This is a genomic window from Halomonas sp. SS10-MC5 (assembly GCF_015992245.1).
Taxonomy (GTDB): Bacteria; Pseudomonadota; Gammaproteobacteria; order Pseudomonadales; family Halomonadaceae; genus Halomonas; species Halomonas sulfidoxydans.
In genome coordinates, this window is sequence record NZ_CP065435.1 from 4,352,024 (window position 1) to 4,441,120 (window position 89,097).

The window sequence follows — 89,097 nt, forward strand, 5'->3', positions numbered from 1 at the left end:
TCTTCGCTGGCCTGCTGCTCGAGATAGGCCAGCACCATGTCCAGCGTGACGATGCTGATGACGGGCATGCCGTAGCGCGATTCGACCTCCTGAATGGCGCTCTGGCTCTTGATTTTGCCCCCTTCCTGGCCGCGTTCCTGGCGATCGAGCGCAATCACCACGCCTGCCGCCTCGGCCCCGGCGGCCTCGATCAGCGCCATCACCTCGCGAATGGCGGTACCCGCGGTGATCACGTCGTCGATGATCAGGATGCGCCCGGCCAGCTCGGCACCGACGATGTTGCCGCCCTCGCCGTGGTCCTTCGCCTCCTTGCGATTGAAGGCGAACGGCAGGTCGCGGCCGTACTGTTCGGCCAGCGCCACCGCCGTCGTGGCCGCCAGCGGGATGCCCTTGTAGGCGGGGCCGAACAGCACGTCGAAGCCCACGCCGCTGGCCTGGATGGCATTGGCGTAGAAGCGCCCCAGCCGCGCCAGGGCGCCGCCGCTGCGGAACAGGCCGGCATTGAAGAAATAGGGGCTGACACGACCCGACTTGAGGGTGAACTCGCCGAACTTCAGCACGCCTTGTTCGATGGCGAACTCGATGAACTCACGCTGATAGGCATGCATGCTGGCCGACACGGCGCTCCCCCTGCTATTCATAGGCTCCAAGGAAGGAAATTGCGTGTATTACCACGAATATCCATGCGGGCCATTTACCCAAACGTCGAAACGTCGGGTATCATACACGCGCGACGTCAAAGGGACCATGTATGAAAATTGCCACCATCAATGTCAACGGAATCCGCGAGGCCGTCGGGCGAGGCTTCCTCGACTGGCTGGCTGGGCAGGACGCCGATGTCATCTGCGTCCAGAACCTCAAGGCCAAGAGCTTCGAGCTGGATGACAGCATCCTCTACCCGGAGGGCTACGAGGGCTATTTCCTGGATGCCGAGGAAGACGGCTTCTCCGGCGTGGGGCTCTACTGCCGCAAGATTCCCAAGGCGATCATGTACGGGCTGGGCTTCCCCCAGTGCGACCACGAGGCGCGCTTCCTGCAGGCCGACTACGACCGCTTCAGCATCGCCAGTTTCCTGATGCCCGACGGCAGCGACTACGCCGCCAAGCAGGCGTTCATGGCTCAGTACCAGGAATACCTGAACAAGATGGCGCGCAAGCGTCGCGAGTACATCATCTGCGGCACCTGGCACATCGCCCACAAGACCGTCGACCTGGAGAACTGGGCCGACAACCAGGCCACGCCGGGCTTCAAGCCCGAGGAGCGCGCCTGGATGGACCAGGTGTTCGGCCCCACCGGCTTCATCGACACCTTCCGCGAGGTCAACCGCGACGCCGGCGAGTACACCTGGTGGCCCAAGCTCGACCAGGAAGTGCCGCGCTCGCGCCAGGAAGGCTGGCGGATCGACTACCAGATCGTCGGCCCCAACCTGCGCCGCCACGTGGTCGACGCCTGGATCGACTACGACGCCACCTTCAGCGAGTTCGCCCCGCTGTTCGTCGAGTACGACCTGACGCTGTAAGCGCCACCCTTTCGTCGCGGCCCGGCTCGGGCTGCATTGCGCCGGCCTTTGAGCCGGCGCTATGCGTTTCACCCTGGGAATGATCTCAGCGGCGAATGCCCAGTGCCTCGCGCTGGTGCTCGAAGAGCTCGGCCCCGGCATTTTCGGCCAGCTCCAGCATGGCGTTGAGCTGCTCGCGGGAGAACACCCCCGCCTCGGCGGTACCCTGCACCTCGATCAGCCCGCCCGATTCGGCCATGACCACGTTCATGTCGGTCTCGGCGCCGCTGTCCTCGTGGTAGTCGAGGTCGACCACCGCCACGCCCTTGTAGAGTCCCACCGAGACCGAGCTGACCAGTTGCTGGAAGGGATCGCCCTTGATCAGCTTCTTGCGCTGCAGGTAGCGGATGGCATCCACCAGCGCCACGCAGCCGCCGGTGATCGAGGCGGTGCGCGTGCCGCCGTCGGCCTGGATCACGTCGCAGTCCACGGTGACGGTGAATTCGCCCAGCTTCTTCAGGTTCACCGCGGCACGCAGCGAACGGCCGATCAGGCGCTGAATCTCCAGCGTGCGCCCGCCCTGCTTGCCGCGGGTCGCCTCGCGGCCGCCGCGGGTATGGGTGGCACGCGGCAGCATGCCGTACTCGGCGGTGACCCAGCCCTGCCCCTTGCCACGCAGCCAGCGCGGCACGCCGGCCTCGACGCTGGCGTTGCACAGCACCTTGGTGTCGCCGAACTCCACCAGCACGGAGCCTTCGGCGTGGCGCGTGTAGTCGCGGGTCAGGCGGATCTCGCGGGACTGGTCGGGGCGCCGCCCGCTCGGGCGTGAGGGTTGGGAAGCCATGGTACCTCTCGAAAGACGAAGAACGATCGGGACGATGTCGCGGCATCGGCGAGGCATCGAATGGCTGGCCATTCTACACGGTCGGGCCGGGGAATCGGTTACACTCCTTGTCCGAGATGTCGCCGGGCTGGCCGGCAACGGCGCAGCCGATCGAACGAGGAGTCGCCATGGTCGCCCATAGCAAGGTACACAGCATGACCGCCTTTGCCCGTCAGAGCCGCGAAGGCGACTGGGGCAGCCTGCAACTGGAGCTGCGTTCGGTGAACCAGCGCTACCTGGAGCCCTTCTTCCGGCTGCCCGAGGCGCTGCGCGACCTCGAGCCCGCCTTTCGCGAGGCGCTGCGCACGCGCCTGGCGCGCGGCAAGGTGGAGTGCCACCTGCGCTTCGAACCCACCGATATCAGCGAGACCCTGGCCGTCAACCACACCCGGCTGGTCGCGCTGGCCGCAGCGCTGGGCGAGATTCGCGAGGCGCTGCCCCAGGTCGCCATGCCCGATGCCCTCTCGCTGCTCGACCACCCCGGCGTGCTCGACGCCCAGGGGGTCGACCTGGACGCGGTGAAGGCGGAGGCCACGGCACTGTTCGAGACCGCCCTCGACGAACTGATCGAGGCCCGCGCGCGCGAAGGCGACAAGCTCGCCGCGCTGATTCGCGAGCGCCTGGCCGGCGTGGGCGAGCAGGTCGCCGAGGTGCGCCGGCTGATGCCCGAGATCCTCGAGCGCCAGCGCGCCCTGCTGCTGGAGCGGCTCGAGGCGGTCAAGGCCGAGCTCGAACCCCAGCGCCTGGAGGCCGAGCTGGTCTTGCTCGCCCAGAAGGCCGACGTCGACGAGGAGCTCGACCGGCTCGAGACCCATGTCGGCGAGGTGGCGCGCCAGCTCGACCAGAAGGGCCCCAAGGGGCGCCGCCTCGACTTCCTGATGCAGGAGCTCAACCGCGAGGCCAACACCCTCTCCTCCAAGTCGGCGGTGGCCAGCACCACCCGCTGCGCGGTGGAGCTCAAGGTGCTGATCGAGCAGATGAGAGAACAGATCCAGAATATCGAGTAACACGACCATGAAGGCGAGCCGTTCGCGGCCCTGTCGAAGGCTATCTTCCAGCGCCAAGGGGTGGATGCGGCTTATGGCACTGGCCGCCTGCCTCGCCGTGCCCGTGTCGGGCTGGGGGCAGGCCGAGACGGACGCTGCCGATGCCGACGGGGAAGTGATCGTCGTCGGCGGCGATCACTACCACCCGCCCTATGAGTTCCTCGACGAGGATGGCGAGCCGGCCGGCTACAACGTGGAGCTGACCCGGGCCATCGCCGAGGTGATGGGCATCGAGGTGCGCATCGAGCTGAAGCCGTGGAGCGAGGTGCGCCGCGGGCTGGAGCAGGGCGAGATCGACATCCTGCAGGGCATGTCCTACTCCGAGGCGCGTTCCGCGCAGTTCGACTTCGCGCCCCCTCACGCCATCGTCCACCAGTCGATCTTCGCCCGCCGCGGCGACCCGGTGGTGGAGGTCGAGGCGCTGCGCGGCAAGGAGGTGATCGTCCAGCGCGGCGACATCATGCACGACTACCTGATCGAGCATGACATCGACGCCAAGGTGATCCCCGTCGATACCCATGCCGATGCGCTCAGGGCCCTGGCCGCCGGCCAGCACGACTACGCCCTGGTCGCCAACCTGCCGGCGCTCTACCTCAGCCGCGAGCTGGGGCTGACCAACCTGGTGCCGGTGGCGCGACCCTTCGCGCTGCGCTACGGCTACGCGGTGCGCCAGGGCGACGCCAACCTGCTGGCCAAGTTCAGCGAGGGGCTGGCCATCCTCAAGAACACCGGCCGTCACCAGGCGATCTACGACAAGTGGCTGGGGCCGCTGGAGGGCCGCGAGGGCATTCCGTGGCAGAAGGTCGGTCAGGTCGGCGCGGCGCTCTCCGCGCTGCTGCTGCTGATCCTGGGGGCCATCGTGGTGTGGAACCGCATGCTCAAGCGCGAGGTGGCGGCGCGCACCGCGGAGCTGCGCCAGCACCAGCAGCAGCTGATCCAGGCCGACAAGATGGCCTCGCTCGGCGTGCTCGTCTCGGGCGTGGCCCACGAGATCAACAACCCCAGCAGCCTGCTGCTGCTCAACCTGCCGGTGCTGCGCGAGGCCTGGGACGACGCCGAGCCGATCCTCGAGGCACACTACCGTGCCCATGGCGACTTCCCGTTCGGCGGGCTGCCCTACTCGCGCATGCGCGAGGAGATCCCCGGCATGCTCGACGACATGCAGGAGGGCACGCGGCGCATCAAGCGCATCGTCGGCGACCTCAAGGACTTCGCCCGCCAGGGCGGCGACGAGCCGGCCGACACCGTCGACCTCAATGCGGTGGTGGCCACCGCCGTGCGCCTGGTCGACAACTCGATCCGCCAGGCGACCGGCCGCTTCGAGGTCCAGTATGCCGACGACCTGCCGCCCCTCGCGGGCAACGCCCAGCGCATCGAGCAGGTGGTGATCAACCTGGTGCTCAACGCCTGCCAGGCGCTGGAGCGGCCCACCCAGGGCATTCGCCTCACCACCCGCCACGCTCGCGCCGAGGGGCGGGTGCTGCTGGAGGTGTGCGACGAGGGCCGCGGCATCGCCCCCGAGGCCATGCACCGGCTGACCGACCCCTTCTTCACCACCCGCCGCGAGTGTGGCGGCACCGGCCTGGGCCTGTCCGTCTCCGCCGGCATCGTCAGCGAGCACCAGGGGGGGCTGACCTTCGACTCCCAGCCCGGCCGCGGCACCCGGGTGATCCTGTCGCTGCCGGCCGCGAAGCCCGGCGCGGCGACGCCCGATGCTACGCCGCTTCGACAGCAGGAGCCAGACACGCCATGACGCAGAGCCTCTACCCCGCCTTCGGTGTGCTGCTCGTCGACGACGAGCCCTCCTTCCTGCGCAGCCTGGGCATCGCCCTGGAGCGCAGCGGGGGGATCAACCATATCCACCGCTGCCATGACAGTCGCGAGGTCATGGAGATCCTGGCGCGGGAGAACATCGGCCTGGTGACCCTCGACCTGACCATGCCCCACCTGTCGGGGGAGGAGCTGCTGGCGCGCATCGTCGAGGAGTACCCCGACGTCGGCGTCATCGTGGTGAGCGGTCTCAACCAGGTGGAAAGCGCCGTCAGCTGCATCAAGCTCGGCGCCTTCGACTACTTCGTCAAGACCGACGAGGAGAGCCGCCTGGTCGAGGGCATCCGCCGCGCCATCCGTCTGCAGGAGCTGCGCCAGGAGAACCAGGCGCTGCGCCGGCGCGTGCTCGACGACACCCTGGAGCGGCCCGAGGCCTTCGCCCACATCGTCACCGCCGACAAGGGCATGCGCGCGGTCTTCCAGTACCTGGAGTCGGTGGCGCTGACCCAGCAGCCGATCCTGATCTCCGGCGAGAGCGGCGTGGGCAAGGAGCTGATCGCCAAGGCGGCGCATACCCTGAGCGGTCGTCGGGGGCCGCTGGTCTGCGTCAACGTGGCGGGGCTCGACGACAACGTCTTCGCCGATACCCTGTTCGGCCATCAGCGCGGCGCCTTCACCGGCGCCGAGCAGCCGCGCGCCGGGATGATCGAGCAGGCCGCGGGCGGCACGCTGCTGCTCGACGAGATCGGCGATCTCAGCCTGGCCTCCCAGGTCAAGCTGCTGCGCCTGCTCCAGGAGGGCGAGTACTACCCGCTGGGCAGCGACCGGCCCAAGCGCCTCCAGGCCCGCGTGGTGGTGGCCACGCACCACGACCTGGCCGAGAAGCAGCGCGCGGGCACCTTCCGCAAGGATCTCTACTACCGCCTGCGCACGCATCAGGTGCATATCCCCCCGCTGCGCCAGCGCAAGCAGGACATTGCCCTGCTGCTGGACCACTTCCTCGCCGAGGCGGCCGCGGAACTTGGCAAGGGCAAGCCGAGCTATCCGCCGGAGCTTGCCGTGCTGCTGGGCAACTACGCCTTCCCCGGCAACGTGCGCGAACTGCGCGCCATGGCCTACGATGCCATGAGCCAGCACCGCAGCCGCACGCTCTCCATGGCGGCCTTCAAGCGCGCCATCGACCAGGCACGCGGGGACGAGGCCCCTCTCCACCACCGTCAGCGGGCCGTGTTCGCACCCGACGAACCGCTGCCGACGCTGGACGAGGTGGCCGACCTGCTGGTGGAGGAGGCGATGCAGCGCGCCGAAGGCAACCAGACCATGGCCTCGCGCTGGCTGGGCATCTCGCAGCCGGCGCTGAGCAAGCGGCTGAAGAAACGGCGCGACGAAGGGGCATAACCTTTTTCATGTCGATAACCAAGGTTATGGTCGCGGCAACTTATTGAATCCTTTGTCTTTTTCACGACTTTCAGGGCTATTCGGCGCGCTGGAGGTTATACCGCTTTAGCGACACCCGCCCGACCATCCCTCTGCTTTTTCCTTTTTCGACAGCCAGTTAAGCAAACCGCAAAGCTGGCATGGGTCTTGCGTTGAATAGCCCCGCCTGCCCCCGGCGGGCCATGTCGACAAACGCAAGCAAGAGGTTCTCCCATGCCAAGAACAACGACTCACGCGGCCCTCGAACGGCCGGCATCGCTTATTGCCCCGCTCGCCACCAACCGGGGGAGCGCGTCATGCTTGATCTGATCAACGACCTCCTTTGGGGCAAGGTACTCATCACCCTGCTCCTCGCCGTCGGCATCGGCTTCACGCTCGCTTCACGCTTCGTGCAGTTTCGCCATTTCGGCCGCATGTTCCGCATTCTCGGCGCCGGCCATGCCTTCAAGCGCGACAAGCACGGTCACCTGAGTTCCTTCCAGGCCCTGCTGCTCTCGGTAGCGGGGCGTGTCGGTGGCGGCAACATCGCCGGTGTCGCGGTCGCCATCACCCTGGGCGGCCCCGGTGCGATCTTCTGGATGTGGGTGGTTGGCCTGATGGGCATGGCCACCAGCTACCTGGAGTGCACCCTGGCACAGGCCTACAAGACCGCCCAGCCCGACGGCACCTATCGCGGCGGTCCGGCCTACTACATCGTTCACGGCCTCGGCCAGCGCTGGCACTGGTTGGCGGCGCTCTACTCGGTGCTGCTGCTGGTTACCTTCGGCTTCGGCTTTACCGCCCTGCAGTCCTATGCGGTGGCTACCTCCTTCAACGATGCCTTCGGTGTACCGGTCGTCTACTCCGGCATCGGCATGGCCCTGGTCGTGGGACTCATCGTCTTCGGCGGGATCAAGCGCATCGCCCGGGTGACGGAAGTGCTGGTTCCCGTCATGGCGCTCGGCTACATCCTGATCGCCCTCGTCGTTCTGGGCCTCAATTTTGCCCGGATACCCGAGGCCATCCTGCTGATCGTCAACAGCGCCTTCGGCCTCGAGCAAGCCGTCGGTGGCGGCATCGGCGCGGCCATCATGATGGGGGTCAAGCGTGGCCTGTTCTCCAACGAGGCGGGACTCGGCAGCGCCCCCAACGTCGCCGCCGTGGCCTACGTCCCGCACCCGGCCAACCAGGGCATCGTGCAGGCCTTCTCGGTGTTCATCGACACCCTGATCATCTGCTCGGCCACGGCCTTGATCATCCTGCTCAGCGGCGCCTACGATCCCGCCGCCGGCGTCGATATCGGCGGCGTGGCGCTGACCCAGACGGCCCTGGCCGACCATGTGGGCGAATGGGGGCGAAGCTTCGTCAGCGTGGCGCTGCTGCTGTTCGGCTTCAGCACCATTCTCTACAACTACTATTTGGGCGAGAACAGCCTCAACTTCTTCAGCGAGGGTAACGTCACGCTGTTCAATGCGTTCCGTGTCGCGATCATCGGCCTGTGCACCTGGGGCGCGCTCACCGACCTGGGCACGGTGTTCGCCTTCGCCGACGTGACCATGGGCCTGCTCGCCGTGGCTAACCTGGTGGGCCTGATCATGCTGTTCAAGCCGGGACTGCGCATCATGCGCGACTACGACGAGCAACTGCGTGCCGGCATTCCCCACCCGGTCTTCGATGCCGCACGGTTCAGCGATCTCAATATCGATCCGGCGGCCTGGGACATCGAACCCGAGGATCGTCAGCGTCTCGAACAGGAGCGGGCGGCCTCTCTCGCCACCAACTGAGGCTCAGCGACCCGCTCCCGCTATCGGCCCGGTCGCGCCTGTCGTCGCCGGGCCGGTTCGCTGGAGGGCACCCATTGAGTAAAGCGACTATACAGCAGTGGCTAGAGGAGATCGCCGCTAGCGCCCGCCAGCGCCTTGACGAGGGTCGCGTCGCCGATTACATACCGGCGTTGGCGCAGCGCAACCCCAACCGGTTCGGTATCGCCGTCTGCACGACCAGCGGCGAAACCTACGCTGCGGGGGATGCCCGCGAGCCGTTCTCGATCCAGAGCATCGCCAAGGTGCTGCTGCTCACCCTCGCCCTGCGCACCCACGGCGAGGCGCTGTGGCAGCGGGTCGGGCTCAACCCGTCGGGCATGCCGTTCAACTCCCTGGCCCAGCTCGAGGCGGAGCGGGGCAAGCCGCGCAACCCGTTCATCAACGCCGGCGCCATTGCGGTGACGGATCGCCTGGTCAGCGCCTTCGCCACACCGGACAAGCATCTGCAGGACGTCGCCCGGCGGCTGGCGGGCAACGCTTCGATCCTGATCGATGACGAGGTGCTGGAGTCGGAGTGGCAGCACCGTTCGCGCAACGCCGCCATGGCCTACCTGATGAAGGCGTTCGGCAACCTCGACAACGACGTCGACGCGGTGCTGCGCTGCTATTTCTCCAGCTGCGCGCTGGCCATGAGCTGCGTGGACCTGGCCGTCGCCCTGAACTTTCTGGCGGCCGAAGGCGAGGCCCGCGCCATCGGTCAACGCTTCGTCTCGCCGGGGCTGGCACGGCGGGTCAACGCGATCATGACCACCTGTGGCATGTACGACGCCGCCGGCGACTTCGCCTACCGCGTCGGGCTGCCGGCCAAGAGCGGTGTCGGCGGCGGCATCGTCGCGGTCGTGCCGGGCCGCATGACGGTCTGCGCCTGGGCGCCGGCGCTCGACGACAGCGGCAACTCGGTGGCCGCCCAGCACGCCCTGGAGCTGTTCGCCGAGCAGCTCGACGCCCGGCTGTCGACGGCATGAGACGCCGGCACGGTTTGCACCTCGCCCCATGACGCGCCCTCGGCCGGGCGGGTATACTGTCCCGCTCGAATGCGCAGCCATGGCGCTCGCCCCCCTTTGCCTCGTGCGAACGGGGGCATTTGCGATCCGGAGCCCGATATGTCCCAAGGTACGCTTTTCATCGTTTCCGCGCCCTCCGGCGCCGGCAAGACCACCCTGGTGCGCGAACTGATCGAGAGCCTCGACGGCATCCAGGTCTCGGTGTCGCATACCACCCGCCCCCGTCGTCGCGGCGAGGTGGACGGCGTCAACTACCACTTCGTGGAGGTCGACGAATTCCAGGCGATGATCGCGCGCGGCGAGTTCTTCGAGTACGCCCGGGTATTCGACAACTTCTACGGCACCTCGCGGCCAGCGGTGGAAGCGCTGCTCGAGGCCGGCCAGGACGTGATCCTCGAGATCGACTGGCAAGGCGCGCGCCAGGTCCGCGAACAGCTGCCCGAGGCGGTGTCGATCTTCATCCTGCCGCCGTCGCGGGACGAGCTCGAGCGGCGCCTGGCCAGCCGCGGCACCGACGAGCACGCCACCATCGCCCGGCGCATGCGCGACGCCGTCAGCGAGATGTCGCACTACGACGAGTACGACTACCTGGTGATCAACGACGACTTCACCACCGCCCTGCGCGAGCTGCAGTCGCTGGTGATCGGCCGGCGCCTGAGCCTGGCCCGGGTGCAGGAGAGCCATGGCCCACTGCTGGCGGCGCTATTGTCGTAGTCAGCCGCGGGCGCTCGTCATGGCCCCGGCCGACACCGCCAGGCCAGGCCCTTCCCGCTGCGGGCGCTTGTCACGGCAGCCGAACGTCGAGTAATCTAGTCTGTCCTGTTCCACCCGGATTGCCGCCGCTCGGCGGGAGTCCCCAAACGCTTTCGGGAAGACCCCATATGGCGCGTGTCACCGTCGAAGATTGTCTGGAAAACGTCGAAAACCGCTTCAAGCTGGTGATGATCTCCACCCAGCGCGCTCGTCAGCTGTCGCGCGGTTCCCGTGACGCCCAGCTGCCGTGGGAGAACGACAAGCCCACCGTGATGGCGCTGCGCGAGATCGCCGCCGGGCTGGTCGACCACACCGTGCTGGACGAGCCGATCGAGGCGCCGGTCAGGATTCGCCGCGAAGGCGAGCCGGGCATCGCCTTCGAGGAGTAAGGCTGTCACTCAAGGCGCGCCAATGTTCACCATCGACGACCTGGCCGATAGACTCGGCGGCTACCTTCCTCCCGACGAGATCCAGCAGGTCAAGCGCGCCTTCTACTATGCCGAGCAGGCCCACGACGGCCAGCGCCGGCGCTCCGGCGAACCCTATGTGACCCACCCCCTCGCCGTGGCCAACATCCTGGCCAACATGCACATGGACCATCAGAGCCTGATGTCGGCCATGCTGCACGACGTGATCGAGGATACCGGGGTGTCCAAGGAGGCACTGGCCGAGCAGTTCGGCAAGCCGGTGGCGGAGCTGGTCGACGGCGTCTCGAAGCTGACCCAGATCACCTTCGAGGACAAGGCCGTCGCCCAGGCCGAGAACTTCCAGAAGATGGTGCTGGCGATGTCGCGCGACATCCGCGTGATCATCGTCAAACTCGCCGACCGCCTGCACAACATGCGCACCCTGGGTGCCCTGCGCCCGGAGAAGAAGCGCCGCATCGCCCGCGAGACGCTGGAGATCTATGCCCGCATCGCCAGCCGCCTGGGCATCAATACCATTCGCGTGGAACTCGAGGACCTCTCCTTCCAGGCGCTGCACCCGATGCGCGCCGAGCGGATCAAGCGTGCCGTCTCCAGCGCCCGTGGCCACCGCCGCTCGGCGATCCGCCAGATCCAGACCGCCCTGCAGAAGAGCCTCGACGACGAGGGCCTGGCCGGCACCGTGGTGGGCCGCCAGAAGCACCTGCTGTCGATCTACAAGAAGATGCGCGACCAGCGCAAGCCGTTCGCCGAGATCATGGACGTGTTCGGCTTCCGCATCATCACCGAGGACGTCGACAGCTGCTACCGCATCCTCGGCGTGGTGCACAATCTCTACAAGCCGGTGCCGGGTCGCTTCAAGGATTACATCGCCATCCCCAAGGCCAACGGCTACCAGAGCCTGCATACCACGCTGTTCGGCAGCGGCGGCATGCCCATCGAGGTGCAGATCCGCACCCGCGAGATGGAAGCCATGGCCAACAACGGCATCGCCGCCCACTGGCTCTACAAGGCGGGCCAGACCGACCATCCCATCGCCGAGGGCAGCCACGCCCGGGCGCGGGAGTGGGTCAAGGGGCTGCTCGAGATGCAGCGCCACGCCGGCGACTCGCTGGAGTTCATCGAGCACGTCAAGAACGACCTGTTCCCCGACGACATCTACGTGTTCACGCCGCGCGGCGACATCATGGAGCTGCCCCAGGGCGCCACGGTGATCGACTTCGCCTACGCCGTGCATACCGACATCGGCAACAGCTGCATCGCCTGTCGCATCGACCGCCACCTGGCGCCGCTCTCGACCCGCCTGGAGAGCGGCCAGACGCTGGAGATCATCACCGCCCCCGGGGCGCGTCCCAACCTGGCCTGGCTCAACTTCGTGGTCACCGCCAAGGCGCGCTCGGCGATCCGTCACGCGCTCAAGCACCAGCAGCAGACCGAAGCGGTCCAGCTCGGCCGGCGCCTGCTCAACAAGGCCCTGGCCGACTTCGAGACCAGCCTGGAAGAGCTACCCGAACACGTGCTGCCGGAGCTACTCGACGAACTCACGCTGAAGAACGAGGAGAGCCTGCTGGAATCGATCGGTCTCGGCACCCGGGTGGCCCACGTGGTGGCGCGGCGCCTGGTCGACCTGCTGCACGGCGATGCGACCGAGGCCGGCGAGCGCACGCTCGTCTCCCAAGGGCCGATCGTGATCAGCGGCGCCGAGGGCATGGTGATCAAGTTCGCCCGCTGCTGCCACCCGCTGCCCGGCGACCCGGTGGTCGGGCACCTGTCGGTGGGCAAGGGCATCGTGGTGCACCGCACCGAATGCCGCAACCTCGACGAACTCAAGGGCGACCCCGACAAGCTGTTCGCCCTGGAGTGGTCCAACGAGATCAGCGAGGACTTCCCGGTGGCGCTGCGCATCGAGATCGAGAGCCGCCGCGGGCTGGTGGCCGAGCTCGCCAGCCTGGTCACCGACGCCGACGCCAACATCGAGCGCATCGGCATCGAGGAGCGCGACGCCCGGCTCTCCATCGTGCACCTGACCCTGGCGGTGCGCGATCGCGTGCACCTGGCGCGCCTCATCAAGCGCATCCGCAACCTGTCCCACGTCGGCAAGATCACCCGCGTCGGCAATTGACCCCGTTTCGGCCCGTTCGCCGCCGAGCGCGGCGAACGGGCCTTTCATTGACCTTTCACGACAACGCGAACATCACGAGGAGAGCGACATGAGCAACAAGGCCGTCATCAACACCGAAAAGGCGCCCGCCGCCATCGGCCCCTACTCCCAGGCCATCAAGGCCGGCAACACCGTCTATCTTTCCGGCCAGATCCCCCTCGACCCGGCCACCATGGAGCTCGTCTCCGACGACTTCGAGGCCCAGGCCCGCCAGGTCTTCACCAACCTCAAGGCGGTGTGCGAGGAGGCCGCCGGCTCGCTGGGCGAGATCGTCAAGCTCAACCTCTACCTGGTGGACCTGGACAACTTCGCGGTGGTCAACAAGGTCATGGAAGAGTTCTTCGCCAAGCCCTACCCGGCCCGCGCCGCGGTGGGCGTCAAGGCGCTGCCCAAGGGAGCGCAGTTCGAGGCGGAAGCGGTAATGGTCATCGGCGACTAGGAAAACCCACCTCTTTCCGAAACAGGACCATGAGACTTTTTGTCGCCCTGACCCCACCGCCCGAGCTGCGAGCGCGGCTCGGCGAGTTGGCGGATATCGCCCATGCCCGCTGCGGCGGGCGACGCATGCCCGACGCGAGCCTGCATGTCACGCTGACCTTTCTCGGTGAAGTCACGGAGGCGCAGGCGGCCGAGCTGGTCGCGTGGGTACAGGGCCTGTCCATCACACCCGGCGAGTGGCACATCAACCGCTGGGGCAGCTTCCGGCGACCCGGCATCGTCTGGCTCGGTGGCGACGAGGGTGCACCGGCGCTGCAGCGCCTGCAGGGGCGGCTCTGGGGCACCCTCGAGCCGCTGGGCGTCGGCGTGCGTCCCGCCCGATACATTCCACACGTCACCCTGCTGCGGCGGGCCACCGTCCTTGACCTGGATCCCTTTCCCCCCATCGCCCTGACGTGGTCCTATAATCAGTTGGAGCTGATCCAATCGACTATCGACGAGCGGGGTGCCCGCTACCGGAGCCTGGCCGTATCGCAGGGTTGAACTTCAGGGAAGGAAGCCCACCATCGTTTGGTGAGCCAATCATTGGCATACAAGAAAAGGGAGACAATCGGTGTTTCGGAAACCGTTCCTCGCGGCCAGCCTCTGTGCCGGCCTGGCCATGGCGATCAGTCCGATCGGCCTGGCCGATCTCTACGTGGCGGGTGGCATCACCAGCGAATCGGCCGCCGCCGCCCGCATCGAACTGGATACCCTGATCGGCCTCGAGCGCCTGCATCCGCAGCTTGACCTGCGCCTGGCGACCGGTCTGCTGCTGCTCGATGGGGATGAGAACGACGAGAACGCGGCCTGGCTGCTCACCCCGATGCTGCGCTACACCTTCGCCGGAAAGCGGGAAGTCTATCTCGAGGGCGGCATCGGTGCCGCGGTGTTTCTCGACGCACGAATCGGCTCACGCGATCTGTCGACCGCGTTCCAGTTCCAGGATCGCCTGGCGCTGGGGGGAACGCTGGGGCCCGGGGAGCTCACGTTGAGCGTCGCACACTACTCCAACGCCGGTATCAAGGATCCCAACGAGGGCATCGAGGTGCTGGCCCTGGGCTATCGTTTGCCGCTGTGAGCGTCGGCGGAGGGAATCCGCCGACGGCAGGAGCAGCCCGAACGGACAGGCGAGGCGGTCTCCCCCCTTCGTCCGTCGCGTCGGGTCCGGATCAGACCGGCTCGGCCAGGAAGCCACCCTCCTTCATGACATGGGCATAGCCCTCGCGATAACTGGGGTAGCGGAAGGCATAGCCCGTCTCGCGCAGGCGCGAGTTGTCGCAGCGCTTGCTCGCGCGCTTGCGCAGCGGCGCCTGAATCACCTCGGTGGGTTCGACCTTGAGCTGGCCGGCAAGCCAAAGCATGACATCGTGGAGCGGCTCCGGCGCACAGTCGCTGGCCAGGTAGAGATCGTCGAGCGGCTTGCCCGCCGCATCGAGACCGATCAGGTGGGCCAGCACGCCGGCACAGTCGTCGCGGTGGATGCGGTTGGAGTACATGGGCGGGGATTTCGGTGCGATGCGCCCCTCCTGCACCTGGCGGATCAGGCGATCCCGACCCGGCCCGTAGATGCCGGAGAAGCGTACCGTGGTCCCGGCCAGGGCGCTCTCGAGCAGCGCCTGCTCGGCCTCGCGCATCACCGTCCCGGAGAAGCCGGCCGCCTCCGCGGGGCTCTCCTCGTCGACCCGCTCCCCCTCCTTCTGCGCATAGACGCTGGTGGAAGAGACGAAGAACAGCCGCTGCGGCAGCGTCTCGCGCCCCTCGTAGGTGCGCAGCACCGCCTTGAGGCCATCGCAGTAGGCCGCCCGATAGGCCGCCTCGTCGAAGCGATCGGCGCTGAGGATGTAGACTACGTAATCGGCGTCGGGCAGCGCGGCCAGGGCCGCTTCGTCGCTCAGATCGAGCGGCAGCGGCTCGATGCCGCTACCTTCCAGCGCCACGGCGCTGCGGCGTGCGCCGATCACGTGGTGGCCGGCCTCCAGCAGCTCCCTGCCGAGCACCATCCCGATGTCGCCACAGCCCAGAATCAGTGTCGTTTTCTTCACCTTTCTCTCGCCCCCTGATAAAAAGTCCCTATTGAAAGTCATCTATCGTCCGAGAGGATGCCCCAAGGGCACCAGACATGACTCTAACAGAACTTCGGTACATCGTAACCTTGGCGCAGGAGCGCCACTTCGGAAGAGCGGCCGAGCGCTGCTTCGTCTCCCAGCCCACGCTGTCGGTGGCGGTCAAGAAGCTCGAGGAGGAGCTCGGCGTGGCGCTCTTCGAGCGCTCCAAGTCGACCGTGCAGGTCACCCCGTTGGGCGAGAAGATCGTCGAGCAGGCCCAGCGCGTGCTGGAGCAGAGCAGCGTGATCAAGGAGCTGGCCAACGCCGGCAAGGATCAGTTGGCCAGCCCCCTGCGCATCGGCGCCATCTACACCATCGGCCCCTACCTGTTCCCCCACCTGGTGCCCGCACTGACGCGCAGCGCCCCGCAGATGCCGCTCTACATCGAGGAGGGATTCACCGCCAACCTGCGACGCAAGCTGCGCAGCGGCGAGCTCGACGCGATCATCATCGCGCTGCCGTTCACCGAGACCGACGTGGTTACCAAGCCGCTCTACGAGGAGGAGTTCGAGGTGCTGATCCCGGCCGACCACGCCTGGGCCCGGCGCGAGTACATCGACAAGGAGGACCTGCTCAAGGAGCGTCTGCTGCTGCTCGGCGAGGGCCACTGCTTCCGCGACCAGATCCTCGAGGCCTGCCCCGCCATCAGCCACCAGCTCAATAGCCCGAGCAACACCCTGACCGCCGAGGGCGGCTCGCTGGAGACGATCCGCCACATGGTCGCCTCCAAGCTCGGCATCACCGTGCTGCCGCGATCGGCCATCGGCACCGGGCACTACGAGAGCGGGCTGCTCGCCAGCCGGCCGTTCAGGTCGCCGGCGCCGGCGCGCACCGTGGCGATCGCCTGGCGCGCCAGCTTCCCGCGCCCCAAGGCGATCGACGCCGTCACCGACGCCATCCAGCGGTGTCACGAGGCGCTTCCCGAATCGGCATGAGCGCTGACACGAAGGCGCTCGACGCGCCGGTCTCCTCGCTCAAGGGCGTCGGCGAAGCGCTCGCCGTGAAGCTGGCGCGACTGCGCGTGGAGAGCGTGGCCGACCTGCTGTTCCACCTGCCGCTGCGCTACCAGGACCGCACCCGCATCACGCCGATCGGCACCCTGCGCGCCGGTCACGAGGCGGTGGTGGAGGGCGAGGTCTCGGCCAGCGACGTGGTCAAGGGTCGCCGACGCAGCCTGCTGGTGCGGCTGCGCGACGGCTCGGGCATTCTCAGCCTGCGCTTCTTCCACTTCTCCCCGGCCCAGCAGCAGCAGTTCCGCCCCGGCACCCGGGTGCGCTGCTTCGGCGAGGCCCGCGCCGGCGCCACCGGGCTCGAGATCTATCATCCCGAGTACCGCCTGCTCAGCGCCGATGCGCCGCCGGTGGAGGATCACCTGACGCCGATCTACCCCACCACCGAGGGGCTGCACCAGGCGCGCCTGCGCGCGCTGATCGAGCAGGCGCTGGCCCGCCTCGACGAGGCGCCCGAGGCGCTGCCCGACTGGATCGGCGAAGCGCTGCGCTCGCGCTTCGGCCTGCCCGAGCTGCACCACTGCCTGCACGTGCTGCATCAGCCGCCTCCCGACGCCGACCCCGAGCGCCTGGCCAGCGGCAAGCACCCGGCCACCCGCCGCCTGGCGCTGGAGGAGCTGCTGGCCCACCGCCTGAGCCTGCAGCAGGTCCGCCTGAAGATTCAGCAGGACGGCGCCCCCGCGCTGCCCAGCGGGCGCAGCCTGCAGGCGCGCTTCCTCACCCAGCTGCCGTTCTCGCTGACCGCCGCCCAGCGCCGCGTGCTCGACGAGATCGGCGCCGACCTGGCCCGCGAGGTGCCGATGCTGCGCCTGGTGCAGGGCGACGTGGGGTCGGGCAAGACGGTGGTGGCCGCCATGGCAGCCCTCTCGGCCATCGCTGGCGACTGCCAGGCGGCGATGATGGCGCCCACCGAGATCCTCGCCGAGCAGCACTACCGCACGCTCAGGGCGTGGTTCGCCCCGCTCGGCATCGAGGTGACCTGGCTGGCCGGCAAGCTCAAGGGCAAGGCGCGGCTCGACACCAAGGCCGCCATCCTCGACGGCCGTGCGCGCATGGTGGTCGGTACCCATGCCCTGTTCCAGGGCGATGTGCACTTCCAGCGCCTGGGGCTCGCCATCGTCGACGAGCAGCACCGCTTCGGCGTGCACCAGCGCCTGGCGCTGCGCGAGAAGGGCGAAGCCGGCGGGCTGACGCCCCACCAGCTGGTGATGACCGCCACACCGATCCCACGCACCCTGGCGATGAGTGCCTATGCCGACCTCGACGTCTCGGTCATCGACGAGCTGCCCCCCGGGCGTACCCCGGTGAAGACGGTGGTGGTGCCCGACGAACGCCGCCCCGAGGTGGTCGCGCGCATACGCCACGCCTGCGCCGAGGGGCGCCAGGCCTACTGGGTCTGCACCCTGATCGAGGAATCCGATGCGCTGCAGTGCCAGGCCGCCGAGGCGACCCGCGACGAACTCACCGAGGCGCTGCCGGAGCTCGCCATCGGCCTGGTCCACGGGCGCATGAAACCCGCAGAGAAGGCCGCGGTGATGGACGCCTTCAAGGCCGGCGAACTCGACCTGCTGGTGGCCACCACGGTGATCGAGGTAGGGGTCGACGTGCCCAACGCCAGCCTGATGATCATCGAGAACCCCGAGCGGCTGGGGCTCTCCCAACTGCATCAGCTGCGCGGCCGGGTCGGCCGCGGTTCCAGCGAGAGCTTCTGCGTGCTGCTCTACCACGGGCCGCTGTCGGCCCACTCCCGTGAACGGCTGGCGGTGATGCGCGAGACCACCGATGGCTTTCGCATCGCCGAGAAGGACCTCGAACTGCGCGGGCCCGGCGAGGTGCTCGGCACCCGCCAGACCGGCCTTGCCCAGATGAAGATCGCCGACCTGGAGCGCGACGCCGATCTGCTCGAGCGCGTCGCGCCGCTGGCCGAGGCGCTGCTGGCCCGCCACCCCGAGGCCGAGCGCCCGCTGATCCGCCGCTGGCTGGGCGAGGAGGCGGGCCGCTACGGCCAGGTGTAGCGGGGCTCAGCCGGCCGCCGGGGCGGCGGTGTCGTCGCGCTCGTCCCGCGCCGCGATCAGCCGCTCGGCGGCGTCGGTCAGCGGTCCGAGCTGCTGGGCGATCAGCAGCAACTGCGTCTGCATCGGCCGATAGCCCTCCTCCTCCCAGGCCGGCGACCTGCCTTCGAGCCGCGCCAGCAACGCCTCCCGTGCCGCTTCGAACCCGGCAGCCGGTTCGCGCCGGGCCAAGTGATCCGCCAGCGTCTTCAGGTAGTCGGCGATGCACCGCCCCTCGGGCAGCAGCCGGGTGTCGCGAGCCTCCTCGCCGAGCCGCTGGCGGTGGGCTCCCAGCGCCGACAGGTAGCTCAGCAGGGTGTGTGACAGCACCAGGAAGCGGAAGCCGTCGTCGGCGATACGCCTGCGATAGGCCTCGGGCTCCTGCAGCACGTTGGCCAGCAGGGTCGACAGCGCCGCATCGGCGTTGTGCGCGTTGCGCCGCGCCAGGCGGTAGGCGAGGTCATCCCGCTTGCCGCTGGCGTACTGGTGCAGGATCTCCTCCAGGTAGCGGCGGTTGGCCTCGAGCGCATTGGCCGCCTCGCGGTGCAGGCGCCGCCCGTGCCAGTCGGGCAGGATGAAGAACACCGCCGCCCCGGCGATCAGCGCGCCGAGCAGGGTATCGAAGAGTCGCGGCCAGATCAGGTCGAAGCCGTCGCCGACCTGGTTGAAGCTGCACAGCACCAGCAGGGTGATGGCGGCAGTGGCGATCACGTAATGCCTCTCGCGGGTGGCGAAGAAGGTTACCCCGGCGATCACCGCGATCCCGGTCTGCAGCAGGGCGGAAGGGAACAACGTGATCGACGCCCAGCCGGCCACCAGCCCCAGCAGCGTGCCGGCAATGCGCTGGGTCAGGAAGCGCCGGGTAGCGGCGAAGTTGGGGCGGCAGACGAACAGCGTGGTCAGCAGGATCCAGAAGCCTTGGGCGGGGTGGATCCACTGCAGCAGGCCGTATCCCGTCAGCAGGGCGACGGGCAGACGAATGGCATGGCGGAAGGTGGGCGAGCCCACCGTCAGGTTGAGGCGCACTCGCTCCCAGGCCTCCTTCACGCTCTCGGGCGAGCGGTCGAACAGCGCCGCATCGGCCGGATCATCGCCGGCATCCGGATTGTGTCCGGTGGCCAGTCGCTCCTCGAGGGTGGCGAGGTTGTCGGCCAGGGCGCCCAGTGGGGGCAACAGTTCGCGCCACGCCGGATTGCGCATGGCCCGCAGGTGCTCGATCGAGGCGCGCAGGTCGGCCAGCGCCTGCTCGCTCTGGTCGTGCTCGAAGGGGCGGTTGAGCAGCAGCGCCTTGCCCAGCCGCTTGCACGCCTGACCCTGCTGGTCGAGCAGACGCTGGCAGCGAAACAGCACGTCGTGATGGAAGAACGCCTCGGTCAGTCGGGCATAGGGGTAGTGCGTGGAGCTGGCGCGCTCGTGGATCTCCTGGGCGATGAAGTAGAGGCGCAGGTAGCGGTTGAGCTTGCCCTCGCCGCGCTGCCCCTCGAGCCGGCGAAAGATCATCTCCTTGGCCTGGTTGAGCGCCGTCACCACGCGGCCGTTCTGCCGCGCCAGCGCCAGGCGGCGCGCCTCGATGTCGACGCCGCGCAGCGGCTCGAACAGCGTCGCCTTGAGCATCAGGTACCTGCCCAGCTCGCGATAGAGCTGGGCCATGCTCTGCTTGACCGGCTGGCGCGAGAAGAGCGCGCACCAGACCACCGAGATCGCGCCATACCAGGCCGCCCCCGAGAGGATCAGCAGCGTCTGGCTCCAGTCGCCCGCCTGTGGCGCGCCACCGTGGTGCTCGATGGTGATCATGGTGTAGAGCGACAGGATCAGCGTGCCGGAGGCGATGGTGGCGTAGCGCTGCCCGATGGCGCCGAGCATGACCAGCACGAAGGTCGCCACCCCCAGCCCCAGCGCGAACAGCCATGGCCAGGGAAACAGCCAGCGCACGACGAGCGCCGCCGCGGCGAAGCACACCAGGGTCACCGCGAGCGCCTGCAGCCGCCCCTGCCAGCTGTCGTCGGTCTCCGACAGGGCGCTGGCGATGATGCCCAGGAACAGCGGAATCACCAGGCCGATGTCGGCCAGCACCCAGCTCAGCAGCAGCGCGCCGCTGAAGGCGAGGAACACGCGCAGGCTGTAGGCGAACTTGTCGAGCGTCCACAGACGCCGCAGGGGGAGCGTGAGCGAGATCGGCATGGGGGCTCAAGGGCGCCATGTAGGAAGTCCAGGGGCCATTCTAGCCCACCCTAGACTTTCGTATAACTCATGATGCCTGGCGCGAGTCGGGCTCGGGCCGCTGGTGAGGGGAGTGTCCACGTCACCGCACGCCGTGTGAAGGCCTGCCGGGAGGGCGGTCAAAGCTGCTTGAGCAGCTTCTGCAGCTTCTTGAGATCGGCCGAGTCGCCGACCAGGCGTACCTTGCCGGCCATCATGCCGTCGAGGAAGGCCTGCTGGGTCGGCTTGCGCAGTACCCGAATGGCAGCGGCCTCGTCGTCGAAGCGCAGCTCCAGGTCGAGGTCCACCGGCAGCCCCGTACCGCTCTGGATGCCCTGCGGCGACATGCGAAAGTAGCGCGCGACGGAGAGATCCTCGGTGGCGATGCCCCAGTCGAGGCGGTGCGCCTCGGCAAGCGCCTGGCGGAACCCCGGCTTGCGCCGCAGGGCACGCTTGAGCATCAAACCCAGCAGCCACAGCACCAGTCGCAGCTTCATGTCGAGTCCGATTCGAGCCGTTGGGATGGACATCGCGGCCTGACGGACAGGCCGCGTCACGGGTGGATACGGCGAACGGATCAGCCCTTGCCGACGGCGTCCTTGAGACCCTTGCCCGGCTTGAAGGCAACGGTCTTGCTGGCCGGGATGGCCAGCGGCTGACCGGTCTGCGGGTTCTTGCCGGTGCGGGCGGCGCGCTCGCGTACGGTGAAGGTACCAAACCCGATCAGTGAAACGTCCTGCCCCTGGGCCACGCTACCGGTGATCTCGTCGAGAATGACGTTGAGCACCTGGCTGGCCTTGTCCTTGGAAAGTTCGGCACGCTCGGCAATTGCCGCAGCGAGTTCTGGCTTACGCATACTACAGCCCTCCTGGTATTGGCTATGTCCCGGCAAGGGTGCCGGTGAGTTGTTATTCATCAATGGTCAAGTTCGAGCCGCCTGCCACTTCCCCGGGAGAGCCCGTTCCCATGTGCGGGTTCGTCCCCTGCTCTTTGAAGCACCAAGCGCGTCGATCAACGGCGGCTCGCTCCGCGAAGCCGGCCGAGACGATGACGTGACTAGCCTAGCAACGGCGGCGTCGCTCGCGCCAGCTCAACTTTCCGCTTCACGCAGGCTCCTGTCAACGCAAAGCCGATCAAACGTTCGTCTTGATCTTCGGCACAGGCGGTCAGGTCGAAACCGCTCCCCTCGATTCGCCAGCGCACCGGAGCCGTCAGCGGAGGCAACGCCACCACCGGTAGCAGCGGCGTCTTGACCAGCACCGGCCAGGCGCCGTAGCTCACCCGGGTAGGCGTGCCGGCAAGCGTCTTTGCCAGCGCCTTGGCGCCGGCCTGCAGCGGCTGGACGTACATGGCGTTGATCCCGGCGACGCAGGCCACGTCGCCCAGCGCACGGATCCCGGGAGCCGACGTCGCCAGGTAACGGTCGACCCGGATGCCGGCTTCGCTCACCACCAGGCCGGCCGCCCGGGCCAGCTCGCTGCGCGGGCGCAGCCCCGTGGCCACCAGTACCAGATCGGCCTCGAGCCGCTGGCCGTCGTCGAGGTCCAGGCCGACGTCGCCTCCCGCCACTTCCAGTCGTTCCAGGCCACGTCCGAGGTAGAGCATCATGCCCGCTTCGCGGAACGCCTCGCCCAGTGCCCGGCCCAGCGGCTCCGGCAGCAGCCGCGGCAACGGCGCCGGCTCCGGCGCCACCAGGCTCACGGCATGGCCGCCCGCCGTCAGGTCGTTGGCGAATTCGCAGCCCACCAGGCCGGCGCCGACGATGGCCACCCGGGCAGGCCGATCCAGCGCCTCCAGGGCGGCATGGAAGGCGCGATAGTCGTCGAGATCGTTGATGGTGAAGACGCGCCCGGCGAGCGCCTCGGGAATGGCAAAGGGCACCGCGGGAGCGGCCCCGGTGGCCAGCACCAGCTCGCCGAAGGGCAGGCGCTCCACGCCGATGTGCAGGCAGCGCCCGGCCGGGTCGATGGCATCGACCCGCGTATGGGTGCGCACCACCGCACCCAGCTGCCCGGCCACCTCCAGCGCCGAGCGCGCCGCCAGCCGCTGCGGGGGCAGGCGTTTGGCGAAACCGGTAGAGAGCAGCGGCTTGGAGTAGTCGTCGCCGGCGTCGGCGGTGATCAGGGTGACGGGGCGCTCGGCATCCAGCATGCGCAACTGCTTGAGCAGGCCGATGCCCGCCATGCCGGAGCCGATGATAGTGAGGGGTGCGGTCATGAAGCTCCTCGCCGATGGCTGGGCCGTGACCTTATGGCGCGGCCAGCACGGGGAATCGTGTCACAGCCGCATGGTACACTATGCGCCCCTGATTCGACCCGGAGAGTGCCGGTGACCCGCAACCACACGGAGCGCCTCGCCAATTCCCCGCTGGCCACCGCCTGGCGCCCCCTGGCCGCGGGCCGACCGGCGATGAGCCCGGCGTGGTGGGCCTGGGTGGCCACGCGGGATTCGCTCACCGCGCGCCTGATCGAAGCCGGCGCCGGCCGCGCCTTCCGCGTGCGCCTGCTCGCCCAACGCCTGGGCAAGCCAAGCCTCGACGAAGCCCAGGCCTTGGGCCAGCCCCATGGCCGCCTCGCCTGGCTGCGGGAAGTGGCGCTGTGTCTCGACGAACGGCCCTGGGTGGTGGCGCGCTCGGTGGCGCCGCTGGCCCAGCTGCGCGGGCAGCGCCTCGAGCGCCTGGGCGAGCGTTCGCTGGGCAGCTGGCTGTTCCGCCAGCCCGACCTGCAGCGCAGTCCCATCGAGGTCACTGCCGCTCCGGCGCCCTTCCACCGCCTGCCCGGCCCCTGGGGGCGGCGTTCGGTATTCCGCCATGGCCGCTTCGCCGTGCTGGTGCAGGAGTTCTTCCTCGACGAGATGGCGGATGAATTGGTCTTGCCATCACGCTAGGATGATCGCCATCGAATGAGGAGACATCGATGGATCGCTCGCTGATGCGCCCCAAGGGGCTGGCCCGCGTGCCCGATTTCCTGCATCTGATGCGGCTGGACCGCCCCATCGGCACCTGGCTGTTGATGTGGCCCACGCTGTGGGCGCTGTGGGTGGCCGCCGCCGGCGTGCCCGAACGCCGCCTGCTGCTGATCTTCGTCGCCGGGGTCTACCTGATGCGCGCCGCCGGCTGCGTGATCAACGACTACGCCGACCGCCACTTCGACGGGCACGTCAAACGCACCCGGAACCGTCCGCTGGCCACCGGGCGCATCGGTGAGCAGGAGGCCAAGGGGCTGTTCGCGGGCCTGGTCGCCGCAGCCTTCGTGCTGGTGCTGTTCACCAACCCGTTCACCGTCATGCTGTCGCTGGTGGGCGTAGCGCTGGCCTTCGTCTACCCGTTCATGAAGCGCTATACCCATCTGCCGCAGGCGTTCCTCGGCGCCGCCTTCTCGTGGGCGATCCCGATGGCCTTCGGCGCCGTGCTGGGGCATGTGCCACTGGAGGCCTGGCTACTGTTCGCCGCCAACGTGGCGTGGACGGTGGCCTACGACACCGAGTACGCCATGGTCGACCGCGACGACGACCTCAAGATCGGCATCAAGTCCACCGCCGTGCTGCTGGGCCAGGCCGATCGCGCCGCCATCGGCCTGCTGCAGCTGGCGACGCTCGCGCTGCTGGGCTGGGTGGGGTGGCGCCTGGGGCTCGGCGTGTTCTTCTGGCTCGGCCTGACGGGCATGGCGGCCACCTTCGTCCACCAGCAGTTCCTGATCCGCCGGCGCGAGCGCGATCGCTGCTTCCAGGCCTTCCTCAACAACCACTGGTCGGGGCTGCTGGTGTTCGCCGGCATCGCGCTGAGCCTGTGGCCCGCGGCCGGTGCCTAGCCCCGCTATGGCGGGGTTGTCATCCAAGTGTCATGATGTCGTGGTGAGATCGTCACCGACCCGTCACTGACCGCGAGGCCTCGGGATGACCGCCAAGACCGTTCTGATCGTCGATGACGAAGCGCCGATCCGCGAGATGATCGCGGTGGCTCTGGAGATGGCCGACTACCGCGTGCTGGAGGCCGCCAACGCGCAGAGCGCCCACAGCATGATCGTCGACAACCAGCCCGACCTGCTGCTGCTCGACTGGATGATGCCCGGCACCAGCGGCATCGAGCTGGCACGCCGGCTCAAGCGCGAGGAGGCCACCCGCGAGCTGCCGATCATCATGCTCACCGCCAAGAGCGAGGAGGACAACAAGATCCAGGGCCTCGAAGCCGGCGCCGACGACTACATCACCAAGCCCTTCTCGCCGCGCGAGCTGGTGGCCCGGCTCAAGGCGGTGCTGAGGCGCACCACGCCGAGGGGCATCGAGGAGCCGGTGGAGGTCGACGGCCTGGTGCTCGACCCGGTCAGCCATCGCGTCAGCGCCGACGGCCGCGCGCTGGAGATGGGCCCTACCGAGTACCGCCTGCTGCAATTCTTCATGACCCACCAGGAACGTGCCTATACCCGCAGCCAGCTGCTCGACCAGGTGTGGGGCGGCAACGTCTACGTCGAGGAGCGCACCGTGGACGTGCACATCCGCCGCCTGCGCAAGGCGCTGGGCGATGCCCACCAGCATCTGGTCCAGACCGTGCGCGGCACCGGCTACCGCTTCTCCAACAAGGGCTGACGTGCGCCCCTGGAGCCATGAACTCTGGCGCCTCGGCCTGCTCGCTGCCGCCGGCGGCCTGGTCGGGTGGCTGTTCTCCGCCCCCGGGCTCGGGCTCGCCGCGGGTCTGGCCCTGCGCCTCATCTACCACCTGCGCCAGCTGCATGCCCTGCGCCGCTGGCTCGCCCGCCACCCCCACAGCGAACCGCCCGCGGCCACCGGACTGTGGGGCGAGCTGTTCGACCGGCTGTACCGCTACCAGAAGGGCCAGCGGCATACCCAGCATCGCCTGCAGGCGACCCTGAAGCGCATCCAGGAGTCCTCCGAAGCGATGCGCGACAGCGTGGTAATGCTCGACCCGCACGGCGACCTCGAGTGGTGGAACAGCGCCGCCGAGCGCATGCTGGGCCTCAAGGCCGCCCACGATCGCGGCCAGCACATCACCAACCTGGTGCGCGACCCGCGCTTCGTCGCCTACTTCAACGCCCGCGATTATCGCGAGCCGTTGACGCTCCCCTCGCCGGTCGACGAACGCATGGTGCTGCAGTTCCAGATCACGCTCTACGGCGATGACGAGCGCCTGGTGATGGCACGCGACATCACCCGACTGCATCGCCTGGAGGAGATGCGCCGCGATTTCGTCGCCAACGTCTCCCATGAGCTGCGCACGCCATTGACGGTATTGGCCGGCTACCTCGAGACCTACGTCACCTATGCCGAGCAGCTGCCGCCGCGGCTCGCCCAGGGCCTGGCGCGCATGCAGGAGCAGACCACCCGCATGCAGAACCTGGTCAACGACCTGCTGCTGCTGTCGCGCCTGGAGATCGACCGCGGCGGCGAGGATCACTTGCCGCTGGCCATGGCCGCGCTGCTCGAGGAGGTGCGCCGCGACGCCGAGGCGCTGGCGGCCGGCCGCCAGCAGATCCGCGTGGAGCTGAAGGAGGAGCGCTGCCTGCTCGGCAGCGACAGCGAGATCCACAGCGCGCTGTCCAACCTGGCCGCCAACGCGGTGCGCTACACCCCCGAGGGCAGCCATGTCGTGCTGCGCTGGACCTCGCACCCCAAGGGCGCCTGCCTCGAGGTGGAGGACGACGGCGAGGGCATCGACCCGGTGCACATCCCCCGGCTCACCGAGCGCTTCTACCGGGTCGACAAGGGCCGCAGCAGCGAGAGCGGCGGCACCGGCCTGGGGCTCGCCATCGTCAAGCACGTGCTGCTGCGCCACGACGCCCATCTCGAGATCGAATCCCGCCCCGGCCAGGGCGCGCTGTTCCGCTGCGTCTTCCCTGCCGTGCGCCTGGTGGCGGCCGAAACCGCAGCCGATCACGTCTCCGACCGGTAAGCGCGCGAGGGCATCACGACTCAGGTCGTGGCGAGGTCACGCTCGCCGCGATAGTGGCGGTCCCACATCAGCACGGCGCCGGCCACGGCGCCGGGCAGCAGGAACAGGTTGGCCAGCGGGATCCAGGTGATCAGCGTCACCCAGCCGCCGAAGGTGAGGGTCTGCCAGGAGCGCGAGGCGAGCCGGCGACGCATGTCGGAAAAGCTCACCTTGTTGTTGTCCATGGGGTAGTCGAGGTAGGTGATCGCCATCATCCAGGCCGAGAACAGCGCCCACAGGAAGGGCGCGGCGACGTTGAGCGCCGGCACCCAGCTGAGCACGAACAGCGCCAGCGCCCGCGGCAGGATGTAGCCCAGCTTGACCAGCTCGCGGCCCAGCGCGTCCACTGCAGTGCGCCCCAGGCCGCGGTCGTCGAGCGGTGGACGGCCGGTGGCCTCGACCTCCACCTTGGCCGCCAGGAAGCCGTAGAAGGGCGCGGCGATCAGGTGGGTGACCAGGGTGAAGGTGAAGAACACGATCAGTACCAGGCTGGCCACGAACAGCGGCCAGATCAGCCACTCCAGCCAGCCGAGCCAGGCCGGCACCAGGGCCATCCAGCCCTCCAGCCAGCCGCCGAAGTGGCTGACCACGTAATAGAGCATGGCCGAATAGACCATCAGGTTGATGGCGATCGGGGCATAGACGTAGCGGCGCAGGCCGCGGCCGTAGACCAGCCGCGTCCCGCGGGTCAGTGCCGTGAAGGCGTCCAGCATCAGGATCCTCTCTCGGGAAGCTCGCTCGGGGACCCTCACTCCTTGCGGGTCAGGGCATCCTCGTCGAGCTGGGCCGGGTCCATGTGGCGGATGTCGAGCCCCTTGACCAGGTAGATGACGTACTCGGCGAGGTTGTCGGCATGATCGCCGACCCGCTCCAGCGCACGCAAGATCCACATCACGTTGAGCACCGGGCCGATGGCACGGCTGTCCTCCATCATGAAGGTCATCAGCGAGCGCATGGCGCTGCCGTACTCGTCGTCGACCGACTCGTCCTCGTGCACCACCTGCAGGGCCAGCTCGGTGTCGAAGCGGGCGAAGGCGGTCAGCGCATCACGCAGCATGCGCCGCACGTGCTCGCTGATGTGGCGCACCTCGACCAGCCCGCGCACGTTGTTGCCGGCGTCGATCAGGGTCAGGGCATTGCGCGCGATCTTGCTCGCCTCGTCGCCGATCCGCTCCAGGTCGGCGGTGGCGCGAATCACCGCCAGCACCAGGCGCAGGTCGGAGGCCGCCGGCTGGCGCCGTGCCAGCACCCGGGTGCACTCGTCGTCGATCTTGAGCTGCATGGCGTTGACGTCGCGGTCGCGGTCGCGCACCTTCTCGGCCAGGCGGCTGTCGCTGTCGAGCAGCGCCTGGATCGCCTCCTGGACCTGCTGCTCGACCAGTCCGCCCATGGTCATCAGGTGGGTCTTGAGCGCCTCCAGCTCCTGGTTGAACTGGCGCGAGATATGCTGACTGTGGGTATCGCTGGTGATGTCCATGGTTCTCTCCTCGGGCTGGCGTGCCGGCCTCGTCAGGCCATGCGGCCGGTGATGTAGTTCTCGGTGCGGCGCAGGCTGGGGTTGGTGAACAGGGTGTCGGTGGGGGCGTACTCCACCAGTTCGCCGTCCTGCAGGAAGGCGGTGTAGTCGGAGACCCGCGCCGCCTGCTGCATGTTGTGGGTCACGAGGATCAGCGTCAGCTGCGACTTCAGGCCGCGAATCAGCTCCTCGATCTTGAGCGTCGAGATCGGATCCAGCGCCGAGGCCGGCTCGTCGAGCAGCAGCACCTCGGGGCGTACCGCCAGCGAGCGGGCGATCACCAGGCGCTGCTGCTGGCCGCCGGAGAGCGACCAGGCCGAGGCGCGCAGGCGATCCTTGACCTCGCCCCACAGCGCCGCGGCATTCAGCGCCCACTCGACGATGTCGTCCATGCGTCGGCGCGTCAGACCGCCCTGCAGGCGCAGGCCGAAGGCCACGTTGTCGTAGATCGACATGGGAAAGGGGTTGGGTACCTGGAACACCATGCCGACGCGGCGACGCAGCTCAGCCACCGCCACCTCGGGGGCGTGGATGTCCTCGCCTTCGAGCAGGACCCTGCCCTCGTGGCTCACCTCCTCGTTGAGGTCGTGCAGCCGGTTGAGCGCGCGCAGCAGGGTCGACTTGCCGCAGCCCGACGGGCCGATGAACGCCGTGACCCGGTGCCGGGGGACCCGCAGCGAGATATCGCGCAGCGCCGCCTTGCCGCCATAGGCCAGGCTCAGGCCCTCGATCCGGAAGCAGCTGGCCTCGGGGGGAAAGTCGATGATCGACCCCGAGCTGGGCAGGGGGCGGGACGGCAGGGTCATCGCTGGGTGTCTCTCCTCATGAACGCGGCTGCACGCCGTGGCGCACGCGAAAATGGTGGCGCAGAAAGATGGCAGTCAAATTAAGCACCAGGATCACCAGCACCAGCAGCAGCGCCGTGGCGTAGACCAGCGGCATGGCAGCCTGCACGTCGTTGCTGTGAAAGGCGGTATCATAGATGTGATAGCCCAGGTGCATGAACTTGCGCTCCAGATGGAGGAACGGGAACTCGGCGTCCACCGGCACCTGGGGCGCCAGCTTGGCCACGCCGACCAGCAGCAGCGGAGCCACCTCGCCGGCGGCTCGGGCCACCGCCAGGATCACCCCGGTGAGCATGGCCGGTATCGCCATCGGCAGCACCACCCGGGCCAGGGTTTCCAGCCGCGTGGCCCCCAGCGCCAGCGCGCCCTCGCGCTGCTCGACGGGGATCCGCGCCAGCCCCTCCTCGGTGGCCACGATCACCACCGGCAGCGTCAGCAGCGCCAGGGTCAGCGACGCCCACAACAGCCCGCCGGTGCCGAAGGTGGGGGATGGCAGGGCATCGCTGAAGAACCACTCGTCCAGCGAGCTACCGATACCATAGACGAACACTCCCAGGCCGAACACGCCGTAGACGATCGAGGGCACCCCCGCCAGGTTGCGTACCGCAATTCGCACCAGTTGGGTCCACCGCCCCTGATGCGCCACCTCGTTGAGATAGACCGCCGCCAGCACGCCGAAGGGTGTCACCAGCAGCGACATCAGCAGCACCATCAGCACGGTACCAAAGATCGCCGGCCACACGCCGCCGGCCGCGTTGCCGTCACGCGGCCCCTCGGCCAGGAAACGCCATACGCCGCCGGCCCAGGCGGCCAGCTTCTGCGACAGCGACATGGCGTTGGGCCGCCAGGCACGCAGCACCTCATCCAGCGGCTGTACCAGGCGCCGCCCATCGACGCTCTCGAGCAGCGCCACCTCGCCACGCATCGCCTGCTGCAGGTCGTACACCCGGGCGTTGGCCTCGGCCAGCGCACGCCGGGCGTCGCTGTCACCCTGGTTGGCGTCGAGCTGGCGGATCAGCGGCCTGAGCACCTCGCGGCGCAACCGCTCGCGCTCGCCGCGCAGCTGATCCAGCGCCGCCAGGCGCGCCTCGAGCCTGGCCCAGGCAGCCTGCTGAGGCGTCCCGCCGCGTATCGCTTCAACCGTGCCCACCGCCACCAGGCGGCCGATGAACTGGCCGTGACGGCGGCGCTCCAGCACGATCAGCTCCGGCGGAGTCCCGCTCGCGACGATGTCGTTCACCGGCAGCCAGTGCCAGGCCTGGCCGTCGAGGTCGCGGTTGGCGGTGAAATAGAGCCGCTCACGCCCTGCGCCCTCCTCCAGCGGCAGCTCGCGCACCGCGCGTCCGGCCAGCAGCCGGCCATCCTCCATCTCGACCTGCACCACCGTCGCCGGCCAGAAGTGGCCCAGCCCGCGGCCGGCGATGAGCAGCAGCAGCCCGCCCAGCATCAGCAGCGACAGTGCCACGCTACCGGCGGCGAGCCAGGCCCAGGGCCCTTCCGGGCGCGGCAGGCGACGCTTGCCGAGCTTCACCTGCGTCTCCTCACGGCGAACCCCCGAGCCAGCGGTAGCGACGCCGCAGTCGGCTCCTCACCACCTCGGCCAGGGTGTTGACCAGGAAGGTGAACCCGAACAACAGCAGGGCCGCCAGCAGCAGCAGCCGATAGGCCTCGCTGCCGGGAACGGCTTCGGGCAGCTCGACGGCGATGCCCGCCGCCATGGTGCGCATGCCCTCGAAGGGGCTGAGGCTGATCAGCGCAGTGTTGCCGCTGGCCATCAGCACGATCATGGTCTCGCCCACGGCGCGGCCGGCGCCGATCATCACCGCGGCAAAGATGCCGGGGGCGGCGGCCGGCAGCACGACCCGCCACAGGGTCTGCCAGCGCGTCGCGCCCAGCGCATGGGCCCCCTCGCCGAGCCGGCCCGGCACGCCCGAGAGGGCATCCTCGGCCAGCGCATAGACGCTCGGCATCACCGCGAAGCCCATCGCCAGCCCCACGATCATGGCGTTGCGCGTGGCGTAGTCGAGCCCCAGCTCGGCATCCAGCCAGACGCGCAGGTCGCCACCGAACAGCAGCGCCTCGACCCCGGGCGAGAGGGTCAGGCCGAGCGCTGCCAGCAGGGCCAGCCACGGCACCAGCCACACGCCGGCCCAGGCCAGCGGCAGCCGGCGACGCCCCGCCGAAGGCAAGCGTCGCCACAACGCCGCGGCCAGCAGCACGCCCAGCGGCAATATCAGCAGCAGCGCCAGCGAGCCCGCCAGGTGGCGCTCCACCCAAGGCGCCAGCACCAGTCCGGCAACGAAGCCGATGACCACACCGGGAAGCGCTTCCATCATCTCCAGGGTGGGCTTCATGCGGCTGCGCAGCCGCTGCGACATGAACATCGCCGAGTGGATCGCCGCCCCCAGCGCCAGGGGAATGGCGAAGGCCATCGCCCAGAAGGCCGCCTTCAGCGTACCCCAGGCCATCGGCGTGAGGGTCAGGCGGATTCGTGCCGAGTCGAGGCTTCCTCCCAGCAGGGCCGGCAGAACCTCCATCAGCAGGAACACGCCAATGGCCAGCACGGCCACGATCACCCCGATCCCTCCGGCCATGATCAGGACGGTGGCCAGCCGATCGCGCTGCCGGCGCCACCCGGATCGCGAGGAAGGGGAAGCGGGAAGGGGTTCTATCATGATCGGCAGCCTATAACGACTCGATGACAGTTGGATGACAGCGTCACGGCGGCGGAGCGTCCAGTCCCAACCGCTCACGCTGGGACGCCAACGCCGCCTCCGAGAGCGCCACGAACCCCAGCTCGGAGACCGTCTGCTGGCCCTCGGGCGAGAGGATGAGTTCCAGCAGCGCCCGCTCCGGCCCCGACAACGCCTCCCCAGGGGGGAGGTTGGCGTAGAGGTAGAGCGAACGGCTCAACGGATAGCCGCCCCGGCGCACCTGCTCGGCATCGGGTAAGCGCCGCGTGCCCTCGTGATCCTCCAGGGCCAGGGCCTTGACCCCCGGAGTCAGATGGTTGAGCCCGACATAGCCGATCGCCCGGCGACTCTCCGTCACCGCCGCCGCCACGGCGGCCGATCCGGGATGCTCATTGAGTCGCTGCCGGTACTGGCCAGCACACAGGGCATGCTGGCGAAAGAACCCATGGCTGCCCGATGCCGGGTTGCGCCCGTGCAGCTCGATACGCCCGGCCCGGTCATCGATGCCCAGCTGCTGCCAACGGGTGATGTCGCGTTCACCGCCGCAGCGGCGGGTGCGGGAGAAGATGGCATCGACCTCGGTCAGGCGCAGCGATTCCAGCGCATGGTGGCGATGGACGATGATCGCCAGCGCATCGCGGGCCACCTCGACTTCCACCGGGGCATAGCCGTGGCGCTGGACGAAGGCGCGGCGCTCCTCCTCGTCCATCGGCCGCGACATGGGGCCGAGCCGGGTGGTACCGGCCGCCAGGGCCGGCGGGGCACTGGCCGAACCGCTGGCCTGCAGCTGCAGGCGAATGCCGGGGTGTCGCTCGCCGAGCTGCTCGCCCCAGCGCAGCATCAGTCCGGCCATGGTGTCGGAACCCACGACGCCCAGGGTACCGACCGGCGGCTCGTCAGCCTGGGCCATCGCGGCCAGCAGCGCCAGCAGAACGGTAAGGCAGCCGTGGCGTAGCTTGCAGCGGCCAGGCCGCCTGCCGATGGGAATCATGCCGGCCTCCTCATGGCTGTCGAAGGATTGTCGGAGTCATGCATCGACTGGGGCGGCTTGTCGCAGCGCTGGTGAGCGCAGGCCACGGCGTATAAGATGGCCCACTGCAATCGCTGCGATGCAATATCAGCGCCCACAACAACAAGCCGAGCTTACGACATTCCATGACCGACCTCGACGATATCCCCGCTCCCCAAGGGCAACTGACCCTCAAGTTACTGGCCAACCGCCAGGATACCAACCTCTACGGCGACATTCCCGGAGGCTGGCTGGTGCGCCACATGGACCAGGCCGCCGAGCTGGCGGCGGGTCGCGAAGCGCATGGCCGCACCGCCACCGTGGCCATCGAGACCATGGATTTCCTGTGCCCGGTACGCGTCGGCTCGATGGTCAACATCTACACCGCCGTACGCGAGATCGGCCACAGCTCGATCAAGATCGACGTGGAGGTGTGGATCCGCCAGCCCCACGAGCGCGAGACCAGCGAACTGCACAAGGTCACCGAGGCCCGCTTCGTGATGGTGGCGCTCGACGACAAGGGGCGCATCCGCGCGGTGCATCAGCCCGGCTGAGCGACGCCGGGATCTGAACGAGACGAGGGCGCCTGATGGCGCCCTCGTGGCTCGATCCGGTCGGACAGCGTTCACTCGACGAGGCTGTCGCGGGCCTTGAGGTAGGCAAATTCGCCGGCATCGTTGGAGGGGCGGACCAGCTTCTGGAAGGCCTGGTAGGACTCGTAGACCTTGGCCGAGTCGGGGTCGCTTTCCACCTGCTCCTGGATCACCGCCCGCGAGGCCTCGTAGAGGGCCTCCATGACGTCCTGCGGGAAGCTGCGCAGCTGCACGCCGTGCTCCTCCACCAGCGTATCCAGCGCCTGCGCGTTGCGATAGGTGAACTCGCTGTACATCGCCAGGTTGGAGGCCCGCGCCGCCTCGGTCACCACCGCCTTGAGATCGTCGGGCAGCTCGTTCCAGGCATCCAGGTTGACCGTGCCCTCGAGCACCGCCGACGGCTCGTTCCAGGACGAGGTGTAGTAGTAGTCCGCCACCTGGTGCAGGCCGAAGGCCAGGTCGTTGTAGGGGCTGACCCAGTCGGCGGCATCGAGCACGCCGGTCTGCATCGAGGTGAAGATCTCACCGCCCGGCATGTTCACGGTGGTCACGCCGATACGGTTCATGGCCTCGCCGGCCAGGCCCGGCAGGCGCAGCTTGATGCCCTGGAGGTCGTCGAGCGAATTGATCTCCTTCTTGAACCAGCCGCCGGGCTGGGTACCGGTATTGCCCACCGGGAACGGTTTGAGATTGTGCTTGGCGTAGATCTCGTCCCACAGCTCCTGGCCACCGCCGTGGTAGAGCCAGGCGTTGGTCTCGGTGGTGTTCATGCCGAACGGCACGGCGGTGAAGAACTGCGAAGCGGCGACCTTGCCGCGCCAGTAGTAGGCGGCGGAGTGGCCCATTTCGGCGGTACCGGCGGCGACGGCATCGAACACCTCCAGCGGTGGCACCAGCTCGCCGGCGCCGTGGACGCGAACCCGCATGCGGCCGTTGGAGAGCTGCTCGATACGCTTGGCGAAATCGTTGGCCCCGGTACCCAGGGCCGGGAAGTTGGTCGGCCAGGAGGTGACCATGTCCCAGGTGATGGTTTCCTGCGCCTTGGCGGTGGAAACGAAGGGGGCGGCGACGACACCGGCGGCACCCAGGCCGGCGGTCTTGAGGAATTTACGGCGTTGCATGGCGAGCCTGACTCCAGTGATTATTCTGAGTCGCGTCTAATCAAGCGCGATGTGTCCGCCTGTGAGTATGCTGAATGCCCATTTGGGCAGCAAGGCCGCCTTTTGACGTAGACGTCAACGTACCCAGGGATACGCGGCGTATTCCTACAGGGGGGTGAGCTTGGCGAACCCAAGCACCAGCCACTTGTCGCCCTCGCCCTCGAAGCTGACCTGGACCCGCGCGCGGGCGCCTTCGCCCTCGGCGTTGAGGATCACGCCCTCGCCGAACACCGGGTGCTGCACCCGCTGGCCCAGGCTCAGACTGGGCAGGTCGCCGCCGGGATCGACCGAGGTCTGACGCGAGAGGCCCACCGCCGGGCGCGTGGCCGTCACCGGCCGCGAGATCTGGCCGCGCAGGCGCACCTCTTCCAGATACTCGGCGGGGATTTCGCGTAAAAAGCGCGACGGCCGCTGGAAGGTCTCCTTGCCGTGCAGACGGCGGATCTCCGAGTGGGTGAGGTAGAGCTTGCGCATGGCGCGGGTCAGGCCGACGTAGCAGAGGCGGCGCTCCTCCTCCAGGCGGCCCGGCTCCTCCAGCGACATCTTGTGCGGGAACAGCCCCTCCTCGACCCCGGCGATGAACACCACCGGGAACTCCAGACCCTTGGCCGAGTGCAGCGTCATCAGCTGCACGCTGTCCTCGAACTCGTCGGCCTCGTGCTCGCCGGCGTTGAGCGCCGCCTCGGCGAGAAAGGCCTCCAGCGCCACGACACCCTCGCCGGCCTCGGGCGGGTCGAAGGATTCGCCCTGGGTGAAGGCGCGGGCGGCATTGATCAGTTCCTCGAGGTTCTCGACCCGGGCCTGCCCCTTCTCGCCCTTCTCGTTGCGATGATGCTCCACCAGCCCGGAGCGCTCGTTCACGTGATCGATGATCTCGTGCAGTGACATGCCGGCGGTGTCGTTGTCGAGCCCTTCGATGAGGTCGGCAAACGCCTGCAGCGACGCGCCCGCGCGCCCCTTCAGCGCGCCGTCCATGAGACCGTCGTGCAGTGCCTGCCACAGCGACACGCCGGCCAGGCGGGCGCGTTCGCGCACCTGCTCCACGGTACGGGTGCCGATGCCCCGCGGCGGCACGTTGATGATGCGCTCGAGAGAGGCGTCGTCGTCACGGTTCAGCAGCAGGCGCAGGTAGGCCAGGGCGTTCTTGATCTCGAGGCGCTCGTAGAAGCGCTGGCCGCCGTAGATGCGATAGGGCATGCCCTGACGGATCAGGGTCTCCTCGAGCACCCGCGACTGGGCGTTGGAGCGGTAGAGGATGGCCACGTCGCGGCGTCGGTAGCCCTCGTCGACCTTCTCCTTGATGGTGTCGACGATGAAGCGCGCCTCATCCAGGTCGTTGAAGCCGGCATACACCGAAATCGGCTCGCCGCGGGCGCCGGCCGTCCACAGCTCCTTGCCCATACGCTCGGCGTTGTGGCTGATCAGGGCGTTGGCGGCATCGAGGATGGCGCTGGTGGAGCGGTAGTTCTGCTCCAGGCGCACGGTATGGGTGGCCGGAAACTCCTGCTCGAAGCGGCGGATATTCTCGATCCGTGCCCCGCGCCAGCCGTAGATCGACTGGTCGTCGTCGCCCACCACGGTCATCGGTGTCTTCATGCCGGTGAGCAGCTTGAGCCAGGCGTACTGCAGGGTGTTGGTGTCCTGGAACTCGTCGACCAGCACATGGGCGAAGCGCTCCTGGTAATGCGCCAGCAGCGCCGGCGTATCGCGCAGCAGCTCGAGGCTTCTGAGCAGCAGCTCGCCGAAGTCGACCAGGCCGCCGCGTTCGCAGGTGAGCTGATAGCGCTCGTAGAGCTCGACCATCTGGGCCATGTAGGCATCGCCGTGCACGTCGACCTGATGCGGGCGCAGCCCCTCCTCCTTGCAGCCGGAGATGAAGTACTGCACCTGACGCGGCGGGTAGCGCTCGTCGTCGATCTGGTGATCCTTGAGCAGGCGCTTGATCAGGCGCAGCTGGTCGTCGGTATCGATGATCTGGAAGTGCTGCGGCAGCCGCGCATCCTGCCAGTGGGTGCGCAGCAGGCGATGAGCGATGGAGTGAAAGGTACCGACCCAGACGTTGCGCAGCGACAGCCCGAGCAGCGCCTCGAGGCGCGTACGCATCTCGCGCGCCGCCTTGTTGGTGAAGGTCACGGCCAGCACGGCATAGGGAGACAAGCCCTCAGCCTGCATCAGCCAGGCGATGCGATGCACCAGCACCCGGGTCTTGCCGGAGCCGGCCCCGGCCAGCACCAGCATGTTGCCCTGGGGCGCGCTCACCGCCTCGCGCTGGGCCGGGTTCAACTGATCGAGGATCGCCGTGACGTCGTCCATGGGGAGGGCATCGCTGCTTGAAAAATGGATCGTCAGCTTAACATATCCGCCCGCAGGGGCGCGGGAGGGAAGAGGGAAGCCAATTGTTTCCCCTTCCCTCTTCAAGCGGCATAGCCGCGCTCTTAGGCGCGAAGCGCCGATCTTTCATCTATGAGCGGCGAAGCCGGGTCAAGGCTTGCCTTCCTGTTCCGGAAACCTCAACGGCGTCAAGCTCTTCTTGACTGCCTTGAGCTGCTCGGCGAGCTTCGGCCCGCGGGTCTTGGCCACGCCCACGGCGAGCACATCGACCAGCACCAGGTGGGCGATGCGCGAACTCATCGGCGTGTAGATCTCGGTGTCCTCGTGCACGTCGATGTAGAGCGGCAGGGTCACCTCCTCGGCCAGCGGCGAGCCGCTGGGGCACAGGCCGATCACCGTGGCCCCGGCCTCACGGGCCAGGCGCACGCTGGCCACCAGGGCACGGGTGCGGCCGGTCTGGGAGATCGCCACCACCACGTCGCCCTCCTTGAGGGTCACCGCCGACATGTTCTGCATGTGCGGGTCGGCGTAGGCGGCGGTGGAGATCTGCAGGCGGAAGAACTTGTGCTGGGCGTCGAAGGCCACCGCGCCGGAGGCGCCGAAGCCGTAGAACTCGACCCGGTTGGCCATCGCCAGGGCCTGGATCGCCCGGCTCATGGCGTCGTTGTCGAGCCGGTCGCGCACCGACAGCAGGGTGCCCACGGTGGAGTCGAAGATGCTCTGCGAGAACTCGGCGACGGAATCGTCGTCGTTCATCGAGAACTGGGCGAACTGGCTGCCCGAGGCCAGCATCTGCGCCAGCTTGAGCTTGAAGTCCTGGAAGCCGTTGCAGCCGAGGGCCCGGCAGAAGCGCACCACGGTCGGCTCGCTGACCTTGGCCTCGGTGGCCAGGTCGACGATGCGCATGTGGATCACTTCGTCGGGGTTGCGCAGCACGAAGCGCGCCACTTTCTGCTCGGAGCGGCGAAAATGCTCCATGCGGCGTCTCATTTCATCGAACAGGGCGCGGCTCACGCGGAACTCCTTGGTTGACGAACGCAGGGGTCAGTATGCCTGATCCCGCCCCGCTTGGGGGAGTTTCCCGGCGGGGAGCGTGGAATGGCCCACTTCGTCACGAAACTGTCAAGTAGGGTATAGTAAAGATGCTGTGATTTGATCTTGCTGGACGAGAGAAGATAAGGCACAGAAGAAGAAGGGAGAGTCGATCATGAGTAAGGTCGAACGGGTCACTTCCGTCAAGAACGAACTTCTCGACATCTTCATGAGCATCAACGTCGCCGAGCACGAAAAGCGCTCCCGCAGCGCCGCCCAGCGCAACCTGCGCGCCCGACGCGGCATCGAGCTACACCAGGAGTTCAAGCAGCTGGAGCGCGACATCGCCGACCTGGCCGACGAGGAGAAACACTGAAGCGGCCGCCCACCGGCGGCCGTTCGCTACCCACGCCAGGCCCCGCAGCCCGGGGCCTGGAGGGAGGCCTTAGCCCAGCAGCGAGTGCAGGAACACCGCGACCACGCCCAGCGGCGCCACGTAGCGCGCCACCACCACCCACAGCGACTGACCGGCACCGGAGAGATTGAGCTCGGCGGCCACGCTCTGGCGATCCAGGCACCAGGCGACGAACAGGATCGCGCCGAGCCCCGTCAGCGGCAGCAGGATCTTGCTGGTGAAGGTGTCCAGCAGATCGAACACGTTGAGCCCCAGGATCAGGAACTCGCCCAGCAGGTTGAACGAGAGCAGGGCGAGGATGCCCAGGGCCCAGACCGCGACGCCGCTGACCAGAGTGGCCACGACGCGCGACAGCGGCGTGCGCTCCTCGACGAACTCCACCACCGGTTCCAGCAGCGAGATGGCCGAGGTCAGGGCGGCGAACGTCAGCAGCAGGAAGAACATCAGCCCCAGCAGGGTACCGCCGGTCATATTGCCGAAGGCCAGCGGCAGCGTGACGAAGATCAGCCCCGGTCCCGAGTTGAGGTCCAGCCCGTTGGCGAACACGATGGGAAAGATCGCCAGCCCCGCCAGCAGGGCGATGCCGGTATCGAGGAGGATCACCGTGCGGGCGGTACCCAGCAGGTTGACCTCCTCGCCCAGGTAGGAGCCGTAGGCCATCATGATGCCCATGCCCAGCGACAGGGTGAAGAAGGCCTGACCCATGGCGGCCAGCACCACCTCACCGCTGATGGCGCCCCAGTCGGGCCGGAACATGAAAGAGAGCGCCTCGCCGAAATGCCCCGTCGTCATGCCGTAGCCCACCAGGACCAGCATCAGGATCACCAGCGCCGGCATCATGGTGCGCACGGCCCCCTCGAGCCCCTTGGTCACGCCGCGGGCGACGATGCCGATGACCAGCAGCATGAACACGGTATGCCACAAGAGCAGGGTAACGGGGCTGCCCAGCATACCGGTGAAGACGCCGCCGACGCCCTCGGCATCCTGGCCGCTGAAGGTGCCGGTGATCGAACCCAGCGTGTAGGAGAGCGACCAGCCGCCGATCACGCTGTAGAAGGAGAGAATCAGGAAGGCGCCGAGCACGCCGCTCACGCCCACCAGCACCCAGGCCGGCAGGTGTCCGCCACGGCGGGCGAGTTCGGCCATGGCATTGATCGGGTTCTCCTGGCCACGCCGGCCGATGAGCCACTCCGCGACCAGGATCGGCAGGCCGATGACGGCGATGCAGAGCAGGTAGACCAGGACGAAAGCCGCCCCGCCGCTCTCGCCCACCATGTAGGGAAACTTCCAGATATTGCCCAGCCCCACCGCCGAGCCAGCGGCGGCGAGCACGAAGGTCATCTTCGACGACCATTGCGCATGTACGAGTTTAGACATGACTCACCTGTTGTTGTGTATCTGGTTGTTGATCTTTCTCAAGCGCAAAAACTCAGTAGATCGGAAGGTTTCTGGCTCGAATGTCGGCAAATTTATCCGATCATACGCTCGAACGCCAGTTGCGATGGCGGTCAGAACAGGCGCGCTTGCCGCTCCCCGGCGAAATCGCTCAAAGGCGACAGGCCGAGGGCGCCGGCAAGCGCCTGGAAAAGCCGTCTCGCCAGCTGCGGAGCCTGTCGGTTGTCGGCGGTATGCACAAACAGAAAAGGGGTTTTCCCCTGATTTATCCACAACCTGATCTGGCCGATCCAGGGCTGGAAGTAGCGAAGGTTGATGGTCTCGTCCACATGACCGATGAAGCGAATCAGCGGCTGGCCTCCCGTGGAAAGCACGTGTAATGGGCATCTTGGTTTTTCATTCTGAGCGTGGGCCAGTGCCGGATCGCCCCTTGCCGGGGTCGAGAAAAGCGCACGAACGTCGAGCATCGCGCGGTTGGCGCCGTGAGTTATCAACAGGCGGTTCAAGGCGACTTCTGCTGTCCCCTTGTGGAAAAACTCGGGGTGGCGGACCTCCACGGCGCAGGGGATCCCGGTCGGCCAGCGCGCGAGCAGCGCCTCGAGGCGGGCCAGTTCGGCGAAGCCGAAGTCGCGCGGCAACTGAACGAGCAGCGGCCCCAGGCGCTCGTGCAGCGGGGCGAGCGAATCGACGAAGGCGTCGAAGTCCGCTTCGATGTTGTGAAGGCGCCGCTCGTGGGTCAGTGCCGCCGGCAGCTTGAAGCAGAAGCGAAAGTGCGGAGGGACCAGGCGCGACCAGGCGGCCGCCGTCTCCGCCCGGGGTGCGCCACTGTAGAAGGTGGTGTTGCCCTCCACCGCGGAGAAGACCCGGGCGTAGTCCGCCAGCCAGCCTGACTGGCCCGCGTAGGGCGGATAAAGGGAGCCACACCACTCGGGGTTGGCCCACATGGGCAAACCCAGATACAGTCCGGACAACCTTGTCATGCTCCTGTAACAAAAATAATCGGAAGCGACGCGCCGCGAGTGGCAGCATGAGCTGCCCCGCCGCACAAGGAAGACGCGCCCACCACCGCGCTACAACGCCCATGGAAACGACGCTCAATCTTGCCCTGTTCACCCGCCTGAACGCTGCACCCGACAGCGATCCTCGCCTGCTGCTGCTGGCGGAGGTGTTCGCCGTCTATCTGATCTGGATGGTGCCGGCCCTGCTGGTCATCGGCTGGCTACGCGGCAGCGACCGTTTGAAGCGTCCGCTGCTCGAGGCCTTCGTCGCCACCCTGCTCGCCCTGGCGGCGAGCTGGCTGCTCGGTTTCCTCTGGCCCAGCCCGCGGCCCTTCATGGTCCCGGTCGGGCAAACCTTCCTGGAGCACGCCCCGACCCCCGGCTTTCCCAGCAACCACGCAACGATCATGCTGACCATGGCCTTCAGCCTGCTGCTGCATGCCGGCACCCGGCGTATCGGTCGCTATCTGCTGCTGCTGGCACTCCCGGTGGCCTGGGCGCGGATCTTCCTCGGTGTGCATTTCCCGCAGGACATGCTCGGCGCCCTGCTGCTGGCGGCGGTCACGGCCACGCTGGTCGGCGCCAGCCGCACCTGGCTGATCCTGCCGTTCTATCACCACGTGGCCATGCGGCTCTATCGCCTGCTGTTCGCCCCGCTGATCCGGCGTGGCTGGGTGGCGCGCTGAGCGCGCCAGCCAGCCATCAACGCGCCGCAGATCGGTTCAGAACTGGCCCAGCAGCCACTCGCCGGGTTCGCCGTTCATCCGCAGTTGGCCATCCTCGAGCTGCAGGTGCAAGGAGTAGCGGTCCCCTTCCTCGCGACGCACCACGCCGAGCTCCAGCATCGGCTGCAGGCCTTGGGCGACCATCTCCTTGGCCATCGCATCGAGTTCGTTGTCCGAGATCATCACCCCGTACTGCTGTCGCAGCGACTCGCGGGCGACCTTGTGCAACAGCAGCGCGGAGGCGTTCACGCTCAGGTCCAGGCGATTGTCCGGCGCCAGCAGCTTGTGCTGATCGAAGGCGTCGAGATCCTCGAGGGCCAGGTCGGCGTCCAGTGACAGGTCGGCATCCGCATCGCCGATGCTGAACGACACCGGCTTGAAGGTGAAGGCGGAGCGACCGGCCATCAGCGTCTCGCTCGCCTGCTCGATACGTTCGAACACCGGGAGCACGGCGTCGGGGTCGTCCAGGCTGAAGACGTCGATCGCTTCGTAGACCAGTTGCCACAGCGTGTCGTACGCCTCTCGCGGAAGCTGGCCATAGCTCGACTCGAGGTGGAACGCGATCGGCTCTTCCATGCCTTGGATGCGTAGATCCCGGGACGCGACCAGCTGCGCCACCCGGAACTGCGAATCGGACTCCGGCTCAACGTCCAGGCGATAGTTCACGCTCTGCGCTTCAAAGCCCGGCGACTGCTGCTGGCGTACCGTCATGCCGTCGAGGTTCAGCCCAAGCTGGCCGTACCAGCTGGTCTCGCCCTGGCGTGTCGCCTTGAAATCGGCCTCGATGCCTTGCAGGGTCAGGAACAGCTCAGGCTCCTCGGCCTCGAAGCCCCGCATGGCAAAACGGCTGTCGACGCTCGCGAAGCGCCCCTGCTCGTCGAAGTCGAGCTGGACCTCGACGTTCTGCCCATCGATTCGCGAATCGCCCGTCTGCGCCGGGTCACGGCTCTGGCTCAGCATCGGGCCATCGTCGGAGGTGAAGGTGACCTCACGCAGCACGCCCTGGGGGAAGGAGACCACGAGGTTGGAGGTGGCACCTTCGAAGGTATGCACGGCACCAGGCTCCTCCAGCCGGGCCTGCCCCAGGCGGTTGCTGCTGCGGTACTCGCCCATGGTCGGGTCGTAGCGGAAATCGCCACCCAGGTAATCGGCGACGTAGCGCATGTCGAATCCCGCCTCGCTGAGCAGCGGACCTGCGACCAGCGTCATCTCCTGGGGGGCCCATTCGCCCTTCACCACGCGATCGAAGCCCACGCTTGCCTCGTAGCGCGAAAGAGCGCCGGCCTCCTCCCACTGGACCAGCTGATCGAACAGCCAGCCCGACGCCTCGATCCGCCCCTCGAGGCGGGCCAGAGCGCCCATGAAGGGACCGTGGACGATGCGGTCGCTGATGGCGATCCGCAGCGGCTCGCCCTCGAGCTCCAGCGCCATGTCCTCAGCGAGCAGCCGTTGGTAGGCCTGGGCGAACTCCGGCTCGAGAACGAGTTCATAGCTGGCTCGCGCTTCGAACCAGCCCCTCTCGTAACTCGGGTTCTCGATCTGGATATATTCGAGGCTGCCGAACTGGTGAAGGTAATCGGCATACTGTCGCTCTATCTGGCGCCCCATCCAATGGGGGGCCCCCAGGCCGGCGATGAGCGCTAACCCGACGACGGCCGCCAGCGGTTTCTTCAGGGAGTTTCCCTGCTGCTTTCCTTTCCCCACGTCGATATCCTTTTCTCGTTCTTGGTTTAATTGAAATTAGGCGGCAATGAGGCACGCTTATTGCTGCCCGACTTCATAACGAAGTGTAACGACAAGACACGAGAAAGGTAAGTCGACTCACAGCGGCATCATTCCACCGTCACTGACTTGGCCAGGTTGCGCGGCTGGTCGACGTCGGTGCCCTTGAGTACCGCCACGTGGTAGCTCAGCAGCTGCAGCGGCACGGTGTAGAGGATCGGGGCCAGGGCATCGTGAACGTGGGGCAGCCGCAACACCCTGACGCCCTCCTCCTCCGCGAGGCCGACCCCCTCGTCGGCAAAGACGAAGAGTTCGCCGCCGCGTGCCTTCACCTCCTGGAGGTTGGACTTCAGCTTGTCGAGCAGCTCGTCGTTGGGGGCGACGGAAATCACCGGCATCTCGCTGTCGACCAGCGCCAGCGGTCCGTGCTTGAGCTCGCCGGCAGGGTAAGCCTCGGCGTGGATGTAGGAGATCTCCTTGAGCTTGAGCGCACCCTCGAGGGCGATGGGAAAATGCGCACCGCGGCCGAGGAACAGCGCATGCTGCTTCTCGGCGAAGGCCGTGGACAGCGCCTCGATGGCGTCGTCGAGCTCGAGCACGCGGCTCACCAGCCGCGGCAGGCCGCGCAGGCCGGCTACCACCTCGGCCTGGGTCTCGGCCGCGAGCCCCTTGACCCGTCCCATGGCCAGGGTCAGCAGCATCAGGGCGGTGAGCTGGGTGGTGAAGGCCTTGGTGGAGGCGACGCCGATCTCGGGGCCGGCCTGGGTCATCAGCGTCAGGTCCGATTCGCGCACCAGCGAACTGCCCGGTACGTTGCAGATCGCCAGGCTGCCGAGGTAGCCCTGCTCGCGCGCGAAGCGCAGCGCCGCCAGGGTGTCGGCGGTCTCGCCGGACTGCGACAGGGTGACGAACAGGGTGTTGTCGGGCACCACCACGGTACGATAGCGGTACTCGGAAGCCACCTCCACCTGCACGGGTATCCCGGCATAGCGCTCGAGCCAGTAGCGCGCCACCAGACCGGCGTGGTAGCTGGTGCCGCAGGCCACGATATGCAGCTGCTCGACCCGCGCGAACAGCGCCTCGGCGTCGGGGCCGAAGCACTCGGCCGGCACCGAGCGCTCGCCCAGCCGCCCTTCGAGGGCCGCCGCGATCACCGCCGGCTGTTCGAAGATCTCCTTCTGCATGAAGTGACGGTACTCGCCCTTGCTGGCCGCGCCGTCGCCGTGCTCGAAAGTCTGGATCGGGCGCTGAGCGGCCTGGCCCTCGGCATCGAAGATCTCGATCCTGCCGCCGGCCGAGAGGCGCACCACATCGCCTTCCTGTAGGTAGATGAAACGATCGGTGACCTGCAGCAGCGCCAGCGGGTCGGAGCCGAGGAAGGCCTCGTCGATGCCCACCCCCACCACCAGCGGGCTGCCCTTGCGTGCGCCGACGATGACATCGGGCTCGTCGGTGTGGACCACCGCCAGCGCATAGGCACCCTCGAGTTGCGCGAGCCCGCGCTGCACGGCGGCCAGCAGACCGTCGCCATGACGGTATTCACGCTCCAGCAGATGAGCCACCACCTCGGTGTCGGTCTGCGAGGAGAAGGCGTAGCCGGCCGCCTGCAGCTCACGCCGCAGCGGCTCATGATTCTCGATGATGCCGTTGTGCACCAGCGCCAGCCGATCGCCCGATTGATGCGGGTGGGCATTCTCCTCGCTGGGCCTGCCATGGGTGGCCCAGCGGGTGTGGGCGATACCGCAGCGGCCCGGCAGGGCGGTCTCCGTGAGCAGGGCCTCGAGGGCGGCCACCTTGCCCAGCGCCCGGCGACGCTGCAGCTCGCCGGCAGCGCCGAGCACGGCCATGCCGGCCGAGTCGTAGCCGCGATACTCCAGCCGCTTGAGCCCTTCGAGCAGGATCCCTTCCACGTTGCGCTCGGCAACGGCACCGACGATTCCACACATGACGATTCCTCGCGCTTGCCTCAGTCTCGAGTGTTCTTGGTCGGCCGTGCCCAGCCGGCCTTGGCGATCTGGCGTCCGCGGGAGACGGCCAGGGCGTCGTCGGGCACGTCCTTGCTGATGGTCGAACCGGCACCGACCGTGGCGCCACGCCCGACGCTGACCGGGGCGACCAGGGCGGTATTGGAGCCGATGAAGGCGTCGTCGCCGATCTCGGTGCGATGCTTGTTGGCGCCGTCGTAGTTGCAGGTGATGGTACCGGCGCCGACGTTGACGTCACGCCCCAGCCGCGCGTCGCCCACGTAGCTCAAGTGGTTGATCTTGCTGCCCTCGCCCACCTCGACGTTCTTGGTCTCGACGAAATTGCCCACCTTGGCGCCCACCGCCAGGCGAGTGCCGGGACGCAGCCGGGCGAAGGGTCCGATGCGGTTGTGCCCGGCCGCCACGGCGCCCTCGATCACGCTATGCGGCTCGATCACGCACTCGGCACCGATATGGCTGTCGCGAATCACGCAGTGCGCGCCGATCCGCACGCCCTCGCCCAGCTCCACCTCGCCCTCGAACACGCAGCCGACGTCGATCTCGACGTCGTGCCCGCAGCTCAGGCGACCGCGCACGTCGAGACGCGACGGATCGAGCAGCGCCACCCCTTGAACCATGAGCTCGTCGGCGATGCGCGCCTGATGCGCCCGCTCCAGGCGTGCCATCTGCAGGCGGTTGTTGACCCCCTCCACCTCCAGCGGGTCGGCCGGCTGGGCGGTGGCGATGGCGACCCCCTCGGCGGCCGCCATGGCGATGATGTCGGTGAGGTAGTACTCGCCCTGGGCGTTGTCGGCGGAGAGCCGCGGCAGCCAGCGCTTGAGCTGGGAGGCGGTCATGGCCATGATGCCGGTGTTGCACTCGCGGATCGCCAGCTCGTTCTCGCTGGCATCCTTCTGCTCGACGATGGCCACCGCCCGCCCGTCTGCGTCGCGCAGGATGCGGCCGTAGCCGCTCGGGTCGTCCAGCGTCACGGTGAGCAGCGCCATGCGCGACTCGCCCACTTCGTCCAGCAGCTTGGCCAGGGTCTCGCGCCGGATCAGCGGCACGTCGCCGTACAGTACCAGCACCCTGCCGTCGCCCAGATCATCCAGTGCCTGCGTCACCGCATGTCCGGTGCCCTTCTGTTCGGCCTGCAGCGCAAAGCGCACCGGATAGTCGGCGAGTGCCTCGCGCACCCGTTCGGCACCGTGGCCGACCACCACGTGCAGGCGTTCCGCCTCCAGCTCGCGTGCGGTATCGAGCACGTGGCGCACCATCGGCTTGCCGGCCAGGCGATGCAGCACCTTGGGCAGAGTCGAACGCATCCGCGTGCCCTGCCCGGCCGCCAGTATCACCACATCCAGGGTCATCGAAGACTCCTTGTCCATTCGATTGGCTCCAGTTCATCGGGGGCCCGGCGGCCCGCCCTCGGCTATCGACGGGGCGGTCGCGCCGTTCTCAAGGCGGCGGCTCAGCGCACTTCCAGGCCCATCTCGTCACTCAGTTCCCCGCCCAGGTAATCGGCGAAGGCGGGGCTCGCGACACTGCTCCAGCCTTCGTCCTCGCGCACCAGCAAGAGCACCTTGAGGCCCTGCTCGCGCGCCAGCTCCAAGCCCTCTTCGCCCAGCACCATCATCGCCGTGGCCCAGGCATCGGCCCAGGCGTTGGAGGGGTGGGCCACCGTCACCGACGCCACGCGATGCTCGATGGGGCGCCCACTACGCGGGTCGATGGTGTGCGAGAAGCGTTGCCCATTCTCTTCGAAATAGTTGCGGTAATCGCCTGAGGTCGCCACTGAAATATCGTGCAGCGGCACGATATGCGTGGCCTCCTGGCGATCGTCGAGCGGCGCCTCGATGCCGATGCGCCAGGGCTCGGCCTGCCTGTCGCGGTAGCCGCGCGTGATCAGGTCGCCGCCCAGGTTGACCAGGTAGTGCTCGATGCCTTCGGCGTCGAGGTAGGCGGCAACCCGATCGGTGGCGTGCCCCTTGGCCACGCCGCCGAGGTTGACGAACACGTCGCGCAGCCGGCGTGCCTGCAGGGCGTTCTCATCGACCTCGATGCTGTCGGGACCGACCTCGGCCAGGCGCGCCTCGAGGGTCTCGTCGTCGGGCACCTCGCGCGGGCGTGCCTCGGAGCCAAAGCTCCACAGGTTGACCAGGCCGCCGAGGGTGACGTCGAAGGCGCCGTCGCTCGCCTCGGCCACCGATTGGCTGATCGCCAGCACCTCGATCAGCTCGTTGGAGAGTGGCTGCCACTCCCCGAGCGGCGCCTGGTTGAAGGCCATCAGCTCCGAGTCGTCGCGATAGATCGACATGGCGGCATCCACCTGTTCGAGCACCTCGAGCAGCCCTTCCTCCAGCTCGCGCGCCTGGCCCTGGGTCAGGCTGTCGGCGATGGTCACCTGGTAGAAAGTGCCGAAGATGCTTCCCTCCAGGCGCACCGGCGATTCCAGCGGTCGATCGCTCTCGGAGCAGCCGGCCAGCAGCAGCCCCAGGAACAGCACAGAGATCACCACAGGACGCAGGACGGGATTCATGGTAACAGGACTCCTCGACGAGTGTGGCATGGCTACCCGAAGATCCACAGCAGCCATAGTCCGAGCACGATGCGATAGATGACGAACGGCTGCATGCCGATCCGCTTGATGAAGGCGATGAAGTAATGGATGCAGAGGTAGGCGCTCACCCCCGACAGGATCACGCCAACGCCCATCGCCGGCCAGTCGATGCCGCGCGGCATCTGCACCAGCCCGACGATCTCCAGGCCCGCAGCCAGGGCCGTCACCGGGATCGACAGCAGGAACGAGAAGCGCGCCGCCCCCTCGCGGCTCATGCCGAGCAGCAGCGCCGCGGTGATGGTGATGCCGGAGCGCGAGGTGCCGGGAATCAGCGCCAGCGCCTGGGCCAGGCCGATCAGCATCGCATCGCGCAGGGTCAACTGATACTCGCTGCGCCCCCCGCGCTTGTGCCAGTCGGCATAGCCCAGCAGTAGACCGAAGCCGATCAGGGTGATCCCGATCAGGATCGGCGAGCGCATTCCCACCTCGATGACGTCGTGGAAGGCAAGGCCGACGACACAGACCGGGATCGTGGCCAGCAGCACCCACCAGGCCAGCCGGGCATCGGGATCGACGCTGCCCCCGCGCAGGCTTCGTCCGCGCAGGGACAGGGCCCAGCTCGCCCCCATGCGCTTCAGATCGTGGCGGAAGTAGAGCACCACCGCCGCCAGGCTGCCCAGGTGCATCGCCACGTCGAACACCAGCCCCTGATCGTTCCACTCGGTCAGCACCGGCACCAGTATCAAGTGGGCCGAGCTCGAGATGGGCAGGAATTCGGTCAGGCCCTGAATCACTGACAGCACGACGACCTGAAGCCAATCCATATGGCGCTCTCCTGTTGGCAAGGACGTGCGCAGCCTGACAGCCGACGCACGGCAGGACGCGAAGAGGATACACGTCCCCCTGCCGCTTGTCCGCCGTGTCTCGTTACAATTCTGTTCGCCCCCGGCCGGCAGCAGCGAGGGGCCACGCCGGGGTGCCGTTCGCGCCCGCCCGCTAGAGTCCCGTCAGCACCGCCGTGGCGATGCTGAAGTAGATCAGGACACCGCTGGCGTCAATCAGCGTGGTCACCAGAGGCGCCGAGGCGGTGGCCGGGTCCCAGCCCACTCGGTTGAGAATGAACGGCAGGCACATGCCGAGCAGGCTGCCGAACAGCACGATGGTCACCATGCTGGCGGCCACCACCATGGCCACCGCCTCGCCGCCGCGCATCACGCCGATCGGCGCCACCGCCAGCGCCATGGTCAGCCCCAGCGAGCCGGCCACCAGCAGTTCGCGCCCGAGCAGCTTGCTCCAGTCCTTGACGCCGACATCGCCGGTGGCCATGCCGCGCACCGTGAGCGTGGCGGCCTGGGCGCCGGCGTTGCCGCCGCTGCCGATCAGCAGCGGCAGGAAGAATACCAGGGCCACCTGGGCGGCAATGGTGTCCTCGAAGTAGGCGATGCCCGCCCCGGAGAAGAGGTTGGCGAACACCAGCAGTACCAGCCAGGTCACCCGCTTGCGATAGAGGCTCCACAGCGGTACCCGGCTGACGCCGTCCTCGAGCTGGCCGATGGACATGCCCTTGTGGAAGTCCTCGGTGGCCTCCTCCTCGGCGACGTCCATGGCGTCGTCGTGGGTCACGATGCCGACCAGGCGCTCGTCGTGGTCGGTGACCGGCACCGCCAGCATGTCGTAGCGCGCCACCAGGCGCGCGACCTCTTCCTGCGCCTCGTCCACCGGCACGCTGATGACGTCCTTGATCATCAGGTCGTCGACCTGAGCGCCGGGCCGCGCCACCATCAGCTGGCGCAGCGACAGCGTGCCGGCCAGCTTACCCTCCGGGTCAATGATGTAGAGCTGATAGACCGTCTCGGCGTCGGGAGCCGTCTGGCGCACCCGCATCATCGCCTGGGACACGGTCATGCCGCTGGGGATGGCGACGTAGTCCGAGGTCATGATCGCCCCGGCGGTGCCCTCCTCGTAGCTGGCGAGGCGCTTGAGGTCTTCGCGCTCCTGGCGCGCCATACGCCGTAGCAGCACCTCCTGGCGGTCCTCGCCGAGCAGGTTGAACAGGTCGGCGCGCTCATCCGATCCCATCTCCTCCAGCACCGAGAGCAGCAGCTCATCGGTCATGGCCTCGGCCACCTCGAGCTGGACTTCGCCGGGGAGATACCCCAGGACGTTGGCGCGGCGCTCGAGCGGCAGGAAGTCGAGCAGCTTCAGGACACTGGGAAGATCGTCGTCATCCTCGGCCATCTCCTCGAGTATCTCGGAGAGGTCCGCGGCGCGCAGCTCGGGAAGCCACTGGTCGAGGCGTTCGCGATCCTCCTGCTCGAGGGCAAGGATCAGGGTTTCCTTGTGTTCCTGCAGCTGTTCGCTCAACGACATGGCGCTCTCCTGGAGCCACGCCGTGGGAAGCGTCACCACGGCATGGCGGATGCATATGGGCCCGGACGACTCCCGAAACCCGCTCGCTCATGATAACAGAGACGAAAACGCCCCCCGAACGGTGTTCGGGGGGCGCTTCGTGGCAGCCGGGCGGAAATCAGCCCTTGCCGCCCTTCTTGCGCAGTTGCTGGATCGTGCGCAGCTGGGCCACGGCTTCCGCGAGCTCGGCGGCAGCACGGGTGTAGTCCATCTCCGCCGACTTCTCGTTGAAGGCACGCAGCGCATGCTGGCGGGCCTCCTCGGCAGCGGCCTCGTCGAGGTCGCTGGCCCGTGCGGCCGAGTCGGCCAGCACGGTCACCACGTCCGGTTGCACTTCGAGGAAGCCACCCGACACGTAGTAGTTCTCCTCCTGGCCCCCGTCGTGGATCACACGGATGGGGCCCGGCTGCAGCTCGGTCAGCAGCGGCGCGTGCCCGGGCAGGATGCCCAGGTCGCCCATGATGCCCGAAGCCACGATCTGCTCGATCTCACCGGAGAAGATCGAGGCCTCGGCGCTGACGATGTTGCATGTGAAGCTTTTCGCCATAGCGAAGTCCCCCAGTGGACGGGATTACTTCATCTGGTTGGCTTTCTCGACGGCTTCGTCGATGCTGCCCACCATGTAGAAGGCCTGCTCCGGCAGATTGTCGTACTCGCCGTCGAGGATGCCCTGGAAACCGCGAATGGTCTCCTTCAACGGCACGTACTTGCCCGGCGAGCCGGTAAAGACTTCGGCGACGAAGAACGGCTGCGACAGGAAGCGCTGGATCTTGCGCGCGCGGGCCACGGTCTGCTTGTCCTCGTCGGACAGTTCGTCCATGCCCAGGATCGCGATGATGTCCTTGAGCTCCTTGTAGCGCTGCAGCACGCCCTGCACGCGGCGGGCGGTGTCGTAGTGCTCCTCGCCGACGACCAGCGGGTCGAGCTGGCGCGAGGTGGAATCCAGCGGATCGATGGCCGGGTAGATACCCAGTTCGGCGATCGAACGCGCCAGTACCACGGTGGCGTCCAGGTGGGCGAAGGTGGTGGCCGGCGACGGGTCGGTCAGGTCGTCCGCAGGAACGTAGACCGCCTGCACCGAGGTGATCGAGCCCACCTTGGTGGAGGTGATACGCTCCTGCAGAACACCCATCTCCTCGGCCAGGGTCGGCTGGTAGCCCACCGCGGAGGGCATACGGCCCAGCAGGGCGGATACCTCGGTACCGGCCAGGGTGTAGCGATAGATGTTGTCGACGAACAGCAGCACGTCACGGCCTTCATCGCGGAACTTCTCGGCGATGGTGAGGCCGGTCAGGGCCACGCGCAGACGGTTGCCCGGCGGCTCGTTCATCTGACCGTAGACCAGCGATACCTTGTCGATAACGTTCGACTCGGTCATCTCGTGGTAGAAGTCGTTACCTTCGCGGGTCCGCTCACCCACGCCGGCGAACACGGAGTAACCGCTGTGCTCGATGGCTATGTTGCGGATCAGCTCCATCATGTTGACGGTCTTGCCCACGCCGGCGCCGCCGAACAGGCCGACCTTGCCGCCCTTGGCGAACGGGCAGACCAGGTCGATGACCTTGATGCCGGTCTCGAGCAGCTCGTTGGACGCCGCCTGCTCGGCATAGGTGGGGGCGGGACGGTGAATGGGCATGCGCTCCTGCTCACCGATGTCGCCGGCCTCGTCGATCGGGCGGCCCAGCACGTCCATGATGCGGCCCAGGGTCTCCTTGCCTACCGGCACGGAGATCGGAGCGCCGGTGCTGGAGACTTCCAGGCCACGCTTCAGACCCTCGGTGGAGCCCATGGCGATGGTGCGCACCACGCCGTCGCCCAGCTGCTGCTGGACTTCGAGCACGGTCTCGGAGTTGGCGACGTTGAGCGCGTCGTAGACCTTGGGCACGCTGTCCCGCGGAAACTCGACGTCAATCACCGCGCCGATGATTTGTACGATACGTCCGCTCATCTTGCGATCCTCTCAAAAACCTGCAAATGAAACCTGTGTGCCGGGAAGCGCCCGCAGCGCTTCCGAGGCGCTATACGGCAGCGGCGCCGCCGACGATCTCGGAAATCTCCTGGGTGATGGCGGCCTGACGGGCCTTGTTGTAGACCATCTCCAGATCGTCGATGAGGCTGCCGGCGTTGTCGGTGGCGTTCTTCATGGCGATCATCCGGGCCGCCTGCTCGCAGGCCCCGTTCTCGACCACCGCCTGATACACCTGGGATTCGATGAAACGAACCAGCAGGCTATCCAACAGCGCCTTGGCATCCGGCTCATACAGGTAGTCCCAGCTACCGGGACGCTTGTTGTCCTCGTCGTCCGCATCGGTTCCCATGTCGGGAGCGAGCGGCAGCAACTGACGAACCACCGGCCTTTGCGTCATGGTGTTGACGAACTCGTTGTACACCACGAAGAGGCGGTCGATACGCCCCTCGTCGTAGGCGTCCAACATCACCTTGACGCTGCCGATCAGGTCCCTCATCTCGGGCGATTCGCCCAGGCCGCTCTTGGCCGCGACCAGGTTGCCGCCGTAGTTGCGGAAGAAGCCGCCGGCCTTGCTGCCCAAGGCGCAGAAGTCGAGCTCCGCGCCCTCCTTGCGCCACGCCACGGCGCTCTTCACCACGGCCTTGAACAGGTTGACGTTCAAGCCGCCGCACAGGCCGCGGTCGGTGGACACCACGATGTAGCCGACCCGCTTCACCTCGTCGCGCTCGACCAGGTAGTCGTGCTTGTACTCGGGGTTGGCGTCGGCCAGATGGCTGGCCACGTTGCGGATCTGCCGGGCATAAGGCTGGCTGGCCTTCATCAGATCTTGCGCTTTACGCATCTTCGACGCAGCGACCATTTCCATGGCGCTGGTGATCTTCTGCGTATTCTTGATGCTCCCGATCTGGGTGCGTATCTCTTTTGCAGCTGCCATAGCGATCTACCTCGTTCGTGGCCCTCAGAAGATGTCCATGGCCCGCCCTCGCGGGCGGGCCGGCGGATTTACCAGCTCTGAGTGGCCTTGAACTGCTCGAGACCCTGCTTCAGCCCTTGCTGGATCTCGTCGTTGTAGTCGCCGGTCTGGTTGATCTTGTCGAGCAGCTCGGCATGCTCGGACCTCATGTAGTCGTGCAGCGCACGCTCGAAGTCCAGCACCTTGCTGACGTCGACGTCATCCAGGAAGCCTTCGTTGGCGGCGTACAGCGATACCCCCATCTCGGCCACCGACAGCGGCGAATACTGCTTCTGCTTCATCAGCTCGGTGACGCGCTGACCGTGCTCCAGCTGCTTGCGGGTGGCTTCGTCCAGGTCGGAGGCGAACTGGGAGAAGGCCGCCAGCTCGCGGTACTGGGCGAGTGCCAGACGCACGCCGCCGCCGAGCTTCTTGATGATCTTGGTCTGCGCCGCCCCCCCCACGCGGGATACCGACAGACCGGCGTTGATGGCCGGACGGATGCCTGCGTTGAACTGGTCGGTCTCGAGGAAGATCTGGCCGTCGGTGATCGAGATCACGTTGGTCGGAACGAACGCGGAGACGTCACCGCCCTGGGTCTCGATGATCGGCAGCGCGGTCAGCGAGCCGGTCTTGCCGGTCACTTCGCCGTTGGTGAACTTCTCGACGTAGTCGGCGTTGACGCGAGCGGCACGCTCGAGCAGACGCGAGTGGAGATAGAAGACGTCGCCCGGATAGGCTTCACGGCCCGGCGGACGGCGCAGCAGCAGCGACACCTGGCGGTAGGCCCAGGCCTGCTTGGTCAGGTCGTCGTAGACGATCAGGGCGTCCTGGCCGCGGTCGCGGAAGTACTCGCCCATGGTGCAGCCGGCGTAGGGTGCCAGGAACTGCATCGGGGCCGGGTCGGCGGCGCCGGAGGCGACCACGATGGTGTGCTCCATCGCGCCGTGCTCCTCGAGCTTGCGCACCACGTTGGCGATGGTCGACTGCTTCTGACCGATTGCCACGTAGACGCAGATGACGCCCTTGCCCTTCTGGTTGATGATGGTGTCGACAGCGATCGCCGACTTGCCGATCTGGCGGTCGCCGATGATCAGCTCGCGCTGGCCGCGGCCGATCGGCACCATGGCGTCGATCGCCTTGAGGCCGGTCTGGATCGGCTGGTCCACCGACTGACGGGTGATGACGCCCGGGGCGACCTTTTCCACCGCGTCGGTCAGCTTGGCGCCCACTTCGCCCTTGCCGTCGATGGGGTTGCCCAGCGGGTCGACCACGCGGCCGACCAGCTCGGGGCCCACCGGCACCTCGAGGATGCGACCGGTACAGCTGGCGGTCATGCCCTCTTCGAGCTGGAGGTAGTCGCCCAGCACCACCGCGCCCACGGAGTCGCGCTCGAGGTTGAGCACCATGCCGTAGATGCCGCCGGGGAATTCGATCATCTCGCCGAACATCGCGTCTTCGAGGCCGTGAATACGCACGATGCCGTCGGAGACACTGACGATGGTGCCCTGGTTACGGGCTTCGGATGCGACATCCAGCTTTTCGATACGCTGCTTGATGATGTCGCTGATCTCGGAAGGATTCAGTTGCTGCATGCCATGTCCCTCGGACTCAAGCGGTAAGAGCTTCGGAGAGGCGGTTCAATCGACCGCGCACCGACCCGTCGATGACGGTGTCGCCGGCGCGCAGGATGACGCCCCCGATAAGCTTCGGATCCACCTGAGTGGTAATGGAGATTTCGCGATTCAGCCGCTTCTTGAGCGCGCCGGCGAGCTTGTTCTGCTGCTTGTCGTCGAGCGCGTAGGCCGAGACGACGGTGACCTCGACGCGCTGATCATGCTCGGCGCGCAGATACGCGAAGCGCTCGGCGATCGCGGGAAGCGCCGCCAGCCGGCCCTTCTCGCCCAGCACGTCGAGGAAGGCCTTGGCCGAGTCGTCGAGCGTGACCTCGGTCAGCTCGATGAGCATGGCCACCTTGCGCTCGGGCGCGAGGCGCGGGCTGGACAACAGCTTCTGCACGTCGCGTACGGCGACGGCCTGGCCCAGCTTGCCGAGCCACTCGGACCAGTCGTCCAGCGCCTGGTGATCGCGTGCGTGCTCGAACGCCGCTCTGGCGTAGGGTCGCGCGACGGTGGAAAGTTCCGCCATGGATCACCTCCTCACAGTTCGGCGGCAAGCTTGTCGAGCAGCTTGCGATGCGCCTTCTCGTCGACGGAGGCTTCCAGGACACGCTCGGCACCCACCACGGCGAGGCTGGAGACCTGGGCCCGCAGCTCGTCCTTGGCCCGCTGGACTTCCTGGTCGATCTCGGCACGCGCGCTGGCGATCAGACGCTCGCCTTCGGCACGGGCCTGCTCGCGGGCTTCCTCGACCATCTGCGCCGAACGCTTGTTGGCCTGCTCGAGAATCTGCGAAGCCTGCTCCTTGCTCTCGCGCAGCGTCTGAGATGCCTGCTCCTGGGCGAGCTCGAGGTCACGTGACGCCCGGCTGGCCGCATCGAGACCCTCGGCAATCCGCTTCTGGCGCTCGTGAAGCGCGGTGCTGATCGGCGGCCACACATACTTGATACAGAACCAGACAAAAATCGCGAAGGCGATCGTTTGTCCGATAAGCGTCATGTTGATATTCACGGGTATGTACCTCTGACGGGTTCGTGGCGACCGGAAACGAGCAAACCGAGCGCTTCAGCGCTCGGCAGCGTCGTTAACCGGCGACGACGAAGATCAGGTACATCGCGATACCCACGCCGATCATCGGCACGGCGTCGAGCAGGCCGGCCATCAGGAAGGTCTTGGTCTGCAGCTGGTCGCCAAGCTCAGGCTGGCGAGCGGTGGACTCGAGCAGCTTGCCGCCCAGCAGGGCGAAGCCGATACCGGTACCCAGAGCGCCCAGACCGATCATGAGGGAGGCGGCGAGGTAGATGTAATCCATGATGTGCTCCTAGTTTTCAAGTTGACTTTCAAGGGGTTGAGGGTTGGTGAACTGCAAGTTGCTCGTTCTCAGTGGTGCTCGTGCGCGGCGCTGAGGTAGACCACGGTGAGCATGGTGAAGATGAAGGCCTGAAGGGTGACCACCAGGATGTGGAAGATGGCCCACGGCACGTCGAGCAGCCAGATGGCCCAGAACGGCAGCAGGGCGATCAGGATGAAGATGACCTCGCCGGCGAACATGTTGCCGAACAGTCGCATCGCCAGGCTGAAGGGCTTGACGACCAGGCTCACCACCTCGAGGACCAGGTTGAACGGGATCAGCAGCCAGTGGTTGAACGGCGTCAGCGAGAGTTCGCGGGCGAAGCCGCCGGCGCCCTTGACCTTGAAGCTGTAGTAGAGGATCAGCAGGAACACACCCAGCGCCATGCCCAGCGTGGCGTTGACGTCGGTGGTGGGCACGATCTTCATGTAGTCGACGCCGAGGCGTGCGAACAGCTCCGGGAAGTAGTCGACCGGGATGATCTTGAGCGTGTTCATGAGCAGGATCCACACGAACAGCGTCAGCGCCAGCGGCGCGATGATGGGGTTCTTGCCGTGGAACGCCGAGCGCACCAGGCCCTCGATGAATTCGATGACCATCTCGACCGCGTTCTGCAGCCCGCCGGGCACGCCGGTAGTGGCAATCTTGCCGGCCTTGCGGAACAGCCAGATGAACAGCAGACCCATGGCGATGGACCAGCCCATGGTATCCAGGTGGATGGCCCAGAAGCCCATCTCGCGGGCCTCTTCGGCGGAGTGGGCGAGCGACCAGCCGTTCTCGGGATGGCGCCCGAAGGTCAGGTTCTGGAGGTGGTGCTGGATATAGGACGCTGCCGTGACTTCGTTACCTACTGCCATGCTGTCGTTACCTCGATTCAGGAGTCGGCCGATCACGCTTGAACCAAGGCGCGAGCCAATGCGTGAACAGGACCGCCACGTATGCGACAAAGAAGAAAATCGGGTTTGAGGGGGGCACTGCCGCGAATACCGCGGCCATCAGCGCCACCGTCAAACCGAACTTTCCTGCCTCGGCCCGGTACAGGTTCGAGACGAAACGACCCGCCTGCCTGCCTCCGCGTACCGAGCCGATGCGCCAGGCGAAGTAGAGGGAGGGAATCAGGCCCACCAGCCCCCCCATCAGCGCCGACAGCGCGCCTTCGCTTCCCGCTATCAATGCGCCGATGGCCATCACGGACATGGCCGCTGCGGCCTGCCACCCGAGCAGACGGGTGGTATCGATGCGCTCGCGCCTGCGACTGGGGTGTCTGTGCATCTGTCGACAGTCCTACCCCGCCGTGACAGGGCATGCGGGCCATCAGAACCTGGCGGGTAGCCCAGGCAAACAACGGCGGATTATAGGGAAGCCCCTTGGCTGGTTCAACCAGACTCGGCGCTTTTCGCCCGCGAATGGTGCAGCTTTGCGACCAAAGAAGCAATGATTGTCAACACGCTTCGCGGCGTCAGTGGATGTGCTCGAGAATGCCGTCGAGTTCGTCCAGGCTGGAGTAGCGTATCGTCAGCCTGCCCTTGCCGCCGCGGCCGTGCTGGATCTTGACGGGGGCGCCCAGCAGCTCGCCGAGCTTGGTCTCCAGACGCACCACGTCGGGGCTCTCGGCCGTGCCGGCGGCCTTCTTCACCTCGCCCTGGGCCAGGCGCTTCACCAGCGCCTCGGTATCGCGCACGGTGAGATCCTTGTTGACCACCTCATGAGCCGCGCGGCGCTGCTTGGCCCCGGACAGGGCAAGCAGGGCGCGGGCATGGCCCATGTCCAGGTCGCCGCGCTCGAGCAGGGTCTGCACCTCGGGGTCGAGCGCCAGCAGGCGCAGCAGGTTGGCCACCTGGGCGCGCGACTTGCCCACCGCGTCGGCGACCTGCTGCTGGGTGAGCTCGAACTCGTCGAGCAGCCGCTTGAGCGCCATCGCCTCTTCCACCGGGTTGAGGTTCTCGCGCTGGATGTTCTCGATCAGCGCCAGGGCCAGGGCGACTTCGTCGCTGACCTCGCGGATCACCGCCGGAATGGTGTCGAGCTCGGCCAGCTGGGCGGCGCGCCAACGGCGCTCGCCGGCGATGATCTCGTAGCGGGCCTCGCCGGTGGGCCGCACCACGATGGGCTGCATCACGCCCTGGGCGCGGATCGAGTCGGCGAGTTCCTCCAGCGCCTCGGGCTGGATGTCACGCCGCGGCTGGTACTTGCCGCGCGAGAGCTGGCCCAGCGGCAGGCGCTCGAGCCGCTCCTCGGCGGCAGGCGCGGCGGCGGCGGGTCCGCCCGTCTCGTCGGGATGGACCTCCACCTCGGGCAGCTCGAGATTCTCGCGGCGACGGGCGCCGGCACCGATCAGGGCATCCAGGCCTCGGCCCAGGGCGCGTTTACGCGTCATCAGCTTTCCCTCATCACGAAAATCGGTCATGACAGGTCTCTCGCTCGGCGCCTACAGCGACAGGCGACGAATCAGTTCCTTGGCCAGCACCCGATGGGCCTGGCTGCCGCGTGAGAAGCGCGCGTACTTGGTCACCGGCAGGCCGTGGCTCGGCGCCTCGGCCACGCGCACGTTGCGCGGAATCGTGGTCTTGAGCAGCGCCTCGCCGAAGTAGTCGCGCAGTTGCTTGCTGACGTCCCGGGTCAGGCTGTTGCGGCCGTCGAACATGGTACGCAGGATGCCATAGATCGCCAGGTCCGGGTTCACGCTGTCCTTGATCTGCTCGACGGTGTCGAGCAGCGCCGAGAGCCCTTCCAGGGCGTAGAACTCGCACTGCAGCGGGATCAGCACGCCGTCGGCGGCGGTCAGGGCGTTGACGGTGAGCATGTTGAGCGAGGGTGGGCAGTCGATCAACACCACGTCGTACTCGCCGGCGACGCTGCCCAGCGCCTCGGTCAGGCTGCGCTCGCGCCCTTCGGCGCGGTCGAGCAGCTCCACCTCGGCGGCGGTGAGGTCGCCGTTTCCGGGCAGCAACGAGTAGCCGGCGGTGGGGCAATCCAACATCACCTCGGGCGCGCTCTTCTCGCCCAGCAGCAGGTCGAGCACGCTGCCCTCGAGCGAATGCTTGTCGACGCCGCTGCCCATGGTGGCATGGCCCTGGGGATCGAGGTCGACCAGCAGCACGCGGCGATCCAGCGCTGCCAGGCTGGCGGCCAGGTTGACGGCGGTGGTGGTCTTGCCCACGCCGCCCTTCTGGTTGGTCAAGGCGATGATTTGGGTCACGGGCGACTTCCTTGCGTCGAAGGCACGCTCACGGGCGGCCTGGGTTGGAATCGGTTCGCTCGACGATCAGCAGCTGACGCTCCCCCGCGGTGAACGGCACCTCGAGCCGGTGTCGCTCGCGCACGATCAGCCCGGCAGCCAGGGCGGACAATTCCTCGGCGGCGGCCGGCCCCTTCATGGCCAGCCAGCGTCCGCCTTCCGCCAGCAGCGGGTCGGTCAACGTGACGAAATCGGCCAGGCTGGCGAACGCCCGTGAGATCACCTGGGCATAGCCGCCCGCCGGCGGCTCGAAGGCCTCGACCCGCGCCTGCACCGGCGTGACGTTGCCAAGCCCGAGCTCCATCACCGCCTGGCGCTGGAAGCGCACCTTCTTGCCGTTGCTGTCGAGCAGCGTGACCGCCAAGCGCGGCTGCAGGATCGCCAGCACCAGTCCCGGCAGGCCCGGCCCGGCCCCCACGTCGAGCAGCGGCGCCTCGCCGACGAAAGGTAGTACCGCCGCGCTGTCGAGCAGGTGCCTGGCCACCATCTCTTCCGGTGAGCGTATCGCGGTGAGGTTATAGGCGCGGTTCCACTTGTGCAACAGCTCGACCAGACGCAGCAGCCGTTCGCGCTGTTCCCCGTCGATGCCGATGCCCAGTGCGGCCAACCCTTCGTCGAGACGCGATTCCACCTGAAGCGTGATGGCATCGCTCATCCGTTGGCCACCCGTGTGTCGTCAAGCAGACGGCGCTTCTTCAGATGAATCAGCAGGATCGATACCGCCGCCGGGGTCACGCCGGAGATCCGCGAGGCCTGGGCCAGGGTTTCGGGGCGAGCCTCGGCGAGCTTCTGGCGAATCTCGTGGGAGAGGCCCTCGACCTGGGCGTAATCGAGATCGGCCGGCAGCGGGGTGGCCTCGTGGCGCTTGAGCTTGTCGATCTCGTCCTGCTGGCGGTCGATGTAGCCCTGGTACTTGGCCTGGATCTGGACCTGTTCGGCCACCGCCTCGTCGCCGACGGGCTCGCCGGTGAGGTGCGCCACGTCGCCATAGCCGAGCTCGGGCCGCTTGAGCAGGTCGAGCAGGCTGTACTCGCGGGCTAGCGGCTTGCCGGTCTTCGCTTCGATGGCCGCCGCCGCCGCCGTGCCGGGCTGCACCCAGCTGGCCTTGAGCCGGGCGCGCTCGCGCTCGATCGCCTCGCGCTTGGCGCTGAACGCGACCCAGCGCGACTCGTCCACCAGGCCCAGCTCGCGACCGGCCTCGGTGAGGCGCAGGTCGGCGTTGTCCTCGCGCAGCAGCAGCCGGTACTCGGCGCGCGAGGTGAACATGCGGTAGGGCTCCCTGGTGCCCAGGGTGATCAGGTCGTCGACCAGCACGCCGAGGTAGGCCTCGTCGCGGCGCGGCCACCAGGCCTCTAGCCCCTTGGCACGGCGCGCGGCATTGAGCCCGGCGAGCAGCCCCTGGGCGCCGGCCTCCTCGTAGCCGGTGGTGCCGTTGATCTGCCCGGCGAAGAACAGGTTGTGGATAAATTTGGTTTCCAGCGAGTGCCTGAGATCGCGGGGATCGAAGAAGTCGTACTCGATGGCGTAGCCGGGCCGGGTGATGTGAGCGTTTTCGAGTCCCTTGATCGAGCGCACCACCGCGAGCTGCACGTCGAAGGGCAGCGAGGTGGAGATGCCGTTGGGGTAGAGCTCGTGGGTATCGAGCCCTTCCGGCTCGATGAAGATTTGGTGGCTCGCCTTGTCGGCGAAGCGGTGCACCTTGTCCTCGATCGACGGGCAGTAACGCGGGCCGACGCCCTCGATCACGCCCGAATACATCGGCGAACGGTCGAGGTTGGCGAAGATGATCTCGTGGCTGCGCTCATTGGTGTGAGCGATGTGGCAGCTCACCTGGCGCGGATGCATGTCGCGACGACCCAGGTAGGACATCACCGGCGTCGGGGTGTCGCCCGGCTGCTCCTCGAGCACGGCGAAATTCACGCTCTTGGCGTCCAGCCGTGGCGGGGTGCCGGTCTTGAGCCGGTCGACCCGGAACGGCAGCGCGCGCAGGCGCTGCGCCAGGGCATTGGAGGGCGGGTCGCCGGCGCGGCCACCGCGGCTCTGATCCAGGCCAATATGGATCACGCCGCCGAGGAAGGTGCCGGTACACAGCACCACCGTCTCGGCCCGGAAGCGAATGCCGGTCTCGGTGACCACCCCGCGCACCGTGTCGTTTTCCACCAGCAGGTCGCCCGCCGCCTGCTGGAAGATCGTCAGGTTCGGCTGGTTCTCCAGCATGCCGCGGATGGCGGCCTTGTAGCGCACGCGGTCGGCCTGGGCGCGGGTGGCGCGCACGGCCGGGCCCTTGCGGGCGTTGAGCACGCGGAACTGGATACCGGCGAGATCGGTGGCCAGGCCCATGGCGCCGCCCAGTGCATCGATCTCCTTGACCAGGTGGCTCTTGCCGATCCCGCCGATGGCGGGATTGCACGACATCTGGCCGAGAGTCTCGATGTTGTGGGTCAACAGCAGGGTCTGACAGCCCATGCGGGCGGAGGCCAGGGCGGCTTCGGTTCCCGCATGGCCGCCGCCGATGACGATGACGTCAAAGCGGTCGGGATACTCCAAGGTACACCTCGTTGCACGTGCGTGCGGATATTGCCAAAGGGGGTGAAAAACAGCCTGCCAGTATAAACCGCCTGTGGGTAAGCGTCAGGGGTTTTCCACATCACGTTGGTCAGTACCGAGTGGAGCAGCTCACTAATCAATACAGAATGATTAAAAGAGAGAAGTTCTGTAGTGGTTGTGACTACTGGTGTGGACAAAAACCGTGGATAAGCGGAATTAATCCTTTGGTATCATCTGCTTGCGCTGTTGACTCTTGCGGTGAGAAAAGGGTGACGAGCTGAGGGCGGCCGGTGGTGAGCCTGTGGATGACCGCGGCGCTTTTCCACAGGGCGGACGCTACACCCTTTTTCCACCGCCGGCTACCCGGCTTGTCACCGCGACTGTGAACAGCCGCGTGAGACGGCCAGGAAGTCGACAACCATGCTGCCTGGAGCGGCAAATCGAGGATGAGGAAAAAATTCTTATCCACAGGCCAAAAAAAAGCCCTGTCGAGTGCGACAGGGCCTGCCGGAGTGGAGATGAGGCGACTTTTTGGGTCTCAGTGCTTGAGTACCCGGGACAGGAAGCTCTGGGTGCGCTCGTGCCGTGGAGCGTCGAAAAGCGTGTCCGGTGCTGCCTGCTCGACGATCTCACCGCGATCGATGAAGACGACGCGATCGGCGACCTCGCGGGCGAAGCCCATCTCGTGGGTGACGATGATCATGGTCATGCCTTCCCGGGCCAGCTCGCGCATGGCGTCGAGGACCTCGCCGATCATCTCCGGATCGAGCGCCGAGGTGGGTTCGTCGAACAGCATCAGGCGCGGCTCCATGGCCAGCGCCCGGGCCAGGGCGACGCGCTGCTGCTGCCCGCCGGAGAGCTGGCCGGGGTACTTGCCCGCCTGGTTGGCGATGCCCACGCGCGTGAGCAGACGCTCGGCGGTCTCGATCGCGTCGGCGCGGCTCCAGCCGCGCACCTTCATCGGCGCCAGGGTGACGTTGTCGAGCACCCGTAGATGGGGAAACAGGTTGAACTGCTGGAACACCATGCCGACCTCGGTGCGGATCCTCTGCAGCGCACGGCTGCTCTTGCCGTCGGGCAGCAGCTCGTTGCCATCGACCTCGATGTGGCCGGCCTGGAACTCCTCGAGGCCGTTGATGCAGCGAATCAGGGTGGACTTGCCCGAACCACTGGCGCCGATCACCACCACCACCTCGCCGGGGGCGACCGTCAGGTCGATGTCCTTGAGCACGTGCAGCTCGCCGAAATGCTTGTTGACCCGCTCCATGCGCACGATGGGCTGGGCCGCGGCGTGGGAAGTGTCTCGGTTCATGTCGCGCTCCTTATTGTCCGACCAGGCCCTTGCGCTCGAGCAGGCGCAGTGCGAATGACAGGCTCAGGGTTATCGCCAGATAGAGGAGGGCGACCATCAGGTAGACTTCGAGGGCATTGAAGGTGGTGGCGATGTAGACCTGGCCCTGGCGCACCAGCTCGCCGACGCCGATCACCGAGAACAACGAGGTGTCCTTGATGCTGATGATGCCCTGGTTGCCGAGCGGCGGGATCATGCGGCGAAAGGCCTGGGGCCAGATCACGTAGCGGAAGGCCTGGCTGCGCGACAGTCCCAGGGAGAGGCTGGCCTCGCGCTGGCCGCGCTCGATCGACTGCACGCCGCCACGCACGATTTCCGAGATGTAGGCGCCGGAGTTGACCGCGATGGCGGCGATGCCCGCCACCAGGGCGTTGATGGGGCCGCCGAGGAGCTGCGGCAGGCCGTAGAAGATGAACAGTACCTGCACCAGCACCGGGGTGCCGCGGAAGATCTCGATGTAGGCGATCGCCGGCAGCCGCAGCCAGACGAGGGGACTGATGCGCAGCAGGCCGAACAGGATGCCGATGAGGAAACCGATGGCCAGCCCGCCGAAGGAGATCAGCAGGGTATAGGGGATTCCCTTGAGCAGGAAGGGGATGGAGGCGAAGGCCGCCTCCCAGTCGAATTGGAAGGTGACGTCCACTGGGGTTCTCCGGTCAGGGGGCGTCTCGGAAGCCGAGAGACGCGGGCAGGTGGCAACGCCGCGGGGCCGGATCCTCGACCCGGCCCCGCGTCACAGCGCTGGGCTGTCATTCGTCGCTGGCGCTGCCGAACCACTTCTCGTGGATCTCGTCGTAGCTGCCGTCCTCGCGCATCTCGGCCAGCGCCTGGTTGGCGGGTTCGACCCATTCGCTGCCCTTGACGAAGACGATGCCGTACTGCTGGCCCTCGTAGAGCGGTCCGACCACCTTGGTCCGGCCCTCGCCGCGTGTCTGGGCGAAGTAGCTGACGTTGGGGGCATCGTAGAACACGGCGTCGGCGCTGCCGCCGAGCAGGGCCATGTACATGTCGCTGCTGCCGGGGTAGGGGGTGATCTCGGCGCTGTCGCCGAGGTTCTCCTGCAGGAAGTCGTAGCTGGTGGAGCCGACCTTGGTGGCGATGGTCTTGCCTTCGAGGTCTTCGATCTGCTCGACGCCATCCTCGTCGGCGCGCACCAGGATCTTGAGACCGCTGTCGTAGTAGGGGTCCGAGAAGTCGACGATCTCGGCGCGCTCCTCGGTGATGGTGATGCCGGCGATGGCGACGTCGACGTTGCCGGTCTGGACGGCAGGAATGATGCCGTTGAAGTCCATCGTCTCGAGTTCGTAATCGAAGCCGGCACGTTCGGCGACGGCGGCGATGATGTCCATGTCGAAACCGACCATCTCGCCGGTTTCCTGATCCATCATCTCGAAGGGGACGAAGCTCGGGTCGGTCACCACGTCGAGCGTCTCGTTGGCGGCGGCCGAGGCGGTGAGGCCCAGCGCGAAGGCCATGCCCGAAACCAGGGTGGCCGTCTTCACGTGTCGTTTCATACGTTTCCCCATGGTGAATTGTTGTGGCGTTACGCCTTTAAACCATGGCGAGTCCACGGGGAAGCGTCAAGTCGAACGGATTCTGTGCTGTCGCGGTGACGATTGCAGGAAAATCACACCATGAAGGAGGCGCCACAGCCGCAGGTGGTCGTGGCGTTGGGGTTCTGGACCAGGAAACGGGCACCGGCGAGCCCCTCCTCGTAGTCGACGGTGGAACCCACGAGGTACTGGTAGGAGAGCTCGTCGACGACCAGTGCGACGTCGCCGAATTGGATCAGGGTGTCGTCATCGCCGACCGAGTCGGCAAAGTCGAAGCCGTACTGGAAACCCGAGCAGCCGCCTCCCGTGACGTAGACGCGAAGCTTGAGATCGGGCTTGCCCTCCTCCTCGATGAGCGCCTGGAGCCGCTTCCTGGCGGCCCCGGAGAGCATCATGGGAGTGGGAACGAAGGTTTCGGCGCCGCTCATGGGCATCCTCCCCTGGGGAAACGTCGCGCAAATGGTTGCACGAGCGAATCGCGGCGTTGCGCTTCGCCTCGTGCATCGACTCGTCCCGCGTTTCCCTGAGCTGAATGAATCGGTAACTCGCCATTATCCCTAATCCCCAGCAAAACGGTCAACTATTCAGGAAGGGGCGCCTCAGGGAAGGCGCCCTGTCACCGCTGGGTAGCCACCTCAGGGCATCAGCGCGGGGGCGGCGAGCCCGGCGTTCTCGGCGAAGCCGAACATGATGTTGAGGTTCTGTACCGCCTGCCCCGAGGCGCCCTTGACCAGGTTGTCAATCACCGACAGCACCACCACGGTGTCGCCGCCCGCGGGGCGATGCACGGCCAGGCGGCAGACGTTGGCCCCCTTGACACTGCGCGTCTCGGGGTGGCTGCCGGCGGGCATCACGTCGACGAAGGGCTCGTCGGCGAAGCGCTGCTCGAACAGCGCCTGGAGATCGCCCGGTTCGCTTTTCAGGCGACCGTAGAGGGTGGCGTGGATGCCGCGGATCATCGGCGTCAGGTGCGGCACGAAGGTCAGACCCACCGCGCCTCCGGCGGCGTCGCCGAGGCCCTGGCGGATCTCCGGCAGGTGGCGGTGGCCGCCGGCACCGTAGGCCTTCATCGACTCGCTGGCCTCGGCCAGCAGCGAGGGGACCTTGGCCCCGCGGCCGGCGCCGGTGACGCCCGACTTGCAGTCGGCGATGACGTGCTCGGCGTCGATCAGCCCGGCCTCGAGCAGCGGCAGCAGCCCCAGCTGGACCGCCGTGGGGTAACAGCCCGGCACCGCGATCAGTCGCGCCCGGCGAATGCGCTCGCGATGCATCTCGGGCAGGCCGTAGACGGCCTCGTCGAGCAGTGCCGGGGCGCCATGGGGCTGGCCGTACCACTCGGCCCACACCTCGGCATCGCGCAGGCGGAAGTCGGCGGAGAGGTCGATCACTCGGGTGCCCTGGGCGAGCAGCTCGCCGGCCAGCGCGTGGGCGACGCCGTGCGGCGTGGCGAAGAACACCGCGTCGCAGGCGCCGAGACGTCGCGGGTCGGGCTCGCTGAAGGCCAGCGTGTCATAGTGGCCGCGCAGGTTGGGGTACATGTCGCCCACGCGCATGCCGGCCTCGGAGCGCGAGGTAATGGCTTCGACCTCGACCTCGGGGTGCTGAGCCAGCAGCCTGAGCAGCTCGACGCCGGTATAACCGGTGCCGCCGACGATTCCGACCTTGATCACAACGCGACTCCTTCGAAGTTTGCCTGGCGGGAGCGGCCGTCAACGGGACCGCCCTGTCCGGATATGATACACAAGAGAAGTGGCGGCGACTCAACCGCCTCGTTGTCGCTGTCCCAGGAAACGACCGCACAGGAAACACGCCGTGCCGCGCCTCTCGCTACCCGCCTTCAGCCTGGAAGGCTTTCGCCGCAAGCTAGCCAGTGTCGACGCCTTGCCCCAGCTGTGCGTGCTGGGGGTCGTCTCGGGGGTCGTGACCGGCGCCGTGATGGTTGGCTTCCGGCTGTTGCTGGAACTGGGCGGCTTGCTGTTCATGCCGGGGGGCGACCACGAGGCCTTCGAGGGGCTCGCGCCGGAGTTCCGCGCCGGCCTGCCGTTGCTCGCCGTGACGCTGATCGGCATCTTCCTGTGGCGCCAGCCGGCGGCGGCACGCAAGCTGGGCGTCGGCCACGTGATCGAGCGCCTCACTTACCATCAGGGCCGTTTCCCCCTGCGCAACTGGATCAACCAGTGGTGGGTGGGGGTGGCCACGGTGCTGGGCGGCCTTTCCGCCGGCCGCGAGGGGCCGGCCATCCACCTCGGTGCCGCCGCGGCGAGCGGCCTGGGACAACGCCTGCGGCTGCCGCACAACAGCCTGCGGGTGCTGGTGGCCTGCGGCACGGCGGCGGGCATCTCGGCCTCCTTCAACACGCCGATCGCCGGGGTCATCTTCGCCATGGAGGTGGTGATGATGGAGTACACCATCGCCGGCTTCATGCCGGTCATCCTGGCCTCCACCATGGGCGCCCTGATGGCCATGCTGGTGTACGGTTCGGAACCGGCCATCCAGGTACCCAGCGTCAGCCTGGGCTCGCTGATGAACCTGCCGTGGATCGTGATCACGGCGCTGTTCATCGGCCTGCTGGCGGGGCTGTTCATCCACGTGGCGAGAAGCGAGCGCCTCAGCGGCCTGCCGGTGGTGCTGCGCCTGGCGCTGGTGGCCCTGGCCACGGCGGCGGTGGCGTGGTGGTACCCCGACGTGCAGGGCATCGGCTACGACAGCCTGGATGCGTCGCTGGCGGGGAACCTGACCGTCGACGTGCTGCTGGCGCTGGTGGTGGCCAAGCTGCTGCTGACGGCCATTACCGTGGCCAGCAAGATTCCCATCGGCATCATCGGCCCGGTGCTGGTGGTCGGGGCTGCGGCCGGGGCGCTGGCTGACCTGGTAGGGGCTTGGCTCTTTCCCCAACTGGGCGTCGAGCCCGGGTTCTATGCCATGCTCGGCATGGCGGCGATGATGGGCGCCGTGCTGCAGGCGCCGTTGGCCGCGCTGATGGCGCTGCTGGAGTTGACCCACAATCCCAACATCATCCTCCCGGGCATGCTGGCGGTGGTGGTCTCGGGGCTGACCGCCCGGCAGCTGTGTCGCTGCGACGGTTTCTTCATCAGCGTGACCCGCCATGGCCTGCACCCGTTGCAGCAGCCCCTGATGCAGGCGCTCTCGCGGGTCTCGGTCCCGGCGGTGATGGAGCGCAGCTTCGTCACCACGCCGCGCATGGTGACCCGCGAACAGGCCCGGGCACTGCTCATTGCCAAGCCGGCCTGGATCCTGATCCTGCGCTCCACCGGCGACAAGCCGACCCTGGCGCTCAAGGCCGCCGACCTGGCGCGGGCGCTGATCGACGAGCAGGAGCTGGAGGAGATCACCACCGAGGAGGCACTGATCGACCTGCTCGAAGTCCCGGGGCTGCGCCTGGAAATGGCGCCTATCCACTTTCAGGCGACCCTGTCGGAGGCCTTCGAGCGGCTCGAGGACCAGGCCGTCGATGCGCTCTTCGTGGAGTACGGTCGACGGCCGAAGCACAAGCGGATTTCGGGTATCATCACCCGCGGCGCCATCGAACGTTACTATTCGCTCAAGTGATCGACCCGATCGCTGCCGCTTCGTCATCACTCGCCCGGGAGAAGGCATGTATCTCTGGATCAAGGCCCTGCACATCGTGGCCGTCGTGACCTGGTTTGCCGCACTGTTCTACCTGCCGCGCCTGTACGTCTACCACGCCATGGCGCGCGACAAGGGGGAGCAGCAGGCCATCGACCACTTCGTGGTGATGGAGCGCAAGCTTTACCGCGGCATCATGACGCCGTCGATGGTCGCGGTGCTCGGGCTCGGCATCTGGCTGCTCTATCTCATGCCCCACTGGCTCGGCATGGGCTGGATGCACGTCAAGCTGCTGCTGGTGCTGCTGCTGGTGGGCTACCACCACGCCTGCCTGGTCTATCTCAAGCAGTTCGCTGCCGGCCGCTGCCGGCGCTCTCATGTGTTTTTCCGCTGGTTCAACGAGCTGCCGGTGATCGCGCTGCTGGGCATCGTGATCCTGGTCGTGCTCAAGCCGTTCTGATCATGTCGAACGAGATGCGCGAACAACTGCCGATCGTGCTGGTACTGGCCGGTCACGACCCCACCGGTGGGGCGGGGCTCACCGCCGACGGCGAGGCGATCGCCGCCTGTGGCGGCTGGGCCATGACCGTGCCGACGGCCTTGACGGTACAGGACTGTCACGACGTGCGGCGGGTGGCGCCGGTCCCGGCGAACCTGATCCGCGAGATGGCGGGGGCGCTGGCGGCGTTTCGCCCGTCGGCGATCAAGGTCGGCCTGCTGGCCAGTCTCGAGACGCTCGATGCCGTGGTGGAGATCATCGAGGCGCATCCCGGGGTGCCGGTGGTGGTCGACCCGGTGCTCAAGGCCGGGGGAGGCAAAGAGTTATCCACAGCGACCTTGGTCGATGCCTTCCGCTCGCGATTGCTCCCCCGCGTGGATGTCCTGACGCCCAATCGGCTCGAGCTGGCGCGCCTTGCCGGGCCACAGGCCGAGGACGACCAGGCGCGCGCCCAGCGGTTGCTGTCGCTCGGTTGTCGTAGCGTGCTGGTGACGGCCAGCGACGACCCGGCAGCCGGTGTCCCCGGCGATGCTGTGGAGCTGGTGCTGTACGAGGCCGGTGGGCGCTTTGCCTGGCGCTGGCCGCGGCTGGCGGGTCGATTTCACGGCTCGGGCTGCACTCTGGCCTCTTCCCTGGCGGCGCGTCTCGCCGCCGGAGAGACGCTGCACCCGGCCAGTGAGCAGGCCCAGCGCTTCACCTGGCAGGCCCTGGCGCATGCCTGGCAGCCGGGTGACGGCCAGGCGCTGCCGCGGCGTTCGGCCGTGCAGGGCGTGACCCAAGCCGCCGGCATGAGCGAAGATCCCCGTATCTTCACTGGGGATTCCAAGGTTATCCAAGAAGTTATCCACAGATCGGGCGGCGCGAGCCCGGCAGCTCCGGTGACGGAGTCAAATCATTTTCGAGACAGCAACGAGGCCGACATGATCACTTCCGCAACGCTCTTCGAACAGGCCTGCCGCCACATTCCCGGCGGCGTCAACTCTCCCGTGCGCGCCTTCAAGGGCCTGCAGCGGCCCCCGGTCTTCATCGAGCGAGCCCAGGGGGCCTATCTGTTCGACGTGGAAGGCCAGCGTTACGTCGACTACGTCGGCTCGTGGGGGCCGATGATCACCGGGCACGCCGACCCGGACGTGCTGGCAGCGGTGCGCAGCCGGCTCGACCAGGGACTCTCGTTCGGCACCCCGACCGCGATCGAGACCACCATGGCCGACCTGATCTGCGACATGATCCCGTCGATCGAGCTGGTGCGCATGGTCAACTCGGGCACCGAGGCCACCATGTCGGCGATCCGGCTGGCGCGCGGTGTCACCGGGCGCGACAAGATCGTCAAGTTCGAGGGCAACTACCACGGCCACTCCGACTCGCTGCTGGTCAAGGCCGGCTCCGGCGCCCTGACCCATGGCGAACCCAGCTCGCCCGGCGTGCCCGCGTCGCTGGCCGAGCACACCATCACCCTGGCCTACAACGACATCGACGAGGTCGAGGCCTGTTTCGAGGAGATCGGCAGCGAGATCGCCTGCATCATCGTCGAGCCGGTTGCCGGCAACATGAACTGCATTCCGCCACAGCCCGGCTTCCTCGAGACCCTGCGTCGGGTTTGCACCGAGTACGGGAGTGTGCTGATCTTTGATGAGGTGATGACCGGCTTCCGCGTCGCCATGGGCGGCGCCCAGGCGCACTACGGCATCGAGCCCGACCTGACCTGCCTGGGCAAGATCGTCGGCGGCGGCATGCCGGTAGGCGCCTTCGGCGGCAAGCGCGAGATCATGGGGCAGATCTCGCCGCTGGGCCCGGTCTACCAGGCGGGGACGCTCTCGGGCAATCCGCTGGCCATGGCGGCCGGCATCGCCCTGCTGACCAAGCTGCGCGAGCCCGGCTTCCACGATGCCCTGGCGCAGCGCGTGGAGACGCTCTGCCACGGCTTGCAGGAGCGTGCCGATGCCGCCGGCATCGACATGATCACCCAGCGAGCCGGTGGCATGTTCGGGCTGTTCTTCACCGGGCAGTCGCGGGTCGACAACTTTGCCCAGGCCACGGCATGCGATGCCGAGACCTTCCGCCGCTTCTTCGCGGCGATGCTGGACGAAGGCGTCTACCTGGCGCCGTCGGCGTACGAGGCGGGCTTCATGTCCAGCGCCCATACGCCGGAAGACATTCAATGGACGCTGGACGCCGCCGAGAAGGCTTTTGCCTTGGTGCGCCAGCCCTGACGAGGCGCCACCGCCACGAGGAGTGACCATGGATGCCACCGCCGCGAACGGCCAGATGCCTTCGTCCACTGCCCTCGACGTGGACGAACTGATCGATTCGCTGGTGGCCTCCCATCGTACCCTCGTCGACGATCTTCCTTACGTGGGCTCCTCCGGCTGCCTGGCAGCGACCCGCTCGCTGATCGAGGACGAGGTGGGCGTGCTCGATGCCCGCCTGACGGGCGAGGAGGACCGGCGCCGCCTGCACGGGCTGAGGGAGTGGCTGGCGCAGGAGCTGGTGCGACTCGAGCCGTGCTTCCACGAACGCGGTGAACCGCGCCCAAGCTGGGTGGTCGGCCGCCAGTCCCTGGCGTTGTGCGATCGGCAGCGGCTGATCATGTCCCAGGCCCTCGACCTGGAGGCCACGGATCCGCTGGCCAGGCGCTGCCTGGACCCGGGCTTCGATCTGGCCTCGCTGCTGGTGGGGCTCTACGTGCGTGACGAGACGCGGCTAGCCCACTACGCACTCGACCGCTACCTGCGGCTATCCGGCGACTACGCCCTCACCCGCCTCCTCTCGGTGTTTGCCGTGTGCCGGTCGCTGGCGGGCGCGCGACGGGCGCTGCAGCGCTGGGAGGCGGGGCGCGGTACGGCGTTTCACCTGGCCGAGGTCATGACCGAGTGCCGGCGCTATCTCGAGCTGGCCGAGCGGGTCTCCAACTTCCGCTTCCCCCCGTTGATCATCGGGGTCGGCGTGTCCGGCAGCGGCAAGAGCCGTTTCATGGCCGAGATCGTCGAACGGCTGGGTGCCGTGAGGCTCTGCTCGGATGCCGAGCGGCGGCGTCTCTTCGGGCTTTCTCCACAGGCGCTCGAGGCGGCACCGGCTGTGGATATCTTCGGTCCGGAGACCACCGGCCGCACCTACCAGCGCCTGGCCAGCCTGGCTGGACTCCTGCTGAACGCCGGCATTCCCACCTGCATCGATGCCACCTGTCTGACGCGTGCCCAGCGCCGGCTGCTGCAGCAGCAGGGCGAGGCTCGCGGCCTGCCCGTGCTTATCGTCAGCTTCGAGGCCGACGATGACACGCTCAGGGCTCGCATCGTCAAGCGTGCCAGGCGCCAGGGGGGAGACACGACCACCAGCCTCGAGGTTCTCAACCGGCAGCTGGCGCTGTTCGAGGGCTTCAGCGACGAGGAGCGTCAGCATCTGCTGCATCTCGATACTACCGCCGACAACGCCTCTGACACGCTGGCGATGCTGATCCAGCAGCGGGTGTTTGCCGGCTGAACACCCTGCCAGCGGTTCGCCGCTGCCCGTACCCCGCGTCGTGCGGGCGGCCAAGCGCCGCCAAAGGTAATCGAACGTTTACGATGTAAGGAAAACGATACCGAAAGGTTATCGCCTAAGCTTTTGAAAAATAGCGGCTTTTTTCTCATCACGAAATACGCTCTCCTGTCGCTGTTACTGTTGCGTAACGTTTTCTTCCTCCCTTGCTGACGCCATGCCTCCGGTGCGCCATGCCTTGCGCCCGTCCCGTCTATTCCAGCGCCGCAACCCCTTGCCAAACAAGGAATGAAGAAACGCCTGGCATGGAGAGTGCGAAGGGATTCCCCGACCAGTCACTGCTCCTCCGTCAGCAAGGTGAAGGGGATCGGGGAATGATTTTTTCTTGGGTCAATCCCGGCGAGAGGCGCGAGCGTCTGGTCCTTCTCTGGAAGAAATATCATGCATGATTAGGGAGAAATGACATGAGAAAGCATTACGTGATTGCAGGATCATCGCTGTTGGCACTGGTCCTGGCCATTTCCCACGCGCACGCCAACCCGAGTTCAGGTTCCGCGGAGAATGTCGACCAGCAGGTCAATTCCGCGGCGCTGGCCGTTGGTGGTGCCGGCGGCAACAGTAGTGGCGGCAACGGGGGTAACGGCGGCAGCAGTAACAGCGCTGCCGGCTCCGGCGCCTGGAACAATGCCAGCGAGATGGACGACGGGGCCGACGCAGGCAGTGACGCCGAGATCTCCGCCAACAGCAACGCAACCAGCGATGCCGGGAATGGCGGAGCCGGTGGCATGGGTGGCGCCGGCGGTGCGGCAGGAGCCGGTGGCGATGCCTGGGCCATGAGCGAGTCCTACAACACCAGCACCAGCGTGGTGGCGATCCAGGACCTGCGTTCCACCGTGACCGGTTCACGCATCAACATCACTGCCGGCAATGGAGCGGCAGGCGGTGCCGGCAGCAGCGGTGGCGATGCCCTGGGCGTGAGCGCAGGCATCGGTGTCGGTGGGTCCGGCGGGGACGGTACCGGCGGTGATGGCGGGGCGTCCATGGCCCATGGTGGCGATGGCGCCGATGGCGGCGACGGTGCCGGCCTGGGCCTGGGGCTGGGGCTTGGCGCAGGCCAGGGCGGCAATGCCGACGGCAGCAACGGCAGCGGGGGTGCCGACAGCAGCGCCGTGGGCGGGCTGGCTGGCAACGTCGCCGGGGATGATGTCGAGGACAACGTGTCCACCTCGGCGGGCGGCAGCAGCAGCGGCGACGCCACTGCCTCGCCCTCTGTCGCGGGGGGCACCGGCGGGGCCGGAAGCGGCACCGGTACCGGCACCGGTAGCGGCACCGGCACCGGCGGCGCCGGCGGTTCGGGCGGCGATGCCATGGCGGGCGCCGGCGGCAGCTCCACCGGCAATGGCGGCGGTGGCGGCGGCGGCACCGGCACCGGCGGCGATGCCTATGCCTACGCCGGCGACGGCGGCGACGGCGGCAACGGTGGCAACGGCGGCAGTGCCTCGCTCGTCACCGGGGGCGCCTCGATGGCGGCAGGCGCCGGTACCTTCGGCGGCATTGCCAACATGAACCTCTCCACCGGCATCTACAACTCGCAGCTGGCGGGCACCAACGTGGCGGCACACAGCAACGTCAATATCGGCAACTGATGGCTGGCGTGAGCTGAAGGCAAAGGGCCGGTGGCAAGGCTGCCGGCCCTTCCTTGGTCCCATTGACGAAGCTGCGAAGAGGGGGCGATGCCATGAGGGGTAACGGGCGAGCGATGCATGTTGTGCTGGCGGCCGGCTTGAGCCTTGCCAGCCCGCTGATGTTGGCGGCGGACGAAGTCACCACGGAGTTCGATGGACTCCATCGCATCGAGTCAGGTGAGCTGCAGAGCATTACCGGCAGGGAGGGGTTCCGCGATCTGGTCAACGTCCAGAGCATCCAGAGCATGGAAGCGGTGGCACAGGGAGCGTCATTTACCGCCGATACGATCGTCTCGGGCAATATCACCGTCGAGGCCAATGCCATGGACAACGTTTCGGGAATCACCCTGATGAACCTCATGACGGGACATGCCAATGCGGTCTCGACAGGGGTGAGCATCAGCGTCTATGCGCCCCAGTGAGACTGGGCAAGGAGGGGGGCATGACCGGAACCCTACGAAGGCTGGGCGCGTCGTCGGCCTGTCTCGTCATCGGTCTGGCGGCGCTTCCAGTGCAGGCGGCCGGGGTGACGATAGCGCTGAACGGAGGCTTCGGTTCCGTGACGGTGGCGGCCAGGAGTCATCACGAGATGCGCTGGGACGGTGTCGTCGCCCAGCAGTACGACTACAGCTGCGGTGCGGCCGCGGTGGCGACCCTGCTCACGTATCACTACGACCGGCCCACCACCGAGGCGGACGTCTTCGAGTCGATGATTCGTGTGGGTGAAGTCGAACAGATTCGGGAGCAGGGCTTCTCCATGCTCGACATGAAGCGCTATCTCGATGGCCAGGGGTTGAACTCGGATGGCTTCCGGGTGGGGCTCGACGATCTGGAGCGCATCGGGATTCCCGCCATCACCCTGATCAATACCGGAGGCTACCGACACTTCGTGGTCCTCAAGGGGATGGACGCCAATAGCGTGCTGCTGGGCGATCCGGCCGTGGGCACCGTGGCGGTGCCCCGGGCGCACTTCGAGTCGATCTGGAGCGGCCTGGTGCTGGGTGCACGCGCCGAGGTGGAAATCGCCAAGGCCAACTTCAACCATGAGCGTGACTGGCGCATCCGCCCCGCGGCTCCCGTCGGCAGTGCCGTCGATCGCGCCGACGTGGCCTCCCTGCTGCTGCAACTGCCGGCGATCAACGAACTGGGGCGTTAACGACATGAGAATGTGCCGAATCCCATGGCGAGCGGCCGCGAGTCACCGGCGTGACCTGGCCCCGCCGGACCTTCCTGCCCGGCCCGGGTGCCTCGGTTGGCTGGGCATCGTGTCACTGTGCCTGTCCAGCGCCGCGCTGCCGGCGGCCGACTTCGCCTACCTGGAGCCGCTCGCCGAGGAGGAGCTGAGAGAGCTGCGCGGCGGGTTCCAGATCTCCGGGCTCGACATGAGCTTCGGGGCCACCCTGCAGACCCTGGTCGACAACGTGCGGATGGACACCGTCTTCGTCATCAACGGAGCGGGCACGGAGATCGTATCCCAGACGATCACCCAGCACGGCGCCATCGATGGCCAGGTCGTCAGCCAGGTTGGGCAGGGCAGCGGCAAGGCCATCATGGAGTTGACCCCGAGCGGTATCAACCTGACCGGAATGAAGGATTTCCCCGGCCTGGTGGTGAACGACGCCAAGGGTTTCACCTCGGTGTTCCACTCGGCGACCCGCGACGCCATTCTCGGCAGCGTGGTCAGCAATGCCTCGCAGCGTGAGATCCAGCAGCGGCTCGACATCGGTGTCCAGGTGAACAACCTGCCCGCCCTGCAAGCGGCCCAGCAGCGTCATGCCATCACGGAGTCCCTGGCCCGCTAAACGCACGAGTGTCAATAAGGCCCGGTAGTCGGCACCGGGCCTCCGGCCGTGGTTCAGAACACGTTGGAGCCGAAGGGCACCCGCAGTGTCAACACGGTATTTGGGGCGTCGTCTGTCACGCCCAGCTCCAGGCCCAGGTTGACCGAGACATCCTGGTTGAGCTGGTAGGACCAGCCCAGCAACAGCGAGCCGACATTGAGGGTGCGTGAGCTCTGGGTCACTCTGGCGTCGTCGTCGAAGTACTCGGTTTCGGTCTTGCCGATGAAGTCGTTCTTGAAGCCCAGGGTGAAGGAGGCCCGCGGATTGATGGCGTAGGCCATGCCGAAACTCAGGCGCACCGCATCGCCCGGATCCACCTCGCCGATGTGCAGCTCGTCGGTGAGTTGAGTGTCGACGTCGTCGCTCATGTTGTAGAGGTAGCCGAGGTTGGCGAAGAACACCGCCGGGTCGGAGGGAAACAGGGCGGTGATGCTGGGCTCGATGGCATGGAAGCCGGAGCCGGTAGCCAGCTCCTTCTCGATGCCGTCGGAATCGCGGGCGATGTCGAAGGGGCCGTCGCCGGTGACGCTCTTGTAGCGCAGGTTGCCGACGAAGAAGGGCCAGCCGTTGTGGCCGCGGTTGAGCTGGTAGCGCGCGGTGACTTCGATGTCCCCCAGGCCATTGCCGGAAAGGTCGCGGTCGATGTCGAAGCTGTCGTCGCCGACCGTGGGGACCGTGGCTCGCACGGTATCGTCGCGATAGACATAGGGCACCTTGAGCTCCATCTCGAGCCGGTCGGTGACACCGAGGCGGCCGGTCAGCGCCGCCGTCCAGATGTCGCGCTCGGCCTCCTCGGCGCTGAAGACTCCGATCAACAGGGTGCTGAGGATCTCGATGCCGCGAAAGGTCAGGCGGTTGACCCCCGAGTGGGAGTACTGCAGCGACGGCTCGAGCACCAGCCGACCGCGCGGCGTCAACACGCCGCCGATGTCCGCGATGGCCTGGACTTCGGGCTGCTCGGGCGGTGCTTCGACCGGGGCCTGGCCCACGGGGGAGGTGATGCCTCCCGGGGTAGCGGATTCTTGGGCCACCACGACCTGGGACAGGCCCAGGGCGGTGGTCAACAGCAGGGCTTGCATTCTAGTCATGTGTCGTTTCCCTTGGTGTCCCGGTTCCGGGGAACCGTTGTGATGAGTGTCGATCGACGATGCGCTGGATGTCGTACTTGTCCAGCAGGCGGTAGAGCGTGACGCGCGAGACCCCTAACTCCCGCGACGTGCGTGCCACGTTGTGGCGATTCCGCTTCAGTGCGTTGAGAATGGTGCTGCGCTCTGCCTGTTCACGGATTTCCTCCAGAGTGGGTGGCTGAAGTGGCTTGCCCGGGTTGGCAATGGGAATGTCCTCCGCCTCGATGCGGGGAGGATTCGACATGAGCATGGCGCGGCAGACCGTATTCATCAGCTCGCGAATGTTGCCCGGCCAGTCGTGGTCCTGCAGTCGCGCCATGGCGGCTGGACTGAAGCCCGTCAGGCCGGAAGGCCTGTAGTGCTTGAACTGTTCGAAGAAGAGCTCGACGAGTGGCTTGATATCCGGCTTCCTCTCCCGCAGCGGCGGTATCAGGATCTCGAGCACGTTCAAGCGATAGAAGAGGTCGAGCCTGAAACGCCCCTCCGCCACGAGCGCAGGCACATCCCTGTTGGTTGCCGCGAGGATGCGCACGTCTGCTCGGGTTTCCTTGCGGCTGCCCAGGCGAAAGAAACGGCGGCTCTCGATGAAGCGCAGCAGGGTCGCCTGCAGGTCATAGGGCAGCTCGCTGATCTCATCCAGAAACAGGGTGCCCCCGGCAGCGGCTTCGATCTTTCCCGTGCGACGACTGTGTGCATCCGTGAAGGCCCCCTTTTCGAAGCCGAACAGCTCGGATTGGATCAGGTTGGGCGGAATGGCACCGCAGTTGACCGCAACGAACGGACCCTCGGCGCGGGAGGAAAGCTCGTGGATGGCCCTGGCGGCCAGCTCCTTGCCGGTTCCCGACTCGCCGCTGATGAACACCGGGGCATCGACGTCAGCGAGGGCATGGATCTGCTCGACGACGCGACGCATGCCGGGGGTGGAGCCGACCATGATCTTCCTGGCGACATGCAGGCGTGCCTGTGTGTCGGCGCGGGTCGACACGGCATGCAGCTTGGCGACGTTGCGCAACAGGCAGACCAGCCCGGGCAGGTCATCCCCGACATGCACGCTGTGGAACAACCGGACAAGCGCGGGCCGGACCCGGGCATCGCTGGCTTGCCGAGCGTTGGTCAAGGCCACCCATTCGAAGCCGCTGTCGAGAACGAGGCCTTCCAGGGCCGACAGACTCTCGGCATCCTCTCCCTGCAACTGGACGAGTCCGACGTGGAAGTTGCCCTCTGCCATGCAATGGCACGCTTCCTGGTGACTGGCGGCGAGCGTGATGATGCAACCCTGTTCGTTCAGCGCCGCCAGCAACCTACGCGAACGCTCGGGGGCTCGATCCAGCAACATCACGTTGGGGGGCGTTTCCATGGCGGATATCCCTAATGACTGCCTCTGGCACGACTCCCTTGCCTGTCTCAGTGCCTCGATTCTCGCTTGTAGCTGGGAGGCACGCTGAACAGGTTGCGCCTGGCCCAGTTCATCGCCTGCAGCCGGTTGTGAACCTTGATTTTCCGGAAAATATTGTAGAGATGGGATTTCACGGTGTGCTCGCTGACGAACAGCTTCTCGGCGATCTCCGAGTTGGTGGCCCCCGTGCCGAGAAGCCCGATGATCTCCAGCTCGCGCTGCGTCAAGCCGCAGGCCGGGCGGTAGGAGTTCATCTGCTGCCGACGCAGCAGCTGGATCATGCGCGACATCAAGGTGCGCGACATCCAGAGGCTACCGCTGTGAAGCGCCTCGATCCCCTTGCAGATCAGCTCCAAGCTGTCGTTCCGATAGAAGATCCCCTGCAGATTGAGCGACGAGAGCAGTTCGACGGCGTGTCCTTCGTCACGCACATTGAATGCCGCAAGGCTGATGTTCTCCTTGCCATCCGCTGCGGCCTGCCATCGCTGCATGTTCGCTTCGCTCAGGTGATCCAGGTCGAGAATCACCAGGACGTCCTCACCTTCATCCATGGATGGCATGGCCTCGGTGTCGACAGCAATGACCTCATGATCCAGCTGGTGTTGAAGGTGTTCGATGAACAGCTTCGACTGAGGGTTGATGGCGGTTACAAGAAGGATTTGGAAATCCATGGCGGCCATGCTCGCCCCTCCTTTATCCGAATTTCAAAATGTAAAAAAATGTAAAATTACGGTGCTTATCGGAGTCTCGGCCATAAACGGCAAAGTTGTTAATACAACTTTTGCATATAGAAGTCGCCATTTATTCTCATGCGTTCTAATTTCTCATACCAGCTGGCTGGTCTCAGAGATATCAGCCTGTTCAAGGGAGTACCTTTCCAGAAACGAAATCCGCTTAAAAATCCAGTTAAAACAATCAACTATAATTATTATGTGATGGTTTTACGGAACAGGGTTACGCCAGGTTTGCAGAGACTGGTGTTGACCGAAGTATTAGGCCGTGACGCCGCGAGTCGGCGCTTTTTCCTCCCTTGCGGCTGATGAAATCCCTTCCGAATTTTCCTTTATGCAACACATGCATACAAAGTAGAAAAATAAAAAACTCATTAAAACAGTGAGTTATATTTTTGGCATGTCATTTGCTCCTTACATGGCGAGTGACGGCAAGCGTTCATTCTCGAGCATTACAACCATCAGGCAATGGCATGACATCAATCACGCCGAGAACGACACATAGGCAAGGATATGGGCCTCGGTCGCAGACAAAGCGCAGATGCTTTTCGGTAGCGGTGGACTGGGAGCGGAATCCGACGACGCACGATCACTTGACCCTCCGCATGCCGTTCCAGATGTGACGGCTCGCCCCGTACCGCGCCGGCGGCGCCGGACGGTACGGGACCTGCGAGAGGGGACATCAAGCGGACGACAGCGAGATGGAGGCGTCGCGATTGCGCGCCAGCTGGTGCTTTTCCATGAGGCGATAGAGCGTCACGCGGGAAACGCCAAGCTCATCGGCCGCCTTCTTGACCTTGTGCTTGTTGCGGCGCAGGGCGCAGATCAATGCCTCCTTCTCGGCATGGTTACGCGCCTCTTCGAGCGTGACGACGTTGCGGTTCAAGGTGCGCCGCTCCAGGCCCAGATCGATGGGTTTGATCAAGCGCTGCTCACACATGATCATGGCACGGCGTACCCGGTTGATCAGCTCCCGGATATTGCCCGGCCAGGAGTATTGACGCATGAGGGCCAGGGCTTCCTGGCTGAAGCCGCGAACCTTCATGGATTTCTCTTCGATGAATTTATCGAAGAAGAACTTGGCCAGGATCTCGATATCCTCCTGGCGCTCCCTCAGTGGGGGGATGGGAACCTGCAGCACATTGAGCCGATGATAGAGATCTTCGCGGAAGCGTCCCTCCTCGATGGCCTTCTCGAGGTCCATGTGGGTAGCCGACAGCACGCGGACATCGACATGGATCTCATCGACCGCACCGATACGCTGAATGGTTTTTTCCTCCAGGAAGCGCAGCAGGTTGACCTGCAGCTCAAGGGGGAGATCGCCTATCTCATCCAGGAAAAGAGTGCCCCCCGCGGCCGCCTCGATCTGTCCGATCTTCATCTGGCTGGCGCCGGTAAAGGCGCCCTTTTCATGTCCGAAGAGTTCGGACTGGATCAGGTTGCTGGGCAGGGCGCCGCAGTTTACCGCGACGAAGGGTGCCGGAGCGCGCATCGATCGCTCGTGTATGGCACGGGCGGCAAGCTCCTTGCCCGTGCCTGACTCGCCGCTGATGAAGACGGGAGCATCGACGGAGGCGACGCGCCTGATGGTGTCGAATACCTTCTGCATGGCGGGGACCGTTCCCACCATCTCGAATTCCGCTGCCTGGGGCTTGGCCGCTCTCTCCTCGACCCTGAGCCGTTTCATGGCCGCGGCATGCTGCATCAGGCAGTCGACCTGGTCGACGTCGATGGGCTCGGGCTGAAAGGCCATGAAAAGATTGCCCAAGGTCTTGCACAGCACCGGGTCGTCGGGTTCCGGCTCATGGAGCAGTGCCATCCACTCCATGTCCGAGCGGATGACGAGCAGTTCGATACGCTTCAGGTCATCATGGCTGTCGTGCAGGAAAAGAATGCCCGCGGCGTACTCAGCCTCGCTCAATCGAGCCTCGGCCTGGGACAGGGAGCCTGCCGTGTCGATGCGCCAGCCTTTTTTCTGCATGCCTTCAACGAATTCTTGATGGTTGTGGCTCAGCGAGCCGACCATCAAGAGTCTTGCCTTGTTATCCATTATCGCTCGTCCCTTTTCGAATCCTTCGAGGTTAAAGCAAGCGTTGGTTTCTTTTCGTTACCTTCCCTTTATGTTTACTAAATTAGATAGCCGATTGGTATCGGGTCTATAACATTGTTTAACCAAGCCAAGGTCTTGCCGGCTTTCCGGTCAAGATTCCATGACTTGATTTCATTCTTGTCGGTTCGGCGGCTGCGTTGGAGGCAAAGGGGGATCCACTGCCGAGTCACACCGCTTCCCGCAATGTCATCGTCTCGAGGCTGGATGTAAAGATAGGTTACGAACACCCACACAACAAGCCTGCGCGGGTAATATGCCGTACCGGTATTGTTGTTCGTTATCGTGCTGCAACTTCGGCATACCGCGCCTTCGGTCGGAAGAGAGGCTGGTTCAGCCCGACTCAAGGCTCGTGTAAGATGATGGCCTGCGGGTCTTCATTGAAGAGGAAGTATCGTGTCCCCTACCGACGCGCTGGTCCTGGCCAGCGGTAATCCCGGCAAGATCCGTGAGTTCGGCCAGCTTTTCGCGCCTCTTGGGCTGCGGGTCCGGCCCCAGGCCGACTTCGGCGTGACCGACGTCGAGGAAACCGGGCTCACCTTCATCGAGAACGCCTTGCTCAAGGCACGGGCGGCCAGTCGGGCCAGTGGCCTGCCGGCGCTGGCCGACGACTCAGGGCTCGAGGTCGATGCGCTGGCGGGCAGCCCGGGCATCTATTCGGCGCGCTACGCCGGTGAACCCAAGAGCGATGCGCGCAACAACGCCAAGCTGCTGGAATCCCTGTCGGGGGTCTCGGGAGCCGCCCGCAGCGCGCGCTACTGGTGCGCGCTGGTCTACCTGCGCCACGCCGAGGATCCGGTGCCGATCATCGTCCAGCGCAGTTGGGAGGGGGAGATCCTCGAGCAGCCGTGCGGTGAGGGTGGCTTCGGCTATGATCCGCTGTTCTGGCTGCCTGCGCTCGGCAGGAGCGTCGCCGAGCTCGATGCCGCGGAGAAGAATCGCCTCAGCCACCGTGGGCGGGCCCTCGAGGCCATGCTGGCGGCCCTGCGCGAGGCGACCCGGCGCTGATGCCGGCAGCCACCCGGAAGGCGTCGGCACTGCCGCCGCTGGCGCTCTATGTGCACGTGCCCTGGTGCGTGCGCAAGTGCCCCTACTGCGACTTCAATTCCCACGGGGTGGGCCGGGGCGCCGAGTTGCCGGAGGCCGAGTACCTGGCCGCCCTGTTCGACGATCTCGATGCCGACCTGCCGCTGGCGGCGGGCCGGCCGCTGGTCAGCATCTTCATCGGTGGCGGCACGCCGAGCCTGATGTCGGCCGACTTCTATGCGCGCTTTCTCGAGGGGCTGACGCGGCGCCTGCCGCTCGACGAGCGGGTCGAGATTACCCTGGAAGCCAACCCCGGCACGCTGGAGCGGGGGCGCTTCCTTGGTTATCGCCGGGCCGGCATCAACCGGCTGTCGCTCGGCGTGCAGAGCTTCCAGTCGGCCCAGCTCGGGGCCCTGGGACGAATCCACAGCGGTGACGATGCCGTTGCCGCGGTGGCCGAGGCACGCACGGCCGGTTTCGATAACCTCAACCTCGACCTGATGCACGGCCTGCCGGGGCAGACTCCCGAGCTGGCCCTGGCCGACCTGGAGCGCGCCCTGGCGCTCGCGCCGGAGCACCTCTCCTGGTACCAGCTCACGCTCGAGCCCAACACCGAGTTCCACTCGCGCCCGCCCGTGCTGCCCGAGGAGGAGCTGCTCTGGGAGATCCAGGACCTTGGCCATGAGCGGCTCGAGGCGGCGGGCCTTTCGCGCTACGAGATTTCCGCCTACGCGCAGCCTGGGCGGCGCTCCCGCCACAACCTCAATTATTGGCGCTTCGGCGACTACTTGGGCATCGGGGCCGGCAGCCACGGCAAGCTGAGCGCCGTGGACGAGTCGGGGAGGCTTTGGGTCGAGCGCCGCTGGAAGACGCGCCAGCCCGAGGCCTACCTGCGCCGGCGTCGCGATCCGCGCGGCTTCGTCGCCGGCAGCAGCCGGGTCGACGACGCCGAGCTGCCGCTGGAGTTCGCCATGAACGCGCTGCGCCTCGTCGACGGTGTGGCCATGGCCGATTGGCCGGCCCACACCGGGCGCCCCCTCGCGGTGCTGAGCGAACGGCTCGCTGCGGCATATGAAAAAGGACTTCTTGTGGAAGATCGTGAAAGGCTTCAGGCTTCGCCGCGAGGTCTATTATTCTTGAACGAGCTGCTGGCGCTCGTGGACGACGCCGGCACGAAATGATCTCGACACCCTGAACGGAGATTGCCCATGCTCAAAGCTACCCGATTCGTTGCCCCCCTCGCGGCTGCCTTGCTGCTCGCCGGCTGTGCCACCACCGATCCCTATTCGGGGCAGACCCAGCGCAACAAGACCCTGTCGGGAGCCGGGATCGGTGCGGCTGTGGGTGCCGCCGCCGGTGCCCTGTCGGGCGACGGCAGCACCAGCCGTCGCGATCGCGCCGCGATCGGGGCGGTCGTGGGGGCCGCGGCGGGAGCCGGCATCGGTGCCTACATGGATCGTCAGGAACAGCAGCTGCGCGAGAGCATGCGCGGTACCGGCGTCGACGTCGAGCGCCGCGGCGACGACATCGTGCTCAACATGCCGAGCAGCGTGACGTTCGGCTTCGATTCCAGCGATCTCACCGTGCAGGCGCGCAATGCGCTCAACGACGTCGCCAACGTGCTGACCCAGTACACCGATACCCGCGTCAACATTGCCGGGCACACCGACAGCACGGGCGACGACGCCTACAATCAGCGGCTCTCCGAGCGCCGCGCCGAGGCCGTCGGCAGCTACCTGGCCCAGGCAGGCGTGGCACGCAATCGCCTCTCGATGAACGGTTACGGCGAGAGCCAGCCGGTGGCGAGCAACAACACCGAAGAGGGTCGGGCCCAGAACCGTCGCGTCGAGATCACGCTGACGCCGATCGAATCGCAGTTCCCGCAGCAGTAAGCGTCCTCCAACCGCGGCATTGCCCTGCAGGCCCGCCACTGCCAGTGGCGGGCCTGTTCGCTGGTCGCTTCCGTTGCGCCTGAGGTCACCGTTCATGCTCTCCTACCAGCATGCCTACCACGCCGGCAATTTTGCCGATCTCCACAAGCACCTCGTGCTGCATGCCGTGGTCGATCACCTGCTGCGCAAGGCCTCGCCGATCACCTTCGTCGATACCCACTCCGGACGCGGGGTCTACCCCCTGGACGCGCCCGAGACCCAGCGTCTCGGCGAGTATCGACACGGCGTGTTGCCGCTGTGGCGGGAACGGGGTCGCCTGGCTGACGAACCGCTGCTGGCAAGCTGGCTCGATGCCGTCACCGACCTGCAGCACGGCGGGCCTCGCCTCGAGGTCTATCCCGGTTCGCCCTGGTGGCTGGCCCGGCGACTGCGCCACGGCGATCGGCTGTGGCTCTACGAACTGCACCCCGGTGAGCACGACCACTTGGCGCAGCAGCCACTGCCGGCGAATGCCCGGCGGATTCACGGCGATGGCCTGGCGGGCCTGGTCCAGGCGCTGCCGGTCCCCACCCCACGGCTCTGCGTGCTGATCGACCCCAGCTTCGAGCGCAAGGAGGAGTACGCCGAGGTCGCCGATACGCTGCTGGCGGCGATGCGCAAGGCGCGTCATGGCGTGGTGCTGGTGTGGTACCCGCTGCTGCCGGCTGGGCGTCACCTCGAGCTGCTCGAGCGGCTGCGTGACGGCGGGCTGCGCAAGATCTGGCGCAGCGAGCTGACGCTGCGCCCGCCCGGGGGGGAGCACGGCATGTACGGCAGCGGCATGCTGGTGGTCAACCCGCCGTGGGGACTGGACGAGCGCCTCGCCGCGGCCATGGCGCGGGCCACGCCGCTGCTGGGCGAGGCAAGCCGCTACACGGCCGGTTGGTGGGTGGCGGAGTAGCAGGCTACTTGCCGATACAGAAGCTGCCGAAGATCTCGCCGAGGAGGTCGTCGGCGCTGAATTCGCCGGTGATCTCACCCAGGGCCTGCTGGGCGTCGCGCAGATCCTCCGCCAGCAGTTCGCCGGCGCCATGGCCGGACAGCTGCGCCTCGCCGCTCTCGAGGGCCCGCTGGGCACGATCGAGGGCGTCGAGATGGCGGCGGCGGGCCGAGAAGCGTCCCTCGGTGGTGGTGGAGTATCCCATCACCGTCTTGAGGTGCTCCTTCAGGTTATCCACCCCCTCTCCGGTTCGCGCCGAGAGGCGTATCACCGGCGGCGTCGTGGACAACTCCGCTGTCGCTGCCTCCCGGCTGGCGTCGATCTTGTTGCGCACCAGGGTCAGGCGGGAGGGGTCGGGGAGGCGCGCGACGAACTCGGGCCAGATCGCCATGGGATCGGTGGCATCGGTGGTGGCGGCGTCGACCAGCAGCAGCACACGATCGGCCCTTTCGATCTCGGCCCAGGCGCGGGCCACGCCGATCCGCTCGACCGCATCCGGCGTGTCGCGCAGACCCGCGGTGTCGATCACGTGCAGCGGCATGCCATCCAGATGGATGTGCTCGCGCAGCACGTCGCGGGTGGTGCCGGCGATCTCGGTGACGATGGCGGTCTCCTGCTCGGTGAGGGCGTTGAGCAGGCTCGACTTGCCGGCGTTGGGCCGCCCGGCGATCACCACGCTCATGCCTTCGCGCATCAGGGCCCCCTGGCCGGCGGCGGCGCGCACCTCGGCGAGTTCGGCCTGAACGGCGCCGAGCATCTCGGCCACCCTGCCATCGGCGAGGAAATCGATCTCCTCCTCGGGGAAGTCGATGGCCGCCTCTACGTACATGCGCAGCTCGATCAGCCGCTGTACCAGCGTCTCCACTCGACGCGAGAACTCGCCCTGCAGCGAGCGCAGGGCGTTCTCGGCCGCCGTCCTCGAGCTGGCCTCGATCAGGTCGGCGATGGCCTCGGCCTGGGCCAAGTCGAGCTTGTCGTTGAGAAAGGCGCGCTCGGAGAACTCGCCGGGTCTGGCGAGACGGGCGCCGAGCTGCACGCAGCGCTCCAGCAGCAGGTCCATGATCACCGGTCCACCATGCCCCTGCAGCTCCAGCACGTCCTCGCCGGTAAAGGAGTGCGGGCCGGCAAAGAAGAGGGCAATGCCCTCGTCGATGATCGTCCGGTCGCCATGGAAGGGACCGTAGTGGGCGCGCCGGGGCTCGGGGCAGTGACCCACCATGGCCTCGGCGATCGCCGCGCACAACGGCCCCGACGCGCGGATGATGCCCACCCCGCCACGCCCCGGCGGGGTGGCCAGGGCGGCGATGGTGTCCTGGTGATAGAGCGGATGCGACATTGGCTGGCCCTGTTGGTTGCGGCGTCACACGCGGCATTGTCCCGTCGTGGGCCCTCAAACGCCAGACCCCCGCGGGGCGGGGGTCTGGGGTCTGGGGCGACGCCTGGTGCGCTCAGCGCTTGCTCTTGGCCGCCTTGCCCACGCTGGGGTCGTTCTCGATCTTGCGCGTGATCACGTACTGCTGGGCAATCGAGATGACGTTGTTGACCACCCAGTAGATGACCAGGCCGGCCGGGAACCACAGGAAGAAGAAGGTGAAGACGATCGGCAGCATCTTCATGATCTTCGCCTGCATGGGGTCCGGCGGCGTGGGGTTGAGCAGCTGCTGCACGAACATCGAGGCACCCATCAGGATCGGCAGGATGAAGTACGGATCCTTCATCGACAGGTCCTGGATCCAGAGCATGAAGGGGGCATGGCGCAGCTCGACGGACTCCAGCAGCATCCAGTAGAGGGCGATGAACACCGGCATCTGCACCAGGATCGGCAGACAGCCGCCCAGAGGGTTGATCTTCTCCTTCTGGTAGAACTTCATCATTTCCTGGGACATCTTCTGGCGGTCGTCGCCGTACTGCTCCTTGAGGCGCTGCATCTCGGGGCCCAGCTTGCGCATCCGGGCCATGGACTTGTAGGCCTTGGCGGAGAGCGGCCACATGGCCAGCTTGACCAGGATGGTCAGGACGACGATCGACCAGCCCCAGTTGCCGATGATGTCCTGGATATGATCGAGCAGCCAGAACAGCGGGTTGGCGATGAACCACAGCCAGCCGAAGTCGACGGTCAGGCGCAGGTTGGGGGCCACCTCCTCGAGGTAGCTCTGCACCTTGGGTCCCATGTAGAGCGTGGCGCCCAGGCGGGCTTCGCCGTCTGCCGCCACCGAGGTCACCGGGCCGGCAAAGGCGGCCACGCTGCGGTTGCGTGAATCGGTGGTGGCGTATTGCAGGTTCTGCTGGTTCTGGGGCGGCGCCCAGGCCGAGACGAAATAGTGCTGGATGATGGCGACCCAGCCGCCCTGAACGTCACGGTTGTTGAACTTGCCGGACTGGATGTCGTCGAAATCGACCTTCTGGTAGCGGTCTTCCGGCGACGAGTAGGCCCCCCCCAGGTAGGACTTCATGCCCATCGAGACGCCGCTGGAGGGGTCGGGGCTGTTGTCCCGCGCCAGCTGGCCGATGAAGCGGGCCGTGATCGGCTCCTCGGTGTTGTTGGCCAGGAGGTAGCTGACCTCGACCGCATAGCTGCCGCGTTCGAAGGAGAAGCGCTTGATCACGTCGACGCCGTTCACCTCGCCGTGAAGGTCGACGTCGAGGCGGCCCTCGTCGTCGGCCAGGCGGTAGCTGGTGTTCTCCGGCGTGAAGCCGATGCGGCCCCCGTGGCCGTCCACCTGCAGTCCCGAGCGGGCCACGTAGCTGCGTGTCTCGTTGTCCGAGAGCAGCACATAGGGGCGATCGGAGCCCAACGCCACGCGATGCTGGGGCAGGGCGGCGTAGACGATGTCACCCCCCTGGGGGTCGATGCGAACGTCGAGCACGTCGGTCACCACGGCGACCAGATCGCGCGTGCCGCTCGACGGCTCCGTCTCGGCCGGCATGTCGCCGGCCATCTCCTGTTCCGCCCGAGGCGCGGCGGGTACCGCCAGGCCATCCTCGTCAGGTGCCTGCTGCTCGTCGGCGGCCGGTGCGGTGATGGCGGGAGCGTCAGGCTCAGGAGCAACCTGGCCATAATCCTGATTCCACTGCACGACCAGCAGGTAGGCGAGCACGGCCAGTGGAATCAGCAATAGGAGTCGTTTTACGTCCATGAGGGTTCTGCCCGGTGGGTAGTGAACATGCCGCTGGAACGAAATCCGCTGCCATGTAGGAAAGGTCGATAGCCTGCCGAGACAGGCTATCGAAGCGGAGTAAAGACTCCGTATCCGGTCAGGAGGTCATCGACTTACGGACGTCACGCTCCAGGCGGCGCCACATGCCGAAGAACTGGCGATGCAGCGTGGCCCGGTCCAGCTCGTTCGCGCCACGCCGAGCCAGCAAGACGATGTCGACGGCGGGTAGCGAGCGCTGCTGCAGGCGGATGGATTCACGAGCGAACCGCTTGAGGCGATTGCGATCCACGGCCCTGCGGACGTTCTTCTTGCTGATGACCAGGCCAAGGCGGGGGTGGTCCAGTCCATTGGGGCACGCCAGGGCCATCAGCCCCTTGCCATGTACCTTGAATGCAGCGTGATCGAAAACGTATCGATAATCCCCGGCAGTCAGCAGACGCAGCTGCTTGGGGAAACCATGACCGGACACGCGCAATCCGAGATCAGGCGCTCAGACGCTTGCGGCCCTTGGCGCGGCGGCGAGCCAGAACGGCGCGACCATTCTTGGTAGCCATGCGCGCACGGAAACCGTGGACACGCTTGCGCTTCAGAACGCTGGGTTGAAAGGTACGTTTCATAACACTGGATTCCCACGTGGTTTATTGACGGAACGTCTTACAGGAATGCCCTGGCTCCCGCGATAGGAACCAGGGGCGGATTCGGTTCAAGACCGGAAATTGTAGAGACTTCGGCTGCCCGACGCAATTGTTCCGCTCGAAGCCGTGGGGCTTGTCGTCGCCGCCGGCGGGGCGGGGGCGTGGCCTCGATACCGCGATGGCCAGTCGTCCGCTGTGGTCAATACTGGGGACGAGCACTGTTGATAAGTCGAAGCTTTAATTAATAAACAATGGTATAGGTCGTGTTCAGGGCTGTGGAAAAGCGTTTCGTAAATGCGCAGCGCTGGCGGCCTGCCGGCCTGGCCTGCGCTTCCTGCGGCGCCGCCGTTTTCCACAGCACCCCGCAGGCGAGCCGCATGTGGATAACCCGTCGGGCGGAGGATACAATGGCCGGTCATGCATCAACGGGTATGGTGAGGTCGA

At 66.8% G+C, this 89,097-nt stretch carries 83 protein-coding genes and 1 pseudogene (1 of these 84 running past the window's edge); 34 read left to right on the plus strand and 50 right to left on the minus strand.

Features of this window, described 5'->3' with window-relative positions:
• Positions 1-608: the 5' portion of an orotate phosphoribosyltransferase gene (gene pyrE, locus I4484_RS20375; protein ID WP_197451136.1), read on the minus strand. The gene continues 64 nt to the left of window position 1, outside the view; the window shows 608 of its 672 coding nt (coding positions 1-608); it begins with the start codon at positions 606-608; its stop codon lies beyond the left edge, outside the window.
• A gap of 143 nt (positions 609-751) precedes the next feature.
• Between pyrE and I4484_RS20380 the strand changes: the two genes are divergently transcribed.
• Complete coding sequence (locus I4484_RS20380; RefSeq protein ID WP_197448968.1) at positions 752-1,519, plus strand: exodeoxyribonuclease III; 768 nt, start codon at positions 752-754, stop codon at positions 1,517-1,519.
• Between the two features lie 85 nt (positions 1,520-1,604).
• Here the strand turns inward: I4484_RS20380 and rph are convergent, their stop codons facing one another.
• Positions 1,605-2,342, minus strand: coding sequence for a ribonuclease PH (rph, locus tag I4484_RS20385; protein ID WP_197448969.1), 738 nt, complete (start codon positions 2,340-2,342; stop codon positions 1,605-1,607).
• A 167-nt stretch (positions 2,343-2,509) separates the two neighbouring features.
• On the opposite strand from rph, the gene I4484_RS20390 reads away from it, so the two are divergent.
• The 11 genes from I4484_RS20390 (at position 2,510) to I4484_RS20440 (ending at position 14,337) form a co-directional block, all read left to right on the plus strand.
• Entirely contained in the window at positions 2,510-3,388 is an 879-nt protein-coding gene (locus I4484_RS20390; protein ID WP_197448970.1) for a YicC/YloC family endoribonuclease, read from the plus strand.
• Between the two features lie 73 nt (positions 3,389-3,461).
• Entirely contained in the window at positions 3,462-5,180 is a 1,719-nt protein-coding gene (locus I4484_RS20395; RefSeq protein ID WP_234283680.1) for a transporter substrate-binding domain-containing protein, read from the plus strand.
• On the plus strand, positions 5,177-6,595 hold the full coding sequence (locus I4484_RS20400; RefSeq protein ID WP_197448972.1) for a sigma-54 dependent transcriptional regulator: 1,419 nt from the start codon (positions 5,177-5,179) through the stop codon (positions 6,593-6,595). The genes I4484_RS20395 and I4484_RS20400 overlap by 4 nt, the downstream gene beginning before the upstream one ends.
• 335 nt (positions 6,596-6,930) lie before the next feature.
• Complete coding sequence (locus I4484_RS20405) at positions 6,931-8,397, plus strand: sodium:alanine symporter family protein (RefSeq protein ID WP_197448973.1); 1,467 nt, start codon at positions 6,931-6,933, stop codon at positions 8,395-8,397.
• A 74-nt stretch (positions 8,398-8,471) separates the two neighbouring features.
• Entirely contained in the window at positions 8,472-9,401 is a 930-nt protein-coding gene (glsB, locus tag I4484_RS20410; protein ID WP_267956619.1) for a glutaminase B, read from the plus strand.
• 138 nt (positions 9,402-9,539) lie between these two features.
• Positions 9,540-10,154 carry a guanylate kinase gene (gmk, locus tag I4484_RS20415; protein ID WP_197448974.1) on the plus strand — a complete coding sequence of 205 codons (615 nt, stop codon included), beginning with the start codon at positions 9,540-9,542 and terminating at the stop codon, positions 10,152-10,154.
• Between the two features lie 167 nt (positions 10,155-10,321).
• Positions 10,322-10,582 (plus strand): DNA-directed RNA polymerase subunit omega, encoded by a 261-nt coding sequence (gene rpoZ / locus I4484_RS20420; protein ID WP_197448975.1) that lies wholly within the window; start codon positions 10,322-10,324, stop codon positions 10,580-10,582.
• A 22-nt stretch (positions 10,583-10,604) separates the two neighbouring features.
• Positions 10,605-12,740, plus strand: a complete 2,136-nt coding sequence (locus I4484_RS20425) for a bifunctional (p)ppGpp synthetase/guanosine-3',5'-bis(diphosphate) 3'-pyrophosphohydrolase (protein WP_197448976.1) — start codon at positions 10,605-10,607, stop codon at positions 12,738-12,740.
• 88 nt (positions 12,741-12,828) lie between these two features.
• Complete coding sequence (locus tag I4484_RS20430) at positions 12,829-13,218, plus strand: RidA family protein (protein ID WP_197448977.1); 390 nt, start codon at positions 12,829-12,831, stop codon at positions 13,216-13,218.
• A 29-nt stretch (positions 13,219-13,247) separates the two neighbouring features.
• The gene (gene thpR, locus I4484_RS20435; protein WP_197448978.1) at positions 13,248-13,760 is read left to right on the plus strand and encodes an RNA 2',3'-cyclic phosphodiesterase; all 513 of its coding nucleotides are present in this window, start codon (positions 13,248-13,250) and stop codon (positions 13,758-13,760) included.
• A gap of 70 nt (positions 13,761-13,830) precedes the next feature.
• Positions 13,831-14,337 carry an acyloxyacyl hydrolase gene (locus tag I4484_RS20440; RefSeq protein WP_197448979.1) on the plus strand — a complete coding sequence of 169 codons (507 nt, stop codon included), beginning with the start codon at positions 13,831-13,833 and terminating at the stop codon, positions 14,335-14,337.
• Between the two features lie 91 nt (positions 14,338-14,428).
• On the opposite strand, the gene I4484_RS20445 is transcribed toward I4484_RS20440, so the two are convergent.
• The gene (locus I4484_RS20445; protein WP_197448980.1) at positions 14,429-15,301 is read right to left on the minus strand and encodes an NAD(P)H-binding protein; all 873 of its coding nucleotides are present in this window, start codon (positions 15,299-15,301) and stop codon (positions 14,429-14,431) included.
• A gap of 77 nt (positions 15,302-15,378) precedes the next feature.
• Here I4484_RS20445 and I4484_RS20450 point away from each other — a divergent pair, with 77 nt between their 5' ends.
• Positions 15,379-16,299, plus strand: coding sequence for a hydrogen peroxide-inducible genes activator (locus tag I4484_RS20450; protein ID WP_197448981.1), 921 nt, complete (start codon positions 15,379-15,381; stop codon positions 16,297-16,299).
• The gene (recG, locus tag I4484_RS20455) at positions 16,296-18,389 is read left to right on the plus strand and encodes an ATP-dependent DNA helicase RecG (protein ID WP_197448982.1); all 2,094 of its coding nucleotides are present in this window, start codon (positions 16,296-16,298) and stop codon (positions 18,387-18,389) included. Before I4484_RS20450 ends, recG begins: the two co-directional genes overlap by 4 nt.
• A gap of 6 nt (positions 18,390-18,395) precedes the next feature.
• Here the strand turns inward: recG and yccS are convergent, their stop codons facing one another.
• From yccS to I4484_RS20475, 4 genes are all read right to left on the minus strand, one after another.
• Positions 18,396-20,606 (minus strand): YccS family putative transporter, encoded by a 2,211-nt coding sequence (gene yccS / locus I4484_RS20460; protein WP_197448983.1) that lies wholly within the window; start codon positions 20,604-20,606, stop codon positions 18,396-18,398.
• Positions 20,607-20,764: 158 nt separating this feature from the next.
• On the minus strand, positions 20,765-21,121 hold the full coding sequence (locus I4484_RS20465; RefSeq protein WP_197448984.1) for a hypothetical protein: 357 nt from the start codon (positions 21,119-21,121) through the stop codon (positions 20,765-20,767).
• A gap of 80 nt (positions 21,122-21,201) precedes the next feature.
• A complete protein-coding gene (locus I4484_RS20470; RefSeq protein ID WP_197448985.1) occupies positions 21,202-21,540 on the minus strand; it encodes an HU family DNA-binding protein in 339 nt (112 codons plus the stop codon).
• A 140-nt stretch (positions 21,541-21,680) separates the two neighbouring features.
• Entirely contained in the window at positions 21,681-22,841 is a 1,161-nt protein-coding gene (locus I4484_RS20475) for an FAD-dependent oxidoreductase (protein WP_197448986.1), read from the minus strand.
• Positions 22,842-22,952: 111 nt separating this feature from the next.
• Here I4484_RS20475 and I4484_RS20480 point away from each other — a divergent pair, with 111 nt between their 5' ends.
• The 4 genes from I4484_RS20480 (at position 22,953) to phoR (ending at position 26,529) form a co-directional block, all read left to right on the plus strand.
• Positions 22,953-23,510 carry a chorismate lyase gene (locus I4484_RS20480; protein ID WP_234283679.1) on the plus strand — a complete coding sequence of 186 codons (558 nt, stop codon included), beginning with the start codon at positions 22,953-22,955 and terminating at the stop codon, positions 23,508-23,510.
• A gap of 29 nt (positions 23,511-23,539) precedes the next feature.
• A complete protein-coding gene (gene ubiA / locus I4484_RS20485; protein WP_197448987.1) occupies positions 23,540-24,433 on the plus strand; it encodes a 4-hydroxybenzoate octaprenyltransferase in 894 nt (297 codons plus the stop codon).
• A gap of 85 nt (positions 24,434-24,518) precedes the next feature.
• Positions 24,519-25,208, plus strand: coding sequence for a phosphate regulon transcriptional regulator PhoB (gene phoB / locus I4484_RS20490; protein ID WP_197448988.1), 690 nt, complete (start codon positions 24,519-24,521; stop codon positions 25,206-25,208).
• A 1-nt stretch (position 25,209) separates the two neighbouring features.
• The gene (gene phoR, locus I4484_RS20495; RefSeq protein ID WP_197448989.1) at positions 25,210-26,529 is read left to right on the plus strand and encodes a phosphate regulon sensor histidine kinase PhoR; all 1,320 of its coding nucleotides are present in this window, start codon (positions 25,210-25,212) and stop codon (positions 26,527-26,529) included.
• 20 nt (positions 26,530-26,549) lie between these two features.
• Here phoR and cysZ read toward each other — a convergent pair whose 3' ends face one another.
• The 6 genes from cysZ to I4484_RS20525 all read right to left on the minus strand — a co-directional run bounded on the left by cysZ (position 26,550) and on the right by I4484_RS20525 (position 32,613).
• Positions 26,550-27,281 carry a sulfate transporter CysZ gene (cysZ, locus tag I4484_RS20500; RefSeq protein ID WP_197448990.1) on the minus strand — a complete coding sequence of 244 codons (732 nt, stop codon included), beginning with the start codon at positions 27,279-27,281 and terminating at the stop codon, positions 26,550-26,552.
• Between the two features lie 35 nt (positions 27,282-27,316).
• A complete protein-coding gene (phoU, locus tag I4484_RS20505; protein WP_197448991.1) occupies positions 27,317-28,045 on the minus strand; it encodes a phosphate signaling complex protein PhoU in 729 nt (242 codons plus the stop codon).
• A 32-nt stretch (positions 28,046-28,077) separates the two neighbouring features.
• Positions 28,078-28,890: a phosphate ABC transporter ATP-binding protein PstB gene (pstB, locus tag I4484_RS20510; protein ID WP_234283678.1), complete on the minus strand. Its 813-nt coding sequence runs from the start codon at positions 28,888-28,890 to the stop codon at positions 28,078-28,080.
• A gap of 16 nt (positions 28,891-28,906) precedes the next feature.
• A complete protein-coding gene (gene pstA / locus I4484_RS20515) occupies positions 28,907-30,376 on the minus strand; it encodes a phosphate ABC transporter permease PstA (protein ID WP_234283695.1) in 1,470 nt (489 codons plus the stop codon).
• 94 nt (positions 30,377-30,470) lie between these two features.
• Entirely contained in the window at positions 30,471-31,604 is a 1,134-nt protein-coding gene (locus I4484_RS20520) for an ABC transporter permease subunit (RefSeq protein ID WP_197448993.1), read from the minus strand.
• A gap of 43 nt (positions 31,605-31,647) precedes the next feature.
• The gene (locus tag I4484_RS20525) at positions 31,648-32,613 is read right to left on the minus strand and encodes a PstS family phosphate ABC transporter substrate-binding protein (RefSeq protein WP_197448994.1); all 966 of its coding nucleotides are present in this window, start codon (positions 32,611-32,613) and stop codon (positions 31,648-31,650) included.
• A gap of 164 nt (positions 32,614-32,777) precedes the next feature.
• Here I4484_RS20525 and I4484_RS20530 point away from each other — a divergent pair, with 164 nt between their 5' ends.
• Entirely contained in the window at positions 32,778-33,185 is a 408-nt protein-coding gene (locus I4484_RS20530; RefSeq protein ID WP_197448995.1) for an acyl-CoA thioesterase, read from the plus strand.
• A gap of 71 nt (positions 33,186-33,256) precedes the next feature.
• On the opposite strand, the gene I4484_RS20535 is transcribed toward I4484_RS20530, so the two are convergent.
• The 3 genes from I4484_RS20535 to hexR form a co-directional block, all read right to left on the minus strand.
• A complete protein-coding gene (locus I4484_RS20535) occupies positions 33,257-34,345 on the minus strand; it encodes a TRAP transporter substrate-binding protein (protein ID WP_197448996.1) in 1,089 nt (362 codons plus the stop codon).
• A 144-nt stretch (positions 34,346-34,489) separates the two neighbouring features.
• Positions 34,490-36,697: a DNA helicase II gene (uvrD, locus tag I4484_RS20540; protein ID WP_197448997.1), complete on the minus strand. Its 2,208-nt coding sequence runs from the start codon at positions 36,695-36,697 to the stop codon at positions 34,490-34,492.
• 168 nt (positions 36,698-36,865) lie between these two features.
• Entirely contained in the window at positions 36,866-37,729 is an 864-nt protein-coding gene (gene hexR / locus I4484_RS20545; RefSeq protein WP_197448998.1) for a transcriptional regulator HexR, read from the minus strand.
• Positions 37,730-37,922: 193 nt separating this feature from the next.
• On the opposite strand from hexR, the gene I4484_RS20550 reads away from it, so the two are divergent.
• On the plus strand, positions 37,923-38,123 hold the full coding sequence (locus tag I4484_RS20550; RefSeq protein ID WP_111415152.1) for a PA3496 family putative envelope integrity protein: 201 nt from the start codon (positions 37,923-37,925) through the stop codon (positions 38,121-38,123).
• 69 nt (positions 38,124-38,192) lie between these two features.
• Here the strand turns inward: I4484_RS20550 and I4484_RS20555 are convergent, their stop codons facing one another.
• Both I4484_RS20555 and I4484_RS20560 read right to left on the minus strand, forming a co-directional pair.
• Positions 38,193-39,539, minus strand: coding sequence for a sodium-dependent transporter (locus I4484_RS20555; RefSeq protein WP_197448999.1), 1,347 nt, complete (start codon positions 39,537-39,539; stop codon positions 38,193-38,195).
• 131 nt (positions 39,540-39,670) lie between these two features.
• Positions 39,671-40,537 (minus strand): DUF72 domain-containing protein, encoded by an 867-nt coding sequence (locus tag I4484_RS20560; protein WP_197449000.1) that lies wholly within the window; start codon positions 40,535-40,537, stop codon positions 39,671-39,673.
• Between the two features lie 47 nt (positions 40,538-40,584).
• Between I4484_RS20560 and I4484_RS20565 the strand changes: the two genes are divergently transcribed.
• Positions 40,585-41,241 (plus strand): phosphatase PAP2 family protein, encoded by a 657-nt coding sequence (locus I4484_RS20565; RefSeq protein ID WP_234283677.1) that lies wholly within the window; start codon positions 40,585-40,587, stop codon positions 41,239-41,241.
• Positions 41,242-41,277: 36 nt separating this feature from the next.
• On the opposite strand, the gene I4484_RS20570 is transcribed toward I4484_RS20565, so the two are convergent.
• The 24 genes from I4484_RS20570 to argC all read right to left on the minus strand — a co-directional run bounded on the left by I4484_RS20570 (position 41,278) and on the right by argC (position 66,185).
• Positions 41,278-42,984 carry a DUF945 family protein gene (locus I4484_RS20570; RefSeq protein WP_197449001.1) on the minus strand — a complete coding sequence of 569 codons (1,707 nt, stop codon included), beginning with the start codon at positions 42,982-42,984 and terminating at the stop codon, positions 41,278-41,280.
• A gap of 128 nt (positions 42,985-43,112) precedes the next feature.
• Positions 43,113-44,948, minus strand: coding sequence for a glutamine--fructose-6-phosphate transaminase (isomerizing) (gene glmS / locus I4484_RS20575; RefSeq protein ID WP_197449002.1), 1,836 nt, complete (start codon positions 44,946-44,948; stop codon positions 43,113-43,115).
• Positions 44,949-44,968: 20 nt separating this feature from the next.
• Positions 44,969-46,336, minus strand: a complete 1,368-nt coding sequence (gene glmU / locus I4484_RS20580) for a bifunctional UDP-N-acetylglucosamine diphosphorylase/glucosamine-1-phosphate N-acetyltransferase GlmU (protein ID WP_197451141.1) — start codon at positions 46,334-46,336, stop codon at positions 44,969-44,971.
• Positions 46,337-46,437: 101 nt separating this feature from the next.
• Entirely contained in the window at positions 46,438-47,505 is a 1,068-nt protein-coding gene (locus I4484_RS20585; RefSeq protein ID WP_197449003.1) for an FAD:protein FMN transferase, read from the minus strand.
• 32 nt (positions 47,506-47,537) lie between these two features.
• Entirely contained in the window at positions 47,538-48,350 is an 813-nt protein-coding gene (locus I4484_RS20590) for an undecaprenyl-diphosphate phosphatase (protein ID WP_197449004.1), read from the minus strand.
• A gap of 172 nt (positions 48,351-48,522) precedes the next feature.
• The gene (gene mgtE / locus I4484_RS20595; RefSeq protein ID WP_197449005.1) at positions 48,523-49,896 is read right to left on the minus strand and encodes a magnesium transporter; all 1,374 of its coding nucleotides are present in this window, start codon (positions 49,894-49,896) and stop codon (positions 48,523-48,525) included.
• 157 nt (positions 49,897-50,053) lie between these two features.
• Positions 50,054-50,482 (minus strand): F0F1 ATP synthase subunit epsilon, encoded by a 429-nt coding sequence (locus I4484_RS20600; RefSeq protein WP_197449006.1) that lies wholly within the window; start codon positions 50,480-50,482, stop codon positions 50,054-50,056.
• A gap of 24 nt (positions 50,483-50,506) precedes the next feature.
• The gene (gene atpD, locus I4484_RS20605; protein ID WP_197449007.1) at positions 50,507-51,883 is read right to left on the minus strand and encodes a F0F1 ATP synthase subunit beta; all 1,377 of its coding nucleotides are present in this window, start codon (positions 51,881-51,883) and stop codon (positions 50,507-50,509) included.
• A 70-nt stretch (positions 51,884-51,953) separates the two neighbouring features.
• Complete coding sequence (gene atpG, locus I4484_RS20610; RefSeq protein ID WP_197449008.1) at positions 51,954-52,838, minus strand: F0F1 ATP synthase subunit gamma; 885 nt, start codon at positions 52,836-52,838, stop codon at positions 51,954-51,956.
• A gap of 68 nt (positions 52,839-52,906) precedes the next feature.
• Positions 52,907-54,451: a F0F1 ATP synthase subunit alpha gene (atpA, locus tag I4484_RS20615; RefSeq protein ID WP_197449009.1), complete on the minus strand. Its 1,545-nt coding sequence runs from the start codon at positions 54,449-54,451 to the stop codon at positions 52,907-52,909.
• 16 nt (positions 54,452-54,467) lie between these two features.
• Positions 54,468-55,004, minus strand: a complete 537-nt coding sequence (locus I4484_RS20620; RefSeq protein ID WP_197449010.1) for a F0F1 ATP synthase subunit delta — start codon at positions 55,002-55,004, stop codon at positions 54,468-54,470.
• Positions 55,005-55,015: 11 nt separating this feature from the next.
• Positions 55,016-55,486 (minus strand): F0F1 ATP synthase subunit B, encoded by a 471-nt coding sequence (locus I4484_RS20625; RefSeq protein ID WP_197449011.1) that lies wholly within the window; start codon positions 55,484-55,486, stop codon positions 55,016-55,018.
• Positions 55,487-55,559: 73 nt separating this feature from the next.
• Positions 55,560-55,787, minus strand: a complete 228-nt coding sequence (atpE, locus tag I4484_RS20630; RefSeq protein ID WP_104203122.1) for a F0F1 ATP synthase subunit C — start codon at positions 55,785-55,787, stop codon at positions 55,560-55,562.
• Between the two features lie 68 nt (positions 55,788-55,855).
• The gene (gene atpB / locus I4484_RS20635; protein WP_197449012.1) at positions 55,856-56,683 is read right to left on the minus strand and encodes a F0F1 ATP synthase subunit A; all 828 of its coding nucleotides are present in this window, start codon (positions 56,681-56,683) and stop codon (positions 55,856-55,858) included.
• A gap of 7 nt (positions 56,684-56,690) precedes the next feature.
• On the minus strand, positions 56,691-57,098 hold the full coding sequence (locus I4484_RS20640) for an ATP synthase subunit I (protein ID WP_197449013.1): 408 nt from the start codon (positions 57,096-57,098) through the stop codon (positions 56,691-56,693).
• 187 nt (positions 57,099-57,285) lie between these two features.
• Positions 57,286-58,203, minus strand: coding sequence for a ParB/RepB/Spo0J family partition protein (locus tag I4484_RS20645; protein WP_197451142.1), 918 nt, complete (start codon positions 58,201-58,203; stop codon positions 57,286-57,288).
• 51 nt (positions 58,204-58,254) lie between these two features.
• Positions 58,255-59,025: a ParA family protein gene (locus I4484_RS20650; protein ID WP_197449014.1), complete on the minus strand. Its 771-nt coding sequence runs from the start codon at positions 59,023-59,025 to the stop codon at positions 58,255-58,257.
• 28 nt (positions 59,026-59,053) lie between these two features.
• Positions 59,054-59,719 carry a 16S rRNA (guanine(527)-N(7))-methyltransferase RsmG gene (gene rsmG, locus I4484_RS20655; protein ID WP_197449015.1) on the minus strand — a complete coding sequence of 222 codons (666 nt, stop codon included), beginning with the start codon at positions 59,717-59,719 and terminating at the stop codon, positions 59,054-59,056.
• Positions 59,716-61,611: a tRNA uridine-5-carboxymethylaminomethyl(34) synthesis enzyme MnmG gene (gene mnmG / locus I4484_RS20660; RefSeq protein ID WP_197449016.1), complete on the minus strand. Its 1,896-nt coding sequence runs from the start codon at positions 61,609-61,611 to the stop codon at positions 59,716-59,718. Before mnmG ends, rsmG begins: the two co-directional genes overlap by 4 nt.
• A gap of 538 nt (positions 61,612-62,149) precedes the next feature.
• On the minus strand, positions 62,150-62,923 hold the full coding sequence (locus I4484_RS20665) for an amino acid ABC transporter ATP-binding protein (protein ID WP_267956612.1): 774 nt from the start codon (positions 62,921-62,923) through the stop codon (positions 62,150-62,152).
• A 10-nt stretch (positions 62,924-62,933) separates the two neighbouring features.
• On the minus strand, positions 62,934-63,605 hold the full coding sequence (locus I4484_RS20670; RefSeq protein WP_197449017.1) for an amino acid ABC transporter permease: 672 nt from the start codon (positions 63,603-63,605) through the stop codon (positions 62,934-62,936).
• 106 nt (positions 63,606-63,711) lie between these two features.
• A complete protein-coding gene (locus I4484_RS20675) occupies positions 63,712-64,476 on the minus strand; it encodes a transporter substrate-binding domain-containing protein (RefSeq protein WP_197449018.1) in 765 nt (254 codons plus the stop codon).
• Between the two features lie 113 nt (positions 64,477-64,589).
• Positions 64,590-64,943: an iron-sulfur cluster insertion protein ErpA gene (erpA, locus tag I4484_RS20680; RefSeq protein ID WP_197449019.1), complete on the minus strand. Its 354-nt coding sequence runs from the start codon at positions 64,941-64,943 to the stop codon at positions 64,590-64,592.
• Positions 64,944-65,150: 207 nt separating this feature from the next.
• A complete protein-coding gene (gene argC / locus I4484_RS20685) occupies positions 65,151-66,185 on the minus strand; it encodes an N-acetyl-gamma-glutamyl-phosphate reductase (RefSeq protein ID WP_197449020.1) in 1,035 nt (344 codons plus the stop codon).
• Positions 66,186-66,327: 142 nt separating this feature from the next.
• Here argC and I4484_RS20690 point away from each other — a divergent pair, with 142 nt between their 5' ends.
• The 9 genes and pseudogenes from I4484_RS20690 to I4484_RS20730 all read left to right on the plus strand — a co-directional run bounded on the left by I4484_RS20690 (position 66,328) and on the right by I4484_RS20730 (position 75,563).
• Complete coding sequence (locus I4484_RS20690) at positions 66,328-68,085, plus strand: chloride channel protein (protein WP_197449021.1); 1,758 nt, start codon at positions 66,328-66,330, stop codon at positions 68,083-68,085.
• A gap of 46 nt (positions 68,086-68,131) precedes the next feature.
• Positions 68,132-68,563 (plus strand): protoporphyrinogen oxidase HemJ, encoded by a 432-nt coding sequence (hemJ, locus tag I4484_RS20695; RefSeq protein WP_197449022.1) that lies wholly within the window; start codon positions 68,132-68,134, stop codon positions 68,561-68,563.
• A gap of 14 nt (positions 68,564-68,577) precedes the next feature.
• Positions 68,578-69,357 (plus strand): annotated as a pseudogene (locus tag I4484_RS20700) (hydroxymethylpyrimidine/phosphomethylpyrimidine kinase); the annotation flags it as partial.
• Positions 69,358-69,522: 165 nt separating this feature from the next.
• On the plus strand, positions 69,523-70,812 hold the full coding sequence (gene hemL, locus I4484_RS20705) for a glutamate-1-semialdehyde 2,1-aminomutase (RefSeq protein WP_197451144.1): 1,290 nt from the start codon (positions 69,523-69,525) through the stop codon (positions 70,810-70,812).
• A gap of 28 nt (positions 70,813-70,840) precedes the next feature.
• Complete coding sequence (locus I4484_RS20710) at positions 70,841-72,079, plus strand: bifunctional aminoglycoside phosphotransferase/ATP-binding protein (protein ID WP_234283675.1); 1,239 nt, start codon at positions 70,841-70,843, stop codon at positions 72,077-72,079.
• Positions 72,080-72,540: 461 nt separating this feature from the next.
• The gene (locus I4484_RS20715) at positions 72,541-73,722 is read left to right on the plus strand and encodes a hypothetical protein (RefSeq protein ID WP_197449023.1); all 1,182 of its coding nucleotides are present in this window, start codon (positions 72,541-72,543) and stop codon (positions 73,720-73,722) included.
• A 113-nt stretch (positions 73,723-73,835) separates the two neighbouring features.
• Positions 73,836-74,183 carry a hypothetical protein gene (locus I4484_RS20720; RefSeq protein WP_197449024.1) on the plus strand — a complete coding sequence of 116 codons (348 nt, stop codon included), beginning with the start codon at positions 73,836-73,838 and terminating at the stop codon, positions 74,181-74,183.
• A 20-nt stretch (positions 74,184-74,203) separates the two neighbouring features.
• The gene (locus I4484_RS20725; protein ID WP_197449025.1) at positions 74,204-74,917 is read left to right on the plus strand and encodes a C39 family peptidase; all 714 of its coding nucleotides are present in this window, start codon (positions 74,204-74,206) and stop codon (positions 74,915-74,917) included.
• Positions 74,918-75,026: 109 nt separating this feature from the next.
• Positions 75,027-75,563 carry a hypothetical protein gene (locus tag I4484_RS20730; RefSeq protein WP_197449026.1) on the plus strand — a complete coding sequence of 179 codons (537 nt, stop codon included), beginning with the start codon at positions 75,027-75,029 and terminating at the stop codon, positions 75,561-75,563.
• A 53-nt stretch (positions 75,564-75,616) separates the two neighbouring features.
• On the opposite strand, the gene I4484_RS20735 is transcribed toward I4484_RS20730, so the two are convergent.
• From I4484_RS20735 to I4484_RS20750, 4 genes are all read right to left on the minus strand, one after another.
• Positions 75,617-76,690 carry a transporter gene (locus tag I4484_RS20735; RefSeq protein ID WP_234283674.1) on the minus strand — a complete coding sequence of 358 codons (1,074 nt, stop codon included), beginning with the start codon at positions 76,688-76,690 and terminating at the stop codon, positions 75,617-75,619.
• Positions 76,683-78,029: a sigma-54-dependent Fis family transcriptional regulator gene (locus tag I4484_RS20740; protein WP_197449027.1), complete on the minus strand. Its 1,347-nt coding sequence runs from the start codon at positions 78,027-78,029 to the stop codon at positions 76,683-76,685. The genes I4484_RS20735 and I4484_RS20740 overlap by 8 nt, the downstream gene beginning before the upstream one ends.
• Before the next feature lie 104 nt (positions 78,030-78,133).
• Positions 78,134-78,805 (minus strand): LuxR C-terminal-related transcriptional regulator, encoded by a 672-nt coding sequence (locus I4484_RS20745; protein WP_197449028.1) that lies wholly within the window; start codon positions 78,803-78,805, stop codon positions 78,134-78,136.
• A 733-nt stretch (positions 78,806-79,538) separates the two neighbouring features.
• On the minus strand, positions 79,539-80,906 hold the full coding sequence (locus tag I4484_RS20750; RefSeq protein WP_197449029.1) for a sigma-54 dependent transcriptional regulator: 1,368 nt from the start codon (positions 80,904-80,906) through the stop codon (positions 79,539-79,541).
• Between the two features lie 453 nt (positions 80,907-81,359).
• Between I4484_RS20750 and rdgB the strand changes: the two genes are divergently transcribed.
• The 4 genes from rdgB (at position 81,360) to I4484_RS20770 (ending at position 84,821) form a co-directional block, all read left to right on the plus strand.
• Positions 81,360-81,971, plus strand: coding sequence for an RdgB/HAM1 family non-canonical purine NTP pyrophosphatase (rdgB, locus tag I4484_RS20755; RefSeq protein ID WP_197449030.1), 612 nt, complete (start codon positions 81,360-81,362; stop codon positions 81,969-81,971).
• Positions 81,971-83,170: a radical SAM family heme chaperone HemW gene (gene hemW, locus I4484_RS20760; RefSeq protein ID WP_197449031.1), complete on the plus strand. Its 1,200-nt coding sequence runs from the start codon at positions 81,971-81,973 to the stop codon at positions 83,168-83,170. The genes rdgB and hemW overlap by 1 nt, the downstream gene beginning before the upstream one ends.
• 27 nt (positions 83,171-83,197) lie before the next feature.
• Complete coding sequence (locus tag I4484_RS20765) at positions 83,198-83,881, plus strand: OmpA family protein (RefSeq protein WP_197449032.1); 684 nt, start codon at positions 83,198-83,200, stop codon at positions 83,879-83,881.
• A 94-nt stretch (positions 83,882-83,975) separates the two neighbouring features.
• Positions 83,976-84,821, plus strand: coding sequence for a 23S rRNA (adenine(2030)-N(6))-methyltransferase RlmJ (locus I4484_RS20770; RefSeq protein ID WP_197449033.1), 846 nt, complete (start codon positions 83,976-83,978; stop codon positions 84,819-84,821).
• Positions 84,822-84,825: 4 nt separating this feature from the next.
• On the opposite strand, the gene mnmE is transcribed toward I4484_RS20770, so the two are convergent.
• The 4 genes from mnmE to rpmH all read right to left on the minus strand — a co-directional run bounded on the left by mnmE (position 84,826) and on the right by rpmH (position 88,635).
• Positions 84,826-86,196 (minus strand): tRNA uridine-5-carboxymethylaminomethyl(34) synthesis GTPase MnmE, encoded by a 1,371-nt coding sequence (gene mnmE, locus I4484_RS20775; RefSeq protein ID WP_197449034.1) that lies wholly within the window; start codon positions 86,194-86,196, stop codon positions 84,826-84,828.
• Between the two features lie 112 nt (positions 86,197-86,308).
• Positions 86,309-87,997: a membrane protein insertase YidC gene (yidC, locus tag I4484_RS20780; protein ID WP_197449035.1), complete on the minus strand. Its 1,689-nt coding sequence runs from the start codon at positions 87,995-87,997 to the stop codon at positions 86,309-86,311.
• A 118-nt stretch (positions 87,998-88,115) separates the two neighbouring features.
• Positions 88,116-88,487, minus strand: a complete 372-nt coding sequence (gene rnpA / locus I4484_RS20785) for a ribonuclease P protein component (RefSeq protein ID WP_197449036.1) — start codon at positions 88,485-88,487, stop codon at positions 88,116-88,118.
• A gap of 13 nt (positions 88,488-88,500) precedes the next feature.
• On the minus strand, positions 88,501-88,635 hold the full coding sequence (gene rpmH / locus I4484_RS20790; protein WP_010626003.1) for a 50S ribosomal protein L34: 135 nt from the start codon (positions 88,633-88,635) through the stop codon (positions 88,501-88,503).
• Between the last annotated feature and the right edge of the window lie 462 nt (positions 88,636-89,097).

Excerpts from the sequence above, each read along its gene's own strand:
- I4484_RS20380 (WP_197448968.1), top strand. The coding sequence starts at position 752 with ATGAAAATTGCCACCATCAATGTCAACGGAATCCGCGAGGCCGTCGGG.
- rph (WP_197448969.1), bottom strand. The coding sequence starts at position 2,342 with ATGGCTTCCCAACCCTCACGCCCGAGCGGGCGGCGCCCCGACCAGTCC.
- I4484_RS20390 (WP_197448970.1), top strand. The coding sequence starts at position 2,510 with ATGGTCGCCCATAGCAAGGTACACAGCATGACCGCCTTTGCCCGTCAG.
- I4484_RS20395 (WP_234283680.1), top strand. The coding sequence starts at position 3,462 with ATGGCACTGGCCGCCTGCCTCGCCGTGCCCGTGTCGGGCTGGGGGCAG.
- I4484_RS20400 (WP_197448972.1), top strand. The coding sequence starts at position 5,177 with ATGACGCAGAGCCTCTACCCCGCCTTCGGTGTGCTGCTCGTCGACGAC.
- I4484_RS20405 (WP_197448973.1), top strand. The coding sequence starts at position 6,931 with ATGCTTGATCTGATCAACGACCTCCTTTGGGGCAAGGTACTCATCACC.
- gmk (WP_197448974.1), top strand. The coding sequence starts at position 9,540 with ATGTCCCAAGGTACGCTTTTCATCGTTTCCGCGCCCTCCGGCGCCGGC.
- rpoZ (WP_197448975.1), top strand. The coding sequence starts at position 10,322 with ATGGCGCGTGTCACCGTCGAAGATTGTCTGGAAAACGTCGAAAACCGC.
- I4484_RS20425 (WP_197448976.1), top strand. The coding sequence starts at position 10,605 with ATGTTCACCATCGACGACCTGGCCGATAGACTCGGCGGCTACCTTCCT.
- I4484_RS20430 (WP_197448977.1), top strand. The coding sequence starts at position 12,829 with ATGAGCAACAAGGCCGTCATCAACACCGAAAAGGCGCCCGCCGCCATC.
- thpR (WP_197448978.1), top strand. The coding sequence starts at position 13,248 with ATGAGACTTTTTGTCGCCCTGACCCCACCGCCCGAGCTGCGAGCGCGG.
- I4484_RS20450 (WP_197448981.1), top strand. The coding sequence starts at position 15,379 with ATGACTCTAACAGAACTTCGGTACATCGTAACCTTGGCGCAGGAGCGC.
- recG (WP_197448982.1), top strand. The coding sequence starts at position 16,296 with ATGAGCGCTGACACGAAGGCGCTCGACGCGCCGGTCTCCTCGCTCAAG.
- yccS (WP_197448983.1), bottom strand. The coding sequence starts at position 20,606 with ATGCCGATCTCGCTCACGCTCCCCCTGCGGCGTCTGTGGACGCTCGAC.
- I4484_RS20465 (WP_197448984.1), bottom strand. The coding sequence starts at position 21,121 with ATGAAGCTGCGACTGGTGCTGTGGCTGCTGGGTTTGATGCTCAAGCGT.
- I4484_RS20470 (WP_197448985.1), bottom strand. The coding sequence starts at position 21,540 with ATGAATAACAACTCACCGGCACCCTTGCCGGGACATAGCCAATACCAG.
- I4484_RS20475 (WP_197448986.1), bottom strand. The coding sequence starts at position 22,841 with ATGACCGCACCCCTCACTATCATCGGCTCCGGCATGGCGGGCATCGGC.
- ubiA (WP_197448987.1), top strand. The coding sequence starts at position 23,540 with ATGGATCGCTCGCTGATGCGCCCCAAGGGGCTGGCCCGCGTGCCCGAT.
- phoB (WP_197448988.1), top strand. The coding sequence starts at position 24,519 with ATGACCGCCAAGACCGTTCTGATCGTCGATGACGAAGCGCCGATCCGC.
- cysZ (WP_197448990.1), bottom strand. The coding sequence starts at position 27,281 with ATGCTGGACGCCTTCACGGCACTGACCCGCGGGACGCGGCTGGTCTAC.
- phoU (WP_197448991.1), bottom strand. The coding sequence starts at position 28,045 with ATGGACATCACCAGCGATACCCACAGTCAGCATATCTCGCGCCAGTTC.
- pstB (WP_234283678.1), bottom strand. The coding sequence starts at position 28,890 with ATGACCCTGCCGTCCCGCCCCCTGCCCAGCTCGGGGTCGATCATCGAC.
- pstA (WP_234283695.1), bottom strand. The coding sequence starts at position 30,376 with ATGCTGGGCGGGCTGCTGCTGCTCATCGCCGGCCGCGGGCTGGGCCAC.
- I4484_RS20520 (WP_197448993.1), bottom strand. The coding sequence starts at position 31,604 with ATGATAGAACCCCTTCCCGCTTCCCCTTCCTCGCGATCCGGGTGGCGC.
- I4484_RS20525 (WP_197448994.1), bottom strand. The coding sequence starts at position 32,613 with ATGATTCCCATCGGCAGGCGGCCTGGCCGCTGCAAGCTACGCCACGGC.
- I4484_RS20530 (WP_197448995.1), top strand. The coding sequence starts at position 32,778 with ATGACCGACCTCGACGATATCCCCGCTCCCCAAGGGCAACTGACCCTC.
- I4484_RS20535 (WP_197448996.1), bottom strand. The coding sequence starts at position 34,345 with ATGCAACGCCGTAAATTCCTCAAGACCGCCGGCCTGGGTGCCGCCGGT.
- uvrD (WP_197448997.1), bottom strand. The coding sequence starts at position 36,697 with ATGGACGACGTCACGGCGATCCTCGATCAGTTGAACCCGGCCCAGCGC.
- I4484_RS20550 (WP_111415152.1), top strand. The coding sequence starts at position 37,923 with ATGAGTAAGGTCGAACGGGTCACTTCCGTCAAGAACGAACTTCTCGAC.
- I4484_RS20555 (WP_197448999.1), bottom strand. The coding sequence starts at position 39,539 with ATGTCTAAACTCGTACATGCGCAATGGTCGTCGAAGATGACCTTCGTG.
- I4484_RS20560 (WP_197449000.1), bottom strand. The coding sequence starts at position 40,537 with ATGACAAGGTTGTCCGGACTGTATCTGGGTTTGCCCATGTGGGCCAAC.
- I4484_RS20565 (WP_234283677.1), top strand. The coding sequence starts at position 40,585 with ATGAGCTGCCCCGCCGCACAAGGAAGACGCGCCCACCACCGCGCTACA.
- glmS (WP_197449002.1), bottom strand. The coding sequence starts at position 44,948 with ATGTGTGGAATCGTCGGTGCCGTTGCCGAGCGCAACGTGGAAGGGATC.
- glmU (WP_197451141.1), bottom strand. The coding sequence starts at position 46,336 with ATGACCCTGGATGTGGTGATACTGGCGGCCGGGCAGGGCACGCGGATG.
- I4484_RS20585 (WP_197449003.1), bottom strand. The coding sequence starts at position 47,505 with ATGAATCCCGTCCTGCGTCCTGTGGTGATCTCTGTGCTGTTCCTGGGG.
- I4484_RS20590 (WP_197449004.1), bottom strand. The coding sequence starts at position 48,350 with ATGGATTGGCTTCAGGTCGTCGTGCTGTCAGTGATTCAGGGCCTGACC.
- mgtE (WP_197449005.1), bottom strand. The coding sequence starts at position 49,896 with ATGTCGTTGAGCGAACAGCTGCAGGAACACAAGGAAACCCTGATCCTT.
- I4484_RS20600 (WP_197449006.1), bottom strand. The coding sequence starts at position 50,482 with ATGGCGAAAAGCTTCACATGCAACATCGTCAGCGCCGAGGCCTCGATC.
- atpD (WP_197449007.1), bottom strand. The coding sequence starts at position 51,883 with ATGAGCGGACGTATCGTACAAATCATCGGCGCGGTGATTGACGTCGAG.
- atpG (WP_197449008.1), bottom strand. The coding sequence starts at position 52,838 with ATGGCAGCTGCAAAAGAGATACGCACCCAGATCGGGAGCATCAAGAAT.
- atpA (WP_197449009.1), bottom strand. The coding sequence starts at position 54,451 with ATGCAGCAACTGAATCCTTCCGAGATCAGCGACATCATCAAGCAGCGT.
- I4484_RS20620 (WP_197449010.1), bottom strand. The coding sequence starts at position 55,004 with ATGGCGGAACTTTCCACCGTCGCGCGACCCTACGCCAGAGCGGCGTTC.
- atpE (WP_104203122.1), bottom strand. The coding sequence starts at position 55,787 with ATGGATTACATCTACCTCGCCGCCTCCCTCATGATCGGTCTGGGCGCT.
- atpB (WP_197449012.1), bottom strand. The coding sequence starts at position 56,683 with ATGGCAGTAGGTAACGAAGTCACGGCAGCGTCCTATATCCAGCACCAC.
- I4484_RS20640 (WP_197449013.1), bottom strand. The coding sequence starts at position 57,098 with ATGCACAGACACCCCAGTCGCAGGCGCGAGCGCATCGATACCACCCGT.
- I4484_RS20645 (WP_197451142.1), bottom strand. The coding sequence starts at position 58,203 with ATGACGCGTAAACGCGCCCTGGGCCGAGGCCTGGATGCCCTGATCGGT.
- rsmG (WP_197449015.1), bottom strand. The coding sequence starts at position 59,719 with ATGAGCGATGCCATCACGCTTCAGGTGGAATCGCGTCTCGACGAAGGG.
- I4484_RS20665 (WP_267956612.1), bottom strand. The coding sequence starts at position 62,923 with ATGAACCGAGACACTTCCCACGCCGCGGCCCAGCCCATCGTGCGCATG.
- I4484_RS20675 (WP_197449018.1), bottom strand. The coding sequence starts at position 64,476 with ATGAAACGACACGTGAAGACGGCCACCCTGGTTTCGGGCATGGCCTTC.
- erpA (WP_197449019.1), bottom strand. The coding sequence starts at position 64,943 with ATGAGCGGCGCCGAAACCTTCGTTCCCACTCCCATGATGCTCTCCGGG.
- hemJ (WP_197449022.1), top strand. The coding sequence starts at position 68,132 with ATGTATCTCTGGATCAAGGCCCTGCACATCGTGGCCGTCGTGACCTGG.
- hemL (WP_197451144.1), top strand. The coding sequence starts at position 69,523 with ATGATCACTTCCGCAACGCTCTTCGAACAGGCCTGCCGCCACATTCCC.
- I4484_RS20710 (WP_234283675.1), top strand. The coding sequence starts at position 70,841 with ATGGATGCCACCGCCGCGAACGGCCAGATGCCTTCGTCCACTGCCCTC.
- I4484_RS20715 (WP_197449023.1), top strand. The coding sequence starts at position 72,541 with ATGAGAAAGCATTACGTGATTGCAGGATCATCGCTGTTGGCACTGGTC.
- I4484_RS20720 (WP_197449024.1), top strand. The coding sequence starts at position 73,836 with ATGCATGTTGTGCTGGCGGCCGGCTTGAGCCTTGCCAGCCCGCTGATG.
- I4484_RS20725 (WP_197449025.1), top strand. The coding sequence starts at position 74,204 with ATGACCGGAACCCTACGAAGGCTGGGCGCGTCGTCGGCCTGTCTCGTC.
- I4484_RS20735 (WP_234283674.1), bottom strand. The coding sequence starts at position 76,690 with ATGACTAGAATGCAAGCCCTGCTGTTGACCACCGCCCTGGGCCTGTCC.
- I4484_RS20745 (WP_197449028.1), bottom strand. The coding sequence starts at position 78,805 with ATGGCCGCCATGGATTTCCAAATCCTTCTTGTAACCGCCATCAACCCT.
- I4484_RS20750 (WP_197449029.1), bottom strand. The coding sequence starts at position 80,906 with ATGGATAACAAGGCAAGACTCTTGATGGTCGGCTCGCTGAGCCACAAC.
- hemW (WP_197449031.1), top strand. The coding sequence starts at position 81,971 with ATGCCGGCAGCCACCCGGAAGGCGTCGGCACTGCCGCCGCTGGCGCTC.
- I4484_RS20765 (WP_197449032.1), top strand. The coding sequence starts at position 83,198 with ATGCTCAAAGCTACCCGATTCGTTGCCCCCCTCGCGGCTGCCTTGCTG.
- I4484_RS20770 (WP_197449033.1), top strand. The coding sequence starts at position 83,976 with ATGCTCTCCTACCAGCATGCCTACCACGCCGGCAATTTTGCCGATCTC.
- mnmE (WP_197449034.1), bottom strand. The coding sequence starts at position 86,196 with ATGTCGCATCCGCTCTATCACCAGGACACCATCGCCGCCCTGGCCACC.
- yidC (WP_197449035.1), bottom strand. The coding sequence starts at position 87,997 with ATGGACGTAAAACGACTCCTATTGCTGATTCCACTGGCCGTGCTCGCC.
- rpmH (WP_010626003.1), bottom strand. The coding sequence starts at position 88,635 with ATGAAACGTACCTTTCAACCCAGCGTTCTGAAGCGCAAGCGTGTCCAC.